Annotated in this window: 84 protein-coding genes, 1 other RNA gene, 2 pseudogenes and 1 riboswitch; of the genes and pseudogenes, 63 read left to right on the forward strand and 24 right to left on the reverse strand. The window is 40.2% G+C overall.

The window, feature by feature from the left end:
- From QM917_RS06305 to groL, 13 genes and pseudogenes are all read left to right on the forward strand, one after another.
- Nucleotides 1–122, forward strand: a pseudogene (locus QM917_RS06305) (IS630 family transposase); the annotation flags it as partial.
- A gap of 98 nt (nucleotides 123–220) precedes the next feature.
- Nucleotides 221–1,000, forward strand: a complete 780-nt coding sequence (locus QM917_RS06310; RefSeq protein ID WP_414285276.1) for a hypothetical protein — start codon at nucleotides 221–223, stop codon at nucleotides 998–1,000.
- 1 nt (nucleotide 1,001) lies between these two features.
- On the forward strand, nucleotides 1,002–1,184 hold the full coding sequence (locus tag QM917_RS06315; RefSeq protein ID WP_414276277.1) for a hypothetical protein: 183 nt from the start codon (nucleotides 1,002–1,004) through the stop codon (nucleotides 1,182–1,184).
- A gap of 321 nt (nucleotides 1,185–1,505) precedes the next feature.
- Complete coding sequence (locus tag QM917_RS06320) at nucleotides 1,506–1,739, forward strand: DUF1858 domain-containing protein (protein ID WP_000368731.1); 234 nt, start codon at nucleotides 1,506–1,508, stop codon at nucleotides 1,737–1,739.
- Nucleotides 1,739–3,073 carry a DUF438 domain-containing protein gene (locus QM917_RS06325; protein ID WP_414285277.1) on the forward strand — a complete coding sequence of 445 codons (1,335 nt, stop codon included), beginning with the start codon at nucleotides 1,739–1,741 and terminating at the stop codon, nucleotides 3,071–3,073. Before QM917_RS06320 ends, QM917_RS06325 begins: the two co-directional genes overlap by 1 nt.
- A gap of 9 nt (nucleotides 3,074–3,082) precedes the next feature.
- A complete protein-coding gene (locus QM917_RS06330) occupies nucleotides 3,083–3,337 on the forward strand; it encodes a DUF1912 family protein (RefSeq protein WP_004251830.1) in 255 nt (84 codons plus the stop codon).
- A gap of 74 nt (nucleotides 3,338–3,411) precedes the next feature.
- Nucleotides 3,412–3,702: a DUF4651 domain-containing protein gene (locus QM917_RS06335; protein WP_414285278.1), complete on the forward strand. Its 291-nt coding sequence runs from the start codon at nucleotides 3,412–3,414 to the stop codon at nucleotides 3,700–3,702.
- On the forward strand, nucleotides 3,699–4,016 hold the full coding sequence (locus QM917_RS06340; protein ID WP_075232010.1) for a thioredoxin family protein: 318 nt from the start codon (nucleotides 3,699–3,701) through the stop codon (nucleotides 4,014–4,016). The genes QM917_RS06335 and QM917_RS06340 overlap by 4 nt, the downstream gene beginning before the upstream one ends.
- A gap of 13 nt (nucleotides 4,017–4,029) precedes the next feature.
- Nucleotides 4,030–4,656 (forward strand): YtpR family tRNA-binding protein, encoded by a 627-nt coding sequence (ytpR, locus tag QM917_RS06345; RefSeq protein WP_075232011.1) that lies wholly within the window; start codon nucleotides 4,030–4,032, stop codon nucleotides 4,654–4,656.
- Between the two features lie 41 nt (nucleotides 4,657–4,697).
- Entirely contained in the window at nucleotides 4,698–5,459 is a 762-nt protein-coding gene (locus QM917_RS06350) for an SDR family NAD(P)-dependent oxidoreductase (protein WP_414285279.1), read from the forward strand.
- Nucleotides 5,460–5,533: 74 nt separating this feature from the next.
- On the forward strand, nucleotides 5,534–5,929 hold the full coding sequence (locus tag QM917_RS06355) for a single-stranded DNA-binding protein (protein ID WP_049508919.1): 396 nt from the start codon (nucleotides 5,534–5,536) through the stop codon (nucleotides 5,927–5,929).
- Nucleotides 5,930–6,084: 155 nt separating this feature from the next.
- Complete coding sequence (groES, locus tag QM917_RS06360; RefSeq protein WP_075232013.1) at nucleotides 6,085–6,369, forward strand: co-chaperone GroES; 285 nt, start codon at nucleotides 6,085–6,087, stop codon at nucleotides 6,367–6,369.
- Nucleotides 6,370–6,384: 15 nt separating this feature from the next.
- On the forward strand, nucleotides 6,385–8,004 hold the full coding sequence (gene groL / locus QM917_RS06365; protein WP_075232014.1) for a chaperonin GroEL: 1,620 nt from the start codon (nucleotides 6,385–6,387) through the stop codon (nucleotides 8,002–8,004).
- A 99-nt stretch (nucleotides 8,005–8,103) separates the two neighbouring features.
- On the opposite strand, the gene serS is transcribed toward groL, so the two are convergent.
- The 3 genes from serS to QM917_RS06380 form a co-directional block, all read right to left on the reverse strand.
- Nucleotides 8,104–9,378, reverse strand: a complete 1,275-nt coding sequence (gene serS, locus QM917_RS06370; protein WP_281335167.1) for a serine--tRNA ligase — start codon at nucleotides 9,376–9,378, stop codon at nucleotides 8,104–8,106.
- Nucleotides 9,379–9,591: 213 nt separating this feature from the next.
- Nucleotides 9,592–9,963 carry a DUF956 family protein gene (locus QM917_RS06375; protein WP_371559048.1) on the reverse strand — a complete coding sequence of 124 codons (372 nt, stop codon included), beginning with the start codon at nucleotides 9,961–9,963 and terminating at the stop codon, nucleotides 9,592–9,594.
- Between the two features lie 2 nt (nucleotides 9,964–9,965).
- Nucleotides 9,966–11,330: an aspartate kinase gene (locus QM917_RS06380; protein WP_414285280.1), complete on the reverse strand. Its 1,365-nt coding sequence runs from the start codon at nucleotides 11,328–11,330 to the stop codon at nucleotides 9,966–9,968.
- 158 nt (nucleotides 11,331–11,488) lie between these two features.
- On the opposite strand from QM917_RS06380, the gene QM917_RS06385 reads away from it, so the two are divergent.
- The 15 genes from QM917_RS06385 to QM917_RS06455 all read left to right on the forward strand — a co-directional run bounded on the left by QM917_RS06385 (nucleotide 11,489) and on the right by QM917_RS06455 (nucleotide 23,965).
- The gene (locus QM917_RS06385) at nucleotides 11,489–12,046 is read left to right on the forward strand and encodes a hypothetical protein (RefSeq protein WP_414285281.1); all 558 of its coding nucleotides are present in this window, start codon (nucleotides 11,489–11,491) and stop codon (nucleotides 12,044–12,046) included.
- A 110-nt stretch (nucleotides 12,047–12,156) separates the two neighbouring features.
- On the forward strand, nucleotides 12,157–12,942 hold the full coding sequence (locus QM917_RS06390) for an enoyl-CoA hydratase (RefSeq protein ID WP_414285282.1): 786 nt from the start codon (nucleotides 12,157–12,159) through the stop codon (nucleotides 12,940–12,942).
- A 90-nt stretch (nucleotides 12,943–13,032) separates the two neighbouring features.
- On the forward strand, nucleotides 13,033–13,467 hold the full coding sequence (locus QM917_RS06395) for a MarR family winged helix-turn-helix transcriptional regulator (RefSeq protein WP_000386343.1): 435 nt from the start codon (nucleotides 13,033–13,035) through the stop codon (nucleotides 13,465–13,467).
- Nucleotides 13,467–14,441: a beta-ketoacyl-ACP synthase III gene (locus QM917_RS06400; protein ID WP_414285283.1), complete on the forward strand. Its 975-nt coding sequence runs from the start codon at nucleotides 13,467–13,469 to the stop codon at nucleotides 14,439–14,441. The genes QM917_RS06395 and QM917_RS06400 overlap by 1 nt, the downstream gene beginning before the upstream one ends.
- Nucleotides 14,442–14,497: 56 nt before the next feature.
- A complete protein-coding gene (locus tag QM917_RS06405) occupies nucleotides 14,498–14,722 on the forward strand; it encodes an acyl carrier protein (protein ID WP_000257838.1) in 225 nt (74 codons plus the stop codon).
- Nucleotides 14,723–14,838: 116 nt separating this feature from the next.
- Entirely contained in the window at nucleotides 14,839–15,813 is a 975-nt protein-coding gene (gene fabK / locus QM917_RS06410; RefSeq protein ID WP_248034680.1) for an enoyl-[acyl-carrier-protein] reductase FabK, read from the forward strand.
- Nucleotides 15,806–16,726: an ACP S-malonyltransferase gene (gene fabD, locus QM917_RS06415; protein WP_414285284.1), complete on the forward strand. Its 921-nt coding sequence runs from the start codon at nucleotides 15,806–15,808 to the stop codon at nucleotides 16,724–16,726. Before fabK ends, fabD begins: the two co-directional genes overlap by 8 nt.
- 32 nt (nucleotides 16,727–16,758) lie before the next feature.
- Nucleotides 16,759–17,493, forward strand: a complete 735-nt coding sequence (gene fabG, locus QM917_RS06420) for a 3-oxoacyl-[acyl-carrier-protein] reductase (protein WP_414285285.1) — start codon at nucleotides 16,759–16,761, stop codon at nucleotides 17,491–17,493.
- Between the two features lie 22 nt (nucleotides 17,494–17,515).
- On the forward strand, nucleotides 17,516–18,751 hold the full coding sequence (fabF, locus tag QM917_RS06425; protein ID WP_414285286.1) for a beta-ketoacyl-ACP synthase II: 1,236 nt from the start codon (nucleotides 17,516–17,518) through the stop codon (nucleotides 18,749–18,751).
- A 2-nt stretch (nucleotides 18,752–18,753) separates the two neighbouring features.
- Entirely contained in the window at nucleotides 18,754–19,194 is a 441-nt protein-coding gene (accB, locus tag QM917_RS06430) for an acetyl-CoA carboxylase biotin carboxyl carrier protein (RefSeq protein ID WP_311522615.1), read from the forward strand.
- Nucleotides 19,191–19,613 (forward strand): 3-hydroxyacyl-ACP dehydratase FabZ, encoded by a 423-nt coding sequence (gene fabZ, locus QM917_RS06435; RefSeq protein ID WP_000565515.1) that lies wholly within the window; start codon nucleotides 19,191–19,193, stop codon nucleotides 19,611–19,613. The genes accB and fabZ overlap by 4 nt, the downstream gene beginning before the upstream one ends.
- Nucleotides 19,614–19,624: 11 nt before the next feature.
- A complete protein-coding gene (gene accC, locus QM917_RS06440) occupies nucleotides 19,625–20,992 on the forward strand; it encodes an acetyl-CoA carboxylase biotin carboxylase subunit (RefSeq protein ID WP_414285287.1) in 1,368 nt (455 codons plus the stop codon).
- A 232-nt stretch (nucleotides 20,993–21,224) separates the two neighbouring features.
- Nucleotides 21,225–22,088: an acetyl-CoA carboxylase, carboxyltransferase subunit beta gene (accD, locus tag QM917_RS06445; protein ID WP_049503080.1), complete on the forward strand. Its 864-nt coding sequence runs from the start codon at nucleotides 21,225–21,227 to the stop codon at nucleotides 22,086–22,088.
- Nucleotides 22,088–22,855, forward strand: coding sequence for an acetyl-CoA carboxylase carboxyl transferase subunit alpha (locus QM917_RS06450; protein WP_414285288.1), 768 nt, complete (start codon nucleotides 22,088–22,090; stop codon nucleotides 22,853–22,855). The genes accD and QM917_RS06450 overlap by 1 nt, the downstream gene beginning before the upstream one ends.
- A gap of 384 nt (nucleotides 22,856–23,239) precedes the next feature.
- Nucleotides 23,240–23,965, forward strand: coding sequence for a lysostaphin resistance A-like protein (locus QM917_RS06455; protein WP_414285289.1), 726 nt, complete (start codon nucleotides 23,240–23,242; stop codon nucleotides 23,963–23,965).
- Nucleotides 23,966–24,019: 54 nt separating this feature from the next.
- Here the strand turns inward: QM917_RS06455 and nusB are convergent, their stop codons facing one another.
- From nusB to gatC, 6 genes are all read right to left on the reverse strand, one after another.
- On the reverse strand, nucleotides 24,020–24,442 hold the full coding sequence (nusB, locus tag QM917_RS06460; protein WP_000203647.1) for a transcription antitermination factor NusB: 423 nt from the start codon (nucleotides 24,440–24,442) through the stop codon (nucleotides 24,020–24,022).
- Nucleotides 24,435–24,824: an Asp23/Gls24 family envelope stress response protein gene (locus tag QM917_RS06465; RefSeq protein ID WP_049503061.1), complete on the reverse strand. Its 390-nt coding sequence runs from the start codon at nucleotides 24,822–24,824 to the stop codon at nucleotides 24,435–24,437. Before QM917_RS06465 ends, nusB begins: the two co-directional genes overlap by 8 nt.
- Before the next feature lie 28 nt (nucleotides 24,825–24,852).
- Complete coding sequence (gene efp, locus QM917_RS06470) at nucleotides 24,853–25,413, reverse strand: elongation factor P (RefSeq protein WP_000568646.1); 561 nt, start codon at nucleotides 25,411–25,413, stop codon at nucleotides 24,853–24,855.
- Nucleotides 25,414–25,539: 126 nt separating this feature from the next.
- On the reverse strand, nucleotides 25,540–26,982 hold the full coding sequence (gene gatB, locus QM917_RS06475) for an Asp-tRNA(Asn)/Glu-tRNA(Gln) amidotransferase subunit GatB (protein ID WP_414285290.1): 1,443 nt from the start codon (nucleotides 26,980–26,982) through the stop codon (nucleotides 25,540–25,542).
- Nucleotides 26,982–28,448, reverse strand: a complete 1,467-nt coding sequence (gatA, locus tag QM917_RS06480; RefSeq protein WP_414285291.1) for an Asp-tRNA(Asn)/Glu-tRNA(Gln) amidotransferase subunit GatA — start codon at nucleotides 28,446–28,448, stop codon at nucleotides 26,982–26,984. Before gatA ends, gatB begins: the two co-directional genes overlap by 1 nt.
- Complete coding sequence (gatC, locus tag QM917_RS06485; RefSeq protein WP_311518865.1) at nucleotides 28,448–28,750, reverse strand: Asp-tRNA(Asn)/Glu-tRNA(Gln) amidotransferase subunit GatC; 303 nt, start codon at nucleotides 28,748–28,750, stop codon at nucleotides 28,448–28,450. Before gatC ends, gatA begins: the two co-directional genes overlap by 1 nt.
- A 212-nt stretch (nucleotides 28,751–28,962) precedes the next feature.
- On the opposite strand from gatC, the gene QM917_RS06490 reads away from it, so the two are divergent.
- Nucleotides 28,963–30,507, forward strand: a complete 1,545-nt coding sequence (locus QM917_RS06490) for a peptide chain release factor 3 (RefSeq protein ID WP_311522608.1) — start codon at nucleotides 28,963–28,965, stop codon at nucleotides 30,505–30,507.
- A gap of 752 nt (nucleotides 30,508–31,259) precedes the next feature.
- On the opposite strand, the gene QM917_RS06495 is transcribed toward QM917_RS06490, so the two are convergent.
- From QM917_RS06495 to trkA, 8 genes are all read right to left on the reverse strand, one after another.
- Nucleotides 31,260–32,588 (reverse strand): dipeptidase, encoded by a 1,329-nt coding sequence (locus QM917_RS06495; protein ID WP_311522607.1) that lies wholly within the window; start codon nucleotides 32,586–32,588, stop codon nucleotides 31,260–31,262.
- A 17-nt stretch (nucleotides 32,589–32,605) separates the two neighbouring features.
- Nucleotides 32,606–34,114, reverse strand: coding sequence for a YfcC family protein (locus QM917_RS06500; protein ID WP_414285292.1), 1,509 nt, complete (start codon nucleotides 34,112–34,114; stop codon nucleotides 32,606–32,608).
- Nucleotides 34,115–34,207: 93 nt separating this feature from the next.
- Nucleotides 34,208–35,155, reverse strand: a complete 948-nt coding sequence (gene arcC / locus QM917_RS06505) for a carbamate kinase (protein ID WP_281335144.1) — start codon at nucleotides 35,153–35,155, stop codon at nucleotides 34,208–34,210.
- Nucleotides 35,156–35,413: 258 nt separating this feature from the next.
- Complete coding sequence (gene argF, locus QM917_RS06510; protein ID WP_414285311.1) at nucleotides 35,414–36,427, reverse strand: ornithine carbamoyltransferase; 1,014 nt, start codon at nucleotides 36,425–36,427, stop codon at nucleotides 35,414–35,416.
- 67 nt (nucleotides 36,428–36,494) lie between these two features.
- Nucleotides 36,495–37,724, reverse strand: coding sequence for an arginine deiminase (arcA, locus tag QM917_RS06515; protein WP_153225069.1), 1,230 nt, complete (start codon nucleotides 37,722–37,724; stop codon nucleotides 36,495–36,497).
- Between the two features lie 355 nt (nucleotides 37,725–38,079).
- On the reverse strand, nucleotides 38,080–38,772 hold the full coding sequence (locus QM917_RS06520; RefSeq protein ID WP_153225068.1) for a CPBP family intramembrane glutamic endopeptidase: 693 nt from the start codon (nucleotides 38,770–38,772) through the stop codon (nucleotides 38,080–38,082).
- 856 nt (nucleotides 38,773–39,628) lie between these two features.
- Nucleotides 39,629–41,068, reverse strand: coding sequence for a TrkH family potassium uptake protein (locus QM917_RS06525; protein ID WP_414285293.1), 1,440 nt, complete (start codon nucleotides 41,066–41,068; stop codon nucleotides 39,629–39,631).
- Between the two features lie 3 nt (nucleotides 41,069–41,071).
- The gene (gene trkA / locus QM917_RS06530; protein ID WP_414285294.1) at nucleotides 41,072–42,421 is read right to left on the reverse strand and encodes a Trk system potassium transporter TrkA; all 1,350 of its coding nucleotides are present in this window, start codon (nucleotides 42,419–42,421) and stop codon (nucleotides 41,072–41,074) included.
- A 393-nt stretch (nucleotides 42,422–42,814) separates the two neighbouring features.
- Between trkA and QM917_RS06535 the strand changes: the two genes are divergently transcribed.
- The 13 genes from QM917_RS06535 to QM917_RS06595 all read left to right on the forward strand — a co-directional run bounded on the left by QM917_RS06535 (nucleotide 42,815) and on the right by QM917_RS06595 (nucleotide 53,508).
- Nucleotides 42,815–43,318, forward strand: a complete 504-nt coding sequence (locus QM917_RS06535; protein ID WP_049549008.1) for a tRNA (cytidine(34)-2'-O)-methyltransferase — start codon at nucleotides 42,815–42,817, stop codon at nucleotides 43,316–43,318.
- A gap of 48 nt (nucleotides 43,319–43,366) precedes the next feature.
- Nucleotides 43,367–43,585: riboswitch (FMN riboswitch) on the forward strand.
- Nucleotides 43,586–43,741: 156 nt separating this feature from the next.
- Entirely contained in the window at nucleotides 43,742–44,305 is a 564-nt protein-coding gene (locus QM917_RS06540; RefSeq protein ID WP_049549009.1) for an ECF transporter S component, read from the forward strand.
- Entirely contained in the window at nucleotides 44,295–44,945 is a 651-nt protein-coding gene (locus QM917_RS06545; RefSeq protein WP_049549010.1) for a phosphatase PAP2 family protein, read from the forward strand. Before QM917_RS06540 ends, QM917_RS06545 begins: the two co-directional genes overlap by 11 nt.
- 27 nt (nucleotides 44,946–44,972) lie before the next feature.
- The gene (locus QM917_RS06550) at nucleotides 44,973–45,392 is read left to right on the forward strand and encodes a ParB N-terminal domain-containing protein (RefSeq protein ID WP_049549011.1); all 420 of its coding nucleotides are present in this window, start codon (nucleotides 44,973–44,975) and stop codon (nucleotides 45,390–45,392) included.
- The gene (locus QM917_RS06555; RefSeq protein ID WP_049549022.1) at nucleotides 45,367–45,849 is read left to right on the forward strand and encodes a GNAT family N-acetyltransferase; all 483 of its coding nucleotides are present in this window, start codon (nucleotides 45,367–45,369) and stop codon (nucleotides 45,847–45,849) included. Before QM917_RS06550 ends, QM917_RS06555 begins: the two co-directional genes overlap by 26 nt.
- A gap of 193 nt (nucleotides 45,850–46,042) precedes the next feature.
- Nucleotides 46,043–46,468: a 50S ribosomal protein L11 gene (gene rplK / locus QM917_RS06560; RefSeq protein WP_001085808.1), complete on the forward strand. Its 426-nt coding sequence runs from the start codon at nucleotides 46,043–46,045 to the stop codon at nucleotides 46,466–46,468.
- Nucleotides 46,469–46,564: 96 nt separating this feature from the next.
- Nucleotides 46,565–47,254, forward strand: a complete 690-nt coding sequence (gene rplA / locus QM917_RS06565) for a 50S ribosomal protein L1 (RefSeq protein WP_001085672.1) — start codon at nucleotides 46,565–46,567, stop codon at nucleotides 47,252–47,254.
- Between the two features lie 212 nt (nucleotides 47,255–47,466).
- Entirely contained in the window at nucleotides 47,467–49,167 is a 1,701-nt protein-coding gene (locus QM917_RS06570; protein ID WP_049549012.1) for an acetolactate synthase large subunit, read from the forward strand.
- Complete coding sequence (gene ilvN, locus QM917_RS06575) at nucleotides 49,160–49,636, forward strand: acetolactate synthase small subunit (protein ID WP_001253809.1); 477 nt, start codon at nucleotides 49,160–49,162, stop codon at nucleotides 49,634–49,636. The genes QM917_RS06570 and ilvN overlap by 8 nt, the downstream gene beginning before the upstream one ends.
- 218 nt (nucleotides 49,637–49,854) lie before the next feature.
- Complete coding sequence (gene ilvC, locus QM917_RS06580) at nucleotides 49,855–50,877, forward strand: ketol-acid reductoisomerase (protein WP_000290683.1); 1,023 nt, start codon at nucleotides 49,855–49,857, stop codon at nucleotides 50,875–50,877.
- 80 nt (nucleotides 50,878–50,957) lie between these two features.
- On the forward strand, nucleotides 50,958–52,208 hold the full coding sequence (ilvA, locus tag QM917_RS06585) for a threonine ammonia-lyase IlvA (RefSeq protein ID WP_049549013.1): 1,251 nt from the start codon (nucleotides 50,958–50,960) through the stop codon (nucleotides 52,206–52,208).
- Between the two features lie 82 nt (nucleotides 52,209–52,290).
- Nucleotides 52,291–53,187: an SPFH domain-containing protein gene (locus QM917_RS06590; protein WP_000243418.1), complete on the forward strand. Its 897-nt coding sequence runs from the start codon at nucleotides 52,291–52,293 to the stop codon at nucleotides 53,185–53,187.
- A 105-nt stretch (nucleotides 53,188–53,292) separates the two neighbouring features.
- Complete coding sequence (locus QM917_RS06595) at nucleotides 53,293–53,508, forward strand: hypothetical protein (RefSeq protein ID WP_001140700.1); 216 nt, start codon at nucleotides 53,293–53,295, stop codon at nucleotides 53,506–53,508.
- 444 nt (nucleotides 53,509–53,952) lie between these two features.
- Here the strand turns inward: QM917_RS06595 and QM917_RS06600 are convergent, their stop codons facing one another.
- On the reverse strand, nucleotides 53,953–54,693 hold the full coding sequence (locus QM917_RS06600; protein ID WP_049549014.1) for an amino acid ABC transporter ATP-binding protein: 741 nt from the start codon (nucleotides 54,691–54,693) through the stop codon (nucleotides 53,953–53,955).
- Nucleotides 54,693–56,258, reverse strand: coding sequence for an ABC transporter substrate-binding protein/permease (locus QM917_RS06605; RefSeq protein ID WP_049527370.1), 1,566 nt, complete (start codon nucleotides 56,256–56,258; stop codon nucleotides 54,693–54,695). The genes QM917_RS06600 and QM917_RS06605 overlap by 1 nt, the downstream gene beginning before the upstream one ends.
- Nucleotides 56,259–56,388: 130 nt before the next feature.
- On the opposite strand from QM917_RS06605, the gene QM917_RS06610 reads away from it, so the two are divergent.
- Entirely contained in the window at nucleotides 56,389–58,281 is a 1,893-nt protein-coding gene (locus QM917_RS06610) for a DUF2207 domain-containing protein (protein WP_049549015.1), read from the forward strand.
- 61 nt (nucleotides 58,282–58,342) lie between these two features.
- Nucleotides 58,343–59,188 (forward strand): undecaprenyl-diphosphate phosphatase, encoded by an 846-nt coding sequence (locus QM917_RS06615; RefSeq protein WP_075232062.1) that lies wholly within the window; start codon nucleotides 58,343–58,345, stop codon nucleotides 59,186–59,188.
- A 139-nt stretch (nucleotides 59,189–59,327) separates the two neighbouring features.
- Here QM917_RS06615 and dinB read toward each other — a convergent pair whose 3' ends face one another.
- Nucleotides 59,328–60,389 (reverse strand): DNA polymerase IV, encoded by a 1,062-nt coding sequence (gene dinB, locus QM917_RS06620; protein WP_414285295.1) that lies wholly within the window; start codon nucleotides 60,387–60,389, stop codon nucleotides 59,328–59,330.
- A gap of 237 nt (nucleotides 60,390–60,626) precedes the next feature.
- Between dinB and pflB the strand changes: the two genes are divergently transcribed.
- Nucleotides 60,627–62,942, forward strand: coding sequence for a formate C-acetyltransferase (gene pflB / locus QM917_RS06625; protein WP_049527379.1), 2,316 nt, complete (start codon nucleotides 60,627–60,629; stop codon nucleotides 62,940–62,942).
- Nucleotides 62,943–63,023: 81 nt separating this feature from the next.
- Here the strand turns inward: pflB and QM917_RS06630 are convergent, their stop codons facing one another.
- Complete coding sequence (locus QM917_RS06630; RefSeq protein WP_315640861.1) at nucleotides 63,024–64,280, reverse strand: ISL3 family transposase; 1,257 nt, start codon at nucleotides 64,278–64,280, stop codon at nucleotides 63,024–63,026.
- A 484-nt stretch (nucleotides 64,281–64,764) separates the two neighbouring features.
- On the opposite strand from QM917_RS06630, the gene QM917_RS06635 reads away from it, so the two are divergent.
- Nucleotides 64,765–66,876, forward strand: a complete 2,112-nt coding sequence (locus QM917_RS06635; RefSeq protein WP_075232064.1) for an AAA family ATPase — start codon at nucleotides 64,765–64,767, stop codon at nucleotides 66,874–66,876.
- A gap of 55 nt (nucleotides 66,877–66,931) precedes the next feature.
- On the opposite strand, the gene QM917_RS06640 is transcribed toward QM917_RS06635, so the two are convergent.
- Nucleotides 66,932–67,414 (reverse strand): S-ribosylhomocysteine lyase, encoded by a 483-nt coding sequence (locus QM917_RS06640; protein ID WP_000032544.1) that lies wholly within the window; start codon nucleotides 67,412–67,414, stop codon nucleotides 66,932–66,934.
- Between the two features lie 202 nt (nucleotides 67,415–67,616).
- On the opposite strand from QM917_RS06640, the gene QM917_RS06645 reads away from it, so the two are divergent.
- Nucleotides 67,617–69,599: a peptide ABC transporter substrate-binding protein gene (locus QM917_RS06645; protein WP_414285296.1), complete on the forward strand. Its 1,983-nt coding sequence runs from the start codon at nucleotides 67,617–67,619 to the stop codon at nucleotides 69,597–69,599.
- A gap of 361 nt (nucleotides 69,600–69,960) precedes the next feature.
- On the opposite strand, the gene pbp1a is transcribed toward QM917_RS06645, so the two are convergent.
- Together pbp1a and recU are read right to left on the reverse strand one after the other, a co-directional pair.
- Complete coding sequence (pbp1a, locus tag QM917_RS06650; RefSeq protein WP_414285297.1) at nucleotides 69,961–72,123, reverse strand: penicillin-binding protein PBP1A; 2,163 nt, start codon at nucleotides 72,121–72,123, stop codon at nucleotides 69,961–69,963.
- Nucleotides 72,120–72,716 (reverse strand): Holliday junction resolvase RecU, encoded by a 597-nt coding sequence (gene recU / locus QM917_RS06655; RefSeq protein ID WP_414285298.1) that lies wholly within the window; start codon nucleotides 72,714–72,716, stop codon nucleotides 72,120–72,122. The genes pbp1a and recU overlap by 4 nt, the downstream gene beginning before the upstream one ends.
- 67 nt (nucleotides 72,717–72,783) lie before the next feature.
- Between recU and QM917_RS06660 the strand changes: the two genes are divergently transcribed.
- From QM917_RS06660 to QM917_RS06735, 16 genes and pseudogenes are all read left to right on the forward strand, one after another.
- Nucleotides 72,784–73,311 carry a DUF1273 domain-containing protein gene (locus QM917_RS06660; RefSeq protein ID WP_414285299.1) on the forward strand — a complete coding sequence of 176 codons (528 nt, stop codon included), beginning with the start codon at nucleotides 72,784–72,786 and terminating at the stop codon, nucleotides 73,309–73,311.
- Between the two features lie 69 nt (nucleotides 73,312–73,380).
- On the forward strand, nucleotides 73,381–73,710 hold the full coding sequence (gene gpsB / locus QM917_RS06665; RefSeq protein WP_311522587.1) for a cell division regulator GpsB: 330 nt from the start codon (nucleotides 73,381–73,383) through the stop codon (nucleotides 73,708–73,710).
- A gap of 18 nt (nucleotides 73,711–73,728) precedes the next feature.
- Nucleotides 73,729–74,109, forward strand: an RNA gene (gene rnpB / locus QM917_RS06670) — RNase P RNA component class B.
- Nucleotides 74,110–74,190: 81 nt separating this feature from the next.
- Nucleotides 74,191–75,348, forward strand: coding sequence for a THUMP domain-containing class I SAM-dependent RNA methyltransferase (locus QM917_RS06675; protein ID WP_414285300.1), 1,158 nt, complete (start codon nucleotides 74,191–74,193; stop codon nucleotides 75,346–75,348).
- 12 nt (nucleotides 75,349–75,360) lie between these two features.
- On the forward strand, nucleotides 75,361–76,824 hold the full coding sequence (gene mapZ / locus QM917_RS06680; protein ID WP_414285301.1) for a cell division site-positioning protein MapZ: 1,464 nt from the start codon (nucleotides 75,361–75,363) through the stop codon (nucleotides 76,822–76,824).
- A 76-nt stretch (nucleotides 76,825–76,900) separates the two neighbouring features.
- The gene (gene gndA / locus QM917_RS06685) at nucleotides 76,901–78,325 is read left to right on the forward strand and encodes an NADP-dependent phosphogluconate dehydrogenase (protein ID WP_003017375.1); all 1,425 of its coding nucleotides are present in this window, start codon (nucleotides 76,901–76,903) and stop codon (nucleotides 78,323–78,325) included.
- Nucleotides 78,326–78,336: 11 nt separating this feature from the next.
- Complete coding sequence (locus QM917_RS06690; protein ID WP_414285302.1) at nucleotides 78,337–79,026, forward strand: response regulator transcription factor; 690 nt, start codon at nucleotides 78,337–78,339, stop codon at nucleotides 79,024–79,026.
- A gap of 96 nt (nucleotides 79,027–79,122) precedes the next feature.
- Nucleotides 79,123–80,172, forward strand: a complete 1,050-nt coding sequence (gene cbpJ, locus QM917_RS06695) for a choline-binding protein CbpJ (protein ID WP_414285303.1) — start codon at nucleotides 79,123–79,125, stop codon at nucleotides 80,170–80,172.
- A 123-nt stretch (nucleotides 80,173–80,295) separates the two neighbouring features.
- Nucleotides 80,296–81,174, forward strand: coding sequence for a mevalonate kinase (gene mvk, locus QM917_RS06700; protein WP_414285304.1), 879 nt, complete (start codon nucleotides 80,296–80,298; stop codon nucleotides 81,172–81,174).
- Nucleotides 81,156–82,109: a diphosphomevalonate decarboxylase gene (mvaD, locus tag QM917_RS06705; protein ID WP_414285305.1), complete on the forward strand. Its 954-nt coding sequence runs from the start codon at nucleotides 81,156–81,158 to the stop codon at nucleotides 82,107–82,109. The genes mvk and mvaD overlap by 19 nt, the downstream gene beginning before the upstream one ends.
- On the forward strand, nucleotides 82,096–83,109 hold the full coding sequence (locus QM917_RS06710) for a phosphomevalonate kinase (RefSeq protein WP_414285306.1): 1,014 nt from the start codon (nucleotides 82,096–82,098) through the stop codon (nucleotides 83,107–83,109). The genes mvaD and QM917_RS06710 overlap by 14 nt, the downstream gene beginning before the upstream one ends.
- Nucleotides 83,087–84,088, forward strand: coding sequence for a type 2 isopentenyl-diphosphate Delta-isomerase (gene fni, locus QM917_RS06715; RefSeq protein ID WP_414285307.1), 1,002 nt, complete (start codon nucleotides 83,087–83,089; stop codon nucleotides 84,086–84,088). Before QM917_RS06710 ends, fni begins: the two co-directional genes overlap by 23 nt.
- Before the next feature lie 94 nt (nucleotides 84,089–84,182).
- Nucleotides 84,183–84,881, forward strand: a complete 699-nt coding sequence (gene liaF, locus QM917_RS06720) for a cell wall-active antibiotics response protein LiaF (protein WP_414285308.1) — start codon at nucleotides 84,183–84,185, stop codon at nucleotides 84,879–84,881.
- On the forward strand, nucleotides 84,878–85,867 hold the full coding sequence (locus QM917_RS06725) for a sensor histidine kinase (protein ID WP_414285309.1): 990 nt from the start codon (nucleotides 84,878–84,880) through the stop codon (nucleotides 85,865–85,867). The genes liaF and QM917_RS06725 overlap by 4 nt, the downstream gene beginning before the upstream one ends.
- Nucleotides 85,868–85,885: 18 nt before the next feature.
- Nucleotides 85,886–86,518, forward strand: coding sequence for a response regulator (locus QM917_RS06730; RefSeq protein ID WP_414285310.1), 633 nt, complete (start codon nucleotides 85,886–85,888; stop codon nucleotides 86,516–86,518).
- A gap of 1,353 nt (nucleotides 86,519–87,871) precedes the next feature.
- Nucleotides 87,872–92,820, forward strand: a pseudogene (locus QM917_RS06735) (hypothetical protein); the annotation flags it as partial.

The following is a 92,820-nucleotide window of genomic DNA, read 5'->3' on the forward strand; positions in this document are numbered from 1 at the left end:
ACTCACCTGAGTACAATCCTATTGAGAAAACATGGGCCCATATCAAAAAGCATCTCAAAAAGGTATTGCCAAGTTGTAGTACTTTTTTCGAGGCTCTTTTGTCTTGTTCTTGTTTCAATTGACTATAGAAATTCAGAAAATAAAATAAATCTTGAAAATATCATTTATTCCATAAATATGATAAGATAAAGCTTGATATGAATGAAAATTGGAGATAGAGATGGCTAAAGAAGATGTGGCGATGCAAGTGTTGCAACAGGTAGTAAAACTTCCTGTAGTCAAAGTGAACCGATCAAAATTTTTAATGGACAAATTATCTAAGGAAGTGGCTTCAAAGGATATTCCTAGATTATTGGAAGAAGGGCCGACAGCTTTATTACCTCAGGAAACCTTAGATCGAGTGGCCAATGCCTGTATTAAAGATAATGTTTTACTAGCAAGTGGGACATCTGTTTTGGCTGGATTACCTGGCGGTCTTGCCATGGCGGTTACTATACCAGCAGATGTAGCCCAGTTTTACGCATTTTCACTGAAACTAGCTCAGGAGCTAGGCTATATTTACGGCTATGATGATCTTTGGGCTTCACGAAATGAATTGAGTGAAGAAGCCAAAAATACGCTCTTGCTCTATCTGGGAGTGATGTTGGGAGTAAATGGTGCGGGCGCTCTACTTCGTTCTGGTGGTGTTACAGTTGCTAAGCAAGTGATGAAAATTGTAAATAAAAAGGCTTTGACAAAGACTCTTTGGTATCCAATTTTGGAAAAAGTTCTGAAAATCTTTGGAGTGAATCTGACCAAGGGAGGATTGGCTAAGGGGATGGGAAAAGTTATTCCTATCTTAGGTGGAGTCCTATCAGGTGGTTTAACTTTTGCGACCATGAAACCCATGGGAGAAAGATTGCAAAAAGAATTGTCCAAATTGATTAACTACGATGAAGCACAATATCAAAGAGATGTTGCCACTATCCGAAAAGAAGTGGAAATCATAGAAGGAGATTGACATGGGGATCATAACAGTACTGGTCAAAACCTACGGTAATTATCTTCTTACAAGGCAAGCTTTAAAAGTTGCAGAAACCATAAAAAAAGATGAAAACATAGTCGTTAGTTTGGGAAAATTAGTTCTCGTAGATAAGCTTATGGATACAGCTACTTGGTTAATGAAGCCGGAGGATAAAGAATGAAATCTTTTTGGAGACTCTTCACTCTTCTTTTTATAACACCAATTGTTGGTTTGATAAAAATTCTCTGGTTTCTAATCTCTTTCGCCTTCCAATTACTGTTCTATAAGATTCTTTTCAAGATCATAGATTGGTTTTTCAAACTTCTCTGATGATCATGGTAAGGATAAGACTTTGAGGTTTTACTAGGAAAAGTCTATATAATTGGAAATAATGAAATTATACGAAATAAACTAGCAAGTCTTCTACTGCTAGTTTTTTAATCTTTGCCCTTGTGGTATAATAAAAAAGAAAAAACTGTTATAGAATATGATGGAGGTTATGATGGACAATATCATTGATGTATCTATTCCTGTTGCGGAAGTTGTGGACAAGCATCCAGAAGTTTTAGATATCCTAGTAGAACTCGGTTTTAAACCTCTTGCAAATCCTTTGATGCGAAATACAGTCGGACGAAAAGTATCGCTCAAACAGGGGTCTAAGCTGGAGGGGACTCCTATGGATAAGATTGTGCGTACACTTGAAGCAAATGGTTACGAAGTGATTGGAATAGACTAATGGCAGATGAACGTATTCATATCCTACGGGATATTTTATTAGAATTGCATAATGGAGCCTCTCCAGAGTCCGTTCAGGAGCGCTTTGATGCGACCTTTACTGGTGTATCAGCTATCGAGATTTCTCTCATGGAGCACGAGTTGATGAACTCTGACTCTGGCGTGACCTTTGAAGATGTCATGGAACTCTGTGATGTCCATGCCAATCTTTTTAAAAATGCTGTTAAGGGCGTAGAAGTTGAAGATACCGAGCATCCTGGTCACCCTGTACGAGTCTTTAAGGATGAAAATCTAGCCCTCCGTGCTGCCTTGATTCGTGTTCGAAGATTGTTAGACACATATGAGTCTATGGACGATGAGGAAATGCTGGCGGAGATGCGTAAGGGTTTGGTGCGTCAGATGGGGCTGGTTGGTCAATTTGATATTCACTACCAGCGCAAGGAAGAGCTCTTTTTTCCTATCATGGAACGTTATGGCCATGATTCACCTCCCAAAGTTATGTGGGGAGTGGATGATCAGATTAGGGATCTCTTTCAAACAGCTTTAGTGGCAGCTAAGTCGCTTCCAAAAGTGCCGATTTCCGCTGTAAAGGAAGCTTTTGAAGCTTTTGCGACAGAGTTTGAAAGTATGATATTTAAGGAAGAATCAATCCTTCTCATGATTCTGCTTGAATCCTTTACCCAGGATGACTGGATTCAGATTGCTGAGGAAAGTGATGCCTATGGATATGCTATTATCCGTCCGTCTGAGAAATGGGTTCCTGAATGTCAAAGTTTTGTTGAGGAGAAAAGTGTAGAAGAACCAACTCAGCCAGAAACTGTAGATGGACAAGTTCAGCAAGTGATCGATACACCAGAAGGTCAGTTTACTATCACCTTTACACCAAAGGAAAAGGAAGCAGTCCATGACCGTCATAGCCAGCAGGCTTTTGGCAATGGCTATCTCTCAGTTGAACAGGCGAATCTTATTCTTAATCATTTGCCGATGGAGATTACCTTTGTTAATAAGGATGATATCTTCCAGTATTATAATGACAATACACCAGCGGATGAAATGATTTTCAAGCGAACACCGTCTCAAGTTGGACGAAATGTCAAACTATGCCATCCACCAAAATATTTGGAGAAAGTTAAAGCGATTATGCAAGGTCTTCGTGAAGGGGTCAAGGACAAGTATGAGATGTGGTTTAAGTCTGAATCACGTGGAAAGTTTGTCTACATCACTTATGCTGCTGTACACGATGAAAATGGAGAATTTCAAGGTGTATTGGAGTATGTTCAGGATATCCAGCCTTACCGTGAGATTGATACAGATTACTATCGAGGAATAGAATAAGGAGAAACAATGAGTTACGAACAAGAATTTATGAAGGAATTTGAAGCCTGGGTTAATACCCAGATTATGATCAACGATATGGCTCTTAAGGAAAGTCAAAAGGTCTATGAAGAAGATCAAGATGAGCGCGCTAAAGATGCCATGATTCGCTATGAAAGCCGCTTAGATGCCTACCAGTTCTTACTAGGTAAATTTGAAAACTTCAAGGCAGGTAAGGGATTCCATGATTTACCAGAAGGTTTGTTTGGTGAGAGAAATTATTAATGTTTAGAAATTAGAAAGGGGAGTGGGACTCCCTTTTCATTGTTCCTTGAGCCTTTTTGTGTTACAATGTTAGCATGAAAACGAAAAATATTATTAAAACAGGTTTAGTTGTGGTAGGGCTTGGAGCTCTTGCTTTTGGTGCTAAGAAAGTCGCTGATGATCACAAACTCATGAAGAACCAGGAAGAGTTGTCAGCTATTGTGCGTGACTATTTCTCAGAAATGGGTGAGATTGGGACTCTCTATGTCCAAGTATACGAAAGTAGCCTAGAACGTCTTGTTGGTGGTGTCATTTTTGAAGATGGTCGTCACTATACCTTTGTCTACGAAGATGAAGATCTCATCTACGAGGAGGAAGTCTTATGATTTCTCCTAAGAGTATAGAAGAATTAGCAAATCTAGTAGAACAGGATGGCAAGAAGGTCTTCCTTTTTGTTACGGATTGGTGTGGTGATTGTCGCTATATCTATCCAGCTCTGCCAGAGATTGAAGAGACCAATTCAGAGTTTACCTTTATACGAGTAGACCGAGATGAGTACATGGAACTTGCAAAACTATGGGATGTATACGGGATTCCAAGTCTAATTGTCTTAGATAAGGACAAGGAGATTGGACGCTTTGTTAATCGTGACCGTAAAACCAAGGCACAAATAAACGACTTTTTAGCAGAATTAAAATAGGAGAAAAGAAAGAATGATTTTTACATATAACAAAGAACATGTCGGTGATGTCCTTATGGTCATCGTGAAAAACAGTGGCGATGCCAAACTAGATGTTGAACGTAAAGGCAATGTGGCGCGTGTTTTCCTAAAGGAAACAGGTGAAACTGTTGCTTGGAATATTTTTGAAGTTTCTAGCTTATTCGAAATTGAGGAACGTGGCCAAGTATTCTTGACAGACGACCAAGTAGCTCGTTTGAACCAAGAATTGCAAGCTCAAGATTTTACTGAAGAGATTATCAATGACAAGGAACCGAAATTTATCGTTGGTGAAATTGTCGAGATGGTGGCACATCCAGATAGTGATCACTTGAACATCTGTCAAGTTGCTGTTGGAAATGATAAGACAGTGCAAATCGTGGCAGGTGCTCCAAATGCGCGTCTTGGTTTAAAAACCATTGTAGCTCTTCCAGGAGCTATGATGCCAAAAGGCAATCTTATTTTCCCAGGGGAACTTCGTGGTGAAAAGAGTTTTGGGATGATGTGCAGTCCTCGTGAACTTGCCTTACCAAATGCTCCACAAAAACGTGGTGTTATTGAATTGTCCGAAGACCAAGTTGTTGGAACTCCATTCGATCCAGCTAAGCACTGGACTGCTTAGTCACTAAAAGTGATTTATAATCTTTGCTTGAGGGAAATAAGATGGCAAAAAATGTTGTGATAACAGGTGCAACATCAGGTATTGGTGAAGCAATTGCGCGTGCCTATCTAGAAAAAGGTGAGAATATCGTTCTCACAGGGCGTCGAACAGAAAGACTTGAAGCTCTCAAAACTGAGTTTGCAGAAGCCTTTCCAAATCAAAAAGTTTGGACTTTTCCTTTAGATGTTACGGATATGAGCATGGTTAAGACTGTCTGTTCAGATATTCTAAAAACTGTGGGTAAGATTGATATATTGGTTAATAACGCTGGACTTGCTTTAGGCTTAGCTCCCTATCAGGACTATGAAGAGTTGGATATGCTGACCATGCTGGATACCAATGTCAAGGGCTTGATGGCTGTTACTCGTTGTCTCTTGCCTTCTATGGTGACTGCAAATCAAGGCCATATCATAAATATGGGTTCAACCGCAGGTATTTACGCTTACGCTGGTGCAGCAGTCTATTCAGCAACCAAGGCTGCAGTCAAGACCTTTTCGGATGGACTACGGATTGATACCATTGCAACTGATATCAAGGTGACAACTATTCAGCCTGGTATTGTAGAGACTGACTTTTCTAAGGTCCGTTTCCATGGAGATGAGGAACGGGCTGCAACGGTCTATCAGGGGCTCGAAGCCTTGCAGGCACAAGACATCGCAGATGCTGTAGTTTATGTGACCAGTCAGCCACGTCGTGTGCAAATTACAGATATGACCATCATGGCCAATCAACAAGCAACTGGATTTATGATTCACAGAGATTAACATTATTTAAAAAAGTTACAAATTTTGTAACTTTTTTTGATTTCCTTCGAATAGATAAGTAGGAGGATGAAAAAATGTTTAATAAAATTATTCTTATTGGAAGAATCGTGGCAACACCAGAATTGCACAAAACCAACAATGACAAGTCCGTTGCACGAGCAACTATCGCAGTGAATCGTCGTTACAAAGACCAAAACGGGGAACGTGAAGCAGACTTCATCAATATTGTAGTCTGGGGCAAACTTGCTGAAACCTTGGCTAGTTATGGAAGCAAAGGTAGTCTTATTTCTGTGGATGGGGAACTTCGTACCCGTAAGTTTGAGAAGAATGGCCAGACCAACTATGTAACAGAAGTTCTCTGTACGGGTTTCCAACTCTTAGAAAGCCGTGCCCAACGTGCTATGCGTGAAAATAATGCTGGTCAAGACTTAGCAGATCTGGTTTTGGAAGAGGAGGAACTTCCATTCTAAAATGAAAAGAGTTTGAGAGTTTTCTCCAACTCTTTTTATGCTATAAATCAGACTTTTTTCTTGACTATTTTTGACCAAGTGATACAATAGAACTATGGTTTAGCACTCGTGTACAAAGAGTGCTAATAATATGATTGAATTATGGAGGAAAACAGATGTTGAAACCATTAGGAGACCGCGTGGTCTTGAAAATTGAAGAAAAAGAACAAACTGTTGGAGGCCTTGTCCTTGCAGGATCAGCCCAAGAAAAAACAAAAACAGCTACAGTAGTGGCTACAGGACAAGGTGTTCGTACCTTGAGCGGTGAGCTAGTCGCTCCAAGTGTAAAAGTTGGAGATCAAGTTTTAGTCGAAGCTCATGCAGGTATCGAGGTCAAAGATGGTGATGAAAAATATGTCATCGTTGGTGAAGCTAACATCTTAGCAATCGTTGAAGAATAAGAGGAGGAAATAAGTATGTCAAAAGAGATTAAATTTTCATCTGATGCGCGTTCAGCAATGGTCCGTGGTGTTGATATTCTAGCTGATACAGTTAAAGTAACCTTGGGTCCTAAAGGACGTAACGTCGTTCTTGAAAAATCATTTGGTTCACCATTGATTACCAATGACGGTGTAACCATCGCTAAAGAAATCGAACTAGAAGACCATTTTGAAAATATGGGTGCCAAATTGGTATCAGAAGTAGCTTCTAAAACCAATGATATCGCGGGTGACGGGACAACAACTGCAACAGTTTTGACCCAAGCTATTGTTCGTGAAGGGATCAAAAACGTTACAGCAGGAGCAAATCCAATCGGTATTCGTCGAGGGATTGAAGCAGCGGTTGCTACAGCTGTAGAAGCCTTGAAGAACAATGCCATTCCAGTATCAAGCAAGGAAGCTATTGCACAAGTCGCTGCCGTATCCTCTCGCTCTGAAAAAGTTGGTGAGTACATCTCTGAAGCCATGGAAAAAGTTGGTAAAGATGGAGTCATCACCATTGAAGAATCACGTGGTATGGAAACCGAGCTTGAAGTTGTAGAAGGAATGCAATTTGACCGTGGTTACCTCTCACAGTATATGGTGACTGATAATGAAAAAATGGTTGCAGACCTTGAAAATCCATACATTTTAATCACTGACAAGAAGATTTCAAATATCCAAGAAATATTGCCACTTCTAGAAAGTATCCTTCAAAGTAGCCGTCCGCTCTTGATTATTGCAGATGATGTTGATGGTGAAGCTCTGCCAACCCTTGTTTTGAACAAGATTCGTGGTACTTTCAACGTAGTTGCTGTTAAGGCACCAGGTTTCGGGGATCGTCGTAAAGCAATGTTGGAAGACATCGCAATTTTGACAGGTGGAACTGTTATCACAGAAGATCTTGGTCTTGAATTGAAAGATGCTACCATTGAAGCACTTGGTCAAGCAGCTAAAGTGTCTGTTGATAAAGATAGTACAGTCATTGTAGAAGGTGCAGGTAATCCTGAAGCAATTGCTAACCGTATTGCTGTCATCAAGTCACAAATTGAAACAACAACTTCAGAATTTGACCGTGAAAAACTCCAAGAACGCTTGGCTAAATTATCAGGTGGTGTAGCAGTTATTAAGGTCGGTGCTGCAACTGAAACTGAATTGAAAGAAATGAAACTCCGCATCGAAGATGCTCTCAATGCGACTCGCGCAGCTGTTGAAGAAGGAATCGTTGCAGGTGGTGGTACTGCCCTTGTTAATGTTATCTCTGCTGTTGCTTCCTTAGAGTTAGAAGGTGATGAAGCAACAGGACGCAACATTGTTCTTCGTGCCTTGGAAGAACCTGTACGTCAAATCGCTTACAATGCAGGTTATGAAGGTTCAATCGTTATTGATCGTTTGAAAAATGCAGAGCTTGGTACAGGCTTCAACGCTGCGACAGGTGAATGGGTGAACATGATTGAAGCAGGTATTATCGACCCTGTTAAGGTTAGCCGTTCAGCCCTTCAAAACGCAGCTTCAGTAGCTAGTCTTATCTTGACAACAGAAGCCGTTGTGGCCAACAAACCAGAACCTGTAGCACCAGCTCCAGCTATGGATCCATCAATGATGGGTGGTTACTAAGAAATAAAAATAACAGGTAGAAATGAGAATTTTCTACCTGTTTTTTAGACATTACTAAAAAAGCGGAAGCTCAGCTTCCTCTTTTTTTATCTGAAAATGTTATGGTTTGATAACTTCAGCTCCACCCATGTATGAACGAAGTACTTCTGGAATGGTCACAGAACCATCTTCGTTTTGATAGTTTTCAAGGATAGCAGCGACTGTACGTCCAACAGCAAGTCCAGAACCATTCAAAGTATGAAGAAGTTTAACCTTACCATCGGCTTCATCACGGTAACGGATTTGGGCACGACGAGCTTGGAAATCTTCTGTATTTGAACAGCTTGAGATTTCACGGTAGGTATTTTGCGCAGGGATCCATACTTCCAAGTCATAAGTCTTAGCAGCTGAGAAGCCCATGTCTCCTGTAGAAAGAGCAACTACGCGATATGGAAGGTTGAGTTTTTGAAGGATGTTTTCAGCGTTGGCTGTCATCTTTTCTAGTTCTTCGTATGACTCTTCAGGTTTGGCAAATTTCACCATTTCTACCTTGTGGAATTGGTGTAAACGAATCAAACCGCGAGTATCACGACCAGCTGAACCAGCTTCAGAACGGAATGATGGGCTCATAGCAGTAAAGTAGATTGGCAAGTCTTTTCCATCAAGAATTTCATCACGGTAGTAGTTGGTCAGAGGAACTTCAGCTGTAGGAATGAGGACGTAGTTCGTATCTTTCAATTCAAATGTATCTTCTTTGAATTTTGGATATTGTCCTGTACCAAACATAGAATCATGGTTAACCATATAAGGTGTGATGACTTCAGTGTAACCTTCTTTTCCATGCTCATCCAACATGAAGTTGTAGATAGCACGTTCCAAACGAGCCCCAAGTCCTTTATAGAAGAGGAAGCGCGCTCCAGTTACCTTTCCACCACGTTCCCAGTCAAGAATACCAAGATCTTCACCTAAATCCCAGTGGGCTTTTGGTTCAAAGTCGAACTCGCGAGGAGTTCCCCAACGGCGAACTTCTACGTTATCATCCTCGTCAGCACCAATAGGGACACTATCAGCTGGGATATTTGGAAGTGTAGTAGTAAATTCAGTCAATTTCGCATCGATTTCTGCCAATTCAGCATCAAGAGCTTTTACCTCGGCAGAGAGGGTTTGCATAGCTGCAATCTTATCGTCTGCATTTTCCTTGTTACGTTTAGCTTGGGCAATCTCAGCAGAAACTGTGTTACGTTCAGCCTTGAGGGTTTCAACCTTAACCAAGATGTCACGTCGTTTGGCATCGATTTCTTTCATCTCGTTCAAGATAGCAGCATCTACACCACGTGTAGCTAGTTTTTCTGCGACAGCATCAAAGTCTGTACGAATACGTTTGATATCTAACATATAAACTCCTTTATGAAAAAAGCACACCTGACAAAGCGTTGGAGTGGCAGGGCCACGGTTCCATCCAACTTCACAGGTGTGCACTTGATTCTGTATTTGATTTAAAACAACGGTAGAATTTCAATTAAATCTTCTATCTGCTCGCAGCACCCGCAGACTTTCTGAAAGAAGGAAGTAACCTACTTATCCGTTTCTATGATTATACTAAACTTTTTATTTTTTTGCAAATAGATTTTTAATTTTTCGGCCAATGATTTGGACTAAGGTAGGCAGTTTGACTACCTTGTCATTTCCCAGTTTTTCACGAGCAATCTTAAGAATTTTTCCAGAGTCTTTTGAGGCGAAGAGAAATTTTCCTTGATCTGTAAAGATTTCAAAATGCCGACTAACCTTGCGGCCTGAAACATTGGCTCCGATTTGGTTAACGCTGGACCATGGAATTTGAATATAGTCCTCGACATTTCGATCTGCGTAAAATTCTAGCGCATGATCTCCAACCAGAAATTTTCCAACCTTTCCTGTAATGGAGAGATAGGAAGTTCCAGTTGTTTGCAAGTCGACGACCTTGTTGAGGGATTGTGCCATGTTTAGTCTTCCTTATTTTCACCGAAAAATGCTTGGTAGAGAGCTTTAAGGGCGGCTTTTTCTTGGTCTTTATGGACAACAAACATGATAGAAACTTCACTAGAGCCTTGTGACATCATTTGGATGTTGATGTTGTTCTCAGATAAGGCACGAGTGGCTGTAGCAGTTACCCCGATATGACGCTTCATTTTTTCCCCAACAATCATAATGATAGAGAGGTCGTGTTCGATTTCAGCGTGGTCTACCTCTGCTTTTTGGACTAATTGACGAAGGATTTCTTCTTCCTTGATCGGCGTCAATTCTCGTGAACGTAAGATGATAGACAGGTCATCGATACCAGTTGGCATGTGTTCCCAACCAATATTAAGGTCCTCAAGGATCTGAAGAACTTTACGACCAAAACCGATTTCGCGGTTCATCAGATACTTAGACATATTAATGCTGACAAAGCCAGAATCACCAGCGATCCCAACAACTGGGAATTTGTCGCTGCTATGTTGTAGCACAATGCGAGTACCTGGGTGGTCTGGATTGTTGGTATTTTTAATGACAAGAGGAATTTTCCCACGGTAGGCTGGTAGAAGTGCTTCATCGTGTAGTACAGAGAATCCAGCATAGGCCAATTCACGCATTTCACGGTAGGTCAATTCAGGGATAGAGTGTGGCTTATGGATAATACCAGGGTGGGCTGCAAAGATTCCATCTACATCCGTAAAGTTTTCATAGAGGTCAGCCTTGACACCAGCAGCAATGATAGAACCAGTGATATCTGAACCCCCACGTGAGAAGGTACAAATTTGATCTTCTTTCGTAACACCGAAGAAACCAGGGATAACAAGAACTTCAGTTGAATTTGCCAATTCCTCGATTTTATCGTAACTTGATGGGATGATACGTGCATTTCCAGGTTCGCTCGTAACGACGATACCAGCTTCTCTAGGATGAACATAACGCGCCTCCAAGCCATTTTGGTTAAAGTAGGCTGCAATCAATTTGGCATTGTTGTTTTCCCCTGCAGCAAGGAAGGTATCGTAAAGAAACTTATTATCTTCAATTGGAAGAGTTGCAAGAGCACGGATGCTTTTTGAAATTTTGTCTAAAACGGCTGGTTTAAGACCTAATTCGCTAACCATGGCAGCATAGCGATCAATAATCCAGTTTTGGCTTTTGCTAATGTCATTTCCAGCTACATAGTCGCGGTAGTATTTAATCAAGGCATCTGTCACCTTGGTATCTTCCGAATCGCGTTTACCAGGGGCAGATACAACCACAAAACGACGTTCTGAGTCACTTTTGACAATATTTAAAACTTTTTCTAACTGACTAGCAGAGGCAAGCGAGCTTCCACCAAATTTTACAACCTTCATAAGAACTCCTAAAGTAAGTATTTTATACGATTATAGCAGAAAGAGGGGCTTTTTTCAATCTGGAAAATTTCCTATATAATTGTTTGAATGTCTCATCAGGAAAGCTTATAATAAAGGTGTAGGGGGAAAAACTCTTCTGATGAAAGGAGTTGGGAAAGATGATTAAAAGAGTGTTTTGTTTAATACTAGTCCTTACCTTCGTGATGAATCCTACAAATATAGGAGCAACTTCTCATCCTCTTCCCAGTGGTCGTTTGACCGGAGAAGAATTAGCGATGGAATATGCTCAGGAAGGTCAGATTTCAGTTGAGAGGGCTAAAATTCTCTTGTCTATCGGTTTGTCAGATAGTAAGGCAAGGACTTATCGAATTCTCTCTGAAAAGATTATCGTCAATCCTAACTATGAAGTTAGAATCAAGTTTTATTGTCGAACAGATGAAAGTGGACAATTTAGAGGAATCACGAAACTCTTAGCTACAAGTCTGGTCACCAAGGACGGGGATAAGGAAGCTCCTTTTACAGGAAATCTTTTTGCCTACCTTGAAGATCCAAATCGTGTTTTTTACATGGTTTCAGGAGAATTCTACCATAAGGGATCCAACCAAGAACAGCTCTATCAGAGAGAAGGAGGGCGAATGCTTGAAGTCATTTATGATTTCGTAGATGATACAAGTACTGGTTTTCCTGTATTTTTAGAGACCAAACTAAGATTTTAAAATCGGCTGAGACACTTTCGGTCGATTTTTCTCTTGTTTAAAAAGCTGGAAAAAGATATAATTTGAAAATAAAATAATTTAAATATCGTTGTAATTTGAAAGGAGTGGCTATGAATCATATTATCTATCAAGTTCAGGACGATCTAGCGATACTTACTCTGAATCGTCCCGAGGTAGCAAATGGTTTTCATATTCCTATGTGTCAGGAAATTTTAGAAGCCTTAGAATTAGCTGAAAAAGATAGTGCTGTTTCCTATATTCTCATCAATGCAAGAGGCAAAGTTTTTTCTGTCGGAGGGGACTTGGTAGAGATGAGACGAGCTATCGATGAGGATGATATTGCATCCTTGGCTCAGATTGCAGAATTAGTCAATGCCATTTCTTATAAAATAAAGCAAATTCCTAAGCCTGTCATCATGGAAGTAGACGGAGCAGTTGCTGGTGCAGCTGCCAATATGGCCTTGGCTGTTGACTTCTGTATTGCGTCGGACAAGGCTAAATTTATTCAAGCCTTTGTAGGCGTAGGCTTGGCTCCAGATGCGGGTGGTTTATTCTTGCTGACACGATCGCTAGGAGCGACTCGGGCAACGCAACTGGCTATGACCGGTGAAGCTTTTACAGCTGAGAAGGCTTTAGAAGCAGGAGCTGTCTATCGTCTGTGTGCTAGTGAGCAACTGGAAAAGACAAGAGAGCAACTATTGAAGAAGTTGAGAAGAGGCTCTACTAACTCTTACGCAGCCATTAAGAAATTGGTCTGGGAGAGCGAGTTTAAGCAGTGGCATGAATATGCCAAATTGGAACTGGAGCTACAGGAAACTCTATCTTATACCGAAGATTTTAAGGAAGGTGTTCGTGCACATTCTGAAAGAAGACGTCCAAAATTTTTGGGGAAATAATAAAATACTTGCGCAATTCTTTGAAGTTTGATATACTTTTTTTGTCAAATGTTTTGATAGTTAAACTTTTTGATGAGGGAGGGAAGAAAATTGGACTACCAACGGATCAATGACTATTTAACATCTATTTTTAATAACGTCCTGGTGATTGAGGAAGTGAGTTTGAGAGGTAGTCGTTTCAAGGATATCTCCATCAAGGAAATGCACACGATTGATGTGATTGGCAAGTTTCCAGATGTGACTCCAAGTCAAGTGTCCAAAGAGTTGATGGTAACTCTAGGAACCGTGACAACTAGCTTAAACAACTTGGAACGAAAAGGTTACATCGAACGCTTACGTTCAGATCAGGATCGTCGTGTAGTACATCTGCATTTGACCAAGAAAGGTCGACTCGTACATCGTCTCCATAAACGTTTCCACAAGGCCATGGTCGAAAGAATTATCGAGGGCATGAGCCCAGAGGAAATGGACGTCATGAGTAAAGGTTTGACCAATCTTTATCAATTTTTGGAGGATTTGAAATAATGGCTTTTGCAAAAATAAGCCAGGTTGCTCATTATGTACCAGAGCAGATTGTCACAAATGAGGATTTAGCTCAGGTTATGGATACGAGTGATGAATGGATTTCAAGTCGAACTGGGATTAAGGAACGTCGCATTTCTAAGACAGAATCAACAGGAGATTTGGCAACGGCAGTTGCAAAACAACTCCTAGAGAAGTCAGGGATTTCTGCTGAAGAGTTGGATTTTATCATCCTAGCTACGATGACACCTGACTCAATGATGCCTTCTACTGCAGCACGTGTACAGGCTCGTATTGGTGCTCGTAAGGCCTTTGCATTTGATCTAACTGCCGCTTGTAGTGGTTTCACCTTTGCCCTTTCAACTGCTGAGAAATTCATATCATCTGGACGATTTGGCAAGGGCTTGGTCATCGGTAGTGAAACTATGTCCAAAACCTTGGACTGGACAGATCGCTCAACAGCTGTCCTATTTGGAGATGGAGCTGGTGGCGTCTTGTTAGAAGCAAGCGATAAGCAACATTTCCTAGCGGAGAGTCTCAATAGCGATGGTTCACGTAGTGAGTGTTTGACCTATGGGCAGACAGGTTTGACTTCACCATTTTCAGTTCAAGAAAAGCCAGACGCTTTCTTGAAAATGGATGGCCGAGCAGTTTTTGACTTCGCAATTCGAGATGTTGCTAAGTCTATCAAAGAGACCATAGAGATGAGTCCTGTATCTGCAGAAGAACTAGACTATCTCCTGCTTCATCAGGCCAATAACCGTATCTTGGATAAGATGGCTAGAAAGATCGGTGTAGATCGTGATAAGCTTCCCGCAAATATGACCAAGTATGGAAATACTAGTGCGGCAAGTATTCCGATTCTACTTTCAGAGTGTGTAGAGGAAGGGCTCATTCGTTTGGATGGAAGCCAAAAAATTCTCTTGTCAGGCTTCGGCGGAGGTTTGACATGGGGCACGCTTATTGTTACAATTTAGGTAATCATGTGGTGAACACATTGTTATAAAAACTATTTATTTTAAAGGAGTCTATCATGGCAGTATTTGAAAAAGTACAAGAAATTATCGTTGAAGAACTTGGAAAAGATGCATCAGAAGTAACACTTGAATCTACTTTTGATGATTTGGATGCAGATTCATTGGACTTGTTCCAAGTAATCTCAGAAATTGAAGATGCTTTTGATATTCAAATCGAAGCAGAAGATGACTTGAAAACAGTTGGTGACTTGGTTGCCTACGTTGAAGAGCAAACAAAATAATTAAAATAAATGAAGAAGGAGTAGGGGGAACCCGCTCCCTCTTGTTCAGGTAATAGTTTGACAGTCAAAGTATAATGTGGTCGAACTATTACCTAAGCAAGACTCATGGAGGCACTATGAAAACACGTATTACAGAATTATTGAACATTAAATATCCTATCTTTCAAGGGGGAATGGCCTGGGTTGCAGATGGTGACCTTGCTGGAGCTGTTTCAAAAGCAGGTGGTCTAGGTATCATCGGTGGAGGAAATGCTCCTAAAGAAGTGGTTAAAGCTAATATCGATAAGATTAAATCTTTAACAGATAAGCCTTTTGGTGTCAACATTATGCTTCTGTCTCCATTTGTTGATGATATTGTTGACCTCGTCATTGAAGAAGGGGTTAAGGTAGTCACAACTGGTGCAGGAAACCCAAGTAAATATATGGATCGATTTCATGAAGCAGGAATCACCGTTATTCCTGTAGTTCCTAGCGTAGCTTTGGCTAAACGGATGGAAAAAATCGGTGCAGATGCTGTTATTGCAGAAGGTATGGAAGCAGGTGGACACATCGGTAAACTAACAACTATGACCTTGGTTCGTCAAGTTGCAGCTGTTGTTTCTATCCCTGTTATTGCAGCTGGAGGCATTGCAGACGGTGAGGGAGCCGCTGCTGGCTTTATGCTCGGTGCAGAAGCTGTGCAAGTAGGAACTCGTTTTGTAGTTGCTAAAGAATCAAACGCCCATCCAAACTATAAAGCTAAAATTTTAAAAGCTCGTGATATTGATACAACGATTTCGGCACAACATTTTGGACACGCAGTTCGTGCCATTAAAAACAAATTGACTCGTGAATTTGAACAAGCTGAAAAAGATGCCTTTAAACAAGAAAATCCAGATTTAGAAATCTTTGAACAAATGGGTGCTGGAGCCTTAGCAAAAGCTGTTGTCCATGGGGATGTGGATGGTGGTTCAGTGATGGCCGGCCAGATTGCAGGTCTGGTTTCGAAAGAAGAAACTGTTGAAGAAATCTTAAAAGATATTTACTACGGTGCAGCTGAAAAGATTCAAGCAGAAGCTGCTCGTTGGGCAGGAGTTACAAGAAATGACTAAAACAGCCTTTCTATTTGCAGGTCAAGGAGCCCAGTACCTTGGAATGGGACGTGAGCTATACGACCAATATGCTATCGTCAAGGAAACAATCGATCAAGCTAGCCAAGTCTTAGGTTATGACCTTCGTGACTTGATTGATAACGATGAAACGAAGCTACATCAGACTCGTTACACGCAACCAGCTATTTTAGCTACATCCGTTGCTATTTACCGACTACTAAAGGAAAAAGGTTACCAGCCTGATATGGTGGCAGGTTTGTCTCTTGGAGAATACTCTGCCCTTGTAGCTAGTGGTGCCTTGAATTTTGAAGATGCAGTGGCTCTAGTTGCTAAACGTGGGTCTTATATGGAAGAAGCAGCACCAGCAGGATCAGGGAAAATGGTAGCTGTGCTAAATACACCAGTTGATCTTATCGAAAAAGCTTGTCAAGAAGCTTCTCAACTTGGTGTTGTAACTCCAGCCAACTATAATACTCCAAGCCAGATTGTTATTGGTGGGGAGGTAGCTGCAGTAGATCGTGCAGTTGAACTTTTGCAAGAAGCGGGAGCAAAACGTTTGATTCCACTCAATGTTTCTGGGCCTTTCCATACAGCTTTATTGGAATCTGCTAGTCAAAAATTAGATCAAGCCCTGACAGAAGTTGAATTTTCTGACTTTGCTTGTCCACTTGTTGGTAATACAGAAGCGAAGGTCATGGAAAAAGAACGAATTGCAGAACTCTTAACTCGTCAAGTTAAGGAACCCGTTCGTTTTTATGAGAGTATTGCAGTCATGCAAGAAGCGGGTGTCACTCGTTTTATCGAGATTGGACCTGGTAAAGTCTTGTCAGGATTCGTCAAAAAGATTGATAAAACAGCTCAACTTGCTAATGTGGAGGATCAAGCAAGTCTACAAGCACTCTTAGAAAATTAGACCAAAATGGTAGAAGTTCTGAAAGGAGAAAAATGAAACTAGAACAGAAAAATGTCTTTATTACAGGCTCAAGTCGAGGAATTGGTCTCGCCATTGCTCATAAATTTGCCAGCTTGGGAGCTAATGTTGTCTTGAATAGTCGTGGTGAAATCTCCGAGGAGCTTCTAGCCGAATTTAAACCATACGGAGTGAAGGTTCTTGCTATTTCTGGTGACGTTTCTGACTTCTCAGATGCAAAACGTATGGTAGACCAAGCCATTGAAGAGTTGGGGTCAGTTGATATCTTAGTAAATAATGCTGGAATTACTCAAGATACTCTCATGCTGAAGATGACAGAAGAAGATTTTGAGAAGGTCTTAAAAGTCAATCTAACGGGTGCCTTCAATATGACACAAGCAGTCTTGAAACAGATGCTAAAAGCTCGTGAAGGGGCCATTATCAATATGTCCAGTGTTGTTGGTTTGATGGGAAATATCGGTCAAGCAAACTACGCTGCTTCTAAGGCTGGCCTAATTGGTTTTACCAAGTCTGTAGCACGTGAGGTTGCCAATCGCAATGTGAGAGTAAATGCTATTGCGCCAGGAATGATTGAATCGGATATGACCGCTGTCTTGACAGATAAAGTAAAGGATGCCATGTTGGCGCAAATTCCGATGAAACAGTTTGGACAAGCAGAGCAGGTGGCTGATGTGACAGCCTTTCTTGCTAGTCAAGATTATCTAACAGGACAAGTAATTGCAATTGATGGTGGACTAACCATGCAATAAGAGTTAAAATAGAGGTAGAAGAATGAAACTGAATCGAGTAGTAGTGACAGGTTATGGAGTGACATCTCCAATCGGAAACACACCAGAAGAATTTTGGAACAGCTTAAAAACTGGTAAGATTGGAATTGGTGAAATTACTAAGTTTGATCATAGTGAATTTGCAGTGCATAATGCGGCAGAAATCAAAGATTTTCCTTTTGACAAATATTTTGTAAAAAAAGATACCAATCGTTTCGATGCTTATTCTTTGTATGCGCTATATGCAGCACAAGAAGCCGTTAATCATGCAGGTCTTGATGTAGAAGCTCTGGATAAGGATCGCTTTGGTGTCATCGTTGCTTCAGGTATCGGTGGAATCAAGGAAATCGAAGATCAAGTCATTCGCCTTCATGAAAAAGGTCCAAAACGTGTGAAACCGATGACCCTTCCAAAAGCTTTACCAAATATGGCCTCAGGAAATGTTGCTATGCGCTTTGGTGCTAATGGTATTTGTAAATCTATCAATACTGCTTGTGCTTCTTCAAATGATGCAATTGGGGATGCCTTTCGTTCCATCAAGTTTGGTTACCAAGATGTTATGCTAGTTGGTGGTTCTGAGGCTTCTATCACTCCATTTGCCATTGCTGGTTTCCAAGCCTTGACAGCTCTTTCAACAACTGAAGATCCAAGTCGTGCCTCGATTCCTTTTGATAAAGACCGTAATGGTTTTGTCATGGGAGAAGGATCAGGAATGTTGGTTCTTGAAAGTTTAGAGCATGCTGAAAAACGCGGTGCAACTATCCTAGCTGAAGTTGTTGGTTACGGAAATACTTGTGATGCCTACCATATGACTTCACCACATCCAGAAGGTCAAGGAGCTATTAAGGCCATCAAATTAGCCTTGGAAGAAGCTGAGATTTCTCCAGACCAAGTAGCCTATGTCAATGCTCATGGAACCTCGACTCCTGCCAATGAAAAAGGAGAAAGTGGTGCCATTGTATCTGTTCTAGGTAAGGATGTTCCAGTTTCTTCAACCAAATCCTTCACAGGTCATTTGCTGGGAGCAGCAGGGGCTGTTGAAGCCATTGCTACTATTGAAGCTATTCGTCATAGCTATGTTCCAATGACAGCTGGAACGAAAGAATTATCAGACTATATCGAAGCGAACGTTATCTATGGACGGGGATTGGAACGTGAAATTCCATATGCTATCTCAAATACTTTTGGATTTGGTGGGCATAATGCAGTCCTTGTTTTCAAACGTTGGGAGAATAAGTAAAGATGAATTTAAATGAAATCAAAGACTTGATGGCGCAATTTGACCAGTCAAGCTTGAGAGAATTTTCTTATAAAAATGGAACGGATGAGTTGGTCTTCAGTAAGAATGAAGCGAAACTTGTTGCAGAAGCAAGTCAAGCACCTCAAGCTCAAACTACACCAGTTGTAGAAGTAGTTTCAGAATCAAGTGCTAGTGAATCTGTAGCTGAGGGGGATCTTGTAGAAAGTCCACTTGTCGGAGTTGCTTACTTGGCTGCCGGACCAGACAAATCTAATTTTGTTTCAGTCGGTGATACTGTTAAAAAAGGCCAAACCTTGGTCATCATCGAAGCCATGAAGATCATGAATGAAATTCCAGCACCTAAAGATGGTGTTGTAACAGAAATTCTAGTTGAAAATGAAGAAATGGTTGAGTTTGGGAAAGGCTTGGTACGTATCAAATGATTGATATTCAAGGAATTAAAGAAGCTTTGCCACACCGTTATCCCATGCTCTTAGTGGATCGTGTCTTAGAAGTTAGCGAAGATACTATTGTTGCCATTAAAAATGTGACGATTAATGAACCTTTCTTCAATGGTCATTTCCCTCAATACCCAGTTATGCCAGGAGTCCTCATTATGGAAGCCTTGGCACAAACAGCAGGTGTTTTGGAATTATCTAAACCGGAAAACAAAGGGAAGCTCGTCTTCTATGCTGGTATGGACAAAGTGAAATTTAAGAAACAAGTTGTTCCTGGTGATCAGCTTGTCATGACAGCAACTTTTGTCAAACGTCGTGGCACAATCGCCGTAGTAGAAGCGAAGGCAGAAGTAGATGGTAAGCTTGCAGCAAGCGGTACTCTGACCTTTGCTATTGGAAACTAGGGAGGTTTTCCATGTTTCGTAAGATTTTAATTGCCAATCGTGGTGAAATCGCTGTTCGTATTATTCGTGCGGCACGAGAATTAGGAATTGCAACAGTCGCTGTCTATTCGACTGCTGACAAGGAAGCTCTCCACACGCTTTTGGCTGATGAGGCTATCTGTATCGGCCTTGGGAAGGCTACAGAATCTTATCTGAACATCAATGCCATCCTTTCAGCTGCGGTCTTGACTGAAGCTGAAGCCATTCACCCTGGATTTGGCTTTTTAAGTGAAAATTCCAAATTTGCAACCATGTGTGAAGAAGTTGGGATTAAATTTATCGGACCATCAGCTCGTGTCATGGATATCATGGGAGATAAAATTAACGCCCGTGCTCAAATGATTAAGGCTAATGTTCCCGTCATTCCGGGTTCAGATGGAGAAGTTCATACTGCAGAAGAGGCTCTTGCTATTGCTGAAAAAATTGGTTATCCAGTTATGCTGAAAGCTTCAGCTGGAGGTGGTGGAAAAGGGATTCGTAAGGTTGAAAAGGCAGAAGATCTTGTATTAGCCTTTGAAACAGCCTCTAGTGAAGCTAAAGCAAACTTTGGTAACGGGGCTATGTACCTAGAGCACGTGATTTATCCTGCTCGCCATATTGAAGTGCAGATTCTTGCTGACCAGATGGGTCATGTTATTCACCTAGGTGAGCGTGACTGTTCGCTTCAACGGAATAACCAAAAAGTTTTAGAAGAAAGTCCTTCCATTGCTATTGGGAAAACACTTCGTAATGAAATTGGTGCTGCAGCAGTCCGTGCAGCGGAGTCTGTTGGTTATGAAAATGCTGGTACTATTGAGTTCCTACTAGATGAAGCAAGTGGTAAATTCTACTTTATGGAGATGAATACGCGTGTCCAAGTAGAACATCCAGTAACCGAATTTGTTTCTGGTGTGGATATTGTCAAGGAACAAATCCGTATTGCGGCAGGTCAACCTTTGACTCTGAAACAAGAAGACATTGTTCTAAAAGGACATGCTATTGAGTGCCGTATCAACGCAGAAAACCCAGCCTTTAATTTTGCACCAAGTCCTGGTAAGATTACCAATCTTTATCTCCCAAGTGGTGGTGTTGGCTTGCGCGTAGATTCTGCAGTTTATCCAGGTTACACTATTCCACCCTACTATGATAGTATGATTGCTAAGATTATCGTTCATGGGGAAAATCGTTTTGATGCACTTATGAAAATGCAACGAGCTCTTTATGAACTCGAAATTGAAGGGGTGGTCACCAATGCTGATTTTCAACTTGATCTAATTTCAGATCGTCGCGTGATAGCAGGGGACTATGACACCTCATTCTTGATGGAAACTTTCTTACCATACTATCAAGAAAAAGAATAATGTAATACTCTTCGAAAATCTCTTCAAACCGCGTCAGCTTCGCTTTGCCGTAGATATAGGTAACTGACTTCGTCAGTTCTATCCACAACCTCAAAACAGTGTTTTGAGCTGACTTCGTCAGTCTTATCTACAACCTCAAAGCAGTGCTTTGAGCAACCTACGGCTAGTTTCCTAGTTTGCTCTTTTATTTTCATTGAGTATAAAAATAGTATAAGACTGAAAAGGGGGATGTATGGCTCTATTTAGTAAAAAAGATAAATATATTCGAATCAATCCCAATCGTTCGACTGTAAATCAACCTCAGATCAAACCAGAGGTTCCAGATGAGCTCTTCTCCCAATGTCCAGGTTGCAAATATACGATTTACCAAAAGGACTTGGGGAGTGAGCGGATATGCCCTCACTGTGGCTATACCTTCCGTATTTCAGCTCAAGAGCGTTTAGCTTTAACCATTGATATGGGTACGTTTTTGGAAATGTTTAAAGGGATTGAGACTCAGGATCCTTTGAATTTTCCAGGCTATCGTAAAAAATTGACTTTGATGCGTGAAAAGACAGGTCTTGATGAGGCTGTTGTAACAGGAACAGCTTTGATTAAGGGAGAGAAGGTTGCCCTTGGCATCATGGATTCTAACTTTATCATGGCTTCAATGGGGACAGTTGTTGGTGAAAAAATTACCCGCTTGTTCGAATATGCGACCGCTGAAAAATTACCTGTCGTATTGTTTACAGCTTCTGGTGGAGCACGCATGCAAGAAGGAATCATGAGCTTGATGCAGATGGCCAAAATCTCTGCCGCAGTCAAACGTCATTCCAATGCAGGTCTCTTTTATCTGACAATCCTTACTGACCCGACTACTGGAGGAGTAACAGCTTCCTTCGCTATGGAAGGGGATATCATCTTGGCAGAACCCCAAAGTTTGGTAGGTTTTGCTGGACGCCGTGTGATTGAAAATACGGTAAGGGAAGACTTACCAGAGGATTTCCAGAAAGCAGAGTTTTTACTGGAACATGGTTTTGTGGATGCAATTATTAAACGGCGAGAATTGCCAGATACGATTGCTCGATTAGTAAGACTACACAGGAGGGAGAGTTGATGAATATTGCGAAAATCGTTAGAGAAGCTCGTGAACAAACCCGCTTAACTGCCTTGGATTTCGCAACAGGAATTTTTGATGACTTTGTAGAGCTACATGGGGATCGCTCCTTCCGTGATGATGGTGCTATTATTGGTGGTATCGGTTGGTTGGGAGACCAAGCAGTGACTGTTGTTGGAATCCAAAAAGGTAAAAGTTTACAAGATAATCTTAACCGTAACTTTGGTCAACCTCATCCTGAAGGTTATCGAAAAGCCCTTCGTTTGATGAAGCAAGCAGAAAAGTTCGGTCGTCCAATTGTAACCTTTATCAATACTGCTGGTGCCTATCCTGGTGTAGGTGCAGAAGAACGTGGTCAAGGTGAAGCCATTGCTCGCAATCTCTTTGAAATGAGTGATTTAAAAGTTCCCATCATTGCGATTATTATCGGTGAAGGTGGATCTGGTGGAGCTCTAGCTCTAGCAGTCGCGGACCGTGTTTGGATGCTAGAAAACTCTGTCTATGCAGTTCTCAGTCCCGAAGGCTTTGCTTCTATCTTGTGGAAAGATGGCACGCGTGCCATGGAAGCAGCTGAGTTGATGAAAATCACCTCGTATGAGTTGTTGGATATGCAAGTTGTTGATAAGGTCATCTCTGAGGTGGGTCTATCAAGTAAAGATCTGATCAAGCAAGTGAAAGAACAACTTCAAGCGGAACTCGATGCACTTGGTAAACTTCCGCTAGCCCAACTTATTGAAGAGCGTTATCAACGCTTTAGAAAGTATTAAAAAGAAAGCTAGAACTAAAAACGGTTCTAGCTTTTTGGTTTCTCTCAAAAATTCATTTCAGGATTAATAATTGATAGTTGAGGAAATGGAACTGAGGGGCGTTTAAAAAAGATGTATATTTTATAATAAGGAATGATAATCTATAAGTGCTACAGAGAATAGATTAATACTCAATGAAAATCAAAGAGCAAACTAGGAAGCTAGCCGAAGGCTGTACTTGAGTACGGCAAGGTGAAGCTGACGTGGTTTGAATTTGATTTTCGAAGAGTATAAGTTTTTATAGATTTTATGCTGTGCTAGGTCAGTATATAACTGATAAACTGAATAGGGAGTTGTTAATTTTTCCCTCCATCAAGGTAATTTTAATTTTTTTAAGGAATGAGTATGAAAAAACTTTGGCATTTGGGAGTCTATATCTTACTGGTATTTCTATCGGTTTATCTACCAGAGTTAGGGATTATGCATCTAACTAAGTTTTTAGAATGGGGGATAGATGGCTATTATAGCATTTCAGCAGTTGGGGAAGTAACTCTTTTAGTTATGTTTGTTTGCTGGTTGAAAAAGAAAAAGATGCTCTATATTTTTGAAACAAAGGGCTCGAAGAAGTCAAGATTCTTTTACCTTGTATTTGCTCTAGTGGCTACTTATTTTGATCGTCAATTGGTGGATGCTTTTCAGTTACAGTTTCATCACTTCATTGATAACAAGTATATCTTTCAAGACCTTCTTTCAGCCTTGTATTCAAATGGACAACCAACTTTTCTATCAACTGTTCTTAAGTTTAGTTTAATAGTAGTCGTCGCACCTATATTGGAGGAGATAGTTCTGAGAGGATATTTTATGAATACCTTCTTTCCAAACTCTAAGTATTATCTGGATGTTATCTTATCAGCCCTTATCTTTGGAATCAGTCATTTGGTGTTTTCCCATCGAGATCCCATCAGTTTGATCATTTATAGTTTAGGAGGCCTTTTCTTTGCCCTGGTCTACCGTTGGACAAAGAATCTAAAAATCACAATTCTATGCCATAGTTTTTTTAACTTTCTCACTTATGCCAAGCCCATCTGGATATTTGTTTATAATTATGTCTATTACCACTTTTTTAGATAGTGGAAGGCAAAGAAAAAAGTGTTTGATCTGAGTCAAACACTTTTTCTATATTATTTAATCTTCTTCTGTCACAAATTGACTGAGGAGTCCATTGATGAAACGGGCTGACTTTTGATCTGAAAAGCTCTTAGCAAGCTCAATAGCTTCGTTAACAGCTACGAGCTGAGGAGTATCAAATGAAGTGATTTCAAAAACTCCTAGGCGTAGTAAATTCTTTTCTACCAAAGTCAGACGATCAATGGTCCAACCAGTTTTCAAATGTTGAGTAATTTGTTTGTCCAGATCATCCTTTTTAGCTTGGACACCAGAAACGAGCTCTACAAGGAAGTTAGGAAGTTGTACGTCTGTATCTTCGCGATCATGTGTGTAGGCGAAGCGACAAGCAGTTTCTAAATCTGAACCATATTCAAGACTCATCAAGGCTTGGAAAGCACACTTACGTAGTTCACGTCTAGATTCTAATAATGGACTAGTCATTGAGGAAGTCCTCGTCGAATAAGTCTTTCAATTCTGGTTTTGGTGTTTTATCTGGAACGATACCTGCAACGTGAATGTTGACAGCAGAGATTTCAACATCAGCCATGTTACGGACAGCATCCTTAACAGCTTTCTGGATAGCCATAGCAACCTTAGGAACTTTGACACCGTACTCTAGGTAGAGGTAGATATCTGCTGTGAGTTCATCGTTTGCTTCTTTTAGATATACGCCACGACCAAGAGAAAGTTTTGAAAGGGTGTCAGATACTGATTTGTTTGAAAAAGAGTGTACGCCTTCAACTTTCGCAGTTGCGATAGCAATAATTTTTTCAAGTACACGTGGGGCGATGACGATTTCGCCAAGTTGTTCTTCAATTCCCATAGAATGACCTCTTTCTAGTTTCTAGAGATTAGGCGCGAGAAACGTAAGTTCCTTCTGCAGTGTTGATAATCAATTTTTGACCTGCTTCGATGAAATCTGGAACGTTCACGACAAGACCAGTTTCCATTGTTGCTGGTTTACCAGAACCTGTAACAGTAGCACCTTTGATAGATGGTTGTGTTTCAGCAACTGTCAATTCAACAGTAGTTGGTACAGTTACACCGATTACTTCAGTTCCGTAGAATTGAATTTTTACATCTGAGTTTTCAAGGATGTAAAGCAATTCGTTTTCAACATTTACAACAGGAATTTCGTATTGGTCGTAAGTTTCTGTGTTCATGAAGTAAGCTGTGTCGTCCATTTTGTACAAGTATTGAGCTGGAACTGTTTCGATGATCGCTTGCTCAAATTTTTCTTCTGGGCGGTAGCTTGTTTCAAAAGTTGAACCAGTGCGGACATCACGCAATTTCATACGCATGATAGTGTTTCCTTTACCTGGTTTGTGGTGGCTAGCTTCCAAAACGCGGATCAATTTTCCTTCAGCTGTTTCAAAAGTCATACCAGCCTTTAGTTTACTTGCTTCAATCATATTTTTACCTCTTTAATAAATATTATTACTCTTCATTCTACCATAAAATGGTCTGAAAATAAAGCCAAAATGGTTTTGAAAGATACCAGAAGGGTAACATTAACCTTCTGGCTGCTTTCCTTCCGCTTAATCTTCTTTCAACTTCGCTAATTCCTGTGCAAGGAGTTTAAGGGCCACTTGTGGGTTGGCTTGGCCTTTGGTTGCTTTCATCAGGAATCCTGTAAAGGCCTTATCTGCGTTACGTTTACCTGACTTGAAGTCGGCAACTGCGACTTCGTTATCGGCAAAGACTTGGTGGATAATTGGAATCAAGACAGCTGGATCTGAGATTTGCACCATGCCTGCTTTTTCAACGTATTCACGCGCTCCACCGCCATTTTTAGCTAGGTGAACAAAGACTTTCTTGGCAATCTTAGACGAGATAGTACCGTCTTCGATGATGGCAATCATTTCTACCAAGTTTTCTGGTGTTAATTCGATTTGTTCGAGTGTCTTGCCTTCAGCATTCAAGAACTGAGCAACCTCACCTTGGAGCCAGTTAGAGACTTGTTTGGCGTCGCCACCTAGGGCAACAGCTTTTTCAAAGAAGTCAGAAGTGACCTTATTTGCAGTCAACTGGCTAGCATCGTAGTCTGACAAGCCAAGGTCAGCCACGTAACGCGCACGGCGTTCTTTCGGAAATTCTGGCAATTCAGTCCGCATTTCCTCAATCCACTCATCTGAGATTTCAAAGAGTGGTAGGTCTGGTTCTGGGAAGTAGCGGTAGTCTGCAGCACCTTCCTTGACACGCATGAGGATAGTTGCTTTATTAGCTTCATCGTAACGACGTGTTTCTTGGCGGATTTGACCACCTGAACGAAGGATTTCAGCCTGACGTTGCACTTCGTACTCAAGACCTTTACGCACGTTTGAGAAGGAGTTGAGGTTTTTCAACTCAGTCTTGGTACCAAATTTCTCTTGACCATAAGGACGAAGGGAGATGTTAGCATCTACACGCATGGAACCTTCTTCCATCTTAACATCGGAAATACCAGCATATTGGATCACTTCCTTGAGGGCTGTTAGATAAGCGTAAGCTTCTTCAGGAGAACGCATGTCCGCTTCAGATACAATCTCAATCAATGGCACTCCTTGACGGTTGAGGTCGACATAAGAGAAACCATCTGTTCCGTGAGTATTCTTACCAGCATCTTCTTCCAAGTGGGCACGCTCAATACCGATTTTCTTAGTTGTTCCGTCTTCTAGTTCCACTTCAATCCATCCATTGTAACCAATTGGCTCATCGAATTGAGAAATTTGATAGGCTTTAGGATTATCAGGATAGAAGTAGTTTTTGCGATCAAAGTGCATCTTCTTATGGATGTCCATGTTGAGGGCAAGAGCTGCCTTGATACCAGAATCGACAACACCCTTATTGAGAACTGGCAGTACGCCAGGGAAAGACCAGTCAATCACATTTGTGTTGGCATTTTGGTCGTTTCCGAAGTGGGCAGAAGTAGGTGAGAAGATTTTTGAATTGGTGTTGAGCTCTACGTGGACTTCAAGTCCAATGACTGTTTCAAAGTTCATTAGTTATCACCTCCAAAAATCACGGGTTGTTGTTTGTGGTAGTCTGTTGTTGCTTCAAAGGCAGCAGCAACTTGGTAAATGGTTTCCTCAGAGTACTTAGGACCAATCAATTGGAGACCAACAGGTAGTCCTTGAGAGAAACCAGCAGGAATCGAAATTCCTGGGAGACCAGCTAAGTTGACTGGGATTGTCAAGAGGTCAGCCAAGTACATGGCAACTGGGTCGTGGTTGAGAGAATCCAAGTCATAAGCAACACTTGGAGCAGTTGGTCCCAAGATCAAATCATAATCCGCAAAAACTTTTTCGAAATCTTGAATGATGAGGGTACGAACCTGTCCAGCCTTCTTGTAGTAGGCATCATAGTAACCTGATGAAAGGCTGAAAGTACCCAGCATGATACGGCGTTTTACCTCCTCGCCGAAACCTTGGCTACGGCTGTTTACATAGATTTCATCAAGGTTGGTCGCATCCTCTGCGCGGTAGCCGTAACGGATACCGTCAAAGCGTTGCAAGTTTGATGATGCTTCAGAAGAAGCGATGATGTAGTAAACGGCAACACCGTATTTTGAGTGAGGTAGGCTGACTTCTTCGACGATAGCACCCAGTTTTTCAAAGTGCTTAGCAGCATTAAGAATAGTTTCCTTAACTTCTGGGTCAATCCCTTCGCCGAGGTATTCTTTAGGCAAAGCGATTTTCATTCCCTTGATGTCTTGGCCGATCTTTGAAGTAAAGTCGGCAATACGGACAGGAGCAGAAGTGGAATCTTTAGCATCTTCGCTGGCAATAGCGTTGAGCAAGAGGGCATTTTCCTTAACAGTTGGTGCGAAAGGTCCAATCTGGTCTAATGAGCTACCGAAGGCAATGAGACCGAATCGAGAAACTGTTCCGTAGGTTGGTTTGAGACCAACGATTCCGTTGAAGGCAGCTGGTTGGCGGATAGAACCACCAGTATCAGAACCAAGTGATAAACGGACTTGCCCTGAAGCTACAGCTGCAGCAGAACCACTTGATGATCCACCAGGAACCTTGCTGTGGTCCCAAGCGTTTTTAGTTGCTCCGTAGTAAGAAGTCTCACCTGATCCACCCATGGCAAACTCGTCCATGTTGGTTTTCCCTACGACAATCATGCCTTTGCTCTTGGCATTGGCAACTGCAGTCGCATCAAAGATTGGCTCGTAGTTATAGAGCATTTTTGAGGCAGCGGTTGTGAGAATACCGTCTGTAGAGATGTTATCCTTAACTGCAAGCGGAATTCCTGAAAGGACATTATCAGCGTCAATTCCAGCGTCATCAATAGCCTTAGCTTGCGCAAGAGCTTGGTCTTCAGCGATAGTGACAAAGGCATTGATAGCTTCTTCACGCGCCTTGATATCTTCAAGCGTTGCTTGCGTTAGTTCGGTTGCAGAAATTTCCTTAGATACAAGGAGGTTGTGCAACTCTTCAATGGTTTTATTGTTAAAAGTCATTAGGCATCTCCTCCATCGTCCAGGATAGCTGGTACCTTGATATAGTAATTGTCTTTTTCAGGTACATTTTTAAATAAGCGATCACGGTCAGTTCCTTCTTCGGCTACGTCTGGGCGAAGAACGGTCTTGCGATCTGCCATGGTAGTCGTTGGTTCAACACCAGTAGTGTCAACTTCGCCCAGCAATTCAACCATGTCAACAATCTTAGACAAGGTTGTCGCAAAGGCAGCAGTTTCTTCTTCTGAGAATTTTAATTTTGAAAGATTGGCAACGTGTGTTACCTCTTCTTGCGTAATTTTCATCTTGCATCCTTTCGTGAAATGATGATTATTTATCTGTTCTATTTTACCATATTTTCCTATAAATAAGGGAGGGGGAACTGAAAAGAAATAGAAATTGAAAAAAATGCTAAAATTCGATATAATGGAGTGTTGAAAGGAATGGTAAAATCTAATGTAGAAATCATTCTTAGTTATTGAAACAAGAAAAATAGAGAATCAAAGAAAGAGAACTTATGAATATTCAAGAAGAAATTAAGAAACGCCGTACCTTTGCCATCATCTCTCACCCGGATGCGGGTAAAACGACTATTACAGAGCAATTGCTCTATTTTGGGGGAGAGATTCGTGAGGCAGGTACTGTAAAAGGAAAGAAAACTGGGACTTTTGCCAAGTCTGACTGGATGGATATCGAGAAACAACGTGGGATTTCGGTCACGTCATCTGTTATGCAATTTGACTACGATGGCAAACGCGTGAACATCCTAGATACTCCAGGGCACGAGGACTTCTCAGAAGACACCTATCGTACCTTGATGGCGGTGGATGCTGCTGTTATGGTCGTGGACTCTGCCAAGGGTATCGAGGCTCAAACCAAGAAATTGTTTGAGGTCGTGAAACACCGTGGCATTCCAGTCTTTACCTTTATGAACAAGCTAGACCGTGACGGTCGTGAGCCACTGGACCTCTTGCAAGAATTAGAAGAAGTCTTGGGCATTGCGAGCTATCCGATGAACTGGCCAATCGGGATGGGGAAAGCCTTTGAAGGACTCTATGACCTATATAATCAACGCTTGGAACTTTACAAGGGGGATGAGCGTTTTGCTAGCCTAGAAGATGGAGACAAGCTTTTTGGAAGCAATCCTTTCTATGAGCAAGTCAAAGACGATATTGAGCTTTTAAATGAAGCTGGGAATGAGTTTTCAGAGGAAGCAATCCTTGCTGGAGAATTGACGCCTGTCTTCTTCGGTTCAGCCCTGACAAACTTTGGTGTGCAGACCTTCCTTGAAACCTTCCTCAAGTTTGCTCCAGAACCACATGGGCATAAGAAAACAGATGGCGAAATTGTGGATCCTTACGACAAGGATTTCTCAGGATTTGTCTTTAAAATCCAAGCCAACATGGACCCTCGTCACCGTGACCGTATTGCCTTTGTCCGTATCGTGTCAGGTGAATTTGAGCGTGGGATGAGTGTTAATCTGCCTCGTACTGGTAAGGGGGCTAAACTGTCTAATGTCACTCAGTTTATGGCGGAAAGTCGTGAGAATGTGACCAATGCCGTGGCAGGTGATATTATTGGAGTTTACGATACCGGTACTTATCAGGTTGGGGATACCTTGACAGTTGGAAAAAATAAATTTGAATTTGAACCTCTGCCAACCTTTACACCTGAAATTTTCATGAAAGTTTCTGCTAAGAACGTCATGAAGCAGAAATCCTTCCATAAGGGGATTGAGCAATTGGTTCAAGAAGGAGCTATTCAGCTTTATACCAACTACCAAACAGGTGAATATATGTTGGGTGCCGTTGGTCAATTGCAGTTTGAAGTCTTCAAACACCGTATGGAAAATGAGTACAATGCAGAAGTGGTTATGAGCCCAATGGGTAAAAAGACAGTTCGCTGGATTAAACCAGAGGATTTGGATGAGCGTATGTCTTCAAGTCGAAACATCTTGGCTAAAGACCGTTTTGACCAACCAGTCTTCCTCTTTGAAAATGACTTTGCCCTCCGCTGGTTTGCGGATAAGTATCCAGACGTAGAGTTGGAAGAGAAGATGTGACTCAGTACCAACAATTGGAACTAAAGTTCCTAATTGTTGGACGCTAGTCGCTATTTGGCGAACTAGCTAACTGCCTCACTAACTGAGTTTTACAAATGGAATCGATTTGTAAAACTCAGTGTCGTAATCTAATAATAGGTAACCGCTATGGCGGCTTACCTAAACGCTTCACTAGGAAAAATCCACGAATGGTATCGATTCGTGGACTTTTCCGTCGTAATGGTAAGGAAGCGAACTAGCTAACTGCCTCACCAACTTCGTTTGGCAAATATGATCGATTTGCTAAACTCCGTGTCGTAATCTAATAATAGGTAACCGCTGTGTCGATTTACCTAAACGCTTCACTAGGCAAAACCCACGAATGGTGTCGATTCGTAAAACTTTACGTCGTAATGGTAAGGAAGCGAACTAGCTACCTGCCTTACTAACTACGTTTGCCAAATGGAATCGATTTGTAAAACTCAGTATCGTAGTTCAGTAAATTTATGTGGTTGTATAACAATCTAAGTAACTAACGCCAAGTTTTTATGGACTTGGCTAGGCGCTCCACTAGTAAAGTTTTCCGAATATTATTGATTTGTAAAACTGTGTGTCCTAATGAAAAAAGAGTGCCTGAGTTGGTAACTTACCTTAAAACTATTGCAAAAAGCCAAGAAAATCCCTTCCTTGGCTTTTGTTGTAGCTTGCTATTCAAAATTTTCCTAATTTTCCTAAAACTCCGTCCCGATTTGGGACGGAGTTTAGGAGGTCTTTTAGGTCGCTAATCGGTAAACAGCTTCAGCATAGATATCCATAGCATGATAGAGATCATCTAAGATAGCATATTCATTTGCTTGGTGTTCTGTTTGCTCTCTTCCTGGGAAGAGGGCACCAAAAGCGACACAGTTTGGCATGGTACGTGCAAAGGTTGCGCCGCCAGATGATAGAGCGGGACTATTGTCACCAGTTTTTTCTTCATAAACCTGCATGAGTGTAGTGACGAGCATACTATCTCTTGCCACGTAAAGTGGCGCTAGGTAGTCAAATTCTTGGTAGCTAAGTTGGTAAGCTTTTGCGCGCTCTTTCAGCTGATGAACAAGGGCATCCTTGTCTGCAAGGACTGGGATTCGGATATCAATTCGAATCTCAGAACTTTCGGGAGTAATGGTTAAGGCGGCCACATTAAAGGATAAATGTCCAGAAGGCTGGTCGCTGATATCACCAAAGATTCCTTTTCCTTGACCATCTTGACCAACTTCTTTGGCAAGAAATGTAAGTGCAGGATGGGATTGAATAGAATCAAGGATGGTGGCTAGACGAATGACTGCATTAATCCCTTGACTGGCATCCTTGGCATGCTTAGATAGTCCTAGAACAGTAAGGGACTGATCATTTTGTTGATAATCATAACAAGCAACTACTAGACCTTCTTGGAGTTGTTCCATAAGTGGTCCTTGATAAGTTGCCTTATCAGGTACGACATTAAAGGCTCCACCTATATCTAAGGAGAGTTGTTCTGACCCAGGTCCATGAAGTTTGACTTGAAGGAGCCCTTTTTCTGCATAGGTTAATGGGAATGATGAGTCAGGAGCAAATCCCATGCTGGCCTGTTCTTCAATGGCATTATATCTTGCCATACAACGCCAAAGGGTTTCTTCATCAGTACCAAATATGAAACGAACCCGTTTTTTGAATTGAATTCCTTGGTCAAGCAAGCTTTTGACTGCGTAAAGGGCTGCAAGAGAAGGTCCTTTATCATCCTGCGCACCCCGACCATAAATCCGTCCATCTCTGATACTAGCTTCAAATGGAGGAGTTTCCCAGTCTGTCAAATCGCCTGCAGGAACGACATCTAGGTGGCAGAGGATAGCAAGGAGATCCCCCTCACCAACTTCTGCATAACCATAATATCCTTGAGGATCCAGATAGGTTTTAAAACCAAGTTCTTGACACAAGTCCAGAGTTTTTTTCAGGACATCTTGAATGGCTTGACCAAAGGGAGTGCCATTTTCGCCTTCATTGAGAACAGAAGGATAAGAGATGATTGTTTTCAAACTTTGAAGAAAATCTTCTTTGATTGATTCTGTAATATAGGATTTCATCCGTATTTCCCTCTTTACTATAAGAATGGCACTAAGGTACCTAAGATGAGAAGTAGAATACTTGCAACGACAATGACGATGACGAGTTTTCCAACAAATTTCCACCAAGTTCCAAGGCTGACACGACCAAGAGCAAGAGCACCCATAACAATACCTGAAGTAGGAGTCACAAGGTTAAGGACACCAGATGCAGATTGGTAGGCAGTGACGATAAGACTTGCTTTAACATTGACGAACTCTCCAAGAGGAGCCATGATACCCATAGTTGCACTAGCAAGACCAGATGAAGAAGGAATAAGGAAGGACATAGGTAGGTAGAAGATATAGGTCAATACGATGAAGACTTGAGGAGAGAGACCTTGAAGGCCAACTTCACCCCAGTGTAGGATGGTTGCAGTAATCATACCATCGTTCATGATAACTTGGATACCACGAGCAACCGCACAAATCAAGGCAACTGAAAGTAAATCTGCAGCACCAGTTAGGAAGGTTGAGACAATCTTGCTTTCTTTGAGACCATAGACAACCCCGATCAAAATCCCCATAACGGCAAAGAGCATAGCGCCTTCTGGGAAGTACCAGCTACCAAATGGTAGAGCAGATGAACCGATAACTCCTCCAATTACAGGAAGGCCGATTAACCAATTCTTGAAGTCTTCAAATACAGTAACATGCAAATCAACCCAAGGGATGAAACTTGCAATCATAATGATAAAGGTTAATACAAATAAAGCGAGGACATGTTTTTGTTTCTTGCTCAAAGTAGATGGTGCATCATCATTTTCTGAAACATTGAAGTGTTTGATATCTTCTTCGCGTTGAGCGTAAACGAGTGATTTAGTCGGATTTTTCTGAATCTTTTCTGCATAACGATAGACAAAGTAAGTGCTGATACCTGTCATTACAAACCAGAAGATAACACGGAGAATAACCCCATCCATAGAAGAGATTCCTGCAGTATCAGAAGCGATAACAGTAGCAAATGGATTCAATGTAGATGCCAAACAACCAACTTGAGAACCTAGTAAGATGATGGCTACGGCAGTGATACTGTCAAAACCAACTGCCATCATTACAGGAATAAGAAGGGGATAGAAGGCCATGGTTTCTTCTCCCATACCATAGGTAGTTCCTCCAAGTGCGAAGAGGGGCATGAGGATGAGAATCAACATTTTTTCGCGGCCCTTGTATTTTTTAACGATGGAGGCAATCCCTACATCGAGTGTACCAGTAGCGTTTACGACACCAAGGAAACCTCCGACCATAAGGATAAAGAAGGCAACATCGATTGCTGCGCTAGTTGGTTCGTGACCGAGCATGGCACGAATTGGTGCCATAAAGACATCGTAAATCCCTTGAGGATTTGAGTCAACAGTTTGATAGGTACCTGCGATGAGGTTACCTGCTTCATTGGTATCATACTTACCTGCAGGAATGACCCAGGTCAAAAATGCCATAATGGCAATGATGATGATCAAAACAGTGTATGATGAGGGCATTTGAAACCTTTTTTTATTTTCACTCATTTGTTTTTCCTCCTAAACTATGTCACACAGTATAAAAACGAATGATGTGGCAAGAGTGCTGACTAAACTTTCTTGAAAGGTATGACTAAACTATTATTCTTTCACGATGATTGTTCCGCTATCAGATTCAATCAAGGCTCCCAAATTGCTGAGGGAAGTGATGACGGCTTTTCCTGCTGGACGATTGGTCACAAAATCAATGGCAGCTTGGATTTTTGGTAGCATACTACCAGGAGCAAATTGCCCCTCTTTGATGTATTCTTGAAGTTGGTTAACAGTTACCTGCTCCAATTTTTCTTGATTTGGTTTGTTATAGTTGATATAGGCATAATCGACGCCAGTTAAAATGATGAAGAGATCTGCTTCGACTAGCTCTGCCAAGCATTGCGATGCAAAATCCTTATCGATGACAGCTTCTACTCCTGAGAAGTAACCGTTTTCATTTTTGGTTACAGGAATACCTCCACCGCCTGCTGCGATGACAATTTGTCCCTTATCTAAGAGTGCGCGTATACTATCGATTTCTTTGATATAAACAGGTTTTGGAGAAGCCACTACCTTACGCCAGCCACGTCCTGCATCTTCTTTAAAGTTAGCCCCAGTTTTTTCGCTTTCTGCTTTAGCCTCTTCTTCTGAGTAGAATGGACCAATGGGTTTACTTGGATTGAGAAAGGCAGGATCATTCTTGTCCACGACAACTTGTGTGACAACAGAAACGACAGTTTTATCAAGATGAATATCCTGTAAAGCATTTTCCAGAGCATTCTGGAGCCAAAAACCGATGCTACCCTCAGTCATAGCAACAAGTGAATCGAGAGGAAAGGCAGGATTTTTTTCGGAATTCGCTGCTAGGTGTTGGAGGAGAAGGTTACCAACTTGCGGTCCATTGCCATGGGTGATAATCAATTCATCACCATTTTGGATGAGTTTCACCAGATGGCGTGCTGTTTCTGCCAGAGCGGCTTCTTGAGCTTGAGCAGATGGATCTGTGGAAAGAATGGCATTTCCTCCAAGAGCGACAACGATTTTACGATGAGACATGAGCGCTCCTTTCTTTTGGATGAACAAAAGCTAATTTTGGTTAAAAGCTTGGATTTGGAAATTGAGAAGAAAGACTTTGTAGGGACGAGTTGAGTTGGAATTTCGAAATGCGAATAACTGGAAGGCAGTTACTTGTTATGAGGTTTTTGCTTGAATGGTGACTATTGGGGAATTCCAACTCAGAGCTCGTAACTATTACAAAAAGGGACCGGACTAAAACACTAGTCTCAGCCCCTAAGCTGTTTCTTATAGTGGGTATCACACTTTAGGAATGTAGAGATTTCCTAGTGTAGCAGTCATAACGGCTTTGATGGTGTGCATACGATTTTCTGCTTGATCAAACTGACGAGCATATTTGCTATGGAAGACCTCATCAGTTACTTCCATTTCTTTTACGCCAAATTTCTCAGCTACTTGTCTGCCGTAGATTGTGTTCGTATCATGAAAGGCTGGTAAGCAGTGAAGGAAGATTAAGTTTTCATTGCCTGCTTTCTTAACAAGATCCATATTGACTTGATAAGGTTTTAGCAAAGCGACGCGTTCTGCAAACTTATCTTCTTCGCCCATAGATACCCAAACATCAGTGTAAAGGACATCAGCCCCTTTTACAGCTTGATCAGCATCTTCTGTGATGAGGATGTGAGCCCCACTTTCTTTGGCATATCCCTCAGCCAGTGCAACAACTGCTTGATCTGGGAAGAGTTCTTTTGGTGAAAAGACATGAACGTTCACACCAAGGATGGCTCCTGTTACTAGAAGGCTATTGGCAACATTGTTACGACCGTCACCACAGTAAACCAATGTCAAACCTTCAAGGTGTCCGAAATTTTCTAGTACTGTCAAGTAGTCTGCAAGCATTTGAGTTGGGTGCCATTTATCCGTCAAGCCATTCCAAACAGGAACACCAGAAAATTTAGCTAATTCTTCAACCATATCTTGACTAAAACCACGGAATTCAATACCATCAAACATACGTCCCAAAACTTTTGCGGTATCTTCCGTAGTTTCTTTTTTACCTAGTTGAATATCGTTTGCCCCCAGGTATTCTGGATGTGCACCAAGATCGATTGCAGCAGTTGTGAATGCTGCGCGTGTACGGGTAGAAGTTTTTTCGAATAAAAGAGCAATATTTTTACCAGCTAGATAGCGGTGTTCGATGTTTCGTTTTTTAAGATCCTTCAAGTGAGCTGAAAGTCCAATCAAATATTCGAGCTCTGCACGGGTAAAATCTTTTTCAGCTAGAAAACTTCTTCCTTGAAATACTGAATGTATCATTCTATATATCCTTTTCTAACAAGCATGATTCTGCTAGCAGATGCTAGGCAGAAATAGGAAGAATTTAAATGTCTTCGCGTTCAAACGGCATTGACATACAACGAGGTCCACCACGACCGCGTACCAACTCCCTGCCGCGAATCTTAATGAGACGAAGTCCATGTTCTTCAAGTTTCTTATTGGTCACAGTGTTGCGTTCATAAACAACTACGACACCTGGTGCGATAGCGAGTGTGTTAGAGCCATCATTCCATTGTTCACGAGCAGCTGCAACGATATTCCCATCACCACAAGGAATGAGTGTAACTTTTTCTAAACCAAGGTTTTGAGCAAGGAGCTCTGCCAAATCTCCTTTTTCTTCAACAATCTTGAGTTCTTCATTTTCGTAAGTGACGGAATAGACGCGAAGATTGCCTTGGATTTCTGGGTGGATTGTAAATTTGTCATAGTCTACCATGGTGAAGACAGTATCCAAGTGCATGAACTTACGGCTGTTTGAAAATTCAAAAGCTAAAACTTTCTTGAAGCCAACATTCTTTTTGAAGATATTAACCAAAAGTTTTTCGATAGAAGCGGCATCAGTCCGTTGAGAGATCCCAACTGCTAGGACATCTTTTGAAAGAACAAGTTCATCTCCACCTTCAATCCGAGTAGTTTCTTCACGGTTATAGATGAGCTCTACTTTGCCACCATAAATTGGGTGATGCTTGAAGATGTACTTACCATAAAGTGTTTCGCGATTGCGTGTATCGGCGTACATGTGATTAAGTGATACTGCATTCCCGATAGTCGCAAATGGGTCGCGGGTGAAGTAAAGATTTGGCATTGGATCAATGGCAAACGGATAGTCAGATTCAACCAAGTCAGTTAATCCTTTGCCTTCTTCAGGGATGTCAGGTAATTCAACTTTTTGAACACCTGCCATTGTTTTCTTGATCAGTTCAAGATTGTCGTCAATATCATGAAGCAGTTTTCGGATGGCATTTTTAGTTTGTCGACCACGAATATTTGCTTCGTTGAGATATTCTTCGATGAACTGGTCGCGTATTTCTGGAGAAGTTAATGATTCAGCAGCCAACTGTTCAAGATAGAGCACTTCGATTCCTTCGTCACGGAGTGCTTGAGCAAAGGCGTCGTGTTCACTTTGGGCATCTGCTAAAAATGGAATGTCATCAAAGAGCAACCTCTCAAGGTGATCTGGCATCAAGTTTTCTAATTCTTGACCCGGACGGTGCAACATAACTTTTTTCAGTTTCCCAATTTCTGAGAAAACATGAATTGGATGTGAAGACATGTGTATCCTCCTTTTTTTCTCGTGTGTACCAAATGATATTGGTATCGCTTACAAGTTAATAGTATCACAATTTAATATGCATTACAAGGGATATGATAAGGCCTAAAAGGCTTTAAAATGGCTATTTTAAAGGATTTCTTACATTTTTTTATAAGATTATTCATAGACATGTATGTTAATTTAACTTATTTTTATATTCTATAAAATTTATGCATAAAAATATTTTTAAAATTTTTTTAAAAAAATTTTGAGATTGTAGAAAAAAGTGGCTTTTCTGAGGTGAAAAGTTTGTTGAAATAAAAAAATCCCTTAGACTAGGACGATTGATCTAGCCTAAGGGAAGAATAGTTGGGTATTAGATACCGAAATTTTTCATAAAAATTGTAAAGAGTGCCAGTAAGATGAAACTGATACTATTAAGTAGCATATGGACTGAGATAGACATTTCCAAACGTCTGGTACGATAAGCAGTCCAAGTGAGGACAGCAGACATCCAGCCATAAATCAAGAAGGAAGGGAGATTAGAAGGTCTGTGTGCAAGGAGGAAGATCAACCAACCAATAACATAGCCAAACTTTTCGTAGCCTTGGAAGAGTTTGGTAGGAATAATCCCGCGACAGATGATTTCTTCACAAATAGGTGCGATTAAAACGATGAGGAAGAAACTGCTAATCAGAGAGCTTTCGGAAATAAGGTTGTTAATTACTTGCTGATTAGAAGTTGTTGTTTGTTTTATGAGTTGTAACCAGATGCCACCTACAAGATTTCCAACAAAGATTGTCAAATAACTCAAAACAATACGAGGAAGATCATTAATCGTTAAGAGTTTAGGCTTAAATACTAGTAACTTGCTCTTATGGGCTCCGTATAAAAAGATAGCGATCACAAGAATCGAAATAAGAGCTACGATAAGTGATGACCATATAGGATCAATCTGACTTATTGCTAGCAGAGCTAGAGTTTGCATTGGGATTTGAGAGAGAAAGATAGCTACTAACAAAATCCCAAACCACGCGAGTCGTTTACGAAAATCTTTAAAAAAGTTCATTGATATGTCTCCTAAAATTTTTATCTAATTATAACACAATTGCTGAGAGGATTCTATTTGTTACCATAAGAGGAAAGTACAGACGACAAATAGAATATCCCGAATCAAATGACCGTAGAATGATACCTCCTGTCTCAAATTTTTTGGGAATAAAAAACTGAGAAATAGAGCACCAAGGCCAATATAAAAAGCAATCGATAAAATGGTGATTGGATTACGTAGGAAGATTAAAATAGAAATGATGATGAAGGAAAATCTCACTTCCTTGCTACTGGAATCTTTTTGTAACCTTCTCCATTTTTTCAAGGGGAGAAAGGTAACGAGATCAACTCCAAAGAGAAAAAAGAAGGAGGGAAGGATGAGTTCTACAGCTTCTTTTTGAAGTAAGTTAACAGTGACGATACTCTCTGACAGAACAAGTCCAACACCACAGAGGTTGACAATAACCATCATACTATACAATAAAAAGATAAAGCGACTCCTATCAATCAGTCTATATCTTTTCAGGTTGTGACTAGATAAATAATGCATAAAGGCACAAGACCCAGATAAGCCCAATAAAGCCAGTAGAAAATAAAAACAGGATTGTTTAAGGACCAGAGAGGTTCCAGACCAAAAGATACAACTACAAAGTGCCAGTTGGATTAAGGCAAAGAACAAGAGTAGTCGAATTGATTTCATGACTTTTTCCATAAAGTATCCCCTATATTTTTTTCTTATTATAGCTAAAAAATAGGAGAGAAAAATCCTTAAATTCCCAATTGTCGATTTTTAGAGCTGTCTTGTCTTTTGAGCCCTAAAAATCCCCCTTCAAGGGTTTCTTGAAGAGGGGAGATAGGGTGTACAGTTGATTGTTCTAACGTTTAGACCAGGTTCGCTTCATAAAGAGTAGTATGATTGGATAGATTTCAAGACGTCCTGCAATCATAGCAAAGGATAGTAGAAGTTTTGAAAATGGACTAAAAATTGAGAAACTTGCAGTTGTTCCTAAAATAGGACCGATATTGTTAAAACAACTGAAAACAGCACTCGTAACAACCATTAAATTATTGGTATCTAAACTGACGATGAAAATCAAACTGAGTAAAATCATGATATAAACCACAAAGTACTTCAGAATCTTGTGCTGGGTATCCTTATCAATAACCGTTTGATTAACCTGAAGGGTTAACACACGGTGAGGTGATATGGTAGACAAGACTTGATTTTTAGCAATTTTAGATAGGATGACTCCGCGAATAACCTTGAGACCACCTGCAGTGGAGCCGGCAGAACCACCAATTGCCATCAGCATTAGCAAGATGTATTGAGAGAACAAAGGCCAGTTCGTGATATCCCCATATCCAAAACCGGTAGTGGTAATGATGTTAGATACTTGGAAGAAGGCCATCTCAAAGCTTTGTGAAACTCCGCTATAGAGGTGGAGTGTGTTAAGCGTGATTAAGCCAGTTGATATGGCTACAATCAAGAGATAGGCTCGGAGTTCTTCATCAAAAAAGAATTCCTTAATACGACGGAGCATGAGATAGTAGTAGAGGTTGAAATTGACACCAAACATCAAAACCCCGATACTTGTCAGATAGGTAATGAGAGAACTGTGATAGTGGGCAATACCGTCGTTATAGACAGTGAAACCTCCAGTTCCAGCGGTTCCCATAGCAATAACAAAACTATCGTAGAGTGGCATCCCAGCAAGGTAATAAATAACCACAAAGAGGGCGAACATAGCCAGGTAGAGGATGTAGAGGATCTGAGCTGTGTTTTTAAGCCTAGATACCACTTTACCAAATACTGGGCCAGGAACCTCTGCCTTCATAACTTCTAAGTGGCTATTTTTAGCGTTGTCCATAATCGCTAAAGCAAACACCAGCACCCCCATCCCTCCGATGAGATGGGTAAAGCTACGCCAGAATAGAAGAGAACGGCTTAAGACAGAAACATCGTTGAGGATAGTTGCTCCTGTCGTTGTAAAGCCAGAACTAATCTCAAAGAAGGCATCTATGAGATTGGGGATTTGTCCAGAAAAGACAAAAGGAAGAGCTCCAAAGAAAGACCAGAGGATCCAACATAGAGCAACAATCAAGACCCCTTCTTTTGCATAGATACGTTGTTTTTTAGGCTTGCTAATGATACCGAGAACTCCTAGAACTACAAGTATACCAATAGTAGAAAAAAGAGCTGTGAAAACTTGGCTAGATTCTCGATAATAGAGAGCAACACTAACAGGAACTAAGAGTAGACCAGCCTCGATCAAGAGTAGCTTTGCAAGAAGAAATCGTACCATACTTCTATTCATAGCTTACCTCTCTAACAGATCATAGATCTTGGTGATATTTGATAGTAGTGTGATGACAACTAACTTATCACCGACTTGAAGGCTATCTTCACCAGTTGGGAAGATTGTTTTTCCATTGCGGATAATAGCAGCAATTAAAATATCTTTTTTGAGTTTCAATTGAGACAAAGGTTTACCAGTCATCTTGTTAGCTTCCTTGATAAGGAATTGAAGAGTTTCAACCTGTCCATTTGCTAGGTGGTGCATGGCTTGAAGATCTGAATATTGGGCATTGGCACGACCATGGATAAAGTGCATAATCGTATCAACAGCGATAGTTTTTGGTGTGATGATACTAGAAAACTCAGGTGCATGGATAATCTCTAGGAGACTAGTTCGATTGACCTTAGTGATGTTTTTCTGAACACCAACACTATCCAAGAACATAGATGTAATAATGTTTTCTTCGTCAACTCCAGTAAGGGTTGCGACCGCATCGTAGTGTTGGGCACTTTCTTCTAGGAGAATATCTTTTGCAGTTCCGTCCCCTTGTACAATATAGAGTTTTGGATATTTTTGACTGAAAAATGCTGCGCGATCTGGATTGAGTTCAATGACCTTGGTATCAATACGGCTATCTTTCAAAATACCAACAAGGTAGTAGGCGATTTTTCCGGCTCCGATAATGAGTAAACTCTTAACGACACGAGATTTGACATAGTTATGAAAAAGCATCATATCGACACGATGACCTGTTACAAAGATACGGTCTTTATCTTCTAAAATAAGGTCGCCACTAGGGATCATCAGTTTATGATCGCGCTCAATAGCACAGACAATAACATTACCAAACTTTTTACGGAAATCAACAATAGACATCTGACAAATATTACTATCAATTCGAACCTTGAATTCCATCAAACTAACCAAACCACCTGCAAAACGCTCAACAGAAAGAGCATTTGGGAAGTCGATGATATTAGCGATAGCACGAGCTGCAAGGAGTTCTGGATTGACAATAAGAGAAAATCCGAGAATATTTTTTTCTTTAAAGTAAGGGTTGGAATACTCAGGATTGCGAACACGGACGATGGTTTCTTTAGCCCCCATCTTTTTAGCTAAGACAGCAGAGACCATATTGACCTCGTCATATTGAGTCATAGCGATGAAAATATCGCAGTCTTGAACATTGGCAGCTTCTAGCATGGCAAAGTCAGCACCGTTTCCTGCAATTCCAATAATATCAAAACGGCTTGTCATATAATTAAGAACCGTTTCGTTCTGTTCAATTAGGACAACATCATGATTGTCAGCGACAAGTGAACGACAAAGGGCAGAACCAACTTTCCCCCCTCCGACAAGAATAATCTTCATATTAAATAACCTACTTTTTCAATATGTATCTATCATACTCTTTTTTAGAATAAAATGCACTCGGCAACCGACTCTTTTCATTATTAGGGTAGAAAATTGTCCCACTGATAATCTTACTTGTTCAAAATTTAAGATATAAATCAGCTATTTTCGTGTAATTCTAATGAATACATAAGCATTTTTAGCTAATGTAAATATGTTTGTAAAAAAATTGAAAAAATCAAGTCATTTCTATTGACAATCAAGCTGAAAGTGATATACTAAAACAGTAGTTTCGCTGATTTACTTCAAACCTGTTGTGAGGTAAGTTAACGATGCCTTAACCACGCTGTTTGCTGAGCTTGACTCCGGGCAGTGTGGCTATTTTTTTGCACTAGTGAGAGGAAACAAGGCATGGCAAATCACATTGTATTATTTGAACCCCAGATTCCACAAAATACGGGTAATATTGCTCGTACTTGCGCAGCAACGAATGCGCCCCTTCATATTATCAAACCGATGGGTTTTCCTATTGATGATCGTAAGATGAAGCGGGCAGGTCTAGATTATTGGGACAAGCTTGAGATTCATTTTTATGATAGCTTGGCTGATTTTATGGGAAAAATGGATGGTCAGCTCTACCTGATTTCCAAGTTTGCAGAAAAAGTCTATTCAGATGCAGATTTCACGACAGAAGGAGATCATTATTTTCTCTTTGGGCGTGAAGATAAGGGCTTGCCTGAGGAATTTATGCGTGAGCATCCAGAAAAGGCTCTCAGAATTCCGATGAATGATGAACATGTTCGTAGCCTGAATGTATCTAATACAGTATGTATGATTGTCTATGAGGCTCTCCGACAACAAAACTTTGTGGGCCTCGAACTGGTTCACACTTATGAAACAGATAAATTGAAATAAACACTTAGATAAAATGCTTGCGCTTGCAAGCTTTTTTTGTTATCATAAAGGGGTCTTCAGGGCTGGGTGAGATTCCCGACCGGCGGTGAATTTGACTAGCTATTTTAGCTTTCTCTTCGTTGTCTTGTCTCGATATACTTTAAGTATTATCTTCGACTGCGACGTCTAGATAAATCTAAAATATCTTAGCCAAATAAGTCCGCGAGCGCAAGCTGATGTGGTGAGATTCCACAACCGACAGTATAGTCTGGATGGGAGAAGACGAAAGAATGGCTTTGTCTATTCTAATTGATTTTTTATAGGTAAATTGCAACCGCTTGCTAAAAAGAGTGAGGGGAAACTTTTGGAATATAAAAATAGAGGGTAGATAGAGGAATCCTTTCCAACTTCTTCTGATTTTATAGAAAATTGGAGGAACCTGTTATGACAAACACACGTCGACTTTCGACCATTGCAATTCTATCAGCGCTTTCATTTGTGTTGATGTACTTTGACTTTCCGCTTTTGCCAGCGGCATCCTTCTTGAGGATTGAGTTCAGTATTTTACCGGTCCTTGTGGGATTGGTAGTCTTGGATTTACCAGCAGCTTTTGGAGTGCTTTTCCTTCGGTCCTTGTTGAAAATTCTTTTGAACAATCAAGGGGTTAGTACCTATATTGGTTTACCGATGAATATTGTTGCCTTGGGAGTCTTTGTACTTGCTTTTGGTTTGATTTGGAAAAAAGAGCGTACAACCATGCGTTTCGTCCTAGCTTCAATAGCTGGTACGCTTGGTTTGACTCTAGCTATGCTAGTTCTGAACTACGTCTATGCTGTTCCTTTGTACGCTAGGTTTGCTAATTTTGATATTGAGAAAATCTTAGGATTGAGCAACTACCTGATGACTATGGTCTTGCCTTTTAATCTGATTGAAGGTATTATCTTTGCCATCTCTTTCTGGTTGTTGTTTGTCCTTTTGAAACCAACTTTAAAATACTATGAAAGATAAACAAACATATTTGATGAAGGGCTCTTTTGCCCTTTTGCTTTTTGTAATTTTAGGTTATATTGTCAAGTTTTACCCTAATATGCTGATTGGCTTTGATCAACCAATCCAGACTGCTATTCGAGGTGACTTACCTGCTTCCTTGACCTTTCTTTTCAGAACAATCACACATTTAATTGATATCCCAGTCATTATCACTTGGGTTCTCATTGTAGCTTTTATTTTTTACCGTAAGCGATGGAAACTGGAAACTTATCTCATGCTAGGGAATTTGACTTTAGCTGGAATCTTAATCGTAACTTTTAAAAATATCTACCAACGACCTAGACCAGAAATAGTACATCTAGTGGAGGAAAAAGGTTTCTCATTTCCTAGTGGACATTCTCTGGCTGTGACGCTCATGGTAGGATCTTTGATTGTGATTTTGAGCCAACGGATTAAGAATACAACTTGGAGAAAAATCGTTCAAATCTTGCTAAGTTTATACATCGTCAGTGTATTGGTATCAAGAATTTATCTGGGAGTTCACTACCCATCAGATGTGATTGCCAGCCTTTGTGTAGGCCTAGGAGTTTTGTTTATGGAGTTTCCTTTCTATGATAAACTGCGTTTTCAATGGCGATTTACAGGCAAGCAGAAGTAGGCATTAACTCTTCTTGAGGAGAAAGAAATGGAAGTCAACATAAAAGATCTTCATCCGAGTCAACTATACTTATCAGAAGAGAAATTACAAGATATCCAGATGCTTTATCAATCGGTAGAAAAGCACAATATCAATCCAATCAGTGTTCTTGCATTTGGAGATTATTTGTTGATTACAGATGGGCATCACAGGGCTTATCAGGCTTTGTTGGTAGGCCAGGATACAATTTCTGCTGAGTGGGATAGAGATGGAGGTGATGAACTCTATCATCTTTATGCGCAAGCTTGTGAGAAAAGAAAGATATACTCTGTTCTGGATTTAAAAAATCAAATCTTACCTCAAGATGAGTATGAGGCAAAGTGGTATAACTGGTGTGATGGTTTTAATCAAGCAGCGGAGCTAGTATTAGGATTAGAAAATGATGACAAAAATCATTCAGATAGATGATTCCTTGCGTCTAGTTCCCTATTTTTTAGCAGATCATCATGATGCAGCTTTGGCCTGGTATCAAGATGTGGATTTGGTGGAACTTGTAGACGGTATTAGAATACCTTATAGTCCGGAAAAATTAAATGCCATGTATTCCTATTTAGAAAGACACGGGGATTTGTTCTGGATTGAGTTTCGAGAAAAAGGAGAGTGGCTTCCAATTGGGGATGTAACCTTATCTCAGGAAAACCTTCCTATTGTGATTGGCAATCCAATTTATCAACATCAAGGACTTGGACGCAAGGTTTTGAAGGCTTTGATTGATCTAGCTCGGCAAAAGGGTTGGAAACAATTGAACGTTCAAGAAATCTATACTTTCAATCGTACCTCTATAAGATGTTTTGAGTCTCTTGGATTTGTGGAAAGAGGCGCTACTGAAAAGGGCTTGAGTTTTGTACTGACTTTGAGCGAATGAATTCACTCCATCGTGGTAGAAGATTTTGAAGATTAATTGCACCAAAAAAGTGTAACATAAAGAAATGTCAAAAATAAAAATTTCTCTTGCATTTTTTTTAAAATAGTGTATAATAGATGGGTATGTGTAAAGCATACTTGTGGGAGGTAAAAATCTCTAAATTACCGCCAAAACCACAAAGGAGGATTTAAAAATGGCTAAAAAAGTCGAAAAACTTGTAAAATTGCAAATCCCTGCTGGTAAAGCTACACCAGCTCCACCAGTTGGACCTGCTCTTGGTCAAGCTGGTATCAACATCATGGGATTCACAAAAGAGTTCAACGCTCGTACTGCTGACCAAGCTGGTATGATCATTCCAGTTGTTATTTCAGTATACGAAGACAAATCATTTACTTTCGTTACAAAAACACCACCAGCTGCTGTTCTTTTGAAAAAAGCTGCAGGTGTTGAAAAAGGATCAGGTACACCTAACAAAACTAAGGTTGCTACAGTTACTCGTGCACAAGTACAAGAAATTGCAGAAACTAAAATGCCAGATTTGAACGCTGCAAACATTGAGTCTGCAATGCGTATGATCGAAGGTACTGCTCGTTCTATGGGATTCACTGTTGTTGACTAATCAATAACATCCCTATATAACCCGCAAGACTTCATCATTTCGAGAAGTGACGTGGGAGATGAAAATCGATTGAACCACTTACAAGGAGAATAGAAAATGGCTAAAAAAAGCAAACAACTTCGTGCTGCTCTTGAGAAGATCGACAGCACAAAAGCATACAGCGTAGAAGAAGCTGTAGCTCTTGCAAAAGAAACTAACTTTGCAAAATTTGATGCAACTGTAGAAGTTGCTTACAACTTGAACATTGACGTTAAAAAAGCTGACCAACAAATCCGTGGAGCAATGGTATTGCCAAACGGTACTGGTAAAACAGCTCGCGTTCTTGTATTTGCACGTGGTGCAAAAGCTGAAGAAGCAAAAGCTGCTGGTGCAGACTTCGTTGGTGAAGATGACCTTGTTGCTAAAATCAACGACGGTTGGTTGGACTTCGACGTAGTTATCGCTACACCTGACATGATGGCTCTTGTTGGACGTCTTGGACGTGTCCTTGGACCTCGTAACTTGATGCCAAACCCTAAAACTGGTACTGTAACAATGGATGTTGCTAAAGCAGTTGAAGAGTCTAAAGGTGGTAAAATCACTTACCGTGCTGACCGTGCAGGTATCGTACAAGCTATCATCGGTAAAGTTTCATTTGAAGCTGACAAGTTAGTAGAAAACTTCAAAGCATTCAACGAAACAATCCAAAAAGCTAAACCAGCTACTGCTAAAGGAACTTACGTAACAAGCTTGACAATCACAACTACTCAAGGTGTTGGTATCAAGGTTGACGTTAACTCACTTTAATTAGTAATGATTTAACATGAAAGGTTGAAGACAAATTTGTCTCAACCTTTTTTCTATTAAAAAAATAAAAATACGTATAAACTTTCTAATCTATTTGATATTGTAAAGTATCTAGATAGAAAATTCAGAAAATTTGCTCTTTTCTCTTGAAAATTTTTGAAAAAATGGTATGATAGTAACAAGCTATTTTTAAGAGAAGAGAAAGGGGAACGATGGAGAAAATCATTTTAGACTCACCTAAGACGGGATCGGATCTTGTTTTGGAAACACTTCGCGACTTAGGAATCGACACGATTTTTGGTTATCCTGGTGGAGCAGTACTTCCTTTATATGATGCTATTTATAATTTTAAGGGAATCCGCCATATTCTAGGTCGCCATGAGCAGGGCTGTCTTCACGAAGCTGAAGGTTATGCTAAGTCAACAGGAAAACTGGGTGTTGCAGTCGTCACAAGCGGACCAGGAGCTACAAATGCCATTACAGGGATCGCAGATGCTATGAGCGATAGTGTTCCCCTTTTGGTCTTCACAGGACAAGTTGCAAGAGCGGGAATCGGTAAGGATGCTTTTCAAGAAGCTGATATCGTTGGTATCACCATGCCAATCACTAAGTACAATTATCAGGTTCGAGAAACTGCGGATATTCCGCGAATTATTACAGAAGCTGTGCATATTGCGACTACAGGTCGTCCAGGGCCAGTCGTCATTGACCTACCAAAAGATGTTTCTGCGCTTGAGACAGACTTCGTATACTCTCCAGAGATAGATTTACCAAGTTATCAGCCAACACTTGAGCCAAATGATATGCAAATCAAGAAAATCTTGAAGCAATTGTCTAAGGCTAAAAAACCAGTCTTGCTAGCTGGGGGTGGGATTAGTTACGCTGAGGCTGCGGCAGAGTTAAATGAATTTGCAGAGCGTTATCAAATTCCAGTTGTGACAAGTCTTTTGGGACAGGGAACAATTGCAACTAGCCATCCACTGTTTTTGGGAATGGGCGGAATGCATGGTTCCTTTGCAGCAAATATTGCCATGACTGAGGCTGATTTCATGATTTCTATTGGTTGCCGCTTTGATGACCGTTTGACTGGAAATCCTAAAACCTTTGCTAAGAATGCAAAAGTAGCGCATATTGATATCGATCCAGCAGAGATTGGTAAGATTATCGCTGTTGATATCCCGGTTGTTGGAGATGCTAAAAAGGCCTTGCAGCAGTTACTAGCTGAGCCAATCGTTCGTAACAATACTGAAAAATGGATTGAAAAAGTTACCAAAGATAAGAATCGTGTTCGTTCTTATGATAAGAAAGAACGTGTGGTTCAACCTCAAGCAGTTATTGAACGCGTCGGTGAGTTGACCAATGGCGATGCCATTGTTGTAACAGACGTTGGACAACACCAAATGTGGACGGCTCAATACTATCCTTACCAAAACGAGCGACAACTCGTAACATCAGGTGGTCTAGGAACCATGGGATTCGGAGTTCCAGCAGCTATTGGTGCTAAGATTGCTAATCCAGATAAAGAAGTTGTTCTCTTTGTCGGAGATGGCGGTTTCCAGATGACTAATCAGGAATTGGCAATCTTAAATATTTACAAGATTCCAATCAAGGTCATCATGCTTAATAACCATTCACTCGGGATGGTTCGCCAGTGGCAAGAAGCCTTCTATGATGGTCGAACTTCAGAGTCGGTCTTTGATAGCCTTCCAGATTTCCAATTGATGGCTCAAGCCTATGGAATTAAGAATTATAAGTTTGATAATCCTGAAACTCTTGAGAAGGATTTGGAAGTCATCATGGAAGATGAACCAATGTTTATTGAAGTAGACATTTCTCGGAAAGAACATGTTTTACCGATGGTACCAGCTGGTAAGAGTAATCATGAGATGTTGGGGGTGAAGTTTAATGCGTAGAATGTTAACAGCCAAACTTCAAAACCGTTCAGGTGTTCTCAATCGCTTCACAGGAGTCTTATCGAGACGTCAAGTCAATATCGAAAGCATTTCTGTTGGCGCAACCGAAAATCCAAATGTGTCACGGATTACCATTATCATCGATGTTGCCTCACATGACGAGGTGGAGCAAATCATCAAACAACTGAATCGTCAGATTGATGTAATTCGTATTCGTGATATTACGGATCAGCCCCACTTAGAACGAGAAGTAATTCTTATAAAGGTTTCAGCGCCTGCTGAAAAACGTGCAGAAATTTTGGCTATTATCCAACCTTTCCGTGCAACAGTAGTCGATGTAGCTCCAAGTTCCATTACCATTCAGATGACTGGGAATGCAGAAAAGAGTGAAGCTTTGATTCGAGTCATTCGACCTTACGGTATCAAGAATATCGCTCGTACGGGTGCAACTGGATTTACCCGCGACTAATACTCTTCGTAAATCTCTTCAAACTACGTTAGCGTCGCTTTGCCGTAGGTATATGTTACTGACTTCGTCAGTCTTATTTACAACCTCAAAGCAGTGCTTTGAGCAACCTGCAGCTAGCTTCCTAGTTTGCTCTTTGATTTTCATTGAGTAAAAGAATCCAACTTAAATTTGTTAAACCAGCCTAACAGGCAATAAAAATAGAAAAGAGAGAAAAAACTATGGCAGTTCAAATGGAATACGAAAAAGATGTAAAAGTAGCAGCACTTGACGGTAAAAAAATCGCCGTTATTGGTTATGGTTCACAAGGACATGCGCACGCTCAAAACTTGCGTGATTCAGGTCGCGATGTGATCATCGGTGTACGTCCAGGTAAATCTTTCGATAAAGCAAAAGAAGATGGTTTTGACACTTACACAGTAGCAGAAGCAACTAAATTGGCTGATGTTATCATGATCTTGGCACCAGATGAAATCCAACAAGAATTGTACGAAGCAGAAATTGCTCCAAACTTGGAAGCTGGAAATGCTGTTGGATTTGCACATGGTTTCAACATTCACTTCGAATTCATCAAAGTTCCTGCAGATGTTGATGTCTTTATGTGTGCTCCTAAAGGACCAGGACACTTGGTACGTCGTACTTACGAAGAAGGATTTGGTGTTCCAGCACTTTACGCTGTCTACCAAGATGCAACAGGAAATGCCAAAAACATCGCTATGGACTGGTGTAAAGGTGTTGGTGCAGCGCGTGTAGGTCTTCTTGAAACAACATACAAAGAAGAAACTGAAGAAGATTTGTTTGGTGAACAAGCAGTACTTTGTGGTGGTTTGACTGCCCTTATTGAAGCTGGTTTTGAAGTCTTGACAGAAGCTGGTTATGCTCCAGAATTGGCTTACTTTGAAGTTCTTCACGAAATGAAATTGATCGTTGACTTGATCTACGAAGGTGGATTTAAGAAAATGCGTCAATCAATTTCAAACACTGCTGAGTATGGTGACTATGTTTCAGGTCCACGTGTAATCACTGAACAAGTCAAAGAAAACATGAAAGCAGTTCTTGCGGACATCCAAAATGGTAAATTCGCCAACGACTTTGTAAATGACTACAAAGCTGGACGTCCAAAATTGACTGCCTACCGTGAACAAGCAGCTAACCTTGAAATTGAAAAAGTTGGTGCAGAATTGCGTAAAGCAATGCCATTTGTCGGTAAAAACGACGATGATGCATTCAAGATCTACAACTAATTTTTAAGAATATAAACAGAAGGCGAGTTGGGGGGAACCTAACTCGCTTTTTATCTTGAAAACTCATCTAGGAGGAGATTATGCTAAGTGCAAAAGATGTGGTGAAAGCCCACAAGGTTTTGAGTGGTGTAGTAGCCAATACACCACTTGACTACGATCATTATTTATCCGAAAAATACGGAGCGAAAATTTATCTTAAAAAGGAAAATGCTCAACGTGTCCGTTCTTTTAAAATTCGTGGAGCTTATTACGCTATCTCGCAATTGACAAAAGAGGAACGTGAACGTGGTGTAGTGTGTGCTTCAGCGGGAAATCACGCTCAAGGAGTTGCCTACACATGTAATGAGATGAAGATCCCTGCAACAATCTTTATGCCAATTACGACACCTCAACAGAAAATTGGTCAGGTCCGTTTCTTTGGAGGAGATTTTGTGACGATCAAATTAGTAGGGGATACTTTTGATGCTTCAGCCAAGGCTGCTCAAGACTTTACTGTAGCTGAAAATCGTACTTTTATTGACCCCTTCGATGATCCCTATGTTCAAGCTGGCCAGGGTACGGTAGCCTATGAAATTTTAGAAGAAGCTCGTAAAGAATCTATTGAATTTGATACTGTCTTGGTACCAGTTGGAGGTGGAGGCCTCATTTCAGGTGTTTCTACTTATATTAAAGAAACTAATCCAGCAATTGAAGTGATTGGTGTTGAAGCAAATGGTGCTCGTTCTATGAAGGCTGCCTTTGAAGCTGGGGGACCGGTTAAACTTAAAGAAATTGATAAATTTGCGGATGGGATTGCAGTACAAAAAGTAGGGCAGTTGACCTATGAAGCAACACGAAAAAATGTTGAAACTCTTATCGGTGTAGATGAAGGATTGATTTCTGAGACCTTAATTGATCTTTATTCTAAACAAGGGATTGTAGCTGAGCCTGCGGGTGCTGCTAGTATTGCAGCCTTGGAAGTATTATCCGATTATATTAAGGGCAAGACCATTTGTTGTATCATTTCTGGAGGGAATAATGACATCAACCGTATGCCAGAGATGGAAGAACGTGCCTTGATTTATGATGGTATCAAGCATTACTTTGTAGTGAATTTCCCACAACGTCCGGGAGCACTTCGAGAGTTTGTAAATGATATCTTAGGACCTCATGATGATATTACTCGTTTTGAATATATCAAACGAGCTAGCAAGGGAACTGGTCCAGTATTGATAGGGGTTGCACTTGCTGATAAGCACGATTATGCGGGATTGATTCACCGGATGGAGAAATTTGACCCATCTTATATTAACTTGAATGGGAATGAGACCCTATATAATATGCTTGTTTAATATGCTATGAAATTTTTATCATATCATTTGCCTAACCTATTTACAAGTGCTATAATGTAAATGAAGAAAGGGGGAGATTCCCATGGTTTTAAAAGTTATACTTGTTCTAATTATTCTAATGCTTATTGTAGGAGCTATACTAATGAGCTCAATCTATGTTGTTCGACAACAATCAGTAGCTATCATTGAACGATTTGGTAAGTATCAAAAGTTGAGCAATAGTGGTATTCACCTAAGAGCACCATTTGGGATTGATAAAATTGCAGCTCGTGTACAACTGCGTCTCTTGCAAAGTGAAATCGTTGTGGAAACCAAGACTCAAGATAACGTATTTGTGACGATGAATGTTGCAACACAGTACCGAGTAAATGAACAAAATGTTACAGATGCTTACTATAAACTAATGAGACCTGAGGCTCAAATCAAATCTTACATTGAAGATGCATTGCGCTCATCAGTTCCTAAGTTAACTTTGGATGAATTGTTTGAGAAAAAGGATGAAATTGCATTAGAAGTTCAAAAACAAGTAGCGGAAGAAATGTCAACGTATGGGTACATTATCGTCAAAACGCTCATTACCAAAGTAGAGCCGGATGCGGAAGTCAAGCAATCGATGAATGAAATCAATGCTGCTCAACGTAAGAGAGTAGCAGCACAAGAATTGGCCGAAGCAGATAAAATTAAGATCGTAACAGCGGCCGAAGCAGAGGCAGAAAAGGATCGCCTACATGGTGTGGGGATCGCAGAGCAACGAAAAGCAATTGTTGATGGACTTGCTGATTCTATTAAAGAGTTAAAAGGAGCCAATGTTGAATTAACTGAAGAGCAAATCATGTCAATCTTGTTAACTAACCAGTATTTAGATACATTGAATAATTTTGCAGAAAAACAAGGTAATAATACAATTTTCTTACCAGCAAATCCTAACGGAGTTGAAGATATACGAACCCATATATTATCGGCTTTAAAAGCCAAGTAAACCAAATCTTAACGTCTTATTTGATTGGATATATGTTTTTTTATTGACAAATGCCATAAAAACGTATACAATTAAATATCGTAAAGAATAAAATAGGAGAAAAACATGGCTAAGACTAACTTTGAAAAAGTAGAATCAGTTGTTAGCTGGGTTCGTGATAAGAAGATCACTGGTTATCGTATTTCTAAAGAAACGAATGCACGTGAAATGTCTATCATTGCTCTAGCTCAAGGACGTGCAAAAGTTAAAAATATTTCCTTTGAAACAGCCCTTGGATTAATTGATTTCTATGAAAAAAATCATGAAAAATTTGAAGATTAATCTTTGGATACAAGCAGACTCTAATTAGGGTCTGCTTTTATTTATGGAATGGAGAAATAGCCATGCTATGACCTACTCAACAAATCTATTTGTTAGGATGAGCTAGGTTGACAGGAGAGGAGTGATCTCATACTCTTCGAAAATCAAATTCAAACCACGTCAGCTTCGCCTTGCCGTACTCAAGTACAGCCTGCGGCTCGCTTCCTAGTTTGCTCTTTGATTTTCATTGAGTATCACTCATGAAAATCAAATAAAAGATTAGGAATATAGCTACAAGCAATACTTGCTCAGAAAGCAGAAGATGGCATCGAAGATATAAAAATAGGTCGGAATAAAAAACTCCGACCTTGATTTTTATGTTCATGAGCCTTTGACTCAATGTTGATTGGGGATTGAAAAGGAATACAACTCTTAGTTTAAGAGGTTTATCCAACCGCTTTTATCTTATCCTAAATAGCGTTGTAAAAATTCTCTTGTACGTTCCTCTTTAGGATTTGTAAATAAATCTTCAGGTTTGCCTTCTTCTGCAATCACACCTTTGTCCATAAAGATGACACGGTGTGATACGTCACGAGCAAATTCCATTTCGTGGGTTACAACGATCATTGTCAAGCCTTCTTGAGCTAGTTCTTGCATGATTTTTAGAACTTCACCGACCATTTCAGGGTCAAGGGCTGAAGTAGGCTCGTCAAAGAGAATGGCATCAGGATTCATAGAAAGCGCGCGAGCAATGGCTACACGTTGCTTTTGACCACCAGAAAGTTGTTTTGGTTTAGCTTGCCAGTAGCGCTCTCCCATTCCAACCTTTTCAAGGTTTTCTTTAGCAATTTTCTCTGCTTCTGATCGTTCACGTTTGAGAACGGTTGTCTGTGCAACAATCGTATTTTCAAGAACGTTGAGATTTTCAAAGAGGTTAAAGGATTGGAAAACCATGCCTAGTTTTTCACGATAGTGAGTGAGGTTATACCCTTTTTCAAGTACGTTTTCACCGTGATAAAGGATCTCACCATCAGTTGGTGTTTCGAGAAGGTTGATAGAACGTAGGAAGGTTGATTTACCACTACCGGAACTACCGATGATAGAAATCACTTCTCCTTTATGAATAGTGAGAGAGATGTCTTTTAAGACCTCGTTTTGCCCGTAGGATTTTTTGAGGTGTTTGATTTCAAGGATTGGTTGACTCATTATTTCAAATCCTCCGTTTGCATTTGGTTAGCACCTGTCGTGTAGGTATCCATATCCATACGTTTTTCGATGAAGCGTAGGATACGCGTTACTGTGAAGGTGAGGACAAAGTAGATAACTGCGATGATGGTAAAGGTTTGGAAGTACTGGTAGGTTTGTGTTGCTACTGTATTTCCTGAGAAGTAAAGTTCTACAACAGAGATAACGTTCAATACAGAAGTATCCTTGATGTTGATGACGAACTCATTACCAGTCGCTGGTAGAATATTTCGAACAACTTGAGGCAAAACAATCTTACGCATGGTCTGGTTATGAGTCATGCCAAGTGCAGTTGCCGCTTCAAATTGTCCCTTATCAACAGCTAGGATACCACCACGGACGATTTCAGTCATGTAGGCACCAGTGTTGATCGAAACGATAAAGATAGCAGCTAGCGTACGGTCTAGATTGATTCCGAAAGCTTGAGCAGTTCCATAGTAGATAACCATAGATTGTACAATCATAGGTGTCCCACGGAAAATTTCAATATAGATATTGAGAATCCAACCGATTAGTTTTTGGATGCCGAAAATAAATTGATTTTCTGATAGAGGTGCTGTACGGAAGACACCGATAGCAAGACCGATAGCGAGACCAACGATGGTACCGATAATTGAAATGAGAAGTGTAATACCAGCACCACGCAAGAGTTGTTGCCAGTTTTCAGTCAGAATTTTAGCGACTTGGCCAAAGAAATTACTGTTGCTTTCCTCTGTCGTTGTAGATTCTGCTGGTTGCTCTTTGATCATACGATCCATGAGCGCAACTTGTTCATCTTTAGAAATGGTTTCAATACTGGCATTGATTTGGCTGATACGGTTATCATCTTTACGAAGTCCAATAGCGATAGATGTATCTTCTTCACCAGTTTTAAAACCAGGTTCAGGCTGAATCATTTTGAACTTAGCGTTTGCTGATTCGGCAGTTAGGGCTTCAGGACGTTCAGAAACATAGGCATCAATGACACCAGCTTCAAGAGCTTGACGCATTTGGGCGAAATCTCCCATGGCAGTTTCCTTCTGAGCGCCTGAGATTTGTGAAATCAAATCATAAAGGTAAACACCTTGTTGAGAAGTGATTTTTGCTCCGCTAAAGTCCTCTAGTGATTTGGCGTTTGCATAGGCAGAATCTTTTTTGACCAAAAGTACTGGTTCGCTAGTATAGTAGCTGCTTGAAAATGCAATTTCTTGTTTGCGTTCAGCAGTTGGGCTCATACCTGCAATGATCATATCAATCTTACCAGAAGTAAGGGCTGGAACAAGTCCTTCCCACTTGGTTTTAACAACCAAGGGCTCTTTGCCTAGGTCCTTAGCAATTTTTTTAGCTATTTGGACGTCGTAACCATTAGCATATTGGTTGGTTCCATCGATTTTGACAGCGCCGTTACTGTCGTCATCTTGAGTCCAGTTAAAGGGTGCGTAGGCTGCCTCCATACCGATGCGTAAATATTCATCGGCTTGGACCTGGCTAACTAGTCCTAAAGTAAGGGCCAGGCTAGCAAGGATAGTTAAGCATAATTTTTTCATGTTTTCTCCTATTTCTAGTCTAAAATTGCTTCTCTCTATTGTATCGAAAATTAGCAAGTTTTTCAATCCTAGTAAACCCTTACTTGGAAAAAAATGATATAATGAGAAAAAGGTCAAAAGAGGCTATATTATGAAAAAAAGATGGTTAATAGTACTTATATTTACATGTCTGATAATTGTTCCCAAACTGGTTTTTGCCGTGGATTTCAGCATTCCATCCTATAAAGGAGAACTGTATATTCATGCAGATAATACAGCGGAATTTAGGCAGAAGATAGTTTACCAGTTTGAGGATGATTTTAATGGCCAAATAGTGGGACTTGGTCGTGCAGGCAAGATGCCTAGCGGGTTTGAAATTGATCCTCATCCAAAGGTTGAGGCATCGAAAAATGGTGCTAAACTGACAGATGTTACTAGCGAAGTGACAGAAGAAAAGAATGGTTATACTGTTAAAGTCTATAATCCAGGTCAGGAAGGGGACAGGGTCGAAGTGGAACTTACCTGGCAATTGAAAAATCTTCTTTTCTTATATCATGATATCGCTGAATTAAATTGGCAACCCTTAACAGATAGTTCAGAATCTATTGAAAAGTTTGAGTTTCATGTGAGGGGAGATAAGGGGGCTGAAAAACTCTTTTTCCACACAGGTCAACTTTATAGAGAGGGAAGTATTGAACAGAGTGGTCATGACTATACTATTCGCTTAGACAATCTTCCGTCTAAGCGCGGAGTTGAGTTGCATGCCTACTGGCCTCGAACTGATTTTGCTAGCGCTACAGATCAGGGCTTAAAAGGGAATCGTTTAGAAGAGTTTAATAAGATAGAAGACTCGATTGTTAGAGAAAAAGAGCAGAGTAAACAACTCGTTACTTGGGTGTTTCCTTCAATACTTTCCATCTCCTTGTTATTGAGTATCTGCTTCTATTTTATTTATAGAAGAAAAACCACTCCTTCAGTCAAATATGCCAAAAATCATCGTCTCTATGAACCGCCGATGGAATTAGAGCCTATGGTTTTATCAGAGGCTGTCTACTCGACCTCCTTAGAGGAAGTGAGTCCTCTAACCAAAGGAGCAGGAAAATTCACCTTTGACCAACTTATTCAAGCTACCTTGTTAGATGTGATAGACCGTGGGAATGTCTCTATTATTTCAGAAGGAGACGCAGTTGGCTTGAGGCTGGTAAAAGAAGATGGTTTGTCAAGCTTTGAGAAAGACTGCCTAAATCTGACCTTTTCAGGTAAAAAAGAAGTTGCTGTTTCCAATTTGTTTGCAGATTATAAGGTTTCTGAGAACCTTTACCGTGGAGCGAAAGCTACTGATGAAAAACGGATTCAAACAAAAGGCCGTAAACTCAAATATTCTTTTGAAAGAGCATTGAAAGAGATGCAAGACGGAGTAAGAAATCGAGTTTCCTTCTGGGGGCTCCCAGATTATTATCGCCCCTTGACTAGCGGGGAAAAGGTCTTGCAAGTGAGCATGGCTGTTTCTACTATTTTCCCACTAATCATCGGATTTGGTTTGTTCTTGTATAGTTTGGACGTTCATGGCTATCTTTACCTCCCCTTGCCAATACTTGGTTTTCTAGGTTTAGTTTTGGCTGTTTTCTATTATTGGAAGCTTCGACTAGATAATCGTGATGGTGTCCTAAATGAAGCAGGAGCAGAAGTCTACTATCTCTGGACCAGTTTTGAAAATATGTTGCGTGAGATTGCACGACTGGATCAGGCTGAATTGGAAAGTATTGTTGTTTGGAATCGTCTATTAGTTTATGCAACTTTGTTTGGATATGCTGACAAGGTTAGCCATTTGATGAAGGTTCACCAGATCCAAGTTGAAAATCCAGATATCAATCTCTATGTAGCCTATGGCTGGCATAGCATGTTTTATCATTCAACAGCGCAAATGAGCCATTATGCCAGTGTCGCAAATACGGCAAGTACTTACTCAGTATCTTCTAGTAGTGGAAGTTCTGGTGGTGGATTTTCTGGCGGCGGTGGTGGCGGCAGCATCGGTGCCTTTTAAAGAAAACTAAACACAGCTTATAAAAGTATGATATAATGGAGGATAGAAAAAGGAGTTATCTATGTATCTTATTGAAATTTTAAAATCTATCTTTTTTGGTATTGTTGAAGGAATTACGGAATGGTTGCCGATCTCAAGTACAGGTCACTTGATCCTAGCAGAAGAGTTTGTCCAGTATAAAGACCAGAGTGAAGCCTTCATGTCTATGTTTAACGTAGTTATTCAACTGGGTGCTATCCTAGCCGTTATGGTTATCTACTTTAACAAGCTTAATCCCTTCAAACCTGGTAAGGATAAGGTGCAAGTCCGTAAAACGTGGCAGTTATGGTCCAAGGTTTTTGTAGCGACCTTACCTCTTCTCCTAGTCTTTAAGTTTGATGATTGGTTTGATACTCACTTCCATAATATGGTTTCAGTAGCTATCATGTTGATTGTTTATGGGGTGGCCTTTATCTATCTTGAAAAACGTAACAAAGCGCAAGCGATTGAGCCAACAGTCACAGAGTTGGACAAATTACCTTATAAAACAGCCCTTTATATCGGTCTTTTCCAAGTCTTGGCTCTTTTACCAGGAACTAGCCGTTCAGGTGCCACTATCGTCGGTGGTTTGTTGAATGGGACTAGTCGTTCAGTGGTGACAGAGTTTACCTTCTATCTAGGAATTCCAGTTATGTTTGGAGCAAGTGCTTTGAAGATTTTTAAATTTATCAAAGCGGGAGAAGTCTTGAGTTTTGGTCAATTCTTCTTGCTCTTGGTAGCAATGGTAGTGGCTTTTGCAGTCAGCATGGTTGCCATTCGTTTCTTGACCAGCTATGTAAAAAAACACGACTTTACGATGTTTGGTAAATACCGTATTGTCCTAGGTAGTGTATTACTACTTTATAGCTTCGTTCGATTATTTGTATAAGAAAAAAGAGGCTGGGCAAAAAGTCTTTAAAATCAAAAAACGCATAATATCAGATGTTGAAAAACCTTGATACTATGCGTTTTATTGTGGGAAAATTTACTTCATTTACTCCTGAAATTGAGTTTTTGTCCAAGCTCTTTTAAAATCCAGTCACAGTGACACCCAATAAGCGAACGTCTTTATCTTTATCTGCCAGAGATTCGTAAAGTTGGATAGCCATTTGTGAAATAGTTTCAGCATCTTGGATCTTTTGAGATAAGCTTTTCCGCTTAGTCATTGTAGAAAAGTCAGCATAGCGGATTTTTAAAATAACAATCTTTCCAGATTTTTCATGTTTTTGAAGACTTAGGGCAACTCTTTCCGAAAGGAGAGTTAGCTCTTTTTTGATATCCTCTTCTAGATTGAGAATTTTACTATAAGTTTTTTCTTTTCCGATAGACTTACGAATGCGATTGGATTTGACGGGAGAATTATCAATGCCACGAGCCTTGCGATACAGGTCAAAACCGAGTCTACCAAAACGATCAATGAGACTAATTTCAGAAATTTTTAAAAGGTCAGCTCCTGTGAATACGCCCATTTGATGCAATTTCTCAACTGTTTTCTTACCTACACCGTGGAATTTAGCGATATCCATTTGTTTGAGAAAATCTTCAGCTTCATTAGGGAGAATAACTGTCAGACCTCGAGGTTTTTGGTAATCGCTGGCTATTTTAGCTAAGAATTTATTGTAAGACACACCAGCAGAAGAGGTCAAATGAAGTTCATTCCAAATATCTTGTTGAATTAGTCGAGCGATTTTAACAGCGGACTTGATGCCGAGTTTGTTTTCAGTCACGTCTAGATAAGCTTCATCGATACTCATAGGCTCGATATTATCCGTATAACGTTTGAAAATAGCTCGAATCTGTTGACCGACAGCAGTATATTTTTCGTAGTTTCCAGAAATGAAAACTGCTTGAGGGCAACGTTCATAGGCTTCTTTAGAACTCATGGCTGAGTGGATGCCAAATGCTCGTGCTTCATAGCTACAGGTAGAAACAACACCGCGACCACCAGTTTTTCTAGGGTCACTACCAATCACAACTGGCTTCCCTTTAAGTTTGGGATTGTCTCGAATTTCAACAGCAGCAAAAAAGGCATCCATGTCAATATGGATGATTTTACGAGATAAATCATTCATTAGTGGAAAAATCAACATGAAGAAACCTCTCAGTGCTAGTTTGTTTAATTTTATTATACTCTTTTTCTGAAAAAATGAAAATCAAAATAACCTCTTTCAAAAATATAATACAGTTTGTGGCATATTTTGAACTGTATTAGAAAAGAAAGTGTTAAAAAAGTGAGTTTTTAGTTGTTGAAATCGTTTACTGTGTGTTATACTGAATACATGAATGTAACAGATGACTGTTACTAGAAAGAAAAAAGAGGAATTAACATGGTTGTTAAGACAGTTGTTGAAGCACAGGACATTTTTGACAAAGCCTGGGAAGGCTTTAAAGGTGTTGACTGGAAAGAAAAAGCAAGTGTATCACGCTTTGTACAGGCTAACTACACACCTTACGATGGAGACGAAAGCTTCCTTGCAGGACCAACAGAACGTTCACTCCACATCAAAAAAATCGTAGAAGAAACTAAAGCACACTACGAAGAAACTCGTTTCCCAATGGACACTCGTCCAACTTCTATTGCTGATATTCCTGCTGGATTTATCGACAAAGAAAACGAATTGATTTATGGTATCCAAAACGATGAACTCTTCAAATTGAACTTCATGCCAAAAGGTGGTATCCGTATGGCTGAAACTACTTTGAAAGAAAATGGATACGAACCAGATCCAGCTGTTCACGAAATTTTCACTAAATACGTAACAACTGTTAACGATGGTATCTTCCGTGCTTACACTTCAAACATCCGTCGTGCTCGTCACGCTCACACTGTAACTGGTCTTCCAGATGCATACTCACGTGGACGTATCATCGGTGTTTATGCACGTCTTGCTCTTTACGGTGCAGACTACTTGATGCAAGAAAAAGTTAACGATTGGAACTCAATCGAAGAAATCGATGAAGAAACAATCCGTCTTCGTGAAGAAATCAACCTTCAATATCAAGCATTGCAACAAGTTGTTCGCTTGGGTGATCTTTACGGAGTTGATGTTCGTAAACCAGCGATGAACGTTAAAGAAGCTATCCAATGGGTAAACATTGCCTTTATGGCTGTCTGCCGTGTTATCAACGGTGCGGCTACATCTCTTGGACGTGTGCCAATCGTATTGGACATCTTTGCAGAACGTGACCTTGCTCGTGGTACATTTACTGAATCAGAAATCCAAGAATTTGTTGATGATTTCGTTATGAAACTTCGTACAGTTAAATTTGCTCGTACAAAAGCTTACGACCAATTGTACTCAGGTGACCCAACCTTCATCACAACTTCTATGGCTGGTATGGGTAACGACGGTCGTCACCGTGTTACTAAGATGGACTACCGTTTCTTGAACACTCTTGACAACATTGGTAACTCTCCAGAACCAAACTTGACAGTTCTTTGGACTGACAAATTGCCATACAACTTCCGTCGCTACTGTATGCACATGAGCCACAAACACTCTTCAATCCAATACGAAGGTGTAACAACAATGGCTAAAGATGGATATGGTGAAATGAGCTGTATCTCATGTTGTGTATCTCCACTTGACCCAGAAAACGAAGAACAACGTCACAACATCCAGTACTTCGGTGCTCGCGTTAACGTTCTTAAAGCTCTTCTTACTGGTTTGAACGGTGGTTACGACGATGTTCATAAAGACTACAAAGTATTTGACATCGAACCAATCCGTGACGAAGTTCTTGAATTCGAATCAGTTAAAGCAAACTTTGAAAAATCTCTTGACTGGTTGACTGACACTTACGTAGATGCTTTGAACATCATCCACTACATGACTGACAAGTACAACTACGAAGCTGTTCAAATGGCCTTCTTGCCAACTAAACAACGTGCTAACATGGGATTCGGTATCTGTGGATTCGCTAACACTGTTGACACATTGTCAGCTATCAAGTACGCTACAGTTAAACCAATCCGTGACGAAAATGGCTACATCTACGATTACGAAACAATCGGTGAATACCCACGTTGGGGTGAAGATGACCCACGTTCAAACGAATTGGCAGAATGGTTGATCGAAGCTTACACAACTCGTCTACGTAGCCACAAACTTTACAAAGACGCAGAAGCTACAGTATCACTTTTGACAATCACATCTAACGTTGCTTACTCTAAACAAACTGGTAACTCTCCAGTCCACAAAGGTGTATACCTCAACGAAGATGGTTCAGTGAACTTGTCTAAACTTGAATTCTTCTCACCAGGTGCTAACCCATCTAACAAAGCTAAAGGTGGATGGTTGCAAAACTTGAACTCACTTGCTAGCCTTGACTTTGGTTACGCAGCTGATGGTATCTCATTGACAACTCAAGTATCACCACGTGCTCTTGGTAAAACTCGTGACGAACAAGTTGATAACTTGGTAACAATCCTTGATGGTTACTTCGAAAACGGTGGACAACACGTTAACTTGAACGTTATGGACTTGAACGATGTTTACGAAAAGATCATGTCAGGTGAAGACGTAATCGTACGTATCTCAGGATACTGTGTAAATACTAAGTACCTCACTCCAGAACAAAAAACTGAATTGACACAACGTGTCTTCCACGAAGTTCTTTCAATGGATGATGCATTGAGCTAAGATTCATAAATAGTAAATAAAAACCAGTCATTTTGACTGGTTTTTTTGGCTCTCTGTCAACTGTAGTGGGTTGAATAAAAGCTAACATCTGGAGAGGACAATCGTTGTCCTCTCCATTTTTATATTCAGAGCGATGAAAATTCGTTTCTTAAAGTTATCAAAGTTCCGAAATCCAAAGGCATTTCGTTTGATGAGTTTAATGAGATTATTAGTCGCTTCCAACTTACCGTTGGAATAGGGTAATTGAAGGGCGTTGACAATTTTCTCTTTGTCCTTGAGAAATGTCTTAAAGACAGTCTGAAAAAGAGGATAAACCTTCTTTAGATTGTCCTCAATAAGTCCAAAAAATTTGTCTGACTCCTTATTCTGAAAGTGAAAAAGCAAGAGCTGATAGACATTGTAGTGGTGTTTCAAGTCTTCTGAATAGCTCAAAAGCTTGTCTAGAATCTCTTTATTCGTTAAGTGCATACGAAAAGTAGGACGATAAAATCGTTTATCGCTGAGTTTACGACTATCCTGTTGAATGAGCTTCCAGTAACGTTTGATGGCCTTGTATTCATGAGATTTTCTATCGAATTGGTTCATAATTTGGACACGAACCCGACTCATAGCTCGGCTAAGATGTTGAACAATGTGAAAACGATCCAAAACGATTTTAGCACACGGAAAAAGTTGTCTAGCTAAGTCATAGTAAGGGCTAAACATATCCATAGTAATGATTTTCACTCGACATCGGACTGCTCTATCGTAGCGAAGAAAGTGATTGCGGATGATAGCTTGTGTTCTTCCCTCAAGAACAGTAATGATATTGAGCTGATCAAAATCTTGTGCGATAAAACTCATCTTTCCCTTGGTAAAGGCATACTCGTCCCAAGACATAATCTCTGGAAGACGAGAAAAATCATGCTTAAAGTGAAAGTCATTGAGCTTACGAATGACAGTTGAAGTTGAAATGGATAGCTGATGTGCAATATCAGTCATAGAAGTCTTTTCAATCAACTTTTGAGCAATCTTTTGATTGATGATGCGAGGAATTTGATGATTCTTTTTGACGATAGAAGTCTCAGCGACCATCAATTTAGAGCAATGATAGCACTTAAAACGACGCTTTTTAAGAAGAATTCTGGTAGGCATACCAGTCGTTTCGAGGTAAGGAATTTTCGACGGTTTTTGAAAATCATATTTCTTCATTTGACATCCGCACTCAGGGCAAGACGGGGCGTCATAGTCCAGTTTAGCGACAATTTCCTGGTGTGTATCCCTATTGATGATATCTAGAATCTTGATATTTGTGTCTTTGATATCAAGCAGTTTTGTGATAAAATGTAATTGTTCCATATGAATCTTTCTAATGAGTTGTTTAGTCGCTTTTCATTATAGGTCATATGGGACTTTTTTTCTACACAAAAATAGGCTCCATAATATCCATAGGGGATTTACCCACTACAAATATTATAGAGCCGTTTTTTTGTAAAAAAAAATATTAAAAAATAGTCAAACTTGGTCAAACTTCTTGACTAAAACTGACTAAAGTGATAAACTAAGAACATAAGGATAAGGAAATCCTTAGAAAACCTTGATTTTAAGGTGATTATGTATTTCATCTTAAGATCAAAGTATGGGTAAAACCTAGAAAAGAGGTGCAACCTATGTTTAACATTAGCATTTTTAGAAGTCCAATCGCAAAACCTGTATTGGATAAAGAAAAACCTGAAATTATACGTAGAGTAGCTATTAGCTAGTCTAAATTTTTTAAAACAAAGGTCAAAGAAAGTCAAATTATTTTGACTAAGTAAATTTGAAAACAAACGAGGTATGAAATATGAATAACAACTTTAACAACTTTAATAACTTTAACAACATGGATGATTTATTTAACCAATTGATGGGCGGTATGCGTGGATATAGTTCTGAAAATCGTCGTTACTTGATTAACAGTCGTGAAGTAACTCCAGAAGAATTCGCTATTTACCGTCAAACTGGTCAATTCCCAAATGAAGGAAGTGACCAAGCACAGTATGTTCAAGGTAAAGCTATGAAACAAGATGGTATTCTTGCAAAACTTGGACGTAACTTAACAGCTGAAGCTCGTGAAGGAAAGTTGGATCCGGTTATTGGACGTAATAAGGAAATCCAAGAAACATCTGAAATTCTTTCTCGTCGTACTAAGAACAACCCAGTTCTTGTAGGTGATGCTGGTGTCGGTAAAACAGCCGTAGTTGAAGGTTTGGCCCAAGCTATCGTGAACGGTGACGTTCCTGCAGCAATCAAGAACAAAGAGATCATTTCTATTGATATTTCTGGACTTGAAGCTGGTACTCAATACCGTGGAAGTTTTGAAGAAAACATTCAAAATTTGGTAAATGAGGTCAAAGAAGCTGGAAATATTATCCTTTTCTTCGACGAAATCCATCAAATCCTGGGTGCAGGTAGCACAGGAGATGGTCAAGGATCTAAAGGTCTTGCGGATATCTTGAAACCAGCTCTTTCACGTGGTGAATTGACAGTGATTGGGGCAACAACTCAAGATGAATATCGCAACACTATTTTGAAAAATGCTGCTCTTGCTCGTCGTTTCAACGAAGTAAAAGTTAATGCTCCATCTGCTGAAGATACCTTCAAGATTCTCCAAGGGATCCGTGATCTATATCAACAACACCATAATGTTATCTTGCCAGATGAAGTGCTGAAAGCTGCTGTTGATTATTCTGTTCAATATATTCCACAACGTAGCTTTCCAGATAAGGCTATCGACCTAGTCGATGTCACAGCTGCTCACTTGGCAGCACAACACCCAGTGACAGATGTGCATGCTGTGGAACATGAAATTGAAGAAGAAAAAGCTAAACAAGAAGCTGCAGCTGCTAAAGAGGATTATGAAGCGGCATTAAATGCAAAAATTCGTATTGAAGAACTTGAAAAGAAAATTGCCAACCATACAGAAGATCACAAGGTTACAGCTACTGTAAATGATGTAGCTGAGTCTGTCGAACGGATGACTGGAATCCCAGTATCACAAATGGGTGCAACCGATATCGAACGATTGAAAGATATGGGTCACCGTTTGCAAACCAAAGTTATTGGCCAAGACAAGGCTGTTGAAGCAGTAGCAAAAGCGATTCGTCGTAACCGTGCTGGTTTTGATGAAGGAAACCGTCCAATCGGTAGCTTCCTCTTTGTAGGTCCTACTGGTGTTGGTAAGACTGAGTTAGCTAAACAATTGGCTCTTGATATGTTTGGTACTAAAGATGCCATCATCCGTTTGGACATGTCAGAATATAGCGACCGTACAGCCGTATCTAAATTGATTGGTACAACTGCAGGTTATGTTGGTTACGATGATAACAACAATACCTTGACTGAACGTGTTCGTCGTAATCCATACTCAATCGTTCTTCTTGACGAGATTGAAAAGGCGGATCCTCAAGTCATCACCCTTCTCCTCCAAGTTTTGGACGATGGTCGTTTGACAGATGGTCAAGGTAACACTGTCAACTTCAAGAATACGGTGATTATCGCAACTTCAAACGCTGGATTTGGTTATGAAGCGAACTTGACAGAAGACGCGGACAAACCAGAACTCATGGATCGTTTGAAACCTTACTTCCGTCCAGAATTCCTCAATCGCTTCAACGCTGTGATTGAATTCTCACACTTGAGCAAGGAAGACCTTTCTAAGATTGTAGATTTGATGTTGGTTGATGTCAATAAGACACTTGCTAAGAAAGAGATCGACTTGACAGTGAGCGATGCAGCCAAAGAATATATGACCGAAGAAGGTTACGATGAAGTCATGGGTGTTCGCCCACTCCGTCGTGTAGTTGAACAACAAATTCGTGACAAAGTCACAGACTTCCACTTGGATAACCTTGATGCTAAACACCTAGAAGCTGACATGGAAGATGGTGTTTTGGTCATTCGTGAAAAAGCCTAAATCAAGATTTTGAAAATAAAAAAAGGAACCAGTTGAAAAAACTGGTTCTTTTATGTTAAATGACATGACGTTCAAAGGCATCGTCTGAGATTCCTTGTTCAAGGATCAATTTTGCCCATTCCTTAGCTGAAAATAGGCTATGATCCTTGTAGTTACCACAAGATTCAATGGTTGTTCCTGGGACATCTTCCCAAGTTGTTGTTTCAGCGATTTCTTTGAGTGAATCCTTGATGACAGCAGCGATTTCTGCGCTAGTATGACGTCCCCACATAATCATATGGAAACCTGTACGACAGCCAAATGGTGAACAATCAATCATCCCGTCAATGCGAGTACGGATGAGTTTGGCCAAGAGGTGCTCTATCGTATGAAGACCAGCAGTAGGGATTGAGTCTTCGTTTGGTTGAACCAAGCGAATATCAAAGTTAGAAATGATATCTCCCTTAGGACCTGTTTCTTCTCCGATTAAACGGACATACGGTGCTTTAACAATGGTGTGATCGAGTTCAAAACTTTCAACAATAACTTCTTTTGACATGGTATTTCCTTTCAACTTTCTTCTTTCATTATATCATAAAGATTTGTTTGAGAACTGTCAATAAAAGAACTTTTTCTCAGATGGTTTTTTTAAAAGTTTCTCATAAAAATGTTTTTAAATCAATTTGAAAAATTCTGAAAATTGTATTGACACTTGGCTGAAAAGGGATTATAATGTATAAAAAGTCATAAAGGAGTTTATTATGAAATTTTCAAAAGTAATGGCCCTAGCAGGGGTGACTCTGTTAGCGTCTGGTGTTTTGGCAGCTTGTTCAGGTTCAGGCTCTAGTGCAAAGGGTGAGAAAACTTTTTCTTATGTTTATGAAACAGATCCAGATAGTCTCAACTATTTGACAACTGGTAAGGCTGCGGTTGCTAATATCACAAGTAATGTCGTTGATGGTTTGATGGAGAATGACCGCTACGGTAACTTCGTGCCATCTTTGGCAGAAGATTGGTCAGTGTCTAAAGACGGGTTGACTTACACTTACACAATCCGTAAAGATGCTAAGTGGTACACTTCTGAAGGCGAAGAGTATGCACCAGTGAAAGCGCAAGACTTTGTAACAGGTCTTAAGTATGCGGCTGACAATAAGTCAGAAGCCCTTTATCTTGTTCAAGAATCTATTAAAGGTCTTGATGCTTATGTAAAAGGTGAAGTTAAAGACTTCTCAGAAGTTGGAATCAAGGCTGTAGATGATCAAACAGTTCAATACACTTTGAACAAACCAGAAAGCTTCTGGAACTCTAAGACAACCATGGGAATTCTTGCACCAGTCAATGAAGAATTCCTTACTTCTAAAGGAAGTGACTTTGCTAAAGCAACAGATCCAAGCAGTATCCTTTATAATGGTCCTTTCTTGTTGAAATCATTGGTAGCAAAATCTTCAGTAGAATTTGAAAAGAATCCAAACTACTGGGATAAGGACAATGTTCATATTGATAAAGTAAAACTTTCATTCTGGGATGGTCAAGACAATAACAAACTTGCAGAAACCTTTAAAGATGGTGGTTTCTCAATGGCCCTTCTCTTCCCAACAAGTGGAAGCTACTCTGAACTTGAAAAAGAGTTTAAGGATAACATCGTTTATACAACACAAGATTCTACAACTTTCTTAGTCGGTACGAATATTGACCGTCAGTCTTACAAATATACTTCTAAGACTACAGACGAGCAAAAGACTTCAACTAAGAAAGCTCTTCTTAACAAAGACTTCCGTCAAGCCATCGCCTTTGGTTTTGATAGAACAGCCTATGCTTCTCAAGTTAATGGAGCAAGTGGAGCAAGCAAACTCCTTCGTAACTTGTTCGTACCACCAACATTTGTTCAAGCAGATGGTAAAAACTTTGGTGACTTAGTTAAGGAAAAATTAGTGACCTATGGTGATGAGTGGAAAGATGTCAATCTAGAAGACGCTCAAGATGGTCTTTACAATCCTGAAAAAGCGAAAGCAGAGTTTGCTAAGGCTAAGACAGCTCTCCAAGTAGAGGGTGTTCAATTCCCAATCCACTTGGATATGCCAGTTGACCAAACCAATACTACAAAAGTTCAACGTGTTCAATCATTGAAACAATCGCTTGAAGCAACATTAGGAACTGACAATGTCGTTATTGATATCCAACAACTTCAAAAAGATGAAGTCCTCAATGTTACTTACTTTGCTGAAACGGCTGCCGGTGAAGATTGGGACCTTTCAGATAACGTTGGTTGGTCTCCGGACTACATCGACCCATCTACATACCTTGATATCATCAAACCATCAGTAGGTGAAAATACTAAGACTTACCTAGGATTTGATTCAGGCACAAACAATGCAGCTGCCAAACAAGTTGGTTTGGAAGATTACGAAAAGATGGTTGTTGAAGCTGGAAATGAAGACACTGACGTTTCAAAACGTTATGATAAATATGCTGCTGCCCAAGCTTGGTTGACAGATAGTGCATTGATTATTCCAACAACTTCTAAAACTGGACGTCCAATGTTGTCTAAGATGGTGCCATTCACACTTCCATTTGCTTACTCAGGTAACAAGGGAACAAGTGAAGCACTCTTGTACAAATACCTTGACCTTCAAGATAAGCCAGTAACTGCTGATGAATATCAAAAAGCTCAAGATAAATGGAAGAAAGAAAAAGAAGAATCTAATAAAAAAGCGCAAGAAGACCTTGCAAATCATGTTAAATAATAAAAAAGAGGCCGGACAAAAAGTCTGGCCTTTTGATACCCTTCCTGAGACTTTAGTTTAGCATGTTGATTATTGGTTTAATCCCGGCATTGAAGTAGTAGATTAGACTTTCTAAGTCACGCCCCTGTTCATAGATAAACTACATAAAAATAAGGTATCTTTTATCTATAATATTAAACAGTTTTCCCGACTATTTATCATGTGTTTGGGATAAGGTTGTGATTGAGATAACTTTGACAGTTTTTAGTCTGTTCAGTTGTTTCTCTTCCTATTTTACAAAGTTTGGCTTTATAAAAATTAAGATTCCACCATAAAAAACTGCATATAAAAAACTGAGAATAAATCCTCAGTTTTTTATATTTTATTGTTGCCCTTGTGTATTTTGTGGGGCTGGATTTTGTTGTTGACTATTTGTAGTTGTGTTTGGTACTGAGGCATTTGGATTGGTAGCGCCATTCGTATTATCATTCGAAGAACTTGGACTTTCAGTTGTTGAAGTTGTACTTGAACTTGAGCTCTCTGTTGTCGAACTTGCTTGAGTTGACTGTGGAATCCAGTTGTTACGAGCACCGTTCTTAAAGACGTATTCTCCGTTACGATACAAACCTTCAGGCATTGTCCAATCACCAGGATGATCATCCTCTGACAGATATCCCATCATTGAGCGGTAGATATTTGCAGCGACTCTAAATCCATCTCCTACGATTGGAGTAAGACGGTTTGAGTAACCAGTCCAAACGGCCATTGAATACTTACGAGTATATCCTACGAACATTTCATCTGGAGCAACATACCCAGTGTTCTTAATGTAGTTCTCAATTTCATCGTCTGTATAGTTTGAAGTACCAGTTTTACCAGCTTGTGGAAGCCATGACATGTAGGCTCCACGACCAGTTCCGTAAGTTAATACGGTTTTCATCATTTCTGTCATCATGTAGGCGGTTGTTTCCTTCATGGCGCGAGTCCCTTGATCTGAAAACTCTTTTGAACTGCCATCACTAAAGACAACTTTATTGATATACATTGGTTTGTGATAGATACCGCCGTTAGCAAAGGCAGCATAGGCAGCAGCCATTTTTTCACTACTTGCTCCGTACTGTTTATGAGATTCAACTGTATTACTTGAGATAGCATTTGCGTATACCATTGATGGGTAATCAATTCCTAAACCATTCAAGAAGGTCTTGGCATGGTCTAATCCAACTTTTTCAAGTGTTTTAACGGCTGGTACGTTACGAGATTGTTGAATTGCGTACTGGAGAGTGATATTTCCAAAGTAGGTTTTATCCCAGTTATAGACAGGAATGTCTGTTCCAGGATAGTTATAAGGGGCATCATTAATCGTTGCTGCAGTAGAGTCGAAGATTCCGTACTCAAGTGCAGGGGCGTAGTCTGTGATTGGTTTCATAGTAGAACCCCAGTCACGGTTTGTTTCGACGGCTTGGTTGATACCGAATGAAACATTACTTGATTGGTGTCTAGAACCAAGTTGAGCGATGACTTTACCATTTGTAACATCAACGATAGTAGAAGCAGCTTGAAGGTCATCATCTGGATAGTCAACGTATTCGTCTGTATTGTAAACATCCCAAAGGCGTTTTTGTACCTCTTGGTCGACGTTTGTATAGACTTCCATACCTGTTGTTAATAGATTATAACCTGTCTCTTGCTCTACTTGGTCAATAACTTCTTTAAGATAGTTATCCATGTACGGTGGATAGCTATTAACAGATTTTAGACTTTGAAGTCCATCTGTGATTGGGGTATTGATTGCTGTTTCATATTGCTCGGCTGTAAGGTAGCCTTGTTTTTGCATTTCTGACAAAACGAGGTTTCGTCTTTCAAGGGCTGCTTCAGGATGAGAATAGGGATCGTATTGGTTTGGAGCCTGTGGCATACCTGCTAAGAGTGCAAGTTGTGGGATGGACAAGTCTTTGAGGTCCTTACCATAATAGTTTTCCGCAGCTGTCTGCATACCATAGTTACCATTTGACATGTAGACCTTATTGACGTAATAGGTCAATATTTCTTGCTTAGTTGCAGTTCGCTCTAGCTGGATAGCCAACCAAGCCTCTTGAACTTTACGGGATAGGGTTTGATCAGCTGTTGATGTTGAGAAATAAGTCAGCTTAATCAACTGTTGGGTCAAGGTTGATCCCCCTTGAAGACCACCATTACTACTGAGGTTACGTAGGAAAGCTCCTGCTATTCGAATGCTATCAATTCCTCTGTGGTTAAAGAAGCGATGATCCTCGATAGAGACAATCGCATTGACAAGATCAGTAGGAATATCACTACTTTGAGCATTGACACGACGTTCAGCACCTAAATCTGCAATGAGTTCATTTTTGCTATCATAAATTTTACTTGATGTAGTTGCAACAAGTTTGCTTTCAGAGAGTTCAGGAGCCTTGTTTGCATAGTGAAGAAATACACCACCGCCAAGTAGGAAAGCTACGATAAATAAGCTAATCGTAACAATGCTGAGGTATTTAACGATGCGCAAGATAGTTTGTTTGTTCATATTGTTTTACCACCTAGTAAATGTTGTTTGACTGTATCAAGGTAAGGAATTTGTGGGAAAGCAGACTGCTCAATCACATAACCGAATTCTTTGATATAGTCAAGCGGCATTGACTTTTTCCCCATATCCTGATGATAAAAACGGATGAGGTCAAGTGCCGGCAATAAATACGTTTCTTGATAAGAAGAAAAATGAAGAAGGACAAAGCAAATCCCTTTTTGATCAAGGACTTGTTCCATATGCCGAATCTGATGAGGATGGAAGTTCTTCATCGGAATGGCATGTTTTTGCTTAGTTTCCTTAGCTTCGAAATCGATGTAAAACCCTTCATAAACTCCAGAATAATCGGTAGTCGATGCCTGTCTAAAATAAGCTTCAACAATCTTAGCCCGACTACGCTGCGGATAGTCTACGCGGACAATCTGAACAGGAGTTGGTTTCTTATGGATAACAGCTAAACCGTGTGTCAGATAATACTCGTTTGTAGCATTGATCATCTTTTCAAAGGTCATCCCACGATTTGCGAAATTTTTAATTTGTGAGGTGACTTCTTGTTTTTTTTTCGATGAAAGTTTATGAGGATAGTTGACCATAATTCTCCTTATTGGTACAATAACATCACTCTATTATACCATAAAAGTGAACAGAAAGGGTGAAAAAATGCATACAGCCTTGGTTTTAGGCTATTCTAGCTTTGATTTAGGATTGTTTAATGACAAAGATATTCGTTTAAAAATTATTAAAAAAGCCATTCGTAGAGATTTGGAAAAAATGGCAGACGAAGGGGTGAAATGGTTGGTATTTACGGGAACACTGGGATTTGAACACTGGGTTTTAGAGGTGGCTAGAGATATGAAAGATGACTTTGGTTTCCAACTTGCCACTATCTTTGATTTTGAGACTCATGGGGAAAACTGGAATGAGGGAAATCAGGTCAAACTGAGTGAATTTAAACAAGTTGATTTTGTTAAGTACGCCTATCCAAACTACGAGCACAAGGGTCAATTACGAGATTATCAACTTTTCTTACTTGAAAATACAGATGGAGCCTATCTTTTTTATGATGAAGAAAATGAAACAAAACTGAAGTATTTTTACGAACTGATGAAAAAGAAAGACAACTATATTACAAAAAGATTAACATTTGAGGAATTAAACGAAGTAGCTGAAAATTTTTCCGAAAATTGAGCCTTTGACCTTGCTTTTTGTTTGCCTTTTTTTATATAATAATACTAGCAACTGAGAATGGAGAGAGACATGGCAAGTATTATTTTTACAGCAAAAGATATTTTTGAACAGGATTTTGGAAGAGAAGTACGTGGATATAGTAAAGCAGAGGTTGATGAATTCTTGGATGATGTCATCAAGGATTATGAAACTTATGCAGCATTAGTAAAATCATTGCGTTCAGAAATCGCGGAGCTTAAAGAAGAATTGGCGAAAAAACCTCAAGTGGCACCAGCAACTTCTGAATCAGCAGATCATGGAAGTACGACTTCTATGACAAACTTTGATATTTTGAAACGTTTGAATCGTCTTGAAAAAGAAGTATTTGGCAAACAAATCTTGGATAATTCTGATTTCTAAGAATGATTTTGTTGTGCAATTTTTGGATAATCGCGTGAAGAGAATTTCTTTTCATGAGGAAAGTCCATGCTAGCACAGGCTGTGATGCCTGTAGTGTTTGTGCTAGGCGAAACCATAAGCCTAGGGACGAGAAATCGTTACGGCAGTTGAAATGGCTAAGTCTTTTGATAGGTCAGAGTAGGCTTGAAAGTGCCACAGTGACGGAGTCTCTCTGGAAACGGAGAGAGTGGAACGCGGTAAACCCCTCAAGCTAGCAACCCAAATTTTGGTCGGGGCATGGAGTGCGCGGAAACGAACGTAGTACTCTGACTGCTATCAGCTAGAGCTGCTAGTGGTAGACAGATGATTATCGAAGGAAGTGGTCCTAGTCACTTCTGGAACAAAACATGGCTTATAGAAAATTGCATATAGGTTGGGGCTGAGATATATTCTCAACCTCATTTTTTAAAGTGAATAAAGAAAGGTCTATAAAAGACTGAAATGAAAACAACATTTAATTTAATTGCGACTGCTGCGGCGGGTTTGGAAGCTGTAGTTGGGCGTGAAGTAAGAGATTTGGGTTATGATTGTCAAGTTGAAAATGGGCGTGTTCGTTTTCAAGGTGATGTTAAAGCGATTATCCAAACTAACCTGTGGCTAAGAGCTGCAGATAGAATCAAAATCGTTGTGGGAACTTTTCCTGCAAAAACATTTGAAGAACTCTTTCAAGGTGTTTTTGCTCTAGATTGGGAGAACTATCTCCCACTTGGAGCACGTTTCCCAATTGCAAAGGCTAAGTGTGTCAAATCAAAATTACACAATGAACCCAGTGTGCAGGCAATTTCTAAGAAGGCAGTTGTTAAGAAACTACAAAAACACTATGCCCGACCAGAAGGTGTTCCCCTGATGGAGAATGGTCCAGAGTTCAAGATTGAAGTTTCCATTTTGAAAGATGTAGCGACTGTTATGATTGATACAACAGGGTCAAGTCTCTTTAAACGTGGTTACCGTACTGAAAAAGGTGGAGCTCCGATCAAAGAAAATATGGCAGCTGCGATTTTGCAACTTTCTAACTGGTACCCTGATAAGCCTTTGATTGATCCAACCTGTGGTTCGGGAACTTTTTGTATTGAGGCAGCTATGATTGCGCGCAAGATGGCGCCTGGTTTACGTCGTTCCTTTGCCTTTGAAGAATGGAACTGGGTCAGTGACCGCTTGATTCAAGAAATTCGCACAGAGGCAGCTAAGAAAGTGGATCGTGAGTTTGAACTGGATATTATGGGATGTGATATTGATGCTCGCATGGTGGAAATTGCTAAGGCCAATGCCCAGGCAGCAGGAGTATCTGGAGATATTCTCTTTAAACAGATGCGCGTACAGGATTTGCGTACGGATAAGATCAATGGGGTGATTATCTCTAACCCGCCTTATGGTGAACGCTTGTCAGATGATGCAGGGGTTACCAAGCTCTATGCTGAAATGGGTGAGGTTTTTGAGCCTCTCAAGACGTGGAGTAAATTTATCCTGACTAGTGATGAAGCCTTTGAAAGCAAATATGGTAGTCAGGCGGACAAAAAACGAAAACTCTACAATGGTACTTTGAAAGTTGATTTATATCAATATTTTGGTCAACGTGTCAAAAGAAATTTGACAGATTAGAAAGGAGTTGCCATGGATCCAAAGGATAAAAAAGAAGAGTTGTTAGAACCTGAGAAAATATCTCAGGAACCTCAGTTTGATTTTGAGGAAGCTAAGGATCTGACAGTTGGACAAGTTATTCGAAAAAATGAAGAAATCGAAGCAGGAGTAACTCCTGATGATACGATTTTGGACAAATACATTAAACAACACCGTGAAGAAATCGAAGCTGATAAATTTACTAACATTCAGGCGAAGAAAGAGGAACTTCGAAGTCTAGATGATTTGCTTCAAGACGCCAAAGAAACAATTGATGAAGAGGTTGAACCAGTAGAAGAAGTCCCTGACTTAGAGATTGCTGCTGAAGAAGAGGGAGTAGCAACGGAAGAATTTCTCCTTCCGCCACTAGAGGAAACCTTGGTTATGGATAAAAACCCAGTGGAACCTGTAACTGAGCCCCTTGTTGCAGAGGATGAAGAAGCTTTGCAAGAGGAACATCAATCTTTATCTCGCTCTGCTCAAGCAGAAGATGAGCCACAAAACAAAAAACTGTGGGTCATCTTGTCAGCTCTTTTAGCGATTATTGTCTTGATTATTGGGGGTAGCTACTACGTTTATCGTCAAATTACGCGTTCTTCTCAAGAAATTCAGTCTCAGTCATCTGATACAGGTTTGGTAAGTAATCAAGCAATTCTCAATCAATTTAACAGTCTCTATGATACTTTTTATACTGATGAGAATAAAACTGCCCTAAAAAATAGTCAGTTTAGTCAGCTGAGTCAGCTCAAAGAACTTTTAGATAAACTTGAGGGAGCTAGTGAGCATACTCTTGCCAAATCAAAATACGATAGTCTTGAAACACAAATCAAAGCGGTACAAGATGTTAATGCTCAATTTGAAACACCAGCTATCACAGATGGTGTTCTAAATACAAATGCTAAAGTAAAGGCAGATGCTAAATTTACCGAAGTTAAGACTGGGAATACTGAAATTGATAAACTGCTAGCTAAGGCTATTAGTCTCGGTAAGAGTCAACTTTCAAGTTCTACAAGCTCAAGCAGTAGTCAGTCAAGTTCATCAAGCCAAGCAGAGTCAAGTTCTGCAACTGAAAGCAATGCTAGCAGCTCTGCTAATGCATCAACTTCAGCGGGTGAAACAGCCTCAGCAAGTAATATCCTAAATAGTGGACTAGCAAGCAATGGTGTGAACCTACAAAGAAGTGTCAGTCGAGTACCGTACAATCAAGCCGCTGTAAGTGATAGTAGTGATCCTGCTTGGACTTTTGCAGATGGTGTCCTTGAACGCATTCTTGAGACTTCGCGTGCGCGTGGCTACATTACAGGCAACCAATATATTTTGGAACCTGTGAATATTGTTAATGGTAATGGCTACTATAATCTTTATAAACCAGATGGTACCTATCTCTTTACCCTTAATTGTAAGACAGGTTACTTTGTAGGGAATGGTTCTGGACATGCGGATGATTTAGACTACTAGTCAAATTGTTACAAAATTCTTTCTTTTCACAGATAAACATGATAAAATAAAACATATTAAACAAGAGGAGTGTCACATGACAAAAGCTAACTTTGGTGTTGTTGGTATGGCCGTAATGGGTCGTAACCTTGCCCTTAATATTGAATCTCGTGGTTATACAGTTGCTATTTATAACCGTAGTAAAGAAAAAACTGAAGATGTGATTGCTTGCCACCCTGATAAAAACTTCGTGCCAAGCTATGATATCGAAAGCTTCGTAAACTCAATTGAAAAACCACGTCGTATCATGCTGATGGTTCAAGCAGGACCTGGTACAGATGCGACCATCCAAGCCCTTCTTCCACACTTGGATAAAGGTGATATCTTGATCGATGGAGGGAATACTTTCTATAAAGATACTATTCGTCGTAATGAAGAATTGGCTAACTCAGGTATCAACTTTATCGGTACAGGTGTTTCTGGTGGTGAAAAAGGTGCCCTTGAAGGTCCTTCAATCATGCCTGGTGGACAAAAAGAAGCTTATGACTTAGTAGCAGATGTTCTTGAAGAAATCTCTGCTAAAGCACCAGAAGATGGAAAACCATGTGTAACTTACATCGGTCCTGATGGAGCTGGTCACTATGTAAAAATGGTCCACAATGGGATCGAGTACGGTGATATGCAATTGATCGCAGAAAGCTACGATCTTATGCAACACTTGCTTGGTCTTTCTGCAGAAGACATGGCTGAAATCTTTACTGAGTGGAACAAGGGTGAATTGGACAGCTACTTGATTGAAATTACAGCTGATATCCTTGGACGCAAAGACGATGAAGGTCAAGATGGACCAATCGTAGACTACATCTTGGATGCTGCAGGAAACAAAGGAACTGGTAAATGGACTAGCCAATCAGCTCTTGACCTTGGTGTGCCATTGTCACTCATCACTGAGTCAGTATTTGCCCGTTACATCTCTACATATAAAGAAGAACGTGTACATGCCAGCAAGGTGCTTCCAAAACCAGCTGCTTTCAAATTTGAAGGCGACAAGGCTGAATTGATTGAAAAAATCCGCCAAGCCCTTTACTTCTCAAAAATCATCTCATACGCCCAAGGTTTTGCGCAATTGCGTGTAGCTTCTAAAGAAAACAACTGGAATTTGCCATTTGCAGATATCGCTTCTATTTGGCGCGATGGATGTATCATCCGTTCACGTTTCTTGCAAAAGATTACAGATGCTTACAACCGTGATGCAGATCTTGCTAACCTTCTTTTGGATGAGTACTTCTTGGACGTAACTGCTAAGTACCAACAATCAGTTCGTGATATCGTAGCTCTTGCTGTTCAAGCTGGTGTACCAGTACCAACATTCTCAGCAGCTATCACTTACTTTGACAGCTACCGTTCAGCTGACCTTCCAGCGAACTTGATCCAAGCACAACGTGACTACTTTGGTGCCCACACTTACCAACGTAAAGACAAAGAAGGAACATTCCACTACTCTTGGTATGACGAAAAATAAGTAGGTCAGCCATGGGGAAACGGATTTTATTACTTGAGAAAGAAAGAAATCTAGCTCATTTTTTAAGTCTGGAACTCCAAAAAGAGCAATACCGAGTTGATCAGGTAGAAGAGGGACAAAAAGCCCTCTCCATGGCTCTTCAGACTGACTATGACTTGATTTTACTGAATGCTCATCTAGGGGATATGACAGCCCAGGATTTTGCGGATAACTTGAGTCGGACTAAGCCAGCTTCGGTGATCATGGTCTTGGACCATCGAGAAGAATTGCAAGACCAACTTGAAACAATCCAGCGTTTCGCTGTTTCTTACATCTATAAGCCAGTTATTATTGAGAATCTGGTAGCTCGTATTTCAGCCATTTTCCGAGGTCGGGACTTTATCGACCAACACTGTAGTCAGATGAAGGTTCCAACGTCTTACCGAAATCTGCGTATGGATGTAGAACATCATACCGTTTATCGTGGCGAAGAGATGATTGCTCTGACGCGTCGTGAGTATGACCTTTTGGCTACTCTAATGGGAAGCAAGAAAGTTCTGACTCGTGAGCAGTTGTTGGAAAGTGTCTGGAAGTATGAAAGTGCGACCGAAACCAATATCGTGGATGTCTATATCCGTTATCTACGTAGCAAGCTGGATGTAAAAGGTCAGAAAAGCTACATTAAAACCGTGCGTGGTGTTGGTTATACCATGCAAGAATAGAAAAGCAGTTGCAGTTTTGTAACTGCTTTTTTTTGAGTCGTTGAAATGTTGACATATGATTTGAACTTTGCTAGAATCATTTTGGAGGAAACAAGAATGAAATTTCTGAAAAAAATGATGCAAGTTGGACTCGCAGTCTTCTTCTTTGGTCTGTTAGCAACAAGTACAGTATTTGCGGATGATTCAGATTCTGAAGGCTGGAAATTTGTTCAAGAAAATGGTAGAACCTACTACAAGAAGGGTGACATCAAAGAAACGGCCTGGCGAGTGATTGATGGGAAAACCTACTTTTTTGACTATATGGGAGAAATGGTAGTAGGTTGGCAGTATATTCCTATGCCAGATGAAGGTAGTACCATTGGTCCTTACCCCAATGGTATCAGATTAGAATATATGCCAATGTCAAAATGGTATTACTTTAATCAAGATGGGGTCCTACAAGAATTTGTTGGTTGGCAACAATTAGAGGCTAAGGATTCGTTAAATGTTGGCAAAAAACATGGTGAAGGATTTGAAGGCCCAGAAGTTCTTAAATTAGCAAACTATTACTTTGACCAAGACCATTCTTTAAAAACAGGTTGGCTTTATGATCAGTCTAACTGGTATTACCTAGCAAAAACAGGTTCTTCTGGGAAAGACTACCTTGGTGGTGAAAGACGTACAGGTTGGATAAATGATAACTCAACTTGGTACTATCTCGATCCAACAACTGCTGCAATGCAAACAGGTTGGCAATATCTTGGTAACAAATGGTACTACCTTCGTTCATCAGGTGCTATGGCGACAGGTTGGTATCAAGAAGGTTCAACTTGGTATTACCTAGATGCTCAAAACGGTGATATGAAAACAGGTTGGGTGTCTATCAATGGCTATTGGTACTATCTCCGTTCATCAGGAGCCATGGCAACAGGCTGGTATCAAGAAGGTTCAACTTGGTATTATCTAGATGCTGAAAATGGTGATATGAAAACTGGCTGGATTTATGTCGATAATACTTGGTATTATCTTCGTTCGTCAGGAGCTATGGTGACAGGCTGGTTCCAAGTTAATGGTAAATGGTACTATGCCTATAGTTCTGGTGCCTTAGCTGTAAATACCACAGTAGGTAGCTACCAGGTCAACTATAATGGTGAGTGGGTACAATAATGAAAACAAGCGATTGTGAAAGGAAACAATCGCTTTTTTTGTGAAAATATAATAAAATAGAAAGGAATAAAGTTCTAAAATTTTATCTAGAAACAGATGATTTTCATCTGATAGTAGGATTAAATGACAAAAGAAGTTGGTGTCGGTCAGGCACATAGTAAAATTATTTTAATAGGAGAGCATGCAGTGGTTTATGGCTACCCAGCAATCTCTTTACCTCTTTTAGAGGTTGAAGTGACTTGTAGGGTGGTTCCAGCAGCGACACCATGGCGTCTGTTTGAAGAGGACACCTTGTCTATGGCTGTTTATGCTTCTCTTGAGTATCTAAATATCAAAAATGCTTGCATTCGTTGTCAAATTGACTCGGCTATTCCGGAAAAGCGAGGGATGGGTTCTTCAGCAGCCATTAGTATTGCGGCCATTCGTGCAGTATTTGATTATTACCAAGCAGAACTTCCACATGACGTGTTAGAAATTTTGGTCAATCGGGCGGAGATGATTGCCCATATGAATCCTAGTGGTTTGGATGCCAAGACCTGTCTTAGTGACCAGCCTATTCGTTTTATCAAGAATGTAGGTTTTGAAGAATTAGCCATGGATTTATCAGCTTATCTGGTCATTGCAGATACTGGAGTTTATGGACATACTCGTGAAGCTATCCAAGTCGTGCAGAGCAAGGGCAAGGATGCCTTACCTTTCTTGCATGCACTAGGAGAGTTGACCCAAGAAGCAGAAAAAACTATTCAAACAAAAGATACTATGAAGCTAGGAGAAATTCTAACCAAAGCTCATGGAAATCTAAAAGAAATCGGAGTTAGTAGCCCTGAGGCAGATGCCTTGGTTGAAACTGCTCTTGCACATGGAGCTCTAGGTGCCAAGATGAGTGGTGGTGGTCTAGGTGGCTGTATCATTGCCTTGGTTGCTAATGAGAGCCAAGCGCAAGAACTAGCAGAAAGATTAGAAGAGAAAGGAGCTGTTCAGACATGGATCGAAAGCCTGTAACAGTACGTTCCTATGCCAATATTGCCATTATCAAATATTGGGGTAAGAAAGCAGAAAAAGAGATGGTTCCTGCGACTAGCAGTATCTCTCTAACCTTAGAAAATATGTATACGGAGACAACACTTTCTCCTTTACCAGCAGATGCTAGGGCAGATGAGTTTTACATCAATGGTCAGTTGCAAAACGAAGCTGAACATAAAAAGATGAGTAAAATCATTGACCGCTACCGTCCTGAAGGAGCAGGTTTTGTTCGTATCGATACCAAGAACAATATGCCGACAGCAGCAGGTCTTTCTTCAAGTTCCAGTGGCTTATCTGCCCTGGTAAAAGCCTGCAATGCTTACTTCCAATTAGGGCTAGATCGTAAAGAGTTGGCCTTAGAAGCTAAATTTGCATCGGGTTCTTCATCTCGTAGTTTTTATGGCCCCTTAGCAGCTTGGGACAAGGATAGTGGAGAGATTTATCCAGTCGAGACTGACTTGAAACTAGCTATGATCATGTTGGTCTTGGAAGACCAGAAAAAACCAATCTCTAGTCGAGATGGGATGAAACTCTGTGTGGAAACTTCGACAACATTTGATGAGTGGATTCGTCAGTCTGAACAAGACTACAAGGATATGCTGGTCTACCTCAAGGAAAACGACTTTAAAAAAGTTGGAGAATTGACAGAGAAGAACGCTCTTGCAATGCATGCTACGACAAAAACAGCAACTCCATCCTTCTCTTACCTGACGGATGCGAGTTATGAGGCTATGGATTTCGTTCGTCAGCTTAGAGAACAAGGAGAATCTTGTTACTTCACCATGGACGCAGGGCCTAATGTAAAGGTTCTTTGTTTAGAAAAAGACTTGGAACATTTGTTAGAACTCTTAGGACAACGCTATCGCTTGATTGTATCAAAGACAAAGGACTTAAGCCAAGATGACGATTGTTAAAACTTGTGGGAAACTCTATTGGGCTGGTGAGTATGCCATTTTAGAGCCAGGGCAGTTAGCCTTGCTGAAGGCTATTCCCATCTATATGACGGCTGAGATTAAAATATCTGATGCTTATCGACTCTACTCAGATATGTTTACTTACAGTGTAGACTTGCGACCGGATTCTTCTTATGCCTTGATTCAAGAAACAGTTGCCTTGGTGGAGGAGTATCTAACTGCCCAAGGAGTTGAACTGCAGCCTTTTTCTTTAGAGATTCGTGGAAAAATGGAGCGTGAGGGCAAGAAGTTTGGTCTGGGTTCTAGTGGTAGTGTAGTTGTTTTGGTTATCAAGGCCATACTTGCTTTTTATGAAAGACCAGCTGAAAGAGACCTCTTGTTTAAACTGGCGAGTGCAGTCCTTCTCAAACGTGGAGATAATGGCTCTATGGGAGACATCGCCTGTATCGTTTCAGAAGATCTGGTCCTCTATCAGTCTTTTGACCGTGAGAAAGTGTCACAATGGCTAGAAAAGGAAGACTTGCCAACTGTATTGGCACGTGATTGGGGCTTTTCTATTAGGAGTGTTGAACCAGCCTTGAAATTTGATTTTTTGGTTGGTTGGACCAAGGAAGTAGCTGTGTCTAGTCATATGGTCAAGCAAATCAAGAAGAATATGAACGCTAGCTTTTTGCTGGCTTCAAAAGAAACTGTAGCTAACTTGGTAAAGGTTTTGGAGACAGGTCAAGAAGAAACCATTATTGCCTTGTTAGAACAAGCTAGTCAACTCTTAGAAAACTTGAGTTCAGATATTTACACACCTTCACTCAGACAATTAAAAGATGCCAGCCGAGACTTGAAAGCTGTTGCAAAAAGTAGTGGTGCTGGTGGTGGAGACTGTGGGATAGCTCTCAGTTTTGACCAAGATTCGACCACATTACTGAAAAAACGCTGGGCTAATCTAGGGATTGAGCTCTTGTATCAAGAAAGGATGGGACATGACGACAAATCGGAAGGATGAGCACATCCGCTATGCCCTTGAACAAAAAAGTTCTTATAATAGTTTTGATGAGGTGGAGTTAATCCACTCCTCACTACCCTTATATGACATAGATGAGATTGATCTTTCGACAGAATTTGCAGGGCGCAAATGGGACTTTCCTTTTTATATAAATGCCATGACAGGTGGGAGTGATAAGGGCAGAGAAATCAATCAAAAATTGGCTCAGGTGGCTGAGGCCTGTGGAATTTTATTTGTAACGGGTTCCTATAGCGCTGCTCTTAAGGATCCTTCAGATGACTCTTTTTCAGTCAAAACTAGTTACCCTAATCTTCTACTTGGAACCAATATTGGCTTAGACAAGCCTGTAGAACTAGGATTACAAACAGTGAAAGAGATGAATCCCCTTCTCTTGCAAGTTCATGTCAATGTCATGCAAGAATTGCTCATGCCAGAAGGTGAACGTCAATTTAGATTGTGGCCAAGTAATCTGAAAGATTATGCTGAGCAAATCTCTGTTCCCCTTGTTTTGAAAGAAGTCGGCTTTGGCATGGATGTGAAGACCATTGCTAAGGCATACGAGATAGGCATACGTACGGTTGATTTGTCTGGCCGTGGGGGAACTAGTTTTGCCTATATCGAAAATCGTCGTAGCGGGCAACGGGACTACCTCAATGATTGGGGGCAATCAACTATGCAGGCTCTTATCAATGCCCAAGACTGGAAAGATAAAATAGAGCTTCTGGTAAGCGGAGGGGTTCGCAATCCACTAGATATTATCAAATGCTTGGTCTTTGGAGCAAGGGCAGTTGGGCTATCACGCACCATGTTAGAGTTGGTCGAAAACTACCCAGTAGATGTCGTTATCTCTATTGTTGAAAGCTGGAAGGAAGACCTACGTTTGATTATGTGCGCCCTTAATTGTAAAAGAATTGAGGATTTACAAGAGGTTGACTATCTCCTGTATGGAAAATTAAAAGAAGCAAAAGATCAACTATAAGGAGGTCGGGATTTTGGTCCCGGTCTTTTTATCATTCCTCAGACTGATGTGACATTTTGGTTTTGTGATACAATAAAATAGAGAGGACGGATACATGCGAAAATTTCAAATTTTTCTCTTTATTGAAGCTTGTTTATTGACAGGAGCTCTGATTATGATGGTATCAGAGCATTTTTCCCGTTTTCTGCTGATATTGCTCTTGTTTTTACTGCTGATTCGATACTATACTGGTAGACAGGGGAATAACTTCATTTTAGTGGCGGTGAGCATCCTATTTCTCTTTATCATCATGCTCAATCCCTTTGTCATTTTAGCCATCTTTGTAGCCTTGATTTACAGCCTGTTCTTACTTTATCCTATGATGAACCAGGAAAGAGAAGATACCAATCTGATTTTTGAAGAGGTAGTGACGGTGAAGAGGGAGAAAAATCGCTGGTTTGGAAATCTCCACCACTTTTCAAGCTACCAGACTTGCCGCTTTGATGATATCAACCTTTTTCGTCTCATGGGGAAGGATACCATTCATCTAGAACATGTGATTTTGAGCAATCATGATAATGTCATCATCTTGAGAAAACTGGTTGGTACGACTAGAATTATTGTACCAGTGGATGTAGAAGTCAGTCTTAGTGTTAATTCTCTGTACGTAGATTTAACCTTTTTTGACCAGCCTAAACGTGCTTTACGTAATGAGCAATTTCATCAAGAAACCAGAGATTATCTCAAGAGTCCCAAGAGTGTTAAGATTCTTTTGACAACTATGATTGGAGATGTTGAGGTGGTGCGAGGATGAAAAAACAACCTTATATTTTAATTGGTCTCACCTCATTTCTCTTTGTTGCTTTTCTATTTCGAAGCCTTTTTAAGGTCTTAGATTTGGAGTGGACTTCTCTCTTCCAAGATTTAGAAAAGACAGAAAAAGTCTTATTTCTGGCTTTAATGTTTAGTCTCGCCCTGGCATTTTTATTAGTCCTATTCTGGACAATGGTTGATGAAATTGCAAAAAGAAGAATCCAAGCAAATCTCAAACGTCTGCTAGCTGGCAAAGATATTGAAAGTCTGGGAGATGCTGACTTAGACGCAAGTTTTAGAAACTTGTCAGGAAAGCTCGGTTTGTTAACAGAAGCTATTCAAAAAGCGGACAATCAAGCCTTGATCAAGGAAGAACAGATTATCGAAAAGGAGCGAAAGCGAATCGCGCGTGACTTGCATGATACAGTCAGCCAAGAAATTTTTGCTGCCCACATGATTTTATCGGGGCTCAGCCAACAAGCTTTTAAATTAGACAGAGAGAAGATGCAAACTCAGCTTCATAGTGTGACTGCCATTTTAGAGACAGCTCAAAGAGACTTGCGCATTCTTCTTTTGCATCTACGACCAATTGAACTGGAACAAAAAAGCTTGGTGGAGGGGATTCAGCTACTCCTCAAAGAGCTAGAAGAAAAAAGTGAGCTGAAGGTAAGTTTTAAATATCAGGTAACTGCACTACCTAAAAAGATTGAGGAGCATGTCTTCCGAATTGTACAAGAATTGATTAGTAATACACTTCGGCATGCACAAGCTTCATGTCTAGATGTTTACCTTTATCAAACGGAAACGGAATTACAGTTGAAGGTTGCAGACAATGGTCGCGGTTTTCAGCTAGATGATGTTGATGAACTAAGCTATGGTCTACGCAATGTCAAAGAACGAGTGGAAGATATGGCTGGGACAGTACAATTGATGACGGCTCCTAAGCAGGGTTTGGCAGTGGATATCCGCATCCCCTTGCTTGATTGACTAACAAAAGGAAATAAAATGAAACTATTATTAGTAGATGACCACCAAATGGTGCGTCTTGGTTTAAAAAGTTATTTTGAATTACAAGATGATGTAGAGGTTGTAGGAGAAGCAACCAATGGTGCGGAAGGAATTTCCATGGCCTTGGAGCTTCGTCCAGATGTGATTGTCATGGATATTGTCATGCCTGAAGTCAATGGGATTGATGCAACACTAGCTATTCTCAAAGAATGGCCAGAGGCTAAAATTTTGATTGTGTCTTCTTATCTAGACAATGAAAAAATCATGCCGGTCTTGAATGCTGGAGCTAGAGGTTATATGCTCAAGACGTCCAGTGCAGATGAATTGCTACACGCTGTTCGTAAGGTGGCGGTTGGAGAGCTAGCCATTGAACAAGAGGTTAGCAAGAAGGTAGAATACAACCGCAATCATATTGAACTTCATGAGGATTTGACTGCGCGTGAACGAGATGTCCTTCAACTAATCGCTAAGGGCTATGAAAATCAGCGTATCGCCGATGAATTGTTCATTTCCCTTAAGACAGTTAAAACCCACGTTTCCAACATTTTAGCAAAGCTTCAGGTTAGTGATCGCACCCAGGCAGCGGTTTATGCTTTTCAACACCACTTAGTAGGCCATGAAGACTTCTAGATGCATCTTTTGGAGCCAAACTAAGGTTTATTCGGTAAATTGGATACTTTTAGCAAAAAACAGTAATTTAGGATTAACAAGTACATCAAGTATCTCAAGCAGTCCTAAAAACTCGGTTCTGACTTGAAAAAACCATATTAGGCGGTAGCTAATAGAAGTTGTTAACAACTAGACAGTAGAGAGTATCATCTCGAGAAAGATATCTGTCAAATGAACCTACTACTATTGTACAGACTGCAAAAAGAGACAAATGATTTAGACCAAGGATTTAGTCCAGTAAGTTAGAAGACTAATACTCAATGAAAAGCAAAGAGCAAACTAGGAAGCTAGCCGCAGGTTGCTCAAAGCACTGCTTTGAGGTTGCAGATAGAACTGACTAAGTCAGCTCAAAACACTGTTTTGAGGTTGTGGATAGAACTGACGAAGTCAGTAACCATACCTACGGCAAGGTGAAGCTGACGTGGTTTGAAGAGATTTTCGAAGAGTATAAATCCTTTTATAGTGGATTGAACCTAGAATAGTAGGCTATGAAGAGTCTGGGACAAAAGTCTACCCTTAAATATAAAAAGCGAACAAAACGAGTTATCTGACACTTAGAATTCCGTTTAGTTCGCTTTTTTATTTAATATATCGATTTTAAAAATCTATAATAAAGAATTCCTAAAATCAAAATCTTTTTGTCCCAGACTCATTTATTTGACTTTCCTAATCTCTTTGTTCATATCTTATTTCAATCCACTATATTTGCCTCTTTCAGGTGTAATCGATGGCATCCCTCAGTGCCATCTCATATTTTTACAAGAAAACATCTTTTTGAGCCTATAAAATCAAAAAAAGCAAAAATTTTTAGTGTGCGATCACCTATAGTATAGGATTCATTAAAAACTCTTTCCTTACCTTCCTAGAACATAAGAAGGTCTATCGATTGTCTTGTTAAAAATATATACTTGGACTAGCATCTTTCTTAAGTGGTCTGTCAATAAAAAGTGTAGGTTGATTTTTCTTGAGTATTAAAAGATTCAAGAAAATTTAGGGTTGCTAATGTTCTTTGATAAAAACTTCATTCATTTATTTTTTCTTTCATTCATTCTGAAAACTTAATGTAAATTTTCTGTTTTTTTGAAATTTTTCGTCTTAAAAGGTACAGTGAAGAAAACTATGTGTGTAGAATTCTGTTTTACTTAATTTTTAGATAACTATATTAAGCGATGAAGATATTGTATATGTAGTTTTTGGTTTATAAAATACTTGAAAGTTCAATAGTTGTTTTAATTGACTATTTTCTAAAAGAAATGTATAATCAGAGTGTATGTAAAGGACATGCAGATATTTTTAAACAAAGGAGAAAATGTTATGTATTTTAATCGTAAAAATGCAGAACAAAAGAACTGGCGTATGATTAAAAAAGGAAAACACTTCCTTTTCGGTTGTTCGCTTGTTTTTGCGGTCGGAGCTAGCTTAGCTACTCAAACGGTCCATGCAGATACAGCATCGGAATCTACAGTTGAGAGTGGCTCAAAAGCAGAAGAGCCTAAGCCTGGATATGGTGGAGAAACGGGGACTTATGAAGCTCCTGCTGCTGTAGCAGAGACTCAGCCAGCAGTTGCTACAACACCAGCTGTAGCAGCAAAACTTGATGGAGAAACTGCAAAAGAAGTTAATGCTTTAGATAAAACTAAACTTGAAAACTACATTGCAGAAATCGAAGCGAAACTAGACAATGGAACGTATGCTAACAAAACAGAAGAGAGTGTTGCGGTATTAAAAGCTGACTTAGAAGCTGCGAAAGCTACATTAGCAAACGCAACAACTCAAGACGAAATTACAAAAGCTTACAGTAAATTAGTAACTACAGCTAACACTAAATTAAAAGCTAAACCTGTAGAGAAAAAAGAAACTCCAGCAGTAGATACTACTAACGGACAACCAACTGTAGGTAAAAAAGCAGGAAACACAGAACCAAAAGCTGGTACTAACTCAATTGAAAACACAGGATCTAACGATCAACGCAATGGTCAAAAAATTCCAGAAGGCGTTCAATTTAGAGCAGAGATTGCTTATTCAGGTGATGAAGCTGCCAATGGGAATGGGAAGAAAAATGACTATATTGCTAGTAATGTAGGTAAACCCAGTACCACTGATGACGAAAAGGCCGGCTCTAGAGTAATGAACTATAAGACCAGACTGAATAAAGATCAGAATGGTAAGATTACGTCTATTGACTGGATGGTTTACTTCAATAACTATGCTGAAAATATGGATAATAAATATGGCATTACAGGAAAGAGTTCCCGAAACTATATTCAAATTCCTAAAGAAGTAAATATGCCTGATAGTATCAATCGTCTCCATTACAAATCAGTAAATAGATTGCAAGGTGGAAGACTTAAAAAAATCGACTCAAATGGAAATCCTCTAAGTAATGAAGTGACATTTGACAATCCAAGTCCAGGCGAAGCTTCAGGTTTCCCACTTGACGGTAAAGAAGAAACTTTCACAAGCGCAAGTTGGAAATCTGCAACTCGTGGATATGATACCCTTTATAACAATACAGGTTTCTATTTCAATGGTGCGGACACTGATAAAAATCCTGAGACAAAAGCTTTGGTCGATGCTAATGCTCTACCAGGAGAGCGTGTTATCTATGATAATTCCAATACAGGTTCGGACTGGCAAGATGCATTTGTATGGAAGTTCACCACAACTGTACCAGAAACGACAACTAATGAGCAGTTGAAAGATATGAAGGTTGTTATGGGTATGGTCCGTACTGGTAAAGCGTCAGGCAGACCATCTTTCAGTGTAATAGGGAACAACCCTGCTGATGTTACGGATGCCGATGTGGCTCAACCAAAACCAAAACCACAACCAGACACACCAAAACCACAACCACAACCAGAAACATCACAACTAGGAGTCAACAACACTTATACCCAAACAAATGACACGATTACAGTTCCTACTATAGCTTCTACAGATACAGTCTTGACAGGTACAGGAACACCAGGTGCCCGAATCAATATTAAGGATGGGGGTAGAGTTGTTAATAATACTACCATAGTTGGACAGAACGGACAGTGGTCATTCCCAATTACTACTGGTTTGAATAGTAATGTTACTGGTGGTGAACAGAAGGTTCCTAAGAGTCAAATCAGCGTTAGCCAAACAGTTAATGGTGTAGAAAGTGCTGATGTACCTGTAAACGTCTCTCTAGGTTACTCAGAGATCGTACCATCAACTAAATCAAAACAAAAGAATAATCTTGTTGAAAATGATAGAAATGTTACCTTGAAAGTGCCACATGATGCAGCAGCCGCTTATTTCAGATTTACGGACGCAGATGGCAATGCTCAAGAAGTTAAGCTTACACGTGATGCTGTTCCAGGTAAGTGGCAAGTAAGCCCTTCAAACAGTGCACTTGCAAGTGTTGCTTCAAGTGATCAAGGAGCCCACTACTCAACGATCAACTTGACCTTGAACAAAGATATGAAAGCTGGAACAACAGCTGAAGTTGTCTCTAACATGCAAGATGGTAGCTACACAAGTCTTCAAGGATGGCAATCACGTAACGTTGAAGCAGCTCCAAAAGAAGAGACTCCAGCGCCACAACCGCAACCAGAAACACCAACAACTAGTGGTCCTGAAATTGTCAACGATTTGGAAGGTAAAGCAAGTACACCAGCTGATGTAACAGTTAAAGCACCAGCAGGTTCAACTGTTAAACTTTACAACAAAGATGGCGTTGTAATCGGTGAAGCTGTAGCTAACGACCAAGGTGTAGCAACTGTTCACCCTACAAACAGCCTTCCAGAAGGAGAAATTACAGCTACTTCAACACCAGCAGGTGGAACAGAGTCAGCTAAGAGTGCACCGATTACGGTAACAAAAACCCCAACTCCGTTTACTCCTCCAGGTCAAACTAATGGTCCTTACAAGTTGCAATTGGCGACTAATACGACAAAGGTGACAGTTCATCGTGGAGATAAACTTAGTCTAACAGGTGGAGCTGTTTCAAGTTCCCTTCGTTGGTTTGGGGTTTCTCCAGAAACTATTGGAAATGTTAAGGGGTTAGAGTACACCCAAACTCTTAAAACACCAACTAATGCTACCGGTAAACTAGAAGGTACTGTTGCATGGGACCAACCTCTTGGGGATACTAAGGTTGTCTATGGAGCTACTGGAAGTGAAAACGCAACAAGCAAGAAACTAGGATCAATTTATCGACCAATTACTGTTACAGTTCTTGAGACTACTAAAAAGTATGACCCAGTTGCAGGTACACAAGTAGATATTGCAAATCCTAACAACGTTTCTGAAGATGAAAAGAGCAAGATCATCAACTCAGTTAAAACTGCGAACCCAAGTCTTCCAGCAGGTTCACAATACAGTGTAGATGAAAAGGGTAACCTTACTATCACATACCCTGATGGATCAACAGATAAGATTGCAGCAGCCTACCTCGTTCACCCAACAAATCCTGCACGTGAAAACGTAGCACCAACAGTAGAGATTCCTTACTCTAATAAAGACACTAAAGAAGTTTATGTCTACGCTGGAGAAGCCAACTCATTCGATATCAAATTTAAAGATGATAGCGGAAAAATTGCAAGTGCTACTGTAAAACAAGGTGGTAACAGAGCGTTTGATCCTGTTGCAGGTGAAGAGAATACCATCAATACTCAATATGGATTTAAAGCAAATGTTATCAATGCTGAAACACCAGCAACAGCAGATGCACCAGCAGTCATTACCTACTCAGGTACCCCAGCAGCAACAGATGGTTTGAAACAATCTGACTATGATGCAGCAACTAAGGGAGATAAAGCACCAGGTATGGCTTTAGGATGGCGTTATGCAACTGCGACTGACACAGATGGTGCATTTATTGAGAATAAAGCTGTGGGTAGCTTAACTGACCCAGGTGCATTCCGTGTCATGCTTAAACCACAAACGCAAAAATATGACATTGTAACTCCAACTGAAAAAGTTACTGTAGCAGATCCAGCAAATGTAACAAAAGCCGAGCTAGACAAAATCAAAGAGAAACTCAAACTTGAGTACTCTCAAAACAACGATGACGCTAACTTGGCAGACAAAAAAGGTACAGCTGTAGCTGATAAAGATGCTAAGATTCAATCAGTCACAAAAGATGACAAAGGAAATCTTGTAGTAACCTATAAAGATGGTTCTCAAGATAAGAGACCATTATCAGAATTTGTAAACGTAGCTCCAACAGTTGAACTTCCATACTCAAATAAAGATAAGAAAGAAATCTATGTTTATACAGGTGAAAACACTGATTTAACATTCAAAGCATCAGACAACACTGCTGTTAAAGATATGTATGTACGTGGTCCTGGTGGTATTGGTGATGACAATACAGCAAAATACGGTTTTACAACTGGTAAAATCGATAATTCAGCAGTCACTCATGGTGATGGTACTGTATCAGGTGCTACAGCTACTATTAAGATGACTGGTGTTACAACACTTACAGCTCCAAACCATTGGACAAGTTTTGTTGTTGCTAATGACAATGATAATGCACCATCAACTACTGATTTTAGAGCATTAGATCAAAATCCGAATGCAACTCAGACACCAGGATATGTTCACTTCATCGTTAAATCTCAAACAGATAAGTACGATATTGCAACTCCAGCTCCAGCTGATAAAGTTGAAGTAGCAGATCCAACTAATGTAACAAAAGATGAATTAGCTAAAATCGAAGAAAAACTGAAACTTGAGTACAACAAGAACAATGACGATGCGAATATCGCAAAAAATACTCCAGTTGATAAAGATGGTAAGATTAAATCAGTCACAAAAGATGACAAAGGAAATCTTGTCGTAACATATACAGATGGTTCAACAGATACAAAACCATTGTCACAATTTGTAACTCAAAAACCAAGTGCACCAGCTAAGGATGCAGATGGCGTTAAAGATCCAGCTAAGACACCAGTTAAAGATCCAGCTAACTTAACAGATGCAGAAAAAGCTAAAGTAGCAGACGAAGTTAAGAAAGCTAACCCAACAGCGAAAGATGTTGAAGTAGGCAAAGATGGAACAGCAACTGTAACCTTCCCAGATGGATCAAAAGCAGAACTTCCAACAGCTAAGACAGTTGAGAAAGCTAAAGATGCAACACCAGCTAAGGATGCAGATGGCGTTAAAGATCCAGCTAAGACACCAGTTAAAGATCCAGCTAACTTAACAGATGCAGAAAAAGCTAAAGTAGCAGACGAAGTTAAGAAAGCTAACCCAACAGCGAAAGATGTTGAAGTAGGCAAAGATGGAAC

Source organism: Streptococcus infantis (assembly GCF_047460685.1).
Taxonomy (GTDB): domain Bacteria; phylum Bacillota; class Bacilli; order Lactobacillales; family Streptococcaceae; genus Streptococcus; species Streptococcus infantis_AD.

Bases quoted from the DNA above. Each gene is read 5' to 3' on its own strand.
- serS (WP_281335167.1), bottom strand. From the start codon at position 9,378: ATGTTAGATATCAAACGTATTCGTACAGACTTTGATGCTGTCGCAGAA.
- nusB (WP_000203647.1), bottom strand. From the start codon at position 24,442: ATGACTAGTCCATTATTAGAATCTAGACGTGAACTACGTAAGTGTGCT.
- gpsB (WP_311522587.1), top strand. From the start codon at position 73,381: ATGGCAAGTATTATTTTTACAGCAAAAGATATTTTTGAACAGGATTTT.
- QM917_RS06630 (WP_315640861.1), bottom strand. From the start codon at position 64,280: ATGGAACAATTACATTTTATCACAAAACTGCTTGATATCAAAGACACA.
- QM917_RS06550 (WP_049549011.1), top strand. From the start codon at position 44,973: ATGGAAGTCAACATAAAAGATCTTCATCCGAGTCAACTATACTTATCA.
- groES (WP_075232013.1), top strand. From the start codon at position 6,085: ATGTTGAAACCATTAGGAGACCGCGTGGTCTTGAAAATTGAAGAAAAA.
- trkA (WP_414285294.1), bottom strand. From the start codon at position 42,421: ATGAAGATTATTCTTGTCGGAGGGGGGAAAGTTGGTTCTGCCCTTTGT.
- QM917_RS06590 (WP_000243418.1), top strand. From the start codon at position 52,291: ATGGTTTTAAAAGTTATACTTGTTCTAATTATTCTAATGCTTATTGTA.
- QM917_RS06595 (WP_001140700.1), top strand. From the start codon at position 53,293: ATGGCTAAGACTAACTTTGAAAAAGTAGAATCAGTTGTTAGCTGGGTT.
- QM917_RS06710 (WP_414285306.1), top strand. From the start codon at position 82,096: ATGACGATTGTTAAAACTTGTGGGAAACTCTATTGGGCTGGTGAGTAT.
- QM917_RS06690 (WP_414285302.1), top strand. From the start codon at position 78,337: ATGGGGAAACGGATTTTATTACTTGAGAAAGAAAGAAATCTAGCTCAT.
- rplA (WP_001085672.1), top strand. From the start codon at position 46,565: ATGGCTAAAAAAAGCAAACAACTTCGTGCTGCTCTTGAGAAGATCGAC.
- QM917_RS06645 (WP_414285296.1), top strand. From the start codon at position 67,617: ATGAAATTTTCAAAAGTAATGGCCCTAGCAGGGGTGACTCTGTTAGCG.
- arcC (WP_281335144.1), bottom strand. From the start codon at position 35,155: ATGTCTCATCGTAAAATCGTTGTCGCTCTTGGAGGAAATGCCATTCTT.
- QM917_RS06400 (WP_414285283.1), top strand. From the start codon at position 13,467: ATGGCTTTTGCAAAAATAAGCCAGGTTGCTCATTATGTACCAGAGCAG.
- QM917_RS06675 (WP_414285300.1), top strand. From the start codon at position 74,191: ATGAAAACAACATTTAATTTAATTGCGACTGCTGCGGCGGGTTTGGAA.
- QM917_RS06610 (WP_049549015.1), top strand. From the start codon at position 56,389: ATGAAAAAAAGATGGTTAATAGTACTTATATTTACATGTCTGATAATT.
- recU (WP_414285298.1), bottom strand. From the start codon at position 72,716: ATGGTCAACTATCCTCATAAACTTTCATCGAAAAAAAAACAAGAAGTC.
- ytpR (WP_075232011.1), top strand. From the start codon at position 4,030: ATGATTTTTACATATAACAAAGAACATGTCGGTGATGTCCTTATGGTC.
- QM917_RS06635 (WP_075232064.1), top strand. From the start codon at position 64,765: ATGAATAACAACTTTAACAACTTTAATAACTTTAACAACATGGATGAT.
- QM917_RS06500 (WP_414285292.1), bottom strand. From the start codon at position 34,114: ATGAGTGAAAATAAAAAAAGGTTTCAAATGCCCTCATCATACACTGTT.
- QM917_RS06490 (WP_311522608.1), top strand. From the start codon at position 28,963: ATGAATATTCAAGAAGAAATTAAGAAACGCCGTACCTTTGCCATCATC.
- QM917_RS06600 (WP_049549014.1), bottom strand. From the start codon at position 54,693: ATGAGTCAACCAATCCTTGAAATCAAACACCTCAAAAAATCCTACGGG.
- rplK (WP_001085808.1), top strand. From the start codon at position 46,043: ATGGCTAAAAAAGTCGAAAAACTTGTAAAATTGCAAATCCCTGCTGGT.
- QM917_RS06545 (WP_049549010.1), top strand. From the start codon at position 44,295: ATGAAAGATAAACAAACATATTTGATGAAGGGCTCTTTTGCCCTTTTG.
- accB (WP_311522615.1), top strand. From the start codon at position 18,754: ATGAATTTAAATGAAATCAAAGACTTGATGGCGCAATTTGACCAGTCA.
- QM917_RS06450 (WP_414285288.1), top strand. From the start codon at position 22,088: ATGAATATTGCGAAAATCGTTAGAGAAGCTCGTGAACAAACCCGCTTA.
- QM917_RS06520 (WP_153225068.1), bottom strand. From the start codon at position 38,772: ATGAACTTTTTTAAAGATTTTCGTAAACGACTCGCGTGGTTTGGGATT.
- fni (WP_414285307.1), top strand. From the start codon at position 83,087: ATGACGACAAATCGGAAGGATGAGCACATCCGCTATGCCCTTGAACAA.
- fabG (WP_414285285.1), top strand. From the start codon at position 16,759: ATGAAACTAGAACAGAAAAATGTCTTTATTACAGGCTCAAGTCGAGGA.
- gndA (WP_003017375.1), top strand. From the start codon at position 76,901: ATGACAAAAGCTAACTTTGGTGTTGTTGGTATGGCCGTAATGGGTCGT.
- QM917_RS06570 (WP_049549012.1), top strand. From the start codon at position 47,467: ATGGAGAAAATCATTTTAGACTCACCTAAGACGGGATCGGATCTTGTT.
- QM917_RS06640 (WP_000032544.1), bottom strand. From the start codon at position 67,414: ATGTCAAAAGAAGTTATTGTTGAAAGTTTTGAACTCGATCACACCATT.
- liaF (WP_414285308.1), top strand. From the start codon at position 84,183: ATGCGAAAATTTCAAATTTTTCTCTTTATTGAAGCTTGTTTATTGACA.
- mvk (WP_414285304.1), top strand. From the start codon at position 80,296: ATGACAAAAGAAGTTGGTGTCGGTCAGGCACATAGTAAAATTATTTTA.
- QM917_RS06340 (WP_075232010.1), top strand. From the start codon at position 3,699: ATGATTTCTCCTAAGAGTATAGAAGAATTAGCAAATCTAGTAGAACAG.
- QM917_RS06315 (WP_414276277.1), top strand. From the start codon at position 1,002: ATGGGGATCATAACAGTACTGGTCAAAACCTACGGTAATTATCTTCTT.
- QM917_RS06730 (WP_414285310.1), top strand. From the start codon at position 85,886: ATGAAACTATTATTAGTAGATGACCACCAAATGGTGCGTCTTGGTTTA.
- QM917_RS06605 (WP_049527370.1), bottom strand. From the start codon at position 56,258: ATGAAAAAATTATGCTTAACTATCCTTGCTAGCCTGGCCCTTACTTTA.
- gatB (WP_414285290.1), bottom strand. From the start codon at position 26,982: ATGAACTTTGAAACAGTCATTGGACTTGAAGTCCACGTAGAGCTCAAC.
- QM917_RS06375 (WP_371559048.1), bottom strand. From the start codon at position 9,963: ATGGCACAATCCCTCAACAAGGTCGTCGACTTGCAAACAACTGGAACT.
- QM917_RS06660 (WP_414285299.1), top strand. From the start codon at position 72,784: ATGCATACAGCCTTGGTTTTAGGCTATTCTAGCTTTGATTTAGGATTG.
- QM917_RS06555 (WP_049549022.1), top strand. From the start codon at position 45,367: ATGACAAAAATCATTCAGATAGATGATTCCTTGCGTCTAGTTCCCTAT.
- efp (WP_000568646.1), bottom strand. From the start codon at position 25,413: ATGATTGAAGCAAGTAAACTAAAGGCTGGTATGACTTTTGAAACAGCT.
- QM917_RS06455 (WP_414285289.1), top strand. From the start codon at position 23,240: ATGAAAAAACTTTGGCATTTGGGAGTCTATATCTTACTGGTATTTCTA.
- fabF (WP_414285286.1), top strand. From the start codon at position 17,516: ATGAAACTGAATCGAGTAGTAGTGACAGGTTATGGAGTGACATCTCCA.
- QM917_RS06310 (WP_414285276.1), top strand. From the start codon at position 221: ATGGCTAAAGAAGATGTGGCGATGCAAGTGTTGCAACAGGTAGTAAAA.
- QM917_RS06405 (WP_000257838.1), top strand. From the start codon at position 14,498: ATGGCAGTATTTGAAAAAGTACAAGAAATTATCGTTGAAGAACTTGGA.
- QM917_RS06465 (WP_049503061.1), bottom strand. From the start codon at position 24,824: ATGGGAATTGAAGAACAACTTGGCGAAATCGTCATCGCCCCACGTGTA.
- ilvN (WP_001253809.1), top strand. From the start codon at position 49,160: ATGCGTAGAATGTTAACAGCCAAACTTCAAAACCGTTCAGGTGTTCTC.
- groL (WP_075232014.1), top strand. From the start codon at position 6,385: ATGTCAAAAGAGATTAAATTTTCATCTGATGCGCGTTCAGCAATGGTC.
- ilvA (WP_049549013.1), top strand. From the start codon at position 50,958: ATGCTAAGTGCAAAAGATGTGGTGAAAGCCCACAAGGTTTTGAGTGGT.
- mvaD (WP_414285305.1), top strand. From the start codon at position 81,156: ATGGATCGAAAGCCTGTAACAGTACGTTCCTATGCCAATATTGCCATT.
- pbp1a (WP_414285297.1), bottom strand. From the start codon at position 72,123: ATGAACAAACAAACTATCTTGCGCATCGTTAAATACCTCAGCATTGTT.
- QM917_RS06540 (WP_049549009.1), top strand. From the start codon at position 43,742: ATGACAAACACACGTCGACTTTCGACCATTGCAATTCTATCAGCGCTT.
- QM917_RS06330 (WP_004251830.1), top strand. From the start codon at position 3,083: ATGAGTTACGAACAAGAATTTATGAAGGAATTTGAAGCCTGGGTTAAT.
- cbpJ (WP_414285303.1), top strand. From the start codon at position 79,123: ATGAAATTTCTGAAAAAAATGATGCAAGTTGGACTCGCAGTCTTCTTC.
- fabD (WP_414285284.1), top strand. From the start codon at position 15,806: ATGACTAAAACAGCCTTTCTATTTGCAGGTCAAGGAGCCCAGTACCTT.
- QM917_RS06380 (WP_414285280.1), bottom strand. From the start codon at position 11,330: ATGAAGGTTGTAAAATTTGGTGGAAGCTCGCTTGCCTCTGCTAGTCAG.
- QM917_RS06725 (WP_414285309.1), top strand. From the start codon at position 84,878: ATGAAAAAACAACCTTATATTTTAATTGGTCTCACCTCATTTCTCTTT.
- accD (WP_049503080.1), top strand. From the start codon at position 21,225: ATGGCTCTATTTAGTAAAAAAGATAAATATATTCGAATCAATCCCAAT.
- arcA (WP_153225069.1), bottom strand. From the start codon at position 37,724: ATGTCTTCACATCCAATTCATGTTTTCTCAGAAATTGGGAAACTGAAA.
- fabZ (WP_000565515.1), top strand. From the start codon at position 19,191: ATGATTGATATTCAAGGAATTAAAGAAGCTTTGCCACACCGTTATCCC.
- QM917_RS06385 (WP_414285281.1), top strand. From the start codon at position 11,489: ATGATTAAAAGAGTGTTTTGTTTAATACTAGTCCTTACCTTCGTGATG.
- QM917_RS06350 (WP_414285279.1), top strand. From the start codon at position 4,698: ATGGCAAAAAATGTTGTGATAACAGGTGCAACATCAGGTATTGGTGAA.
- QM917_RS06320 (WP_000368731.1), top strand. From the start codon at position 1,506: ATGGACAATATCATTGATGTATCTATTCCTGTTGCGGAAGTTGTGGAC.
- accC (WP_414285287.1), top strand. From the start codon at position 19,625: ATGTTTCGTAAGATTTTAATTGCCAATCGTGGTGAAATCGCTGTTCGT.
- QM917_RS06390 (WP_414285282.1), top strand. From the start codon at position 12,157: ATGAATCATATTATCTATCAAGTTCAGGACGATCTAGCGATACTTACT.
- QM917_RS06325 (WP_414285277.1), top strand. From the start codon at position 1,739: ATGGCAGATGAACGTATTCATATCCTACGGGATATTTTATTAGAATTG.
- QM917_RS06355 (WP_049508919.1), top strand. From the start codon at position 5,534: ATGTTTAATAAAATTATTCTTATTGGAAGAATCGTGGCAACACCAGAA.
- pflB (WP_049527379.1), top strand. From the start codon at position 60,627: ATGGTTGTTAAGACAGTTGTTGAAGCACAGGACATTTTTGACAAAGCC.
- mapZ (WP_414285301.1), top strand. From the start codon at position 75,361: ATGGATCCAAAGGATAAAAAAGAAGAGTTGTTAGAACCTGAGAAAATA.
- fabK (WP_248034680.1), top strand. From the start codon at position 14,839: ATGAAAACACGTATTACAGAATTATTGAACATTAAATATCCTATCTTT.
- dinB (WP_414285295.1), bottom strand. From the start codon at position 60,389: ATGTTGATTTTTCCACTAATGAATGATTTATCTCGTAAAATCATCCAT.
- gatA (WP_414285291.1), bottom strand. From the start codon at position 28,448: ATGACTTTTAACAATAAAACCATTGAAGAGTTGCACAACCTCCTTGTA.
- gatC (WP_311518865.1), bottom strand. From the start codon at position 28,750: ATGAAAATTACGCAAGAAGAGGTAACACACGTTGCCAATCTTTCAAAA.
- QM917_RS06615 (WP_075232062.1), top strand. From the start codon at position 58,343: ATGTATCTTATTGAAATTTTAAAATCTATCTTTTTTGGTATTGTTGAA.
- ilvC (WP_000290683.1), top strand. From the start codon at position 49,855: ATGGCAGTTCAAATGGAATACGAAAAAGATGTAAAAGTAGCAGCACTT.
- QM917_RS06535 (WP_049549008.1), top strand. From the start codon at position 42,815: ATGGCAAATCACATTGTATTATTTGAACCCCAGATTCCACAAAATACG.
- QM917_RS06335 (WP_414285278.1), top strand. From the start codon at position 3,412: ATGAAAACGAAAAATATTATTAAAACAGGTTTAGTTGTGGTAGGGCTT.
- QM917_RS06495 (WP_311522607.1), bottom strand. From the start codon at position 32,588: ATGAAATCCTATATTACAGAATCAATCAAAGAAGATTTTCTTCAAAGT.
- QM917_RS06525 (WP_414285293.1), bottom strand. From the start codon at position 41,068: ATGAATAGAAGTATGGTACGATTTCTTCTTGCAAAGCTACTCTTGATC.